Raw genomic sequence first — 115,343 nt, 5'->3', positions numbered from 1 at the left:
ATCGTTCATTATTAAAAAGGAAACATGGAATTGTCTTTATCATACGTATTATCACTATTATTATGCTTGTCTTTGCCATTGCATCTCCTTATTTGTTATTGCCGGTGAAGGAAGAGCAAGTATTATTCCTTATCGACCGCTCTGCTTCAATGGCAGGCACTGAGGATGAAGCGTTAAAGTTTATCGAAGAAAGTTTACGAGAAAAGAAAGAAACCCATTCGGTAGGGATTTATTCTTTTGCATTGAACTTTCAAACTGAAGCAATCTTATCTAAGACATTAGAGCATGTTCCAAACTTAAGTGAAATACGTGAAGTGGGTGAGACAAATATTGAACAAGCACTACAACTAGCAACAGGCATCGTTGATAAGGACAAAGCAACACGCATTGTTCTTATGACGGATGGTTTACAAACGAAAGGTGAAGTTTTAGAGAGCATAACAAAAATAGCTGGTTCAAAAATTTCAGTAGATGTTGTTCCATTAGGTAGAAAAATAAGCAACGATGTTTCAATTCAGAGCTTTACAACACCGCAAGTGGCTTATCAGGGAGAAGAACAAACATTAGTGACTGAAATTGAATCAACAACAGATACAATGGGCGAATTGCTGTTATATGAAAATGATCAACTTATTTTCCGGGAAACAATTCAGCTAGAAGAAGGGAAAAATGTTTTTACTTATCGACATAAAGGCAATAAAGAAGGTTTAGTCAAATATGAAGCATACATTCAAACCGATGAAGATGCAATCTTAGAAAATAATAAGTTGACAAGTATAACAATGGTTCAAAGTACCCCACGATTACTCATTGTTAGTGATAGAGAAGAAGGCTCTCCAATTGCTGATATGTTAAATCCTTCTTCAATCCAATTTGAAGAAGTGTTATCTGAAGAATTGCCGAGCTCGCTATCATATATGTTGAAGTATGATGCCATTATTTTTGACAATGTTCCTGGCCATCTTGTAGGAGAAGCGAAAATGGGTGTCATCGAGCAGGCGGTAAAAAACTTTGGCATTGGCTTTATGATGGTTGGTGGTGAAAACAGCTTTGGCCTTGGCGGATATTTTAAAACACCAATTGAAAAGTTGCTACCAGTAGAAATGGAAGTAAAGGGTAAACAACAACTTCCATCTTTAGGACTTGTCATTGTACTTGACCGTTCTGGCAGTATGATTGGGCTAAAAATGGAATTAGCAAAGGAAGCAGCAGTGCGTTCCGTGGAATTACTTCGAGAGGGAGACACTTTTGGATTAATTGCTTTCGACTCGCATCCTTGGGAAATCATTGAAACTAAACCATTAGGAAATAAAGATGAAGTGACTAATACCATCTTATCGATTCCGGCTGAAGGAGGTACGGAAATTTATCCTTCTCTTTCTTTAGCCTATAATAATCTGTTTGATTTACCATTACAAAGAAAACATATTATTTTATTAACAGATGGACAGTCAGCTACATCAGGTAACTACGAAGAACTAATTGAAAGTGGGAAGAAAAAACATATTACGTTATCAACTGTTGCCATTGGGCATGATGCGGATCGTCAACTTTTAGAAAGCTTAAGTGAATTAGCTGGAGGAAGATTTTATGACGTGGAGGATGAAACGACGATTCCTTCGATTTTATCTCGTGAGACAGCGATGATTTCTCGGACATATATTGTAGATGATCCGTTTTATCCGGTCATTTATCACTCAGATGGTTGGAATCAGTTGTTTGAAGAGGGCGTTCCTCAAATGAATGCTTATATAGGTACGACAGCGAAAACTACAGCTAATGTGATAGCAGAAAGTGAAAAAGAAGATCCGGTGCTTGCAGAATGGCAATATGGATTAGGAAGGACGATTGCATTTACTTCCGATTCAACAGGTGCTTGGGCAGGTGATTGGGGACGTTGGGATCGATGGGTTGACTTTTGGAATACAGCAATTTCTCGCTTGCTGCCTACTTATAACGAAATTGCTTATGATATTCGAATGGATGGAGAAGGCTCATTCTTAATTACCGACCCAACGAATCAAGCTGCATTTTTAGATGTAGCAGTTGTAGATGAATATGGAAATGAATTGGAGGTTCATTTAGAACCGATTTCTGCAAGTAAAGTGCGAGCGGTTGCGGATGCAAAACCGGGGCTTGTATTTTTTAGAATTTCAAAGGATGACAATGTATATCAAGCGGGATTAACGGTGCCGTATAGTTCGGAATATAGATTGCAACAACTAAATGAGAAATTATTAGAAGAAGTAGCAGATAAAACTGGTGGCAAAATCGTAGAGGATCCTCAAGAAGTATTTCGAAAATTCAACGAACAAGGAGCAACACGTCAAAGCATTGCTACCATTATATTGCTCGTCAGTTTATTGCTTTTCTTTGTCGACATAACGATAAGGAGATTTGGTTGGGCCTTTTTCAAGCAAATGGGCAAATCGAAAAATATTGTGACAGCACAAAAGGTAACAGAGGAAGAAACGAGTGTAGCTGAAATATTAAAAGAGTTAAGGAAAAAATAATAATAAAAGGATAGGATGGTGTCGTAGTAGGTGGCGCCATCTTTTTTCAATCATTTATTATGCTCTACAGAAAAGAAGAAGTAATGTAAGGAGTTGTGCTATAATGTAGCTACAAGAATGACGAAGGTAGAAGGAGAGGAAATCGTTGACGTACCAAGCATTTTATCGTGTTTACAGACCACAAAGTTTCCGCGAAATGTCTGGTCAAACCCACGTAAAAAGAACACTTCAAAATGCTCTCCTAGCAAATAAAACAACGCATGCGTATTTGTTTTCTGGTCCACGAGGTACAGGTAAGACAAGTACTGCTAAAATTTTTGCTAAAGCATTAAATTGCGAAAAAGCACCAACAAATGAACCTTGTAATGAATGTCCAACTTGCCGAAGTATAACAGAAGGCTCGCATCCGGATGTCATTGAATTCGATGCCGCTTCCAATTCCCGCGTTGAAGAAATTCGCGACATTATTGAGAAAGTAAGGTTTGCTCCAGTAAGTGCTCGCTATAAAGTGTATATAATCGACGAAGTGCATATGCTATCTACAAGTGCTTTTAATGCTTTACTCAAAACGTTAGAAGAGCCTCCATCTCATGCGGTATTTATTTTAGCAACAACCGAGCCTCATAAATTACCAGCTACAATTATTTCTCGCTGTCAACGGTTTGATTTTAAACGCCTCTCTTCCAACGATATTGTGGAACGAATGAAATTAGTGTTAGAGGATATCAATTTACCTTTTGAGGAACAGGCGTTAAAAGTCATTGCCCAAGCAGCTAGTGGTGGGATGAGGGATGCACTAAGTTTATTAGATCAAGTCGTATCCTTTAGCGGGGAAAAGTTGACTTTAGAAAATGCTTTGTTGGTAAGCGGATCCATAAGTCAAGATGTGTTCTATGATATGGTTGTTGCTTTAAAAGAAAAAGACATTGCACATGTCCTATCTTTATTGGAAGAGTTAATTGCAGAAGGAAAAGATCCACTTCGTTTATCGGAAGACTTAATTACCTTCTTCCGAGATTTATTATTGCTTCAAACAAGCGAGGATTTAGAGGAACTGTTAGAGCTAGTGACGCCAGAGGAAAAATTTATCGAGTTGTCCCGCGAGTTTTCAGCCGATACGCTTTACGGATATATCGATATCCTATCCAAAACACAGCAAGATATGAGATTTTCTCATCACACGAAAGTTTATTTGGAAACGGCTTTATTGAAAATGACTCAATTTTCCAATGTAGGTGTGTTGAAAGCGGGAGAAATGCCACAAGCGGATTCTGTATTGAATAATAAAGTCATACAATTAGAGAAAATAATTTTTCAATTGAAAGAGCAAATTGAAAATGGAGCGGCGATATCTGCAACGGATGCACCAGTAAAAGATGAGAATCGCCAAAGAACAAAAATAACGAATGCATACAAAGCGCCGACGGGTAGAATAAAAGAAGTATTAAAAGAAGCTACTAAAAAAGACATTATTCAAATTAAAAATGCTTGGTTACCTGCACTCAACCAACTGCAAAAATCACAATCAGCTCTATTTGCGGAAGCAGAACCAGTTGCAGCTTCTTCTAGTGCATTTGTGATAAAATTCAAGTATGATATACATTGTCAAATGGTTGCTGAAAACAAAGACCTTACTTCTACATTTTCTCAAATACTTTTCCAACAAATGGGTACCATGTACGAAATTTTATGTATACCAGAAAGTCAATGGACCGTTTTGCGTGAAAACTTTATTCGGGAGAACGGTTTAAATCTAAAAAAAGATCAAAATGCAGGTAAGGTTCAGGAAAGCGCTCCTGAGGCGCCATATATTGACGATGCAAAAGAGATCGAATCGGAAGACCCAATTGTGAAAGAAGCGGAAAAAATGTTTGGGAAAGATTTTATTGAAGTAGTAGAAGATTGATAATTTTCAGCATAATTATTAATGAATGTCAATGAAGGAGGACGTATTTATGCGTGGAATGGGTAATATGCAAAGTATGATGAAAAAAATGCAAAAAATGCAAAAGGAAATGCTTCAAGCACAAGAAGAATTAAATGCAAGACAATTTGAAGGAACAGCTGGCGGTGGCATGGTAAAAGTAATAGTTAGCGGTGAACGCAAAGTGCTTGAAGTCAACATAGATCCTTCTGTAGTGGACCCTGAAGATGTAGAAATGCTGCAAGATTTAATTACCGTTGCAACAAATGATGCATTGAACAAAGTGGATGAAGCAACTGCGGCAACAATGGGCAAATTTACACAAGGCTTAAACCTTCCGTTCTAGGAGGAAAAATTAAATGTATTATCCTGAACCAATATCAAAGCTCATTGATAGCTTTATGAAATTGCCAGGCATCGGTCCGAAAACTGCGGCTCGACTGGCATTTTTCGTTTTAACAATGAAGGAAGATGCAGTCTTGTCCTTTGCAAAGGCATTAGTTGATGCGAAGAGAGACTTAACATACTGTTCTGTATGTGGGCATATTACAGATGTGGATCCGTGCCAAATTTGTACTGATCAATCAAGGGATGCCTCGACAATTTGTGTCGTACAAGACCCGAAAGATGTGATAGCTATGGAGAAAATGAAGGACTACCATGGCTTGTATCATGTTTTGCATGGCGCTATCTCACCGATGGATGGGGTTGGACCAGAAGACATAAATGTAGCTTCTTTAATCAACCGATTAAAAGATGAAAGAGTAAAAGAACTTATTTTAGCAACCAATCCAACGATTGAAGGAGAAGCAACGGCAATGTATATTTCACGTCTAGTAAAACCATCTGGAATTCGAACAACCCGTATAGCCCATGGATTACCAGTAGGTGGCGATCTGGAGTATGCTGATGAGGTAACGTTATCTAAAGCTTTGGAAGGACGGCGTGAAATATAAAGTGGGTTTATTTAGTAGAAAAGGAAAGTTAAAAAAAGAATTTGATGAGCAGTTAGCGCGATTAATGCAAGAAACGAAAGAAGATTGGAATAATGCAAAACTTCTTGAAGAGTTAACCGAAGATTATAATTTAGATGTCATTGCTCAAAGTAAAATTGCTGAAAGCATTCACTTTTATCTTTTTAAGGAAGCACGAATCCGAAAAATCATGTTGCGTAAATAAAAGTAGGACCATATCGTATAAAACAATTTCCTGATTCATAAAAAATTAAATACTAAGAGTAGCCGTTATAGCATATGTTTCCAATGTACTTAAACTCAGGAGGAGATTAGATGGGTACATATTTAATTTTAGGTGCTATATGCGTGCTACTCATGATACTTCTTACTATTGGTAAAAGAATTGGCTATGGAATAATCATTGAAAAGCTCGCAATTTTTTGGTTCCGCCTAGCTTGTTCTTTCGCCTTTTTGTATATAGCACATATAACGGTTGATGGTTTTGATATTATCGTTCCTGTTAACTTCTTTTCTGCTTTAACAATCACTATATTAGGAGTTCCAGGAGTTCTATGCATAGCGGTTTTAACTCTTTTACAATAAATTAATTAAAATCTCTTGCATTGTTTTAATTATGTTGATATAATGAATTTCCCTTTGAGTTACAAAATAAACAAGGGAATTAAAAAATATTGACAAACAAAAGATGAATTAGATATAATATAAGAGTTCTCTTTTGAGAGCTGAAAATGTGTGAAAAAACGCTTGAAATATTAAATAAACATGATATAATATTTTAGCGTCACTAAATTAACACTTGATGAACCTTGAAAACTGAACAACAAAACGTTAATGCAATAAATTATCTAGTTGTTAACCCTCGTTAACAAACTAGATTCGGACATTCAATTTTTGAGCAAATCAAATTTTCCTTTATGGAGAGTTTGATCCTGGCTCAGGACGAACGCTGGCGGCGTGCCTAATACATGCAAGTCGAGCGAACCAATTGAAAGCCTAGCTTTCATGAGGTTAGCGGCGGACGGGTGAGTAACACGTGGGTAACCTGCCCTATAGACTGGGATAACTCGCGGAAACGCGTGCTAATACCGGATAACACATCAAAGTGCATGCTTTGATGTTGAAAGATGGTTCTGCTATCACTATAGGATGGGCCCGCGGCGCATTAGCTTGTTGGTGGGGTAACGGCCTACCAAGGCGACGATGCGTAGCCGACCTGAGAGGGTGATCGGCCACACTGGGACTGAGACACGGCCCAGACTCCTACGGGAGGCAGCAGTAGGGAATCTTCCACAATGGGCGAAAGCCTGATGGAGCAACGCCGCGTGAGCGAAGAAGGTCTTCGGATCGTAAAGCTCTGTTGTAAGGGAAGAACAAGTGCAGTAGTAACTGGCTGCACCTTGACGGTACCTTACTAGAAAGCCACGGCTAACTACGTGCCAGCAGCCGCGGTAATACGTAGGTGGCAAGCGTTGTCCGGAATTATTGGGCGTAAAGCGCGCGCAGGCGGTTTCTTAAGTCTGATGTGAAAGCCCCCGGCTTAACCGGGGAGGGTCATTGGAAACTGGGAGACTTGAGTGCAGGAGAGGGAAGCGGAATTCCATGTGTAGCGGTGAAATGCGTAGAGATATGGAGGAACACCAGTGGCGAAGGCGGCTTCCTGGCCTGTAACTGACGCTGAGGCGCGAAAGCGTGGGGAGCAAACAGGATTAGATACCCTGGTAGTCCACGCCGTAAACGATGAGTGCTAAGTGTTAGGGGGTTTCCACCCCTTAGTGCTGCAGCTAACGCATTAAGCACTCCGCCTGGGGAGTACGGTCGCAAGACTGAAACTCAAAGGAATTGACGGGGGCCCGCACAAGCGGTGGAGCATGTGGTTTAATTCGAAGCAACGCGAAGAACCTTACCAGGTCTTGACATCCCGCTGACCGCTATGGAGACATAGCCTTCCCTTCGGGGACAGCGGTGACAGGTGGTGCATGGTTGTCGTCAGCTCGTGTCGTGAGATGTTGGGTTAAGTCCCGCAACGAGCGCAACCCTTGTCCTTAGTTGCCATCATTCAGTTGGGCACTCTAAGGAGACTGCCGTACAAATACGGAGGAAGGTGGGGATGACGTCAAATCATCATGCCCCTTATGACCTGGGCTACACACGTGCTACAATGGACGGTACAAACGGTCGCGAAGTCGCGAGACGGAGCCAATCCGAAAAAACCGTTCTCAGTTCGGATTGCAGGCTGCAACTCGCCTGCATGAAGCCGGAATCGCTAGTAATCGCGGATCAGCATGCCGCGGTGAATACGTTCCCGGGCCTTGTACACACCGCCCGTCACACCACGAGAGTCTGTAACACCCGAAGTCGGTGAGGTAACCCTTTCGGGAGCCAGCCGCCGAAGGTGGGACAGATGATTGGGGTGAAGTCGTAACAAGGTAGCCGTATCGGAAGGTGCGGCTGGATCACCTCCTTTCTAAGGATATTTACGGAAGCATTAGCGTTTTGTGTTCAGTTTTGAAGGTTTATGACCTTCAAAGTTATAGTGTTGTTCTTTGAAAACTGGATAAACGACATTGAAAGCAAGCAATTTACTGTAAAGCGCAAACAACTAGGCTAACACGACGTAAATGCGACGTGGATTAAAGCCGTAAGGGTTGCGAGACGCAAGCAAGACAAGGGAATGAGCGAGTGAGAACCGGAGTGTACTATATGCGTACATGAGGATTCGAACGAGCAAAATTGACGAAGTATTGCGCAGCGTATCGAAAACCGTAAAGGTTAAGTTGTTAAGGGCGCACGGTGGATGCCTTGGCACTAGGAGCCGATGAAGGACGGGACTAACACCGATATGCTTCGGGGAGCTGTAAGTAAGCTTTGATCCGGAGATTTCCGAATGGGGGAACCCACTGTTCGTAATGGAACAGTATCTTAACGTGAATCCATAGCGTTAAGAAGGCACACCCAGGGAACTGAAACATCTAAGTACCTGGAGGAGAAGAAAGAAAAATCGATTCCCTGAGTAGCGGCGAGCGAAACGGGAACAGCCCAAACCAAGAGGCTTGCCTCTTGGGGTTGTAGGACACTCTATACGGAGTTACAAAAGGATGGATTAGATGAACCGTTCTGGAAAGGACGGCCAGAGAAGGTAAAAGCCCTGTAGTCGAAAATCCATCCTCTCCTGAGTGGATCCTGAGTACGGCGGAACACGTGAAATTCCGTCGGAATCCGGGAGGACCATCTCCCAAGGCTAAATACTCCCTAGTGACCGATAGTGAACCAGTACCGTGAGGGAAAGGTGAAAAGCACCCCGGGAGGGGAGTGAAAGAGAACCTGAAACCGTGTGCCTACAAGTAGTCAGAGCCCGTTAACGGGTGATGGCGTGCCTTTTGTAGAATGAACCGGCGAGTTACGATTACGTGCAAGGTTAAGCAGAAAATGCGGAGCCGCAGCGAAAGCGAGTCTGAATAGGGCGTTTTGAGTACGTGGTCGTAGACCCGAAACCAGGTGATCTACCCATGTCCAGGGTGAAGGTGAGGTAACACTCACTGGAGGCCCGAACCCACGCACGTTGAAAAGTGCGGGGATGAGGTGTGGGTAGCGGAGAAATTCCAATCGAACTTGGAGATAGCTGGTTCTCTCCGAAATAGCTTTAGGGCTAGCCTCGTGTGAAGAATACTGGAGGTAGAGCACTGTTTGGACTAGGGGCCCACCTCGGGTTACCGAATTCAGACAAACTCCGAATGCCAGCTATTTATACACGGGAGTCAGACTACGAGTGATAAGATCCGTGGTCAAAAGGGAAACAGCCCAGACCACCAGCTAAGGTCCCAAAGTAATCGTTAAGTGGAAAAGGATGTGGCGTTGCTTAGACAACCAGGATGTTGGCTTAGAAGCAGCCATCATTTAAAGAGTGCGTAATAGCTCACTGGTCGAGTGACGCTGCGCCGAAAATGTATCGGGGCTAAACGATTCACCGAAGCTGTGGATTCGTGCGTTGCACGAGTGGTAGGAGAGCGTTCTAAGTGCGTCGAAGTCAGACCGGAAGGACTGGTGGAGCGCTTAGAAGTGAGAATGCCGGTATGAGTAGCGAAAGATGGGTGAGAATCCCATCCACCGAATGACTAAGGTTTCCTGAGGAAGGCTCGTCCGCTCAGGGTTAGTCGGGACCTAAGTCGAGGCCGAAAGGCGTAGACGATGGACAACAGGTTGATATTCCTGTACCACCTCCCCGCCGTTTGAGTGATGGGGGGGACGCAGGAGGATAGGGAATGCACGCTGTTGGTCGAGCGTGTCCAAGCAGCAAGGCGTGGAAGTAGGCAAATCCGCTTCCTAATACGCCGAGCTGTGATGGGGAGCGCGTTATGCGCGAAGTTCCTGATTTCACACTGCCAAGAAAAGCCTCTAGCGAGGCGGGAGGTGCCCGTACCGCAAACCGACACAGGTAGTCGAGGAGAGAATCCTAAGGTGAGCGAGAGAACTCTCGTTAAGGAACTCGGCAAAATGACCCCGTAACTTCGGGAGAAGGGGTGCTCATTGGGGTGCAAGCCCTGATGAGCCGCAGTGAATAGGCCCAGGCGACTGTTTAGCAAAAACACAGGTCTCTGCAAAACCGTAAGGTGAAGTATAGGGGCTGACGCCTGCCCGGTGCTGGAAGGTTAAGAGGAGGAGTTAGCGCAAGCGAAGCTCCGAATTGAAGCCCCAGTAAACGGCGGCCGTAACTATAACGGTCCTAAGGTAGCGAAATTCCTTGTCGGGTAAGTTCCGACCCGCACGAAAGGCGTAACGATCTGGGCACTGTCTCAACGAGAGACTCGGTGAAATTATAGTACCTGTGAAGATGCAGGTTACCCGCGACAGGACGGAAAGACCCCGTGGAGCTTTACTGTAACCTGATATTGAATTTCGGTGCAACTTGTACAGGATAGGTAGGAGCCGTAGAAGGGGGAGCGCCAGCTTCCCTGGAGGCGCCCTTGGGATACTACCCTGGTTGTACTGAAATTCTAACCCGCAAGCCTGATCGGCTTGGGAGACAGTGTCAGGTGGACAGTTTGACTGGGGCGGTCGCCTCCTAAAAGGTAACGGAGGCGCCCAAAGGTTCCCTCAGAATGGTTGGAAATCATTCGCAGAGTGTAAAGGCATAAGGGAGCTTGACTGCGAGACCTACAAGTCGAGCAGGGTCGAAAGACGGGCTTAGTGATCCGGTGGTTCCGCATGGAAGGGCCATCGCTCAACGGATAAAAGCTACCCCGGGGATAACAGGCTTATCTCCCCCAAGAGTCCACATCGACGGGGAGGTTTGGCACCTCGATGTCGGCTCATCGCATCCTGGGGCTGTAGTCGGTCCCAAGGGTTGGGCTGTTCGCCCATTAAAGCGGTACGCGAGCTGGGTTCAGAACGTCGTGAGACAGTTCGGTCCCTATCCGTCGTGGGCGTAGGAAATTTGAGAGGAGCTGTCCTTAGTACGAGAGGACCGGGATGGACACACCGCTGGTGTACCAGTTGTCTTGCCAAAGGCACCGCTGGGTAGCTATGTGTGGACGGGATAAGTGCTGAAAGCATCTAAGCATGAAGCCCCCCTCAAGATGAGATTTCCCATTGCATAAGCAAGTAAGATCCCTCAAAGACGATGAGGTAGATAGGTCCGAGGTGGAAGCACGGTGACGTGTGGAGCTGACGGATACTAATCGATCGAGGACTTAACCAATCATTTCAATGTCGTTATCCAGTTTTGAGAGAACAACCTCTCATATAGTGAAGTGACGATGGCGAAGAGGTCACACCCGTTCCCATACCGAACACGGAAGTTAAGCTCTTCAGCGCCGATGGTAGTAAGGGGCTTCCCCTTGTGAGAGTAGGACGTCGCTTCGCAGAAGGCACCACAATAGTGGTGCTTTTTTTATTGCAAAAATTGAAGCCCCTTACTACCAAGGACTGAAAGTCCGATCGGCGCGATAGAGAAGTGGCATTTAAAACGTAAGCAAAACAATTATTTGGAGGAGACGAGAAGCACGGGGACCAAGAAGTTCAGGCTCTATAATATTTGGTGTTGGTGGATACAACCAGCACCATTTTTTACATAAAAAATGGGACATTTGACAAACTCTGGTAAAATGTAATCGAACAAAACCTCATTTCCCAAAGGAGTTGTGTCACATGTCTCACCATCATTCCATACGAAACCTAATCAATATAAAATACAAAAATATCACATTTGATGAAAATTTTTGTGCAGAAGAACTCATTAAAGGGGTCCAATCAAAAGTCTTTTATGGCCAATTAACTTACCAACCAAAAGCGTGCTATGCTTGTGGCCATGTCTTTGATGATCAAATCATTAAACACGGTTTTAAAACGTCTCTCATTAAAATGCCTAGTGTTTCAGGTTTTCATACCTACTTAAAATTGCGTAAACAGCGTTATTTCTGTAAACATTGTCATTCCACGTTTACTTGAAAAACGAGCGTCGTGGCTAAAAACTGTTGTATTTCCAACAATACCAAAGTATCGATTGCTTTAAACGCCAAAGATCAAATATCCGAAAAAGATATTGCGATGAAACACAATGTTTCTCATGCCACTGTCAGTAGAGTCATTGACAGCTTTTATAGCTACTATCAGCCGAATGTTCACTATCTTCCACAGCATTTGTGTTTTGATGAGTTTAAATCGCTGCTGGAGCGATGTCCTTTATTTTCTTCGACTCTGAAACGGGGGAGATGGTGGATATCGTGGAGGACCGAAGATTACATCCTCAAAGAGTATTTCTTACGGTATTCCAAGAAGGCGAGAGATGCGGTAAAAAACGATTGTCATCGATATGTACAGCCCTTATATTTCCTTAATCCAAGAAGTTTTCCCGACAAATTCCATATCCTCCAACTATTTAGCAGAGCTTTAAACAAAACGCGCATCAACGTCATGAATCGGGATAAAAAGAATTACAATAAATTAAAAAAATACTGGAAGCTCCTTCTGAAAGATCAAACAAAACTTGATTATAAGAACTATACATATCATCGTTGCTTTAAAAAGCATATGTGTGAGGTGGAGATTCTCCACTATCTCATTGATTTAGATTCTGAATTAAAAGCGTCCTATGAGTTATACCAATACGTTCGACATTGCATCAAAACTAAAGACTTTGAACTCTTGAAGAAAACCTTGGCGAATAAACAGAACAGCGTTTCCAGCTATATGAAAACCGCCATCAAGACAATCAACAAATACATCAATTACGTCGAGAATACGCTAAAGTACGATTATAATAACGGCATTTTAGAGGGGATTCATAACAAAATCAAAGTGATTAAACGCATTTCTTTCGGTTATCGATCCTTCTATCACTTTAGAAACCGAATATTCATTACCCAAAACTTAGCGAAAATAAAAACAGCTTAGGGGAACCTCGAATTTCCCCTAAGCCATCCGATTACATATTACCAAATAATGTCACTAACATTTATTCACCAACACCATTTGACAAAGAACCGAAGCTGACGCAGAAATTCGCCGGTCAACGTGCTTCGGAGTTAGCGCCGATGGTAGTTAAGGGGTCCCCTTGTGAGAATGGATGTGGCTTTTCAATAATACCACTGTAAAGTGGTAATAAAATCTTTCTAACTATTTTATAGGTAATAACAAGATGAGTTTTCTCCCTATTAAGACTATAATAAAGGAAGAGTATTTAGCGGGGTGAGATGATGAGAATAGGACGGCCGTTAATTGAAACATTGAAGAATTTTGTGGAAAAACAACCAACATCCTTTCACGTTCCGGGCCATAAAAATGGATTGATATCAGGATTGCCGCAACCAATACAAGGCATGTTACCCTTCGATGTAACAGAACTAACAGGACTTGATGACTTCCATCATCCAAAAGAAGTTATATATGAAGCCGAAAGATTATTAGCCCAAACATACGGTGCAGATCGCAGTTTTTTTCTAGTGAATGGTTCAACAGTGGGCAATTTGGCGATGATTTATGCAACTTGTAAAAGAAACGAAAAAATCATAGTACAAAGAAATGCACATAAATCTATTTTTCATGCTCTGCAATTAATTGGTGCTAAACCGATTTATGTCTCGCCTGAATGGGACGATGAAACTAGAACAGCAACTCACGTTTTGTTAACTACTTTAAAAGAGGCACTACGAATACATCGAGATGTAAAGGCTGTAATTTTAACTTCTCCAACCTACTATGGAGCGGTATCAAATGAATTAAAACAACAAATTGATCTATGTCATCAGATGAAGATTCCGGTATTAGTCGACGAAGCCCATGGAGCTCATTTAACAGCAAGTAAACAATTTCCGGAGTCTGCATTAGATTTAGGAGCAGATATTGTTGTTCAATCGGCTCATAAAACGTTACCAGCCATGACAATGGCATCTTTTTTACATATCAAGTCTAATATTGTTGAAGCAGAGCAGGTCAACCGTTACTTACGAATGTTGCAATCAAGCAGTCCATCCTATATATTATTGGCTTCATTAGATGATGCAAGACATTATGTTCAAACATATTTAGAAAGCGATGCAAATTATTTATTGGACAAGAAAAAGCATTGGATTGAAGCATTGCGTTCAATTCAATCGTTACAAGTCATTGAAATGGACGATCCTTTAAAAGTGTTATTAAGGGTGCGAGGCTATAGCGGTTTTCAACTGAAGGATGCGTTAGAAAAGCAAGGAGTATATTCAGAATTAGCAGATTTACATCAGGTATTATTCATATTGCCTTTATTAAAGCAAGGACAAAGTTATCCTTTTGCAGAAACGAGAATGCGTATTAAGGAAGCAGTTGAGTCTTTACAAAGCGTTGAAGAAGTACCTATCGAATTTGCAACAGCATTTAAAGAAGTGAATAAAATATCCATTCCTGAATATTCATTTTGTGAATTAGAGGAAAAAGATACGAAGTGGATTCCCTATATGCGAGCAATAGGTAGAATTTCAGCAAGTATGGTGATACCATATCCACCAGGTATCCCTTTACTCATTCCTGGAGAAAAAATTACTGTATCGAAGCTCAGTCAATTGGAAGAACTATTAGCGGTCGGAGCATCTTTCCAAGGGAATCATCAACTTGAAGAAAAACTGATATGCGTCTATAAATAAACAGAGAGTAAATTGTATGGAGGAACAGACTTGTGGGTTATTTAATCAGTTTTGAAGGTGGAGAAGGCTCAGGTAAGAGTACAATCCTTAAACGATTGGCAGAATATTTAATACAACAGGGATATTCCGTAGTTTGTACGAGAGAGCCTGGCGGAATTGAAATAGCAGAACAAATTCGAAATGTAATTTTAGACAAAAAGAATGTAAATATGGATGCAAAGACAGAGGCGCTTTTATATGCTGCCGCAAGAAGGCAGCACTTAGTTGAGAAAATCATACCTGAGTTGGAAAAAGGAACGATTGTATTATGCGACCGCTACATTGATAGTAGCCTTACTTATCAGGGATATGCAAGAGGATTGGGGATAGAAGAAGTATATACCATCAATCAATTTGCTATCGGTGATTTTTTCCCTGATTTAACGTTATATTTAGATGTATCACCAACAATTGGACTTTCAAGAATACAAAAAGATGGTGAACGAGAAGTCAACCGATTAGATTTAGAATCATTGGAATTTCATTCAAAAGTAAGAGAAGGTTATTTGAAACTACTTAAACAGTTTCCAGAAAGAATAAAGGCCATTAATGCAGAAAATGAAATTGAAGTAGTACTAGAAGAGGTAATAAATATTGTATTCCCATTCTTAAAAGACAAAAGTTAATGATTTCGAGTTCTCTAATGTTTTTCAAAACCAATTTCATACAACCAAAAGGAATGCATTCTAATGAAAAGAACGCATTCCTTTTATTTTGCGTAAAATAACTGCATAAGGATGATGGTGATATAGCCCTTTGTGTAGAATAAACTTTTTTGGGTAAGAGTAATAGAGAAAATTGGATTTACTTTGTTAATAAAGGTATTTTGTAATGATAAAAAGGAATCTTCAATAAAATAATATAAATTTCCATATTTTAATCATAAATATTCTTAACTGCTAAAAAGTTATTTATTTATTCTTGTCATAAGAACAAGGAAATGAAGTGAACATGTAATGTATGGTATAATAAAAACACGCAAGTTAGGAGTGAATGCGTATGAAATTAGTAATTGCGGTCATTCAAGACCAAGATAATAACCGACTGTCTAATGCCTTAATGAAGCAAAATTTTCGTGCGACTAAGTTAGCGAGTACAGGAGGATTCTTGCGCTCAGGGAACACTACTTTTCTAATTGGTGTAGATGATCAAGATGTTTCCAAGGTATTAGACATTATTCGAGATAATTGTCGGGCAAGGGAGCAAATGGTCACTCCTGTTTCACCTCTTGGAGGAAATGCAGATACCTATATTCCGTATCCGGTTGAGGTGGAGGTTGGTGGTGCAACGGTATTTGTTTTACCAATCGAAGAATATCACCACTTTTAACAGCTTATACTTTGCCAAATCCCATGAAAAAGTGAGCGAGGGCTGAATGAAGTGAAAATTAATCAAGATTTACGAGTTGGAATCAAAACAAATATACATGAAATGAAGCAACCAAATGAGGCAAATCAACGCTTTGGAGAATTGGTTGTGAAGCAAGGACAGAAACTGCAAAGTGAGCAATTAACTCGATTGCTAGGAGATATTTCCGCTGCAGGTGATCGAGTAGCAAGGTCAAGAAACTTGCGAGATTTAGCGAGATTTAAGATGCTTGTGAGGCGATTTTTACAAGAAACTGTTGAATATGGCCTTGAACTAAAACAGTCTCACACTTGGAATCGATTTGGTGAAGGTAGAAGACTTAAAATTATTAAGAAAATTGATGAACGTTTAGTTGAACTAGCTCAAGATTTATTAGATGAAGAAAAAGAAACGATTGATTTGCTTGATAAAATTGGCGAAATAAAAGGTTTGTTAATTAATTTATATATGTAAAACCCGTGTCTTTTACCATGGTGATAGACACGGGATTTTTTCTAAAGAAAATGAAGGAAGACATCCTGAACAAAGAAAAGGTGAAAAGAAATGCTTGATACAGTGGATGAGCTAATGAAGCTGCAACCAATCGTCATAAAACAATTACAAATGATTTTTGAAAAGGGACGTATTGCACATGCTTATATTTTTGAAGGCGAAAGAGGAACAGGCAAAAAAGAAGTAATGAAGTTTTTTGTTAAATTAATGTTATGTCAAAGTCCGTCGAAAAATGTTCCATGTGAAACATGCAGAAATTGTAAACGCATAGAATCAGGAAATCATCCCAATGTTTTGCAAATAGAACCTGATGGTCAATTTATTAAAGTTGAACAAATTCGTGATTTAATATCAAATATGACAAAAACAGGTATGGAAGAAGGCAGAAAAATTTATGTAGTTCATCATGCAGATAAAATGAATAATGCTGCAAGTAATACATTATTAAAATTTTTAGAAGAACCGGATGGACAAGTAACTGCAATCCTTTTAACAGAGCAATATCAATCGATACTTCCGACCATTCAATCCCGCTGTCAGCACATTAAGTTTTCAAATATTCCAAAAGAATTTTTAATTCAACAATTGCAGGAGCATGGATTAACCTTTTCCATGGCTTCCACAGTCAGCCAAGTGACCAATAGCGTAGAAAAAGGCCTTGCTTTAGCCCAAGATGAGCAGTTTGCACTAGCGAGAAAAACAGTGTTAAAATTAGTTGAGACTGTTAGAAAAAATGTCAATGAAGCCATGCTAATTGTATATGATGAATGGCTTCCAAATGTAAAAGATAAAAGTGATTTTGAACTCAGTCTTGATTTACTTCTGTTAGCTTATCGTGATATTGTAGCTATAAAGGCAAACCCTGAAAGTTCTTGTACCTATCCAGATATGGTAGATACATGGAAGGAAATTGCATTAACTTCTACTTTCGAACAATTGTCGAATCAAATGCAAGCAATATTACAAGCAAGACAAAATGTAGGTCGTAATATGAATCGCACGCTTTTAATGGAACAGCTTATGCTGAAATTGCAGGAGGGGTATTCCTTTGTATAATGTGGTAGGTGTCCGCTTTAAACGGGCGGGTAAAATATATTATTTCGACCCTGGAGAATATCAACTTGAAAAAGACCAATATGTCATTGTTGAGACAGCTCGAGGTGTCGAATATGGAAAAATTGTTGTTCCAATGAGACAAGTTGGTGAAAATGATGTTGTTTTGCCTTTAAAGCAAGTTTTACGTCCTGCTACAGAGCGAGATAAAATCCAAGTGGAAGAAAACAAAGCTGAAGCAAGACGAGCTTTTGATATAGCGAATGTAAAAATTGCTGAACATCAACTGGAGATGAAACTTGTTGATGTTGAATATACATTCGATCGAAATAAAGTGATTTTTTATTTTACAGCAGAGGGAAGAGTCGATTTCCGTGAATTAGTGAAAGATTTAGCGGCGATTTTCCGAACTCGTATCGAACTTCGCCAAATCGGTGTAAGGGATGAAGCTAAGCTTCTTGGAGGTATTGGTCCTTGTGGTCGAATGCTCTGCTGTTCAACATTTCTAGGAGATTTTGATCCGGTCTCAATTAAAATGGCGAAAGATCAAAATTTATCATTAAATCCGACAAAAATTTCAGGATTATGTGGTCGTCTTATGTGCTGTTTAAAATATGAAAATGACGATTACGAAACAGCGAAAGATGGAATGCCTGATATTGGCGAGACAACTATTACTCCTGATGGGATTGGAACAGTCGTTGGGATTAATGTGCTAGAAAGAGTCATTCAAGTGTATTTAGAAGAGCTTGAACGCACCGTTGAATATACGCTGGAGGAAATACTCGAGTGTGAAAAGAATCTGATATAGATTAAAACTAATGGGGTGGCTTGGTTGAGGGACCGTAATTTTTTGGATTCTATAATGGAATTTGAACAGCAACTAGAAACGTTACAACAGCAGTTTAACGAGTTAAAAAAATTTGTTGCACATATGGTAGAAGAACATCAGTCACTTCAAACAGAAAACTTTCATTTAAGAAGACGACTAGAAGAACTTTCGAAAGCAGCAGAAGGAACTTCTGAACAAGGTGAAAAGAAAAGCTATTTAGATATTGGGGAAGGATATGATAATTTAGCTCGACTATATCAAGAAGGGTTTCACGTATGCAATGTACATTTCGGAAGTTCCCGCAAGGGTGAAGACTGCTTGTTTTGTCTATCGTTTTTTAATAAAAATGTTTAATGTAAAGGCTGATACCCGAATTGGGTACAGTCTTTTATTTTCATGAGGAGTGTGTATGTGTGGAAGATTGGTTAAAGGATGATGAACGGTTAGATTATTTATTAGCAGAGGATTTACGAATTATTCAAAGTCCTTCCGTTTTCTCTTTTTCTTTAGATGCCGTTTTATTAGCGAAGTTTGTTAACATTCCTATTTCAAAGGGGCAAATTGTCGATTTGTGCTCAGGAAATGGTGTTATTCCTTTATTTTTAAGCACTCGCACAAAAGCAAAGATTATTGGAGTGGAAATTCAAGAGCGGCTGTATGATATGGCAGTAAGAAGTATTCAATACAATAGATTAGAAAATCAACTTCAAATGGTTCATGGTGATGTAAAGGACATTCCTCCGCTACTCGGCATTGAAAAATATGATGCTGTGACATGTAATCCACCGTATTTTTTAGATATTGAATCAAGCGATAAAAACTTAAACGAGCACTATACGATTGCCCGCCATGAAGTATTGCTTACATTGGATGAGGCAATTCATGCGGCAAGCAGGTTGTTGAAACAAGGTGGAAAAGCAGCCTTTGTACATAGACCGGGGAGATTACTTGATATGATTACTTCTATGCGGAAACATCGTTTAGAACCGAAACGAATTCGCTTTATCTATCCGAAAATGGGGAAAGAAGCAAATATGTTGTTGATTGAGGGAATCAAAGATGGCAAGCCGGATTTGAAAATTTTGCCTCCTCTGTATGTTTATGATGACAACAATCAGTATACAGCTGAAATGAGTGAAATCTTATATGGTGGAAAAGGATAAACATTATTTTTACGTCTTGGAATGTGCCGATTCATCTTTTTATGCGGGATATACGAATGATTTAGAACGAAGAGTGAATCAGCATAATGCGGGCAAAGGAGCAAAATATACGAGAGGAAAGCGGCCGGTAAAATGCATATATTATGAAATTTATGAAACAAAAGAGCAAGCAATGAGAGCTGAATACGCCTTTAAACAATTAAAACGTAGCGAAAAATTGAAATATATTGGGAGATGTAAAAAATGAAATCTCAAAAAAGTAGCATGTATGAACAAAGCAGTTGTTTATATTTAGTTGCAACGCCCATTGGAAATTTAGAAGACATTACAATCAGGGCATTGCGCATTTTAAAAGAAGTGGACATCATTGCGGCAGAAGACACAAGAAATACGAAAAAACTTTGTCATTATTACGACATTACGACACCGTTAGTTAGCTATCATGAACATAATCAAGAACAAGCAGGAGAAAAAATATTGCAGTGGTTAAGAGATGGGAAATCAGTAGCATTAGTAAGTGATGCGGGGATGCCTTGCATATCTGACCCCGGTGCTGATATTGCTCAAAAAGCGATTGAGGAAGATTTTGCAGTAGTTCCTATACCAGGTGCCAATGCAGCCATGTCAGCTTTAATTGCATCTGGTTTAACGCCTCAACCATTTTACTTTTTCGGTTTTTTAAATCGCAACAAAAAAGAACGAAAAAAACAGTTATCTAATCTCAAAAATCGAAAAGAAACATTAATCTTTTATGAAGCACCCCATCGTCTAAAAGATACATTAAAAGATTTAGCAGCGGAGTTAGGCAATCGGAAAATTGTTTTAGCACGAGAGTTAACAAAAAAATTTGAAGAGTTTTTACGTGGTACTGTAGAAGAAGCAATTCAATGGACAGAAGAGAATGAAGTGAGAGGGGAATTTTGTATCGTTATTGAAGGATCGCAAAATGAAGTGGAAGAAAACAATGAAGATGCTTATTGGACAAACATGACGATTCAAGAACACGTAGATTTACTAATGAGAGAAAAACAACTTTCTTCAAAAGAGGCAATTAAAGAAGTGGCTAAATTAAGAGGTCTTCCAAAAAGGGAGGTTTATCAGCAATATCATTTATGAAAAAGAAGGAGGGCGTCTGAAAAGTCATTTCAAGACGCCCCCTTTGCGGCTGTCGCTAGAGCTTTCGCAGCAGATAAATTGCGGCTGTCGCTAGAGCTTTCGCCGCAGATAAATTGCGACGAGGAGGCGCGTTTGATGTGACCACCGCAGGAGCAAAGTTTTTAAGAGAAGTTTACTATAAGAAGTAAGGCTGTTCAGAAAGTGTTCGACTTTCTGGACAGCCCCAACCCTCTTCGAAAATCGAAGTTATGTTCCTTTGATAGATAAAAATGCACTAGTGTCGTATGAGGAGCGATTTGCCTTATCAGACACGTCTCCATATTCAACTTATTTGTTTAACTGTTGTTGAATTTCTTTCAGTAAAATTTCGGCACCTTCTGGACTTAAAATTAATTTTCCTCCAGCTAAGCGGAAATTTTGATCTGAAACTTCTCCAGTAATAGCGCAAGTCATGTTAGGCATGTATTTTTTGAGGATGATTTTATCATCGTCTACGTAGATTTCTAGTGCATCTTTTTCATTGATGCCAAGTGTGCGTCGAAGCTCAATTGGAATCACTACACGACCTAACTCATCAACTTTACGAACAATACCTGTAGATTTCATGACAATGTTTTCCTCCTATAAATGAGTCATAATTTTAGAATAAATCTCGTATTCGCCAAAATTCGACATTCATTCTTTGTCTGTCTAGAATAATACCAATAAAAGGAATAAACGTCAATAAATTAGCATTGAAGTTTTGAGATTTAATAAAAGAATTTATAAAAATTCGTTTTTTTTATTAAAAAAGTATTAATCGTTAAAGAATATTATTATAAAACGTAGTATTTAGACAAAAAGTTCCATTAATTTTTTAATTGATTGAATTAGTAAAATTCGTCAAAACTTTAGTATAATATGTTAGCGTTGAAACAGAAATAGTTAATCGTTACAATAAATACTATATATAGTTGACAATGGAGGCAGTTTAGGTGAGTGAGAAGAAAACGTTTTATATAACAACACCAATATATTATCCAAGCGGAAAATTTCATATTGGTACAGCATATACAACTGTGGCATCTGATGCTATGGCACGATATAAAAGATTGCGCGGATATGATGTTCGTTTCTTAACAGGAATGGATGAACATGGACAAAAAATTCAACAAAAAGCCCAAGAAGTTGGAAAACATCCGCAAGAATATGTGAATGAAATTGCTAAAGCAGCAAAAGAATTGTGGGAGAAAATGGATATCTCTTATGATGATTTTATCCAAACCACACAAGAACGTCATGTAAAAAGTGTTGAGAAAATCTTTAAAAAGTTTTTAGACAACGGAGATATTTATAAAGGAGAATATGAAGGTTGGTATTGTACTCCTTGCGAATCTTTCTTTACAGAAACTCAGCTAATTGAAGGCAATTGTCCAGATTGTGGACGCCCTGTTCAAAAGTTGAAAGAAGAATCCTATTTCTTTAATATGCAAAAATATGCTGATCGCCTGCTTCAATATTATGAAGAAAACCTAGAGTTTATTGAACCGGAATCACGTAAAAATGAGATGATTAATAACTTCATTAAACCGGGATTAGAGGATCTTTCTGTTTCAAGAACTTCCTTTGATTGGGGAATTAAAGTACCAGGAGATCCTAAACATGTCATTTATGTATGGGTAGATGCGCTAACAAACTACATTACTGCTCTTGGATATGGTTCGGATAATGAAGAATTATTCAATAAGTATTGGCCTGCTGATGTTCATGTCGTAGGAAAAGATATTGTTCGTTTCCATACTATTTATTGGCCGATCTTCCTAATGGCATTGGGATTACCGCTTCCGAAAAAAGTATTTGCTCACGGTTTCATCATGATGAAAGATGGAAAAATGTCGAAATCGAAGGGGAATGTTGTTTATCCGGAAATGTTAATTGATCGTTACGGATTGGATACAACGCGTTACTTCTTACTTCGCGAATTACCATTTGGGGCAGACGGTGTATTTTCTCCAGAATCATTTGTAGAGCGGACAAACTATGATTTAGCAAATGATTTAGGTAATTTATTGAATCGTACGGTTTCAATGATTAATAAATATTTTGATGGAATCATACCAACAAAAGGTTTAGAAGAAACAGAATTTGATGCATCATTAAAAACTCACGCAAAAGAAACAAAAGCTGCATATGAAGCCAACATGGATAAAATGCAGTTTAGTGTTGTATTAGCAGAATTGTGGTCATTTATTTCAAGAACAAATAAATACATTGATGAAACAGAGCCTTGGGTGTTGGCAAAAAATGACGAAAACCATGGCAAATTAGGTCAAGTAATGTATAATTTGGCCGAAAGTTTACGTCATATTGCAGTAATGTTACAACCGTTTATGACACAAACACCAAAACGCATAATGGAACAACTTGGTTTAGATGAAAAATTATTGGCTTGGGAAACGATTGAAGAGTTCGGAAATGTTATACCAGAAAACACAAAAGTGGTAGAAAAAGGAGTACCAATTTTCCCAAGATTGGACGCTGAAGTAGAAATAGAATATATTCGTGAGCAGATGCGAGCTTCTGTAAAAACACCTCAAGAGGAAGAAACGAAAAAGCCAATAGAAGCTCCTGAAGTGCCGGAAATCACAATTGAAGATTTCCTAAAACTCGATTTAAGAGTAGGTACTGTTACAGCATGTGAACCAGTTCCGAAAACCGATAAACTACTTAAACTTCAAGTGGATTTAGGCTATGAACAACGTCAAGTAGTTTCAGGAATTGCTGAGCATTATAAACCTGAAGAATTAATTGGTCAAAAAGTAATTGTTGTGGCCAATTTAAAACCAGTTAAGCTTCGTGGCGAGTTGTCTCAAGGTATGATTTTAGCTGGTTCTCATGATGGTGTGTTAAAAATTGCGACAGTAGATTCTGCTTTGGAAAATGGTGCGAAAGTAAAATAATGTGATTAGCCTGTTGATGAAATGATTCAACAGGCATTTTTGTTCAAAACTCATTTTAATTAATTATATTAACATAACGATTTTGGTGGTTAATTGGAATTAAATGAAAACCTTTTAGTATGAATAGACTATATTTATTACGAAAAAATAAGGTAAATATCATAAGATTGGGTTCTTGTAATCGAATTGTAATCTTTTTGTTAAGTCAGTAATGTTCGTTAGCAATAAAATAGACGGTAGGTGTAATCAAAATGTTTATTGACACACATGTTCATTTAAATGCAGATCAATTTCAAGAAGATTTACAAGAAGTAATTGATAGAGCACGAGCTGCAAAAGTTGAAAAAATGATTGTTGTTGGCTTTGATCGAATAACGATCGAGCGAGCAATAAAACTCATAGAGGAATATGAATTTATATATGCAGTAATTGGTTGGCATCCAGTAGACGCAATCGATTGCACAGAAAAAGATTTAGCATGGATTGAAGAGTTGACCCATCACCCTAAAGTCGTTGGCATTGGTGAAACGGGATTGGATTATTATTGGGATAAGTCACCGAAAGAAGTACAGCAAGAACTATTTCGACAACAAATTCGTTTGGCGCAAAAAGTTAATCTTCCAATCATTATTCACAATCGTGATGCAACGGGGGATGTTGTAAGAATTTTGAAGGAAGAAAACGCTCAAACGGTCGGTGGCATCATGCATTGTTTTAGTGGAAGCGTCGAAACGGCACTGGAATGCATCAAAATGAATTTTATGATTAGTTTAGGTGGGCCTGTTACATTTAAAAATGCCCGCTTGCCGAAAATGGTGGCGAAAGAAATTGCATTGGAGCATCTATTAATCGAAACAGATGCACCTTATTTAGCACCACATCCATATCGAGGAAAAAGAAATGAACCTTCTTTTGTACCGTTAGTTGCAGAAGAAATTGCTCGGTTAAAAGAGATGTCGGTTGAAGAAGTTGCGAAGGCAACGACTGAAAATGCAATCAAGATTTTTAAGCTAAATGTATAAATTTTAAAAAAGCCTCCAATACTGCAGATTAATAGGGTTTAAAGTTACTAAAATACTAAACTAAAAAATTTTTTAGTTGACATAATTAGAAGTTGCCCGTATAATCCAACGAGTGTTAAGGAGGCGTTTTTAAATGTCAAGTAATCCCATAAGGAAAATTTTGTTTGGGATCAAGTATAAACAATCAGTGGTCACCATTTTGTTTATGGTATTGTTTGTGGCAGTTATTTCCTTTGTTTTGTATCAAGGAACAAAAAAGCCTGTGACAATACATGCAAATGGTGAAGAAATTAAAATATTAACTCATGCAAAAACTGTTGAAGAATTATTGAAAGATGAAAATATTGAAATATCGATGGATGATAAATTATCTTATTCACTTGATGCCAAAATTACATCGGGAATGGAGATTGAGTGGATTCAAGCAAAACAAGTAACAATTATTATCGATGAAAAAGAACAAGAGATTTGGACAACCGAAACGAAAGTCAAAAATATTTTGAGTGAAGCAAACATTCAAGTAGCCGAATACGATGAAGTTTCTATTCCTTTGGATGAAGATTTAGGTGATGAAAATCAAATTAAAATTAATAAAGCGTTTCAGGTAACACTTGTTGATGGAACTGAAATGAAGCAAGTGTGGTCCACTTCCACTACGGTCGCTAACTTTTTAAAGCAACAAAAGATAACACTAAATGAACTAGATCGTGTCGAAAAAAAATTAAGTGATAAGCTAAAACCAAACGACGAAGTCACGATTGTTCGCGTAGAAAAAGTTACCGATGTAGTGGAGGAAGAAATTAACTATCCAGTAGAAACAAGATCAGATTCTTCGTTGTTGAAAGGCAGAGAAAATGTAATTTCACAAGGAAAAAAAGGAAAAGTATCAAGAACATATGAAATTACGAAAGAAAATGGAAAAGTAGTCAAAAAGGTTTTAAAGAATGAACAAATTATCGAAAAACCTAAAGCAAAAGTGGTAGCGGTGGGAACTAAAGTAGTAACAGCTAAAGTATCTCGTGGTACAAGCGAAAGTGGGAAAGAGTTTTATGTAACTGCTACTGCATACACTCCATACTGTGATGGTTGTTCCGGTACATCCGCTGCAGGAATTAATTTGCGTAGCAATCCGAACTTAAAAGTAATTGCAGTAGACCCAAATGTAATTCCTTTAGGTTCAAAAGTTTGGGTTGAGGGATATGGATATGCTATTGCGGGTGATACTGGCGGTGCGATTAAAGGAAATAAAATTGACGTACTTGTACAATCAAAGCAAGAAGCTATTCAATGGGGTCGTAAAAAAGTACGAATTAAAGTATTAGACTAAATTTTATTGAGCTTTCCTGTTTTTAAAAAACGGGAAAGCCTTATTTTTTTTAAAATTGCAGAAGAGCAGTAATCTTAAACGAACATTTCTTGTGAAAAAGGTTGATGTTTTGTACAATTGTCCAAGATAAAAGTAGAAGAGAGGAACAAAGTTGGAAATTAAAGAAATCATCGTTGTCGAAGGTAAAGATGATACTATTGCTATTCAAAGAGCAGTAAAAGCAGATACAATCGAAACTAATGGTTCTGCTATTTCTGAAGAAACATTACTCCGCATTCAGCATGCTCACGAAAAACGTGGGGTTATTGTATTCACAGATCCTGATTATCCAGGTAGAAGAATTCGAGCAATTATCGAGGAGCGTATTCCAGGAGTAAAACATGCCTTTCTTTCAAAAGAAAAATGTATAGCTAAAAACGGAAAAGGTCTTGGAATTGAACATGCAAGTGATGATGATATACGTCAAGCATTAAAAAATGTATATACACCCATTACAGAAAAGCCTTTAAAAGAAGAGATAACCATTGGGGATTTAATGAGTGCCCGCCTCATTGGCCATCCGCTAGCAAAGAATCGCAGAATTCGGTTAGGCGAAATACTAAATATTGGGTTGACAAATGGAAAACAATTGCATAAGCGATTAATCATGTTTCAAATCACTTTTGAGCAATTTTCACAAGCGATAGCGCAAATTGATCAGGAGGAACAAAATGTATAAAGACATAGCAACGCCAGTACGAACAAAAGAAATATTAAATCAATACGGATTCTCCTTTAAAAAAAGTTTGGGACAAAATTTTATTATTGATCCAAATATTCTTCGGAATATTGTGAGTTACGCAAACTTGAGTGAAGAGAGCGGGGCAATTGAAATTGGACCGGGCATTGGAGCATTAACAGAGCATTTAGCAAGGAATTGTAAGAAAGTCGTTGCATTTGAAATTGACGGCCGTCTATTACCTGTATTGGAAGATACATTAAGCTCTTATTCAAATGTAAAGGTAATTCATTCAGATATTTTAAAAGCGGATGTCGCAAAGGTTATAGAAGAAGAGATGCAGGGAATCAAAGATATTATGGTGGTTGCAAATCTTCCGTATTATGTAACAACCCCAATATTGATGAAATTGTTGCATGACCGCTTACCGATACGAGGGTTGGTAGTCATGATGCAAAAAGAAGTGGCAGACCGTATAACGGCAAAACCAGGAACAAAAAATTACGGCTCGTTATCAATTGCTGTGCAATATTATGCGACAGCAGAGGTTGTAATGACGGTGCCAAAGACTATATTTATGCCGCAACCAAATGTAGATTCAGCAGTAATTCGACTAACGATGCGCAACATGCCGCCAATCCAAGTAATCGATGAAGACTTTTTATTTATTGTAGCTAGAGCCTCTTTTGCTCAACGGAGAAAAACGATTTTAAATAATTTACAGTCTGGACTTCCATCAGGAAAGGAAAAGAAACAGCAGATTGTGGATGCATTGAATCAATGTGGCATTGAGCCTACCAGAAGAGGCGAAACATTGACAATTGAAGAATACGGGAAACTTTCAGACGCTTTATTACCACATTTTAGGTAATTAGTGGGAAACATTACAAAAAATATGACGAAAACTTAATTTTTTATAAAAAAATAAGTTGACAAAAATATTTGTCTGCTGATAAAATATTATAATTTATTGACAGAATGGCATTTCTAGTCTATACTAGTATTTAGTGAGGTGTATGCGGAAATGCCAAAAACATTAGCTGAGATTAAAAAAACATTGGATGAACACATCGGGAAACCTTTGCGATTAAAAGCAAATGGTGGCCGGAAAAAAACGATGGAGTGCAATGGGATTTTAAGCGAAACGTACAATGCTGTTTTTGTTGTTGAACTCGATCAAAAGGATAGTGCTTGTAAACGTGTTTCTTATAGTTACACTGATATTTTAACTGAAGCTGTGGAAATTACTTTTTTAGATGACAATAATCAAGCACTTGCAGTGAAATAATTTTCTGCCTTGTTGTAAATTGTAGACAAAGCCGATATTTGCATCGACTTTGTCTACAATTTTTTTATGAACCTGCGCATACTACGGATGTCAACCTACTTATTTGAAGGAGGCAAATCTCTATGGCACGAAGAAACGGGATCATGTCGAGTCGTCTTAAAGAGGAAATTGCAAAAGAGCTCGGTTTCTATGATGTAGTCCAACGAGAAGGTTGGGGCGGAATTAGAGCCAGAGATGCAGGTAATATGGTGAAGCGAGCAATTGAAATGGCTGAACAAAGTTTAGCACAGCAAGCAAACCAAAATAGCGATCAATAAGTAGTGTTGACATGGCCAATGGCTCTTAAAAGGGCTGTTGGCATTTTTTCATTTTTCAAAAATTATTTAATACTTCTATGTTTAATATTTAACATCTATGGTGATACCATCATTATGGTACAATATACGGAAGAAATTTCCCTGTATTAGGAGCTGTTAGGAGGATCAGAATGCTTTATATTAAAGCACCTGCAAAAATAAATTTAACACTTGATGTACTTTATAAACGTCCCGATCAATATCACGAAGTAGAAATGGTCATGACAACAGTTGATTTAGCCGATCGTATTGGGCTTGAATTAAGGAACGATGGAAAAATTGTCATTCATTCATCAAGTAGCATCGTACCGGAAGATGATCGAAATCTTGCATATCAAGCAGCAATACTTTTAAAAAATACATATAACGTTCACGAAGGAGCAACCATTACGATTCATAAAGAAATCCCTATTGCAGCTGGACTGGCTGGAGGAAGCAGTGATGCAGCTGCTACGCTTCGAGGATTGAATCAACTGTGGAATTTAAATTTATCGATTGATACTTTGGCAGAATTAGGAGCTAATATTGGCTCCGATGTTCCCTTTTGTGTATATGGAGGTACAGCTTTAGCTACGGGTAGGGGAGAAAAAATTCAACCATTGCCTGCTCCTCCCTCTTGTTGGGTAATACTTGCAAAACCTAGAATTGGAGTATCGACTGCAAAAATTTATGAAGGTCTGAATTTAGAAAATATAGAACATCCTAACACAAAGCAAATGATGACTGCTTTGGAAAATAAAGATTATTCTTTAATGTGTAAGACTTTAGGAAATGTTCTTGAATCCGTCACATGTTCTCTATATCCAGAAGTAGCTGTCATTAAAAATCAAATGATCCGATTCGGTGTAGATGCCGCACTAATGAGTGGAAGCGGTCCAACAGTTTTTGGGTTTGTTGATAGCGAATCAAGATTAAATAGAGTGTACAACGGCCTCAAAGGATTTTGTGATGAAGTTTATGCGGTACGCATGTTAGGAGAAAGGAATTCTCTTGCCTAAATACGTACATTTATGATAATTTTTCTATAAAATATTCGTATTTTAATTTATATTAGGAGAGGGTTGCATGAAATGGAAGCGTAGTGAACGCTTGGTTGATATGACACATTATTTATTAGAGCATCCACATCAACTCATTCCACTAACCTATTTTGCTGAGTTATATAATTCTGCTAAATCATCAATAAGTGAAGACTTAGCAATTGTGAAAGGAACTTTTGAAGAAAGAGGTATTGGAGAATTAGTCACTGTTCCTGGGGCGAGTGGGGGAGTTAAATATATTCCTACTGTATCGGATGATGAAGTTCGAGAAACCATACAAATATTAATATCTGAATTAAGCAAATCGGATCGCTTACTTCCGGGTGGTTATTTATTTATGACCGATTTATTGGGAAATCCAGAATTGATGAATCGTGTAGGAAAAGTGTTTGCAAGTATTTTTAAAGACCAACAAATCGATGCAATTATGACAGTTGCAACGAAAGGAATTTCTATAGCTCATTCGATTGCTAGACATTTAAATGTGCCGGTTGTTGTCGTGCGTAGGGATAGTAAAGTAACAGAGGGTTCAACAGTAAGCATCAACTACGTATCAGGTTCTTCCAGAAGAATCCAAACAATGGTATTATCAAAGCGTAGTATGAAAAGTGGTCAACGAGTTTTGATTACGGATGATTTTATGAAGGTTGGCGGAACGATGAATGGCATGAAAAACTTGCTAGAGGAATTTGATTGTACTCTAGGAGGCATTGCTGTTCTAGTCGAAGCTGAACATGCAGGTGAAACTTTAGTAGATGATTATTATTCATTAGTAAAACTTCATTCGGTCAATGAAAAAGAGAGAACGATTCAATTAAGCGAAGGAAATTATTTTTCAAAGGAGAGATTATAATGAAATCAGTATCTACTACAAATGCACCTCAAGCGATTGGACCTTACTCCCAAGGAATAATTGCAAATGGATTTTTCTTTAGTTCTGGTCAAATCCCATTAACTCCTGAAGGCGAATTAGTTGAAGGAGATATTGTTGCTCAAACAAACCAAGTGTTTAAAAATTTAAAGGCTGTACTTGAAGCTGCAGGATTGTCATTAAAAAATGTAGTAAAAACAACTGTATTCTTAAGCGATATGAACGATTTTGCTGCGATGAATGAAGTTTATGAAGCGAATTTTGGCGATCATAAACCGGCTCGCTCAGCAGTAGAAGTTGCTAGACTACCAAAAGATGTGAAAGTAGAAATCGAAGTAATTGCAGTATTTGAATAAATAATAAGCGATGAATTCAAGGGTGAATTCATCGCTTTATTTTTGGTGCGCCCGGCATGTACATGAACTATAGGGTGTAAGTCCCGAACCCCGAAGACAGAAGTAGAGGTTAGCCAAGAGCAAGGGTGTCCGTGGTGACGCGGAATCTGAAGGAAGCTGGAGGCAAAACACCGGTCCGAGGAACACGAACCTCATATAAGGCTAGGTATGATTGAGTGAGTTTGCCAAACAAAACAAAGCTCTTTCTGTCGAAGGTCATATCGAGTAGATGAGGCGGATAGATGGTGTGAAAGTGCATGTACTTACCCGGGGAGGTCTGGCGGATAGGTGAAGTACGCTTCATAACCTACTTAGTGATAAGTAGCTGAACCGTCAGAAGTCAGCAGAGGTCATAGTATTAGTTGGTCTAGAACAACTAAGAAGGACCGAACAACTAAGAAGGACCGAACAATTAAGAGAGAATAGCCCTTGGCATTCAGTGAGTCATGATGAACACAGAAAACGTAGTACCTCACTTGAGGAAGGAAGCGGTGAATCCCGTGGGGGACCTCTTGGAGGGTGGAGTGACCACTGGCATAAAGAGAACAGCTATTCACGGAAGGAGAATAACGATGCTTTTGAATCAAATCCTGTCACGGGAGAACATGCTTCAAGCATTAAAACGTGTAGAACAGAATAAAGGAAGCCATGGAGTAGATATGATGCCTGTACAAAACTTACGACAGCACATAGTCGAAAACTGGCTATCTATTAAGGAGGCAATTCTCAAGGGAACTTATGAACCAATGCCAGTCCGCAGAGTCGAAATCCCGAAACCTGACGGCGGTGTTCGTTTACTAGGAATCCCTACCGTAACAGACCGTTTGATTCAACAAGCAATCGCCCAAGTACTTTCAAAAGTGTATGACCCTACATTCTCTGAAAACAGCTACGGATTTCGACCAAACCGAAGTGCTCATGATGCGGTGAGGAAAGCGAAAAAATATATAAGAGATGGACATCGATGGGTCGTAGATATGGACTTGGAGAAATTCTTTGATAAGGTCAACCATGACAGATTAATGGGTACACTCGCGAAGAGAATCCAAGATAAACCATTACTGAAATTGATTCGTAAGTATTTACAATCGGGAGTCATGATTAATGGTGTGGTGTCAAACACATTTGAGGGAACTCCACAAGGAGGACCATTAAGTCCGCTACTATCTAACATTGTACTAGATGAACTAGATAAAGAATTGGAAAGAAGAGGACACAAATTCGTTCGATATGCGGATGACTGTAACATTTACGTGAAAAGTAAACGAGCAGGACTTCGCACAATGGCAAGTATCCAGCGATTTATTGAAGGAAAACTACGACTGAAAGTAAATGAAAAGAAATCAGCGGTCGACCGTCCATGGAAACGTAAGTTTCTAGGATTTAGCTTTACCTATCATAAAGAGCCAAAGGTTCGTATCGCAAAAGAAAGCCTTAAACGAATGAAGAATAAAGTTCGTGAAATCACATCACGCAAGATGCCCTACCCGATGGAATACCGCATTCAGAAACTGAATCAATATCTAATGGGATGGTGTGGATATTTTGCGTTAGCAGACACCAAATCTATATTCCTTGGATTAGATAAATGGATTCGTAGAAGACTTCGAATGTGTCTATGGAAGAACTGGAAGAAACCGAAAACAAAGATACGCAACCTTATTCAACTTGGCGTACCACAATGGCAAGCGTATGAATGGGGAAATACTCGGAAGAGTTATTGGCGTATTTCAAATAGTCCAATATTACACAGAACCCTTGGTAACTCCTATTGGAGAAACCAAGGGCTGAAAAGTCTTGAAGCTCGTTATGAAAACTTGCGTCAATGATCTTAATTGAACCGCCGTATACGGAACCGTACGTACGGTGGTGTGAGAGGACGGGAGTTAATCGCTCCCTCCTACTCGATTTCAATTATTTATTATGAAAAACGTCTATTTACAAAAATATAAAACACTTAAAAATTATTTGAAAATTTTTCAAAAAGTTAGAAGGAATTTTTTAAGTTTTGTAGAATTGTAAAAACTTAAAGGCATCCTAGAGGAAAGAGAGGAGTGAAAGAATGGAAGTTACTGACGTAAGACTAAAACGTGTACAAACAGATGGGCGTATGCGTGCAATTGCTTCCATCACACTAGATGATGAGTTTGTTGTTCATGATATTCGAGTGATTGATGGGAATAACGGTCTTTTTGTGGCTATGCCAAGCAAAAGAACACCGGATGGTGAATTCCGTGATATAGCGCATCCAATTAATTCTAACACACGCAATAAAATTCAAGACGTTGTGTTAGCTGCTTATCATGCTGCCGGTGAAGAAAAAGTAGAAATTCAAAACGAAGAATCTCAATTAGAAAAAGCAAACGCATAAAAAAAGCGTCTCAAAAGTAAGTTATTTACTTTTGGGACGTTTTTTTGTGTGCTTGTAAAGGAATTAATGTGTACAAGATTAGCATGAATGAACACTTTCATAAACTTTCTAAAAAAAATAATATGAAAACAGATGTAAAAAAAATATAATAGAGAGGGAGATAAGATGTCTTGACAACCTTTCAATGCCTTGAAAATCGAACAAAATTACTATATAGTCATAAGAGAACATGAGCTGAAATTGGGGGACTTAGGATGAATGACATTTTTGCGATCGTGCTGGCTGCAGGCCAAGGAACTCGCATGAAGTCCAAATTATACAAAGTATTACATCCCGTATGTGGTAAGCCAATGGTCGAACATGTTGTTGACAATATATTAACTTTAGATGTTAATCGTATTGTAACAATTGTAGGTCATGGTGCAGATAAAGTAAAAGAACAACTTGGCGAAAAATCTGAATACGTACTTCAGTCAGAGCAACTTGGAACAGCCCATGCCGTAATGCAGGCTGAATCAATATTAGGTGATTTAGAGGGCGTAACCTTAGTTGTTTGTGGAGATACACCTTTGATTCGCCCGGAAACAATGAAGGCGTTATTTGAACATCACGTTGCTCAAAATGCAAAAGCAACAATTCTTACTGCAATTGCAGATGATCCTACAGGATATGGTCGAGTAATTCGTGATGATCAAGGTCAAGTGGCTCAAATTGTAGAACACAAAGATGCGACACCAGAACAACGTTTGGAAAAAGAAATCAACACTGGAACTTACTGTTTTGATAACAAGGCGTTATTTGAAGCATTAAAATTAGTGAATAATAATAATGCACAAGGAGAATATTATTTGCCAGATGTCATTGAAATTTTAAAACAGAAAGGCGAAATTGTTACCGCTTACGTTTGTGAAGATTTCAATGAAACGCTTGGCGTAAATGATCGAATTGCCTTATCTCAAGCTGAAGAAATTATGCGTGAACGCATCAATAAAAAACATATGGCGAATGGAGTAACAATTATTAACCCTTCCATGACACATATTAGTATTGATGCTGAAATTGGTCGAGATACAATCATCTATCCTGGTGTTGTAATTGAAGGGAAAACAGTGATTGGAGAAGATTGTGTAATCGGACCGAATAGCCAAATTAATGATAGCACAATTGGTAATCGTACTGTTGTTAAACATTCAGTAGTGCAACAAAGTGTAATAGGGGAAGATACTTCTGTTGGACCATTTGCTCATTTAAGACCTGAAGCAGAGTTAGGCAATCATGTGAAGATTGGTAACTTTGTGGAAGTGAAGAAAAGCAAAATTGGAGATGAATCTAAAGTATCGCATCTAAGTTATATAGGTGACGCTGAAGTTGGGAAAAATGTTAATATAGGTTGCGGTTCCATTACCGTTAACTATGATGGAAAAAATAAACATAAAACAATTATCGAGGATAATGTCTTCGTAGGATGCAATGCTAATTTAGTAGCGCCTGTGACATTGAGAACAGGATCATTCATTGCTGCTGGATCTACAATTACAAAAGAAGTTCCGAAAGATTCATTAGCAATTGCACGTGCTCGACAAGAAAATAAAATAGATTACGCAAAAAAATTAAAATAAATTAGGAGGCCATCATGCCGTATTCATACGCTGATTCTAAATTAAAAATATTTTCGCTTAATTCAAATTATCCGCTAGCACAAGAAATTGCTGAGCTAATGGGTGTTGAGTTAGGGAAATGTTCTGTAAAACACTTTAGTGATGGAGAAGTTCAAATTAATATTGAAGAAAGTATTCGCGGTTGTGACGTGTTTATCGTTCAATCAACTTCTCATCCAGTAAATGAACATTTAATGGAACTTTTAATTATGATCGATGCAGTAAAACGAGCATCTGCACGCACAGTCAATGTAGTGATTCCTTATTATGGTTATGCTCGACAAGATCGTAAAGCAAAAGCTCGTGAACCAATCACTGCAAAACTAGTAGCGAATTTATTGGAAACTGCTGGTGCAACACGTGTAATTGTGTTGGATCTACACGCTCCTCAAATCCAAGGGTTCTTTGATATTTTAATTGACCATTTAATGGCCGTTCCGCTATTATCCGATTACTTTAAATCTAAAAACTTTGCTGAAGATGAAGTTGTAGTCGTTTCTCCAGACCACGGTGGAGTGACAAGAGCTCGAAAAATGGCTGAACGCTTAAAAGCGCCGATTGCCATTATTGATAAACGTAGACCAAAACCAAATGTGGCAGAAGTAATGAACATCGTTGGTAACGTTGAAGGAAAAATTTGTATTTTAATTGATGATATTATTGATACTGCTGGAACGATTACAATTGGTGCGAATGCATTGCTAGAAAACGGAGCAAAAGAAGTATATGCTTGCTGTTCACATCCTGTGTTATCAGGTCCAGCAATCGAACGAATTCAAAACTCTGTTATTAAAGAATTAGTTGTTACAAATACAATTAAATTACCAGAGGAAAAAATGATTTCAAAAATTACTCAATTATCTGTTGCACCATTAATGGCGGAAGCAATTTCCCGCATCTATGAAAACAAATCTGTAAGTACATTATTTGATTAATGCTTGAAATAAAATGTAGACAAAATCAGATAAGATTTTGTCTACATTTTTTTTTAAAATTTTAGCAATTTGGACAGAATGAAAAAGAACACATACTTTATTGCGATGTGAGATTTATGGAAACTTTCAGAAAATGGACTATAATAGAAATTAGGTAGTCCATAATTTTCTAATGGAGGGGTTGAAATCGTGAGCACAGTATTACAAGCGTCCGTACGTAAGACTGGTGTACGTTCAGAGCTTACCCAACTTAGAAAAGGAGGAAAATTACCTGCTGTCATTTATGGCTATAATATTGAAAATACGCCAATTGCAATCGATTATAAAGAGGTAGCAAAAGAAGTTCAAAAAAGAGGAAGTACAAGTATTTTCGATATTGAGGTAGAAGGGAAAAAACTAAAAGCACTCATTAATGAAGTGCAAAGATGCCCGTTAAAAGGACAAGTACTCCATGTTGATTTTTTGTCAGTAAACATGGATGAGGAAGTTGAAGTTGATGTACCAATCCATGCAGTTGGAGAAGCGATTGGTGTAAAAGAAGGCGGAGTACTAACCCAAATTCTAAGTACATTAAAAATAAAAGTGAAGCCCGCTGAACTTCCAGAGAAAATCGAAGTGGATGTATCGGAATTAGGGATTGGAGATACACTTTTTGTAAGTGATCTTAGAGAAAGGCTCAATTTCAATATTATTGAAGGTGATGACGTAACAGTATTTACAGTCACTTCTCCAGCAACTGCTCGCGATGCAGGACAAGGAGATAATGATAATCAAGATATGAAGGCTACAGAAGCTCCTGAATCTCAAGCATAAACCATTGGGTTGTCTAAGTATCTGACTTGGACAACCCTTTTCTTATTGTGTTCAGATAGGCTTTAGATTTGATGATAGCATGGGTATTAGCATAAACAATGTAAGAGGAATGATAGAAAGTTTACATACTTAGTGTCTTTATTTAACACTTTTTTTTATATTATGTGATAAAATAAGCGCAGCGAATTAGGATAAAAAGGAATGGTTTCATGAAACTAATAATAGGCTTAGGTAATCCAGGCAAAAATTATGATCGTACTCGACATAATATTGGATTTATGTGTATAGATGCGTTAGCAGAAAAATGGAATGTGACATTAAGTGAATCAAAGTTTAAAGGTATGTATACAGTTGTCCATCGACCTGAAGGAAAAGTAATGTTGTTGAAACCGCTAACGTACATGAACTTATCTGGTGAATGTGTTCGACCAATCATGGATTACTTTGATATAGATGTTGAAGATATAATTGTTATTTACGACGATTTAGACTTGGAGACAGGTAAACTTCGGCTTCGGCAAAAAGGAAGTGCTGGAGGGCATAACGGCATTAAATCGCTTATTCAGCATATTGGAACGCAGGAATTTAAACGCATTCGTGTCGGTATTAGCAGACCGCCGGCTGGCATGAAAGTCCCTGATTATGTCCTTTCAAAGTTTTCTAAGGAAGAAGAGCCTGTTATTGAACAAGCAATTGAAAAAGTGGTCCAAGCCTGTGAGGCATCATTGTCTAAAAAATTCATTGACGTAATGAATGAATTTAATTAAGCAAAAAGTGTTTAAATAAATTACAGTGCATAATTGATAATCGAACAGTCTATACTTGGAATATATACCGAAGCTCGTTAAGGAGGATCCAGTATGACTGTTCGTTACCGTTGTAGATATTGCGATACCGAATTGGGTACATTACCTTTTAATGAAGAAGAAACAATACGCAAGCTTCATTTATTCGAAGTTGGCGAAATAGAAGAATTTATCGAAAAAGATGAACTTGGAGTAACGACAGTACACTGTATTTGTGAACATTGTGAGGAATCGTTACGACAATTTCCTGATTATTATGCTTTAAAAAAATGGATTCAATAAAAATAACGCTTTGGACGAAAATTGTCCAAGGCTTTTTCCAATATATTGTAAATTTGCAGTAAACGAAATAAACGTAATGTTTCGGTTGATTTATAGAATGGCTACATAACGAGTGCCTTAGTTGGAAGGAGGTTTCTACAATGGGAGTTATAACTCAATTATTCTCTCAAGATAAACATATAAACATGCTAATCAACCAATTGAAAGAACAAACGTTTAAATCTCAATTAATTACAGGGTTAACTGGAAGTGCACGTGCAGTTTTTATTAATACGCTTTTTAATGAATTAAAACGACCAGTTTATATTTTATCTCCTAATTTATTGCAAGCGCAAAAGTTAGTAGACGATTTAACATCCCTTGTAGGAGAAGGATATGTTCATTATTATCCTGCAGATGAATTTATTGCAGCAGACATGACGATAGCATCTCCTGAATTAAGAGCAGGACGGATTTCTACATTGGATCACTTAATAAGAGAAGAAGTAGCGATTTACGTTATTCCTATTGCAGGTATGCGTAAATATATGACGCCAGTGGAACAATGGAAACATAACCTTTTAGAAGTACATGTCGGTCAAGAAATAGATATAGACCAATGGCTTTCGAAATTAGTAGAAATGGGATATACACGAAGCCAAATGGTAACAACACCAGGTGAGTTTGCATTGCGTGGAGGAATACTAGATATCTATCCACCCTATGCAGAGTCACCATTTCGTATTGAACTTTTTGATACCGAAGTAGATTCCATCCGTGAATTTTCTGCAGACGATCAACGTTCCGTTAAAAAGCTAGAGTCGTGTCGTATTTTGCCGGCCATTGAGTTGCTGTTGACGTTAGACCAGCGCATTCAATTGGCAGAGCGTTTAGAAAAAGCTCTTTCAAGAAGTATAAAAAAGGTCAAAAAACAGGAAGTTCAAGAATCATTATATGAAAATATCAAGTACGATATTGAAATGTTGAAACAAGGGAATTTACCTAATCATGTGACGAAATATGGATCATTATTATATGAGCAACCAGCATTTTTAGGAGATTATTTTTCAAAAGATGGCATTATCTTATTCGATGAGCTTGGTCGAATTCAAGAAGTGACAGGAGCATGGGAGCGGGAAGAAGAAGAGTGGTTCATATCATTAATAGAAGAAGGAAAAATGGTTCATGATGTTCAACCTTCTTACTCCTTTAAAGAAATTTTCTCTATGTTGGATCTGAAAAAAATATATCTTACATTGTTTACTCGCAACTTTACCGGTATTCGGTTTGACCAAACGACGAATTTTTCCTGCAAACCAATGCAACAATTTCACGGACAAATACCGCTCTTACAAAGTGAAATTGAACGCTGGAATCGAGAAAAATTTACTGTGCTATTTGTCGCTGATGGAGAACGTCGATTAGAAAAAATCAAAAATATTTTAGAAGATTACAAGATTGATGTCACCATTGGACATCCAAAGGGAGAAGGAATTTTCTTAATTGATGGACAGCTTAGTTCAGGATTTGAATTGCCATTGCAACGTTTAGCAGTAGTGACAGATGATGAATTATTTAAACAGCAAGCTAAACGGAAAAAAACTCGTTCTCAAAAGATGACCAATGCTGAACGGATTAAAAGCTATACAGAGATAAAACCGGGCGACTATGTTGTTCATGTTCATCACGGAATCGGAAAATATATTGGTATTCAAACTCTTGAAGTGAACGGAACACATAAAGATTATCTTCATATTCGTTACCGCGGTGATGATAAATTATATGTACCTGTTGATCAAATTGATTTAATTCAAAAGTATGTTTCTTCAGAAGGGAAGGAACCAAAACTTCATAAACTGGGCGGTACAGAATGGAAAAAAGCGAAAGCAAAAGTTTCATCTGCTGTTAAAGATATAGCAGAAGAATTAATTAAACTATACGCAAAACGGGAATCAGAAAAGGGGTTTGCTTTTTCGCCTGATACAGATGAACAACGTGAATTTGAAAGTGCTTTCCCTTATGAAGAGACTGAGGATCAGCTTCGTACAATTCTTGAAGTAAAGCGGGATATGGAACGGGAACGACCAATGGACCGGCTCGTTTGCGGTGATGTGGGATACGGTAAAACGGAAGTGGCAATTCGTGCAGCTTTTAAAGCAATAATGGACGGTAAGCAAGTGGCGTTTCTTGTGCCAACGACCATATTAGCACAACAACATTATGAAACCTTTAGCACAAGATTTCAGGATTATGCAATTCAAGTGGGCTTATTAAGCCGTTTCCGCACTCGAAAGGGACAATTGGAAACAATTAAAGGACTAAAAGATGGAACGGTGGATATCGTCATCGGTACTCATCGACTTCTTTCTAAAGATGTAATGTTTAAAGATTTAGGATTATTGATAGTCGATGAGGAACAACGATTTGGCGTTACCCATAAGGAAAAAATTAAACAGTTAAAGACGAACGTGGATGTGTTGACATTAACAGCGACTCCGATTCCAAGAACCCTCCATATGTCAATGGTTGGTGTAAGAGATCTCTCTGTTATTGAAACACCTCCGCAAAATCGTTTCCCAGTTCAAACGTATGTGATGGAATATAATGGCGCGTTAGTGCGAGAAGCCATTGAAAGGGAGATGGCACGAGGAGGTCAGATTTTCTATTTATATAATCGTGTAGAGGATATGACGAAAAAAGTAGAAGAAATTCAAATGCTCGTGCCGGAAGCTCGAATTGGTTATGCGCATGGAAAAATGACTGAGGCCCAACTGGAGTCAGTGATTCTTAGCTTCTTAAATGGCGAATTTGATGTGCTTGTGACTACTACGATTATTGAAACGGGCGTTGATATGCCAAACGTAAATACGCTCATTGTCCAAGATGCTGATAAGATGGGGCTTTCTCAACTTTATCAATTGCGTGGCCGTGTAGGAAGATCAAACCGAGTAGCATATGCATATTTCATGTATCAACGTGATAAAGTACTAAACGAAGTTGCAGAACAACGACTTCAAGCCATTAAAGAATTTACGGAATTAGGATCCGGTTTTAAAATTGCAATGCGCGACCTTTCCATTCGTGGTGCAGGGAATTTACTAGGCGCACAGCAGCATGGTTTTATCGATACCGTAGGATTTGACTTATATACTCAATTATTAGAAGAAGCGATTGCTGAACAAAAAGGAGTGAAGCGTGAAGAGAAAGAAGAAGTCGAAGTGATTCTTCATGTTGACGCGTATATTCCTGATCGGTATATTCCTGACGGATATCAGAAAATTCAAATGTATAAACGGATTAAAGCGATGGAAAATCCGGAAGATTACCATGAAATTCTGGAAGAATTACACGACCGATTTGGCGATATGCCTTCTGAAACAGAAAAGCTGTTGCGCATAGCTCGAATTAAGGCGTGGGCTACACATTCAGGTATTGTGTCAATCAAAGAAAAACAAAAAGTCATTTCAATTGTGTTTTCAGAAGAAGGCACAAAAAATGTGGATGGCTCTGTTGTAGTAACGGAAACAATGAAATTTGATCGAGCAGTTGGATTTAGTATGGATGGACCGATATTGACTCTAACAATTGATGAAAAAAAATGTGGAAAATATGAACCGCTTGATGTATTGGAACAAGTCGTTGAAATTGTTTATAAGGCAAGGAAGAATAATGTAGTGGAACAAGAGGCAAAATAAGACTGTAAGAAATGACCCAAATATTATATTTTGGGTCTTTTTATTCCTTCATTGTTGTTTAATGTTTTCAATTATTGTTATATTTTTAAAATTTTTTGGACATATTAATTTTACAAATTTTCGACGAAATAAAAACAAAATCCTCTCAATGTATTTTTTGCATACTTTGCCTAAAGAGTAAACATACTATCTGTGAAATAATACGATTCAGAAAGCGAGGCAGCATAGATGAAAGCAACAGGAATAGTACGTCGTATCGATGATTTAGGTCGTGTTGTAATACCAAAAGAAATTCGCAGAACAATGCGCATTCGTGAAGGAGACCCTTTGGAAATTTATACGGATAGAGAAGGTGAAGTTATTCTAAAAAAATATTCACCTATTAATGACTTAGGCGAGTTTGCAAAAGAATACGTAGAATCTTTGTATGAAACAATTGGCACTCCAGCATTAATAAGCGATCGAGATGAAATGATCGCTGTTGCAGGATTATCTAAGAAGGATTACACAAATCGTCGACTTTCAACTTTTGCAGAGGATTTTATGAAACAGCGCTCTGTTGTGATGGAAAAGAATGAAACAACAATTGAATTAGTACCAGGACAATTTGAGCAAGTGAAATCTTATTGTGTAGCTCCAATCGTTGCAAATGGTGATACAATTGGGGCAGTATATTTGCTATCTAAAGTTCATTTCCTAAGCGAAGTGGAACAAAAAGCAGCGGAAACAGCGGCACACTTCTTAGCAAAGCAAATGGAAAACTAAATCAGAAGGAAAACGTCTCTTTCTATAAGAGGCGTTTTTTCGTTGTTTGGGAAAATAACACAACATGCAACATAAGAAATTGCACCTTGAAAAGCATATGTTTACTGCTTCAATGTATGGTCTTAAGAATTAACCATTGATTGGCCCGGTTAGGAGATTCGATTGCAAATAAAATTCTGGCAGTAGTTATGTACAAGTGGGAAGAAAGTAGATTTTTTTATTTAAACGACTCTTTGGTATACTTTCTATTATGTAGATAAGGAAAGAGGATAAGGTATGTCAAATTCATTTGGAATGAAAGGATATATGAAAGGCGCTTTATTACTAACCATATCAGCGATTATCGTAAAAATATTGAGCGCCTTTTATCGAGTGCCCTTTCAAAATTTAGTGGGAGATACGGGTTTTTATATTTATCAACAAGTATATCCTTTTATATCATTTTTCGTTGTATGGACTTCAGGGGGATTCGCTGTAGCGATTTCTAAAATGTTAGCAGATGCGGAACTATCTCCTAATGCTGAATGGAAAAAGAATATTATTTCCAAAACGGTATTTTTCTATTTAGTTGCGTTATCGTTATTCTTTTTTTTGGTACTATTTTTAGGAGCCGATTTATTAGCAATATTGATGGGAGATGAACAGTTATCTCCACTTCTAAGAACAGGTTCCTTTGTTACATTGTTTATGCCGCTACTTGCAATACTGAAGGGAACTTTTCAATCCCAAGGCGAGATGGCCCCAGTAGCCAATGCCCAAGTATTTGAGCAACTCATTCGAGTTACGACTATTTTAGCTGGTGCCATTTTTGTGATGTTTACTTCTGGGTCTCTTTACTTAGCGGGCAATATGGCAGTGTTAGGAACCGTCATAGGGGAAGTAGCAGGGGTTCTATTGTTGTTATATTATGCCAAGAAAACATTTCCTTCCTTTCCTTTCCAAAAAACGAAAAGTGCAGTAAAGAAATGGCCGATTGTGAAAGAAGCGACTTTATTAAGTTTAAGTATAAGTATGAGCAGTTTATTGCTCTTAAGTTTTCAATTAATTGATTCGTTTACTGTTTATTCGTTAATGATTGAAAATGGAATTGACTCGCAACTTGCAAAAGAAACGAAAGGGATTTATGATCGTGGCCAACCACTTGTGCAATTGGGCATCTTGATTGCCTCTTCTTTATCAATTGCAATTGTTCCGCTAGTAGCTGTTCAGTCCAAAAAAAATACAGGAAGAGGAGCAAAACCTTTTATTCAGTTAACATATCGAACAGCCCTACTTTTTGGAGTAGCTTCTTCATTAGGATTAATGATTGTGATGCCTTATGTGAACGAAATGTTATTTGAAACGAATTCGCTTCAAAACGTATTAACCGTTTATGTACTACAAATTATACCGTTATCGATTATTTTGACGTTCACAGCTATCTTACAAGGCATGGGGAAATTAAAAGTGCCATTTTTCATTTTAGCAGGTGCTATTTGTTTTAAATTAATCGGCAATATGGCTCTTGTACCTTTCATGAACGTATTAGGTTCTGCAGTTACGAGCAGCGCAGTGCTATTTATCGCTGCAATTTTACTTATCCTTTATTTAAAAAAATTAACGTTCATTCAATTGGCTCCTCGTAACTATTACATAAAATTAATCGGCGCAAGCACTGTAATGACTTTTGCTGTTTTCTTATTAGATGGGTTCCTCCAAATGAAGAGAGGTATATTTGCTAACAGTCGAGTAGAAGCAGTATGTTTCGGAACAATCTTAATTGCTACAGGAGCTTTTGTATTTTTGACGTTTGTAGCAAAATCTCGTATGCTTTCCGAAAAAGAGTGGTTTTTAATCCCTTTTGGCCGGAGAATGGCTGTTTATCAGCTTTTGTTAAATAGAAGGAAGTAGGTGGAAAAATGCATATAACAATCATGGGGCTCGGTGCATCGGATTATGAACAATTACCAATTGGTATTTATAAAAAATTAAAAGAAGCAAAAAAAGTTTTTGTTCGTACAATGGAACACCCTGTATTGCGTGTGTTGCAAGACGAAGGAATCCAATTTGAAAGTTTTGATCACGTGTATGAAAAACATGATACGTTTCAACCGGTTTATCAAGAGATTGTTGAACATTTATTAGAAGCTGCGCAGGCAGAACCTATTGTATACGCAGTACCTGGCCATCCTTTAGTGGCTGAGCAAACAGTACAATTGTTAATTGAAGCTGAAAGAGAAGGAAAAGTTCAATTAGCAATTGAAGGAGGACAAAGTTTTTTAGATCCGATATTTGCTGCCCTAAAAATCGATCCTATTGAAGGGTTCCAGTTGCTAGATGGGACAAACTTCTCCATTCATGACGTTAACATGCGTTCCCATGTACTGATAGCTCAAGTGTATGACCAATTTAGTGCATCCGAAGTGAAATTAACACTAATGGAAAAATATCGGGATGATTATCCAATTACCGTTGTTACTGGTGCAGGATCTAGTAATGAACTGATTAAAACGATTCCGCTTTATGAATTGGATCAAGCGATGGAATTGAATAATTTAACGACTATTTATGTTCCGCCAGTAAAAAGTCATCTAGACGCTTTAAAAGACTGGACTACTTTTAGAAACATTATTGCTACATTGCGCGGACCGAATGGCTGTCCATGGGATCGAAAACAAACTCATGAAAGTTTAAAAAAATATTTGATTGAGGAGACTCATGAATTCCTAGCAGCGGTTGATGAAAAAGATGATTTTGGCATGGTAGAAGAACTTGGCGATATTTTATTGCAAGTTTTCTTGCATGCTCAAATTGGAGAAGATGAAGGCTATTTTAATTTAGAAGAAGTGTTGGAAAACATCTCTGAAAAAATGATTCGTCGTCATCCGCACGTATTCGGCGATCTTTCAGTGAAAGATGCAGATGAAGTTGTATTAAATTGGGAAGAAATTAAAAAGCAAGAGAAAGGTGAACAAAAAGAATCTTTATTGAAAGGGGAGTATCGACCAAATTCATCATTGCAAACTTCTTATAATTACCAGAAGAAAGCCGCTGCAGTAGGCTTTGATTGGCCAGATGCAAGCGGTGCTTTATCGAAATTCAATGAGGAATGGAAGGAATTCCGTGAAGAACTGGAGAAAGGTAACAATGAATCGATAATGGACGAATTTGGAGATGTTCTGTTCACCCTTGTCAATATTGCTCGTTTTTATAATATATCCCCTGAAGAAGCAATGGTTCACGCCAATGAAAAATTTGCTAGAAGATTTCGATTTGTTGAAGAACAAGTGAGAAAGAGCGGAAAAACTTTTCGAGATTTTACGTTAGAACAACTAGATGAATTTTGGAATGAAGCAAAACATTTAGAAAAGGAGTAAGTTATGCGATTAGATAAATTTTTAAAAGTATCTCGATTAATTAAACGCCGCACCTTGGCAAAAGAAGTTGCCGAACAAGGGCGAATTACAATTAACGGAAAAGTTGCAAAAGCCTCTTCCAACGTAAGTGCAGGTGACGAGCTAATGATTCGCTTTGGACAAAAAATCGTCACTGTTCGCATAGAAGAAATTAAAGAGAATGTTCGAAAAGAAGATGCAAGTAAAATGTTTACCATAATCAAGGAAGAAAAGTTAGAAAAAATCGAACCAGAATTTATCGATGATGAAGAATAAAAAAGAGAAGAAAAAATATTTTTTATAGCATGACATCTATTTTTGTTGTCATGCTTTTTTTATTTCCCGCATAAAGTGAACAGAACAAACCATTAAAGGAGGAACGATAAATGACACAAATACATCAAGAAAGCAATTACACTATTACTTCTGGAGATCATCTCGTGACAGTGAGAAATAGAAAAAGAATGGACATGACATCAGTAAAGGAAATTGAAAGATTCGACCAGGAGGAATTTTATGTAAGAACATCACAAGGACACTTGCTTATTCGTGGAGAGGAATTGCGCATTGTTCATTTAGATGTGGACAAAGGATTATTAACACTAGAAGGAAATGTAAAAGCCCTTCAATATGATGATGATGAAAATGGGTTAACTAAAGGCTTCCTCCATAAATTATTTGGATGACAGTTAAAGAACAGTTTTTCAGTATCGTAATAATGACGATAAGTGGCGTTATAATTGGCGCGGTTATTGATGCAACAAGAATTTACATCAGCGCCTTGTCACCTAAGTCATTATTACGAAAGTTTTCATTAATCGTTGAGGTTTTCGTCTGGGCACTGCTAGGTGTTGCAAGTTTTTATATTATCTATTTAATAAAGGGTGGAGAGTGGCGTTTAGTAGACCCATTATCACAAATTTTAGGTATTTTTCTATATGAATCATTTTTTCAGCCATTTTTCCGGTTTCTCGGCAGGGTATTTATCATTATTTTTATTAATCCAATAGTAGCGATTGTAAAAATTACTCTGAAAACAATAAAAGGGATAATTAGACTAGTAGTTCGAATTTTAATTGTACTATTTAACCCTTTTTACAAACTATTTGTGGTTGCGAAAAGACCTTTTCACAGAAAATTTATAAACTTAAAAAGAGCAATCTTTAAAAAACGTTAAATACTAAGTATAATGACAATACAATGACTATTTAGGAGGTGACGGATGTGGCCAAGCATTATCATAACAGACATGGGAATATGAATATTCGGAAAATAGATAATGACTATGTCCGTTCTGCAAATCGTCAAATGGAAAAGTTGACGAAGCAAAAAATCCGATTAAGAAGAAGGCTATCTCTATTCTTTGTCATCGCATCCGTCGTCATAATTAGTTTAATCAGTATGATTTTTAACCAAAATGAAAGATTAGCGCAAAAAGAAGCAGAAAAAGAAAAGGTATTATCAGAACTTCAAGAAATAAAAAAAGAACAAGAATTATTACAGTTGCAAATAAAAAAACTTGAAGATGATGAATATATTGCAAAATTAGCCCGTAAAGAATACTTCTTATCGGAGGAAGGAGAAATCATTTTCACCATCCCTAAAGAAGAAAAAGAAAATGAAGAAGATAAAAAGAATAAGAAATGACATTTTTCTAGGCTGTATTAAAATCGTTATTTAAAAATAAGAAATTACTGTTGAACAAATGAAGAGAATAAAAAATACAGGCTGAAAAAGAGTTGTCTTGTTGACACTCTTTTTTTGTTGGCTATAATAAAAGAGAGCATTAGCAAATTTTTTGCTCATTTTATATAATTATGATTACTGGCGATATTTTATTAGCCGTTTAAATTTTAAGGAGGAGCATTTTTTTTATGTCAATTGAAGTAGGCAGCAAATTACAGGGGAAGGTCACAGGAATTACAAATTTTGGAGCATTTATTGAGCTGCCAGATGGTAAGACGGGCCTTGTCCATATTAGTGAAGTAGCTGATAACTACGTGAAAGACATTAACGATCATCTAAAAGTTGGAGATATCGTTGAAGTGAAAGTGTTAAATGTTGAAGAGGATGGAAAAATTGGCCTATCGATAAGAAAGGCTAAAGCTCAATCTGAAAGACCTGAACGTCCTCAAAGACCACGTCGTGATAACCGTTCAAATGAACGAAACGAACGCCAATCAAAAGAAAGTTTTGAACAGAAAATGGCGAAATTCTTAAGAGATAGTGATGAGCGTCTTGCTTCATTAAGACGTGCAACTGAGTCAAAACGAGGTGGACGTGGCGCAAGAAGAGGGTAGTTTGCTGTCTGTTTTAATTGAGTAATTTTTAAATAATCTTTTTTACAATGAAAATGTCAAAATACAGATAACAAAATCGGTTATTCGTTAAAATGGGTCGACTATATTCCGTCAATAGTCGACTTTTTTTTATTTAATTGGTAGTGTTTTACTTGTAGTTGCGAAACAAATTTATTATAGAAAGTTAGTTTGTGAAAATTATATGGAATTGGATTAGTTTATAAAAATACTTAATTGTAGTTTTCAATCTTATTTGAGTAAGAGTTTATTTCCTCCAAGAACCTTTAGAATTCCAATTAACCCCAAATTTCTTCATTTTATCAGCATAAAATTCCAAAATAAATTCCTTATAGTTATCAAATGTTAAGAAAAAAACGACAAAAACTAGCCTAAATTAACAATTTGTTATGTTATTAAGTAATTCGTCGAACAATTTTTTTAAACTAGAACAGTACTAGACAAATTTTACATCCCTTCTTTTATATAATAGACCGAAACAAATGATATAGATGAGGGGGATGGAATATGTCAAATATCCAAATGCTGAATGAAAAGTCGTCATGGCAAGAGCATTTCAGTCGTTTTACTATTAAAAAGGTAAGCCTAATTCTTCATTTATTCTTCATGTTGTTAGCATTTTTTCTATCAAGAGCGGTAATGTTTGAAGCGGCTGTTCCTTTTTTATTACCATTATGGGCAATCGTGCGAAATAGATATGAAAATGAGAAATGGGCAGTGTTCATCGGCGGGTTAATTGGTGCATTGAGTTTGAGTTTAGGGCAAGGTTTGATTTTGTTACTGCAACTTGGTTTTTACGAATTATTGATTCGGTTCCGATATTGGAAGCCCCCTATGGCTATTGCTGTGGCCCTTGCCATCTTTTTTGGACAATTGTTATGGCAAAGCATTTTGCATATAGGCATCCCTCCTTTCATAGTACAGTTGTATGTTTATTATGAAATGATATTAGCTTTTTTCATGACAATCTTTGTGAAGCTATTTTTCGTTGAACCTTATCGTTTTTGGTCTGCTTCCTGGAGTTATGAGCGGGTAGGAGCGGGGTTAGTAATTTTAGCGGTCGTTTTAACTGGGATGCATTCATTAACGATATCGTATTTTTCACTTTTTACATTTGTTCTGCATTTATCGATTTGCATTGCTGCCATTACTGGTGGAATAACGGTTGCCTCAAGCGTTTCAACTATTATTGGAGCATTAGTAGGAATATCAGAGCTTTCTTTCACGGGAATGATTGCTGTTTATGCTTTAACGGGCGTATCGAGCGGGTTGTGTAAAGGGATTGGAAGAGTAGGCGCTGTAATAGGTAGTTTAATACCCAGCATCTTTTTCTTTTTTTATGATTCAACGTTGCCACTAGATAGCGTTTATTTTGTATCGGTCTTGATAGCGGGTGTAGTCTTTTTATTATTGCCAGAAAAAATGCTAAACTTTTTGGAAAATATCATTCGTCCAAAACGAGATGAAGTATTGCTTAAAAGGCAGGAATGGCTAACGGAACATACAACGGAAAAGTTAGAGACGTTTCAACGTTTTGTTTTGTTTATGAAAGAATTAGTTTTTGAGCGCTTTACGTCAACTGAGAATGTGAGTGAAATTCGAAAGATTGAGCCTTGTGCCACTTGTATGAGTTGTTTTCGATATGATAGATGCTGGGGAGAAAAAAATATTGGAATGGATGAAAATATTCGAAGATGGTTCCTAGCGAAATCGGGATTAAGTGAAAAAGAACAAATGCTTGCGGAAGAACAAATTCGAACAAAATGCGTAAAATCGTCAAAATTGTTGGAAGAACTTGATTATCAGCTGTATAACGATAAAATGAATGGGCAATTCTATCATGGGAAAAAGATGATTGCTTTGCAATTGAGGGACTTGAGTAATCATTTGAATAAATTGATGGAAGATATGAAAAACGAGACGCTTTCATTTAAGACGATTGAGGAAGAATTAAGCCATGAATTTAAACGCGCAAACATTGATTGTTTTCAAATTGATGTTTTAAATAATACGTTGGGGGAACGTGTGATTGTTTGTTCCTTTATTAACAACCATACTCGAGACGATTTATATTTATTATGTGAACGAATCATTTTACCAGTTCTATATGAAGTCTTTGCTGAACCGTTCCAAGTGGATCGAATATCGAATCATAAGACACCATTTGCTCATTTTCAAGTGAGATTTCGCTCTGCAGTTCGCTATAAAATTCAGTATGATATATATAGTAGAGCGAAAAACTCTAATGTTGTGTCAGGGGATTCTCATGCCATTTTCCACATTCATCCGGGATTAGTAGCCATAATGTTGTCGGATGGCATGGGTCAAAGTCGAGAAGCAAAGCGGGAAAGTAGAAGATTGGTAAGGTTAATGAGGGAATGTTTAAGCTATAATATGAATCCAGAGACTGCTATGCATACATTGCATTATGTCCTTAGTCTAAACCGTGAAGTTGATATGTATGCGACGATAGATTTTGCATTAGTTGATTTACAAAAGGGTGAATTATGGTCTTGGAAAGCAGGTAGCATGTCTACTTATATTTTGCGCGGAGAGCAGCTAATGAAAGTGGAAGGATCATCAGCACCTGTAGGGTTCATGCCTGTATTCTCCATTGAAACGGAAAAAGTCAATTTGCTAGCTGATGATTATGTCGTAATGGTTTCCGATGGTTTGTTCTCTAGCAAATATGATTGGGACGAACAGGAACGTAATTTTGTTAAATTATTAAAGTCAAAAATCAGGGTTGGAATGCCGATTGAAGCGCTTCTATATGATGTGATGGACAGTTATCAAAGCCAGTATGAAGTGGAAGATGACTGCACGGTAATTATTTTTAATGTTTCACATGTGGTGCCAAAATGGGCTGTTTTTAGACCGGTTAGTTAATTAGAGGAAATGAGGTGAGAAGATGGTAACTTTTGAGAAAAAAGTGCAAAATTTTATAGCAGAACAACAATTAGTTGAAGCGGGAGACCGTCTTCTCATCGCTTGTTCTGGTGGCGTTGATTCTATGGCATTGCTTCATTTTTTTATTCAATTACAAGAACAATGTAAAGTTGATTTATATGTTGCTCATGTGGACCATATGTTGAGAGGGAAAGTTTCGTATGAAGATCGGCTATTTGTGGAACAGTTTTGCAGAGAACATGGGATTCCGATTTTTAGCACAAGCATCCCCATTCCAGATTTGTTGGAAAAAGAGGGAGGGAATTCTCAAGCGATTTGTCGCAGAGAGCGGTATGCATTTTTTGCAAACATCATGAAACAATACAACATCAATAAGCTAGTGACAGCTCATCATGCGGATGATCAGTTGGAAACTATGCTGATGTCTCTTGCAAGATCCGGAAACGTCAATGGGTTCAAAGGCATTTCCGCAAAACGAGCGTTTTCGGTTGGCGCTATAATCCGTCCTTTTTTAGTGGTTACAAAAGAAGAAATAACAAATTATTTACAGGAAAAAGGCGGCTCCTTCCGAGAAGACGCGAGCAATATGAAGGATGATTATACTCGAAATCGATTCCGACATCATATTATTCCATTGTTAAAAAACGAAAATAAACAGGTGGCAATTCATGCGGTTCAATTAGCGGAAAATTTGCAACAAGATGACGAATTTTTACTTGAACTCGCAAAAAAACGCTTTTCCTCAGTTGTAGAAAAAATGGAGGATCGTTTTGTACTACATATTCGTCCATTTCAAAAAGAGCCACTTGCTTTACAAAGAAGAATCATTTTAATACTATTAAACTATCTTTATCAACCTTCAGACAACCAAAGTTACGCTATTTATAGTAATATTTTGGAATTATGTAAGTCCCAAGAAGGGAACGCAACAATTCATTTACCAAACCAAATTATTGCAAATAGAAGTTATGGCGACATTGCATTCTTTAAATATCAAACATCCAATAATGAAGAAGACTATATTCAACAAATCAAAATTGGGGAATGGAACGTTTTAAATGGTTTTCGTTTATACATAGGAAAACTCTCTGATGAAACGGGCTGCCAACAAAATGATATAGCCGCATATTATTTCAATTCCAACGCAATTGCTTTTCCTCTTAAGGTTCGGAAGCGAAAAGTAGGTGATCGAATTCAGTTAAACGGAATGCAAGCGCCGAAACGATTATCCCGCCTTTTTATTGATGAAAAAATCCCTTTAATTGAAAGAGACGATTGGCCAATACTTGTAGATTCAAATGAAGAAATTTTATCGGTATTAGGTGTTCGGGCTAATCATCAATTTTCAAGAACAAAAAGAATTGATGATAATATGGTAATGATAGTTAAAAAAGTTCCTTACAACAAATAAGGTAAATTTTATAAAATATTTTTTAAAAATGGCTATAATTCATGTAAAGAGAATTTTGCCATCAATTAAATAATTATTTAACAAATAATTTTTCAACGCTGTTTAGGAGGAACATTACATTATGATCGAAAAGGATATCGAAAAAATACTAATTACTGAAGAACAAATTCAAGAAAGAATCGCAGAAATTGGCGCCCAGTTAACGGAAGAATATAAAGATAAGTTTCCATTAGCAATCGGCGTATTAAAAGGTGCAGTACCTTTTATGGCAGATTTAATAAAACGTTTTGAATCATATATTGAAATAGACTTTATGGATGTTTCAAGCTATGGAAATGCAACCGTTTCTTCAGGAGAGGTAAAAATATTAAAAGATTTAAATACGAGTGTAGAAGGTCGGGATGTCATTATCATCGAAGATATCATAGATAGCGGCTTAACACTAAGTTATTTAGTAGACTTATTTAAATATCGAAAAGCAAATTCCATTAAAATTGTTACATTATTAGATAAACCGTCTGGCCGTAAAGTGGACTTAAAAGCTGATATTGTTGGTTTTGAAGTTCCAGATGGATTTGTCGTAGGTTATGGTTTAGACTATGCAGAAAAATACCGAAACCTACCATATATTGGTATATTAAAAAGTGAAGTTTATTCCTTTTAATGTAAGTATTTTTGTATAAATAACGACAAAAATGTAAAAAGGCTACATTATCAGTGCTTTTCATTGTATGATGAAATAATGGTATGTTAAGATTTTACTTATAGTTTTTGTGTTAAGTTGTGAGGAGGCTGGGGATGAATCGAATATTTCGATACACCATACTTTATTTGTTAATTTTTCTTGTGGTGATAGGTATTTTCGGTACCTTTAATGGAGGTGCAACGCCTTCAAAGGAATTAACGTATGATGAGTTTATTAATGCTTTAGAGACAGGGAAAATAAAATCGTTAAATATTCAGCCAGATGCGGGTGTTCTAGTTGGTGAAGGTGAGTTAACAGGAAATGAAGAACAAACTTTCACTGTAAACCTTCCTCAAAACAACCCGGCGCTGATGGAGAAGATAGACAATGCAATTAAAAATTCGAAAATAAGTTTTATACCAGCCCCTGAATCGAGCGCATGGGTTCAATTCTTCACGGGAATCATTCCATTCATTATCATTATCATTTTATTCTTCTTCCTCTTGAGTCAAACTCAAGGCGGAGGCAATAAAGTGATGAACTTCGGTAAAAGTAAAGCGAAACTTTATGATTCTGAAAAGAAAAAAGTTCGCTTTGATGACGTTGCAGGGGCAGATGAAGAGAAGGCCGAATTGGTAGAAGTAGTGGAATTCTTAAAAGACCATCGCAAGTTTACAGAAATGGGGGCACGTATTCCGAAAGGTATTTTATTAGTAGGTCCTCCAGGTACTGGTAAAACATTGCTTGCTAGGGCTGTTGCTGGAGAAGCTGGTGTTCCTTTCTTCTCTATTTCCGGTTCCGACTTCGTAGAAATGTTTGTCGGTGTCGGTGCGTCCCGCGTTCGTGACTTATTTGAAAATGCGAAGAAAAACGCGCCATGTATCATCTTTATTGATGAGATTGATGCGGTTGGACGACAACGTGGTGCGGGTCTTGGTGGAGGTCACGATGAGCGTGAACAAACATTGAACCAATTGCTAGTTGAAATGGACGGTTTTGGTGTAAATGAAGGAATTATCATTATCGCTGCTACAAACCGACCAGATATTTTAGATAAAGCTTTATTACGTCCTGGTCGCTTTGACCGACAAATTACTGTGGGATACCCAGATGTAAAAGGTCGAGAAGCGATTCTGAAAGTTCATGCACGCAATAAACGATTGGCGGAAGAAGTAGATTTAAAAGCTGTTGCCCAAAGAACTCCAGGTTTTGCTGGTGCAGATTTAGAAAACTTATTAAACGAAGCAGCCTTAGTTGCTACACGTAAAGGGAAACGAAAAATTTATATGGATGATATCGACGAAGCAAGTGACCGAGTGATTGCCGGTCCAGCGAAAACGAGCCGTACTTATACACCAAAAGAGAAAAAACTCGTTGCATATCACGAAGCAGGTCACGTTGTCATCGGTTTAACGCTTGATTCTGCTGAAAAAGTTCATAAAGTAACCATTGTTCCGCGAGGCCAAGCGGGCGGTTATGCTATCATGCTTCCGAAAGAAGAACGTTTCTTCCAAACGAAAGAAGAATTGCTGGATCGCATTACTGGTTTGCTTGGTGGTCGTGCGGCAGAGGAAATTGTATTAGGAGAAGTATCCACTGGTGCTCATAACGACTTCCAAAAAGTAACGAATATTGCTCGCCGAATGGTTACAGAGTTTGGTATGAGCGAAAAGCTTGGCCAACTTCAATTTGGATCATCACAAGGTGGAAATGTATTTTTAGGTCGAGATTTTAATACAGACCAAAATTACTCTGAAGCCATCGCTTTTGAAATCGATAAAGAAATGCAAAAAATTGTGAATGAGCAATATGAACGAGCGAAACGCATATTGACAGAGAAGCGTGATTTGCTAGATTTAATCGCTCAAGCTTTATTGGAGCATGAAACATTAAATGCTGAGCAAATCGAACACTTACGTGATTACGGATGCCTTCCAGAAAAAACAGAAGAAGAAGCTGAGACAATCAAAATCACAACAGTAGAGCCGAAGCAAGCTGACGACGAGAACAAAGAGAGTGAAGAGCCTAAAGAAGTTACTGTAGAAAAATCTGGCTCTGCTCAAATTCATCAAGAGGCAGCTGGTGAAGAAAAAGCTCCGACAACAGATGATTTACCTAAAGAAAATTCTACGGATAGTTTGAATGAAGGCAAAAAGGAATAATGAATACTTGATAAAAGTAGTGTCAGAAATTTTCTGATGCTACTTTTTTCGTTACAGGTTAATCTTTTTGAGGTAACTACATGCAATATGGTATGATTTCATCAAACGAAAATGGAAGTGGTTTTAGTGATATTAGTCATTGACGTAGGAAACTCAAAAATTTCTGCAGGAGTTTATCAAGATGAGCAATTGATTCATCATTGGAAAATGGAGACGGAGAAAAATAAAACTTCCGATGAATATGCAATGCATTTATATGCCTTTTTTAACTATGCTGGAATCGCCTTTAGCGATATTCGTGGCATTATTATTTCTTCCGTTGTCCCTCCTATTATGTATGTATTAGAAGAAATGTGCCGAAATTATTTTCACATTACCCCCCTTGTCGTAGGGCCTGGCATCAAAACAGGATTAAACATAGCTTGTGATAATCCGCGGGAAGTGGGTACAGACCGAATTGTCAATGCAGTTGCTGCCGTACATGAATATGGCACAAGGCCGCTTATTGTAGTAGACTTTGGGACGGCTATTACTTTTAGTTACATAAATGAGAAAGGGCATTATATGGGAGGGGCCATAACTCCTGGCGTAAGGATTGCTTTGGATGCACTATTTACAAAGGCATCCAAATTGCCACGAGTAGAAATTACAAAGCCGTTTGACATTATCGGAAAAAATACAATCACCTCCATTCAATCGGGAGTTTTTTATGGCTTTATAGGCATGGTTGAGGGAATTGTAAGCCGCATGAAAGAGCAAAGTAAGATTGAACCTTTAGTTATTGCAACAGGAGGTCTTGCAGAATTTTTTTCAAATGAGACAAAACTCATTGATGTAGTAGACAAGTTTTTAACTTTAAAAGGTTTATATATCATTTACAAAAGAAATCATTAAAGAGAGGAAATTTGTTATGGAAGATTATTTAGTAAAAGCTTTAGGATTTGATGGAAAAGTTCGTGCATATGCGGTGCGTTCAACGAATACTGTTGGGGAAGCACAAAAAAGACATAATACATGGCCTACCGCTACTGCTGCCCTAGGTCGCGCATTGACTGCTGGAGCTATGATGGGATCAATGATGAATGCCGATGATAAGATTACAATCAAAATCGAAGGTGGAGGTCCAATCGGTATTATATTGATAGATGCAAACGGAAAAGGAGAAGTAAGGGGATATGTCACGAATCCACAAACTCATTTCCCGTTAAATGAAGTTGGAAAACTAGATGTACGTCGTGCAGTTGGAACGAATGGAAACATTACGATTGTAAAAGACTTAGGTTTGAGAGAAATGTTTACAGGTCAAACTCCAATCGTTTCAGGTGAAATTGCTGAAGACTTTACTTATTATTATGCAGTATCAGAACAAGTTCCTTCATCAGTAGGATTAGGTGTACTGGTGAACACGGATAATTCCGTACTTGCAGCTGGAGGTTTTATTATTCAATTATTACCAGGATGCGATGATGAAACAATTGAAACAATTGAAAACCACTTAAAATCCGTTGAACCGATTTCGAAAATGATTGAAAAAGGCTATACCCCTGAACAAATATTAGATGCAGTATTAGGAGAAGGAAATGTAAAAGTGTTAGAAACTATGCCTGTTCAATTTAACTGTGGATGTTCAAAAGAGCGTTTTGGAGCGGCTATTAAATCACTAGGTGTACAAGAAATTCAAGAAATGATTGATGAAGATGGAGGAGCAGAAGCGGAGTGCCACTTCTGTTTAGAAAAATATCATTATAGCCAAGAGGAGCTAGAAGGTTTTATCCGTGAGATCGAGGCAAAAAATTAACCAACCTACGACTCAACATACGCCACTATCAAAACGCCGATTAAAAACAAAACCTGTACTCACATTACTTGCGATTTTATTTGTTGGGAATATTTTTTGGTTTGTTCTTTGGTTATTTGCATTAGGTGGAGATGAAGAAGTTGGCGACGATGAAACTATCGTCGCTAGCGTTGATGGTGAAAATATTACTCGCCTGCAATGGATGGCTGAAATGGAACGTTATTATGGAAAAGATACATTGCAGCGCATGGTGAATCAAAAAGTAATGGAAAAGGCTGCGAAAGAATATAGCATTGACGTGACTGAGGATGAAATTGATTTAGAGCTATCCCTTATGGTTTCTTCCAGCGAAATGGATTCAACGTTGCAACAATTAGGAGAGAAGGAACTTAAAGAGCAAATTAAGTCCCAGCTGATTTTAGAGAAAGTATTAACAAAAGATATTATTATTGATGAAAAAGAGCTTGAATCTTATTATGAAGAAAATGAATCGTTATATAATATTCCAACGACGTACCGAGCAAAATTAATTGTTGTGAATACGAAAGATGAAGCAGAAAGTGTTTTAAAAGAACTGAATGAAGGTTCTGATTTTTCGGTATTAGCTCGGGAACGTTCTGTTGAACAAGTTTCGGCAAGTCTCGGGGGAGATATTGGCTATATTACGAATCAATCCAATGTAGATCCAGCTATACTGAAAGCGCTTCAAAAACTAAATAAAAATGAAATTAGCAAGCCTGTTTTATTAAGAGACGGCCGATATGGAATTGTTCAATTACATGAAAAAATGGAAGGAAGATCTTTCCCTTATGGAGAGGTAAAAGATCATATTAAAAGGGGGTTAGCGATGGAGCAACTGTCATCATCCATTACCCCGGAAATGTTTTGGAAAGAATTTGATGTGACATGGTTCTATGGTGAATAATGATTAAAAATTTTACAAATTTTCACTCTCATTTTCATTGACAACAAACGATTAGTAGGGTTAATATTAAAACAAGAAAAACCTATAAAAATAGTCGGTATTATGAAAGGGGAACCGTGATGAGTAAATTATATAATTCTATTACAGAATTAGTTGGTCGCACACCAATCGTGAAGTTAAACCATGCTACAACTGAAGATGAAGGAACTGTTTGGGTAAAATTAGAATATTTTAATCCAGGAAGCTCTGTTAAAGATCGTATTGCTTTAGCGATGATTGAAGCGGCAGAAAGAGATGGACGACTAAAACCAGGTGGCACAATTATTGAACCAACTTCAGGAAACACTGGAATTGGACTTGCGATGATTGCAGCAGCAAAAGGTTATCGCGCTATTTTAGTAATGCCTGAAACTATGAGTATTGAACGCCGTAAATTACTTCGTGCATATGGTGCTGAATTAGTATTAACACCTGGTCCTGAAGGAATGAAAGGTGCAATTGCTAAAGCAACAGCACTTGCAGAAGAAAATGGTTATTTCATGCCACAACAATTTGAAAACCCTGCAAATGCAGAAATCCACCGCTTAACAACAGGTCCGGAAATAGTGGAAGCATTTGAAGGTGTGCAATTAGACGCATTTGTTGCTGGGGTAGGTACAGGTGGTACAATCACAGGTGCAGGTGCTGTATTAAAAGAAAAATATCCAAACATTGAAATTATTGCAGTTGAACCGAAAGACTCTCCGGTTTTATCTGGCGGAAATCCAGGTTCCCATAAAATTCAGGGTATTGGAGCAGGTTTCGTACCAAAAGTGTTAAATACAGAAATTTACGATTCTGTATTCCAAGTTGATAATGAAACAGCATTCGAAACAGCTCGTAAAGTAGGTCGTGAAGAAGGTATTTTATGCGGTATTTCATCAGGTGCTGCTATTCACGCTGCAATTCAAACTGCAAAACGTTTAGGCAAAGGTTCTAACGTATTAGCGATTGTTCCATCTAATGGTGAACGCTATTTATCAACAGCTTTATACAATTTCGAAGACTAATAAGAAACGGCATTATCCTTTTGGATGATGCCGATTTTGTTTGACGAAAAACATGTTATATGATTACACCGAATTTTAGATTTAAAAGTATTGAGTGCTTTGACTTTGAAAATGATATACTTGTTTAGAATGTAATGAAGGCGAATGAGTAGTCCTCTTATTGATAAAGGAGTGTACGAAGATGTTATCGAAATACAGTAAACCGTTAACAATTAATAATATAGAGCTCGATTATACAAAAGAAACTTTTGTGATGGGGATTTTAAATGTAACACCCGATTCTTTTTCTGACGGGGGAAAGTATAATTCAATCGATGCCGCAATTGCACATGCGAAACAGATGGTTCAGGAAGGTGCGAAGATTATTGATGTGGGTGGAGAATCGACACGACCTGGTTATACTCGTATTCCTGATGAAGAAGAGATTGCTCGTGTCGTGCCAGTGATTAAAGCTTTGAGAGAAGAAGTACCTGCCATTATATCAATTGATACTTACAAATCAGCGGTTGCTCGTGCGGCATTGGAAGCTGGTGCCCATATCATTAATGATATTTGGGGCGCGAAGGCAGATCCGGAAATGGCCAAAGTGGCTTTTGAATATAATGCACCTATCATTCTAATGCATAATCGAGAGAACACGAATTACAAAAATTACTTCGAAGATTTTTTAAATGATTTAAAAGAAAGTATTGATATTGTGAAAGCAGCTGGTGTTCCAGACGAGCATATCATACTTGATCCGGGAATAGGGTTTGTGAAAAACTTGCAGCAAAGTATTGAAACGATGCAACGATTAGATGAACTTGCAGAATTGGGATACCCCGTTTTGTTGGGGACTTCGAGAAAACGAATGATTGGCACTATTTTAGATGTTCCATTACATGAAAGAGTAGAAGGTACTGCGGCGACATGTGCATATGGTGTCATGAAAGGTTGTCATATTGTTCGAGTGCATGATGTAAAAGAAATAGCAAGAACCGTGAAAATGATTGATGCATTAATGGGGAAATTTGAAGTAAAAAATGAACTTCCTGAGAGACACTAATTTCGATAGGAGGTCTATTATGGACTATATACATTTGCGAGATATGCAATTTTATGGATATCACGGTGTATTACCTGAAGAAACAATGTTAGGGCAGCGTTTTCGAGTTACAGTAACTCTTGCGGTCAATACGAAAAAGGCAGGGGAAACAGACGACCTGCAATATACAGTGAATTATGTAGAAGTGTATGAATTATGCAAATCAATCATGGAAGGAGAGCCCTTCCAATTAATTGAAGCAGCTGCAGAAACCATTGCTTCATCAATCTTACAAAAATATGAAGGACAAGTGTTTGGATGCAAAGTGGAACTAATTAAACCAGATCCACCTATTCCAGGCCATTATAAAGAAGTAGCTGTTGAAATAGTAAGGGGTCATTATGGTGAATGATGTTTATTTATCTTTAGGTACAAACTTGGGAGATCGGGAAAACAATTTAAAATCTGCCATTGATTTGCTTCAAAGTAAGGAGGGGATATGGATAAAAAAAATATCCCCAATTTACGAAACGGCTCCAGTGGGGTATGTTGATCAGCCCTCTTTTTTAAACATTGCGATTTATGCACAAACAATACTTTCACCTATTGAATTGTTACAGACCTGTCAATTAATTGAAAATGATCTCGGTCGGGTTCGCAATATCCGCTGGGGGCCAAGAATTATTGACCTTGACATTTTATTATTTAATAACGACAATATTGAGTCAGAGAATTTAATCATTCCACATCCTCGAATGTTTGAAAGAGCTTTCGTATTGGTTCCGCTGTTAGATATTGCATCTAAGCCATACTCGGAAAAGTTGATTCAAGCGGAGGCAGCATTAAAGAATATCAACCTTGAAAAAGAGGGCATTAAAAAGTGGAAGGATTATTTTTCTTTGTAACAATACGTATTACGACACTCGACACTATGAAGTAGTGACGGATATAAAAACACTTTTATGGAAAGGAGGTATAGGCCATGGAAGAGAAAAAGCCGTTCCAAATAGGAGATATCGTGATGGCAAACCGTGTAGTACTAGCTCCAATGGCAGGAGTGAGTAACGTTGCTTTCCGGCTAACGGTTAAAGAATTCGGTGCGGGTCTTGTTTATGCTGAAATGATCAGTGATAAAGGACTTATTTTACGCAATAAAAAAACGTTAGATATGCTTTATATAGATGAAAGGGAAAAACCAATCGCCTTGCAAATCTTTGGGGGTGAAAAAGAAACCCTCGTTGAAGCGGCCAAATTTGTAGATCAACATACGAACGCGGATATTATTGACATCAATATGGGATGCCCTGTAAATAAAATTATTAAATGTGAAGCAGGAGCGAAGTGGTTACTGAATTCGGATAAAGTGTATGAAATGGTAGCGGCAGTTGTTGATTCGGTGGAGAAACCGGTGACGGTAAAAATGCGGATTGGTTGGGATGATGAACACATTTTTGCTGTTGAAAATGCCCAAGCGATTGAAAGAGCTGGCGGCAGTGCTGTAGCCGTTCATGGTCGTACAAGGGTTCAAATGTACGAAGGGAAAGCAAATTGGGAAATCATTCGCCAAGTGAAGGAAAATGTAAACATTCCTGTAATCGGTAATGGCGATGTAGAAACTCCACAAGATGCAAAACGAATGTTGGATGAGACGGGTGTAGACGCGGTGATGATTGGTCGAGCTGCGTTAGGAAATCCATGGATGATCTATCAAACCGTACAGTACCTCGAAACAGGTGAGTTAAAACCAGAGCCATCTGTTCAGGAAAAAATAAACGTTTGTTTATTACACTTTGATCGTTTGATAAAATTAAAAGGTGAATTTGTTGCCGTACGTGAAATGCGTAAACATGCAGCTTGGTATTTAAAAGGGATTCGTGGCAATGGCATTATCCGTAATGCGATTAATCAAGTTGAAACAGCCGAAGAACTGCGTGCAATTTTAAATAACGTGGTTGAACAAAGTGGAGAGCAACAAGAACGAGAGATGCATGTTGTGTGAAAACTAATGGTTACGATTATTGTGAAGGATTAATTAAGCAATATAAAAAGCCGTCTCAACAACTGAGGCGGCTTATCCTGAATTGGTAAGATTATGCGTTTGATTGTTCCTTTGTTGGTCCCATGACACCCGGTACAGGTAGGCCAGCTTGTCTTAATAATACTTGCATCTGTGCTCTGTGATGAGTTTGATGATCAATAAGCATGCGTAGTACTGCTCCAATCGCAGTAGGTTGTCCAATCATATCCACTTCTTTTTCTAATGAACTATCATCTAGTTTCTTAACCGCATTTACAACTTCTTCGTTTACTTTTTTATATTCGTCAATGATTTCTTTCATTGTAGTTGGCGGTGTAGAAGGATTGATTTGGACATTTAGTGATTGCCCTATTAATCCGCAAAAGAATAAAGGGGCATTTGTTAAGTGCCAGCTTAAAAATTCAAGAGAATTATGACCTTCAACAATAGCAACATGCTTTTTATCTTCCGTAATGGATTCCATAATTGCTATAGTACCCGCACTATTGTGTTGCCAATCTTTTATAAAATCGTCTATTTTACGATACATGGAAACACCTCTCTCAAAAAGTTGAATCTTTTATCTGAATATAAGAACATTATATACAAAAGTAGAAAAATTACCCTAATCAAAAATATAAGGGAACTAAAAAAATCTTTCAAAAATGATGAAGAGAAGATAGAAATTGTGTACAATAGATACATTGTGGACTATGAACAGAACGTTTTAAAATTATGAGGAGTGAAAGACGTGTCAAATATTGAAGAATTAAATGATCAACTTTTGGTGAGACGCCAAAAGTTAAGTGATATTCGTGAAAAAGGTATCGATCCATTTGGCCAACGTTTCGAGCGCACACACTTGTCTTCAGATGTTTTCAAACAATTTGATGTATTTACGAAAGAAGAACTAGAAGAAAAAAATGATGAAGTAGTCATCGCAGGTCGTATTATGACAAAACGTGGAAAAGGGAAAGCTGGTTTTGCCCACATTCAAGATTTGGCTGGCCAGATTCAAATTTATGTTCGTCAAGACCGAGTAGGCGATGAAGCATACGATTTATTTAAACATGCAGATTTAGGGGATATCGTGGGCATCCGCGGAGTTGTTTTCAGAACAAATGCAGGGGAGCTTTCCGTAAAAGCAAACGAATTTACTTTCCTAACGAAATCACTGCGCCCAATGCCTGAAAAATTCCATGGATTGCAAGATGTTGAACAACGTTATCGTCAACGCTACTTAGACTTGATGACGAATGCTGATAGCAAAGAGACGTTTATTACTCGTTCAAAAATTATTCGTTCTATTCGAAACTATTTAGATGGACAAGGTTATTTGGAAGTAGAGACGCCAATTTTACACACTGTTGCTGGAGGGGCAGCTGCTCGACCATTCATTACGCATCATAACGCATTAGATATGGATCTATATTTACGTATTGCATTAGAATTGCATTTAAAACGTTTAATTGTTGGCGGACTCGAAAAAGTATATGAAATAGGACGAGTGTTCCGAAATGAAGGTATTTCAACACGTCACAATCCAGAATTTACATTATTAGAGCTATACGGTGCATATTTAGATTACCGAGATATTATGGAATTGACAGAAAATTTAATTTCTCATGTAGCACAAGAGGTGCTTGGTACAACGAAAATCCAATACGGTGAAGAAGAAATAGACCTTTCACCAGGATGGAAACGAGTGCATATGGTTGATGCAATTAAGGAAGTAACCGGGGTAGACTTCTGGCAACCTATGACATTAGAAGAAGCGAGAAGTTTAGCGAAAGAACATGGTGTGGAAATTCAAGAAATGCATGAAGTGGGACACATCATTAACGAGTTCTTCGAGCAAAAAGTAGAGGAAACATTAGTACAACCAACATTCGTTTACGGACATCCTGTTGAAATTTCGCCATTAGCAAAGAAAAATCCAGAAGATGAACGCTTCACAGACCGTTTTGAATTATTTATCGTTCGTCGTGAACATGCAAATGCGTTTACAGAATTGAACGATCCAATCGATCAACGCGAACGTTTTGAAGCGCAACTAGCTGAAAAAGAAGCAGGAAATGACGAAGCACATGATATGGATGAAGATTTCATCGAAGCTTTAGAATATGGAATGCCTCCTACAGGTGGATTAGGTATCGGTATTGACCGATTAGTTATGTTATTAACCAATTCTCAATCCATTCGTGACGTATTATTATTCCCAACAATGCGTCCAAGAGATTAATTAGCTGGTTATAGAAAATCATTAGTTCAATCTATGGCTGTCTAGAAAATCTCTAGACAGCCAACTTTTTATAGACATGAAAGATGAAATCCTTAATCGCTTTCATTCAACGTAATTTTTTGTATTCCTAAATCTGTGGTTATTGTTGATTCATTAGTCTAATTCTTTTCTTACATCAGAATAGTGTGGGAGTTTTACATTATTTGATTTTATTTAGAGACCTTATATCATTTTTAGTTCAATGATATAAGGGGATATTGTTTTCAAACAATAAAAAAATTAAATGTAAAATAATTTATAACGCTAGATAAAAAATGTTGAAAAATATGTTGACATTTGATTAGGTAAGGTGATAATATATAAAAGCTGTCGCTAAGAGAAAGTAATTCTAATAAAGATCTTAACGAAAGTGATAAAAAATGAAAAAATCCAAAAAAGTTGTTGACAAACGAGTTGGTAAACGATATAATTAAAGAGTTGTTTCAAAAAAGAAGAATGAACCTTGAAAACTGAACAACAAAACGTTAATGCAATAAATTATCTAGTTGTTAACCCTCGTTGACAAACTAGATTCGGACATTAAATTTTGAGCAAATCAAATTTTCTTTTATGGAGAGTTTGATCCTGGCTCAGGACGAACGCTGGCGGCGTGCCTAATACATGCAAGTCGAGCGAACCAATTGAAAGCCTAGCTTTCATGAGGTTAGCGGCGGACGGGTGAGTAACACGTGGGTAACCTGCCCTATAGACTGGGATAACTCGCGGAAACGCGTGCTAATACCGGATAATACATCAAAGTGCATGCTTTGATGTTGAAAGATGGTTCTGCTATCACTATAGGATGGGCCCGCGGCGCATTAGCTTGTTGGTGGGGTAACGGCCTACCAAGGCGACGATGCGTAGCCGACCTGAGAGGGTGATCGGCCACACTGGGACTGAGACACGGCCCAGACTCCTACGGGAGGCAGCAGTAGGGAATCTTCCACAATGGGCGAAAGCCTGATGGAGCAACGCCGCGTGAGCGAAGAAGGTCTTCGGATCGTAAAGCTCTGTTGTAAGGGAAGAACAAGTGCAGTAGTAACTGGCTGCACCTTGACGGTACCTTACTAGAAAGCCACGGCTAACTACGTGCCAGCAGCCGCGGTAATACGTAGGTGGCAAGCGTTGTCCGGAATTATTGGGCGTAAAGCGCGCGCAGGCGGTTTCTTAAGTCTGATGTGAAAGCCCCCGGCTTAACCGGGGAGGGTCATTGGAAACTGGGAGACTTGAGTGCAGGAGAGGGAAGCGGAATTCCATGTGTAGCGGTGAAATGCGTAGAGATATGGAGGAACACCAGTGGCGAAGGCGGCTTCCTGGCCTGTAACTGACGCTGAGGCGCGAAAGCGTGGGGAGCAAACAGGATTAGATACCCTGGTAGTCCACGCCGTAAACGATGAGTGCTAAGTGTTAGGGGGTTTCCACCCCTTAGTGCTGCAGCTAACGCATTAAGCACTCCGCCTGGGGAGTACGGTCGCAAGACTGAAACTCAAAGGAATTGACGGGGGCCCGCACAAGCGGTGGAGCATGTGGTTTAATTCGAAGCAACGCGAAGAACCTTACCAGGTCTTGACATCCCGCTGACCGCTATGGAGACATAGCCTTCCCTTCGGGGACAGCGGTGACAGGTGGTGCATGGTTGTCGTCAGCTCGTGTCGTGAGATGTTGGGTTAAGTCCCGCAACGAGCGCAACCCTTGTCCTTAGTTGCCATCATTCAGTTGGGCACTCTAAGGAGACTGCCGTACAAATACGGAGGAAGGTGGGGATGACGTCAAATCATCATGCCCCTTATGACCTGGGCTACACACGTGCTACAATGGACGGTACAAACGGTCGCGAAGTCGCGAGACGGAGCCAATCCGAAAAAACCGTTCTCAGTTCGGATTGCAGGCTGCAACTCGCCTGCATGAAGCCGGAATCGCTAGTAATCGCGGATCAGCATGCCGCGGTGAATACGTTCCCGGGCCTTGTACACACCGCCCGTCACACCACGAGAGTCTGTAACACCCGAAGTCGGTGAGGTAACCCTTTCGGGAGCCAGCCGCCGAAGGTGGGACAGATGATTGGGGTGAAGTCGTAACAAGGTAGCCGTATCGGAAGGTGCGGCTGGATCACCTCCTTTCTAAGGATATTTACGGAAGCATTAGCGTTTTGTGTTCAGTTTTGAAGGTTTATGACCTTCAAAGTTATAGTGTTGTTCTTTGAAAACTGGATAAACGACATTGAAAGCAAGCAATTTACTGTAAAGCGCAAACAACTAGGCTAACACGACGTAAATGCGACGTGGATTAAAGCCGTAAGGGTTGCGAGACGCAAGCAAGACAAGGAAATAAGCGAGTGAGAACCGGAGTGTACTATATGCGTACATGAGGATTCGAACGAGCGAAATTGACGAAGTATTGCGCAGCGTATCGAAAACCGTAAAGGTTAAGTTGTTAAGGGCGCACGGTGGATGCCTTGGCACTAGGAGCCGATGAAGGACGGGACTAACACCGATATGCTTCGGGGAGCTGTAAGTAAGCTTTGATCCGGAGATTTCCGAATGGGGGAACCCACTGTTCGTAATGGAACAGTATCTTAACGTGAATCCATAGCGTTAAGAAGGCACACCCAGGGAACTGAAACATCTAAGTACCTGGAGGAGAAGAAAGAAAAATCGATTCCCTGAGTAGCGGCGAGCGAAACGGGAACAGCCCAAACCAAGAGGCTTGCCTCTTGGGGTTGTAGGACACTCTATACGGAGTTACAAAAGGATGGGTTAGATGAACCGTTCTGGAAAGGACGGCCAGAGAAGGTAAAAGCCCTGTAGTCGAAAATCCATCCTCTCCTGAGTGGATCCTGAGTACGGCGGAACACGTGAAATTCCGTCGGAATCCGGGAGGACCATCTCCCAAGGCTAAATACTCCCTAGTGACCGATAGTGAACCAGTACCGTGAGGGAAAGGTGAAAAGCACCCCGGGAGGGGAGTGAAAGAGAACCTGAAACCGTGTGCCTACAAGTAGTCAGAGCCCGTTAACGGGTGATGGCGTGCCTTTTGTAGAATGAACCGGCGAGTTACGATTACGTGCAAGGTTAAGCAGAAAATGCGGAGCCGCAGCGAAAGCGAGTCTGAATAGGGCGTTTTGAGTACGTGGTCGTAGACCCGAAACCAGGTGATCTACCCATGTCCAGGGTGAAGGTGAGGTAACACTCACTGGAGGCCCGAACCCACGCACGTTGAAAAGTGCGGGGATGAGGTGTGGGTAGCGGAGAAATTCCAATCGAACTTGGAGATAGCTGGTTCTCTCCGAAATAGCTTTAGGGCTAGCCTCGTGTGAAGAATACTGGAGGTAGAGCACTGTTTGGACTAGGGGCCCACCTCGGGTTACCGAATTCAGACAAACTCCGAATGCCAGCTATTTATACACGGGAGTCAGACTACGAGTGATAAGATCCGTGGTCAAAAGGGAAACAGCCCAGACCACCAGCTAAGGTCCCAAAGTAATCGTTAAGTGGAAAAGGATGTGGCGTTGCTTAGACAACCAGGATGTTGGCTTAGAAGCAGCCATCATTTAAAGAGTGCGTAATAGCTCACTGGTCGAGTGACGCTGCGCCGAAAATGTATCGGGGCTAAACGATTCACCGAAGCTGTGGATTCGTGCGTTGCACGAGTGGTAGGAGAGCGTTCTAAGTGCGTCGAAGTCAGACCGGAAGGACTGGTGGAGCGCTTAGAAGTGAGAATGCCGGTATGAGTAGCGAAAGATGGGTGAGAATCCCATCCACCGAATGACTAAGGTTTCCTGAGGAAGGCTCGTCCGCTCAGGGTTAGTCGGGACCTAAGTCGAGGCCGAAAGGCGTAGACGATGGACAACAGGTTGATATTCCTGTACCACCTCCCCGCCGTTTGAGTGATGGGGGGACGCAGGAGGATAGGGAATGCACGCCGTTGGTCGAGCGTGTCCAAGCAGCAAGGCGTGGAAGTAGGCAAATCCGCTTCCTAATACGCTGAGCTGTGATGGGGAGCGCGTTACGCGCGAAGTTCCTGATTTCACACTGCCAAGAAAAGCCTCTAGCGAGGCGGGAGGTGCCCGTACCGCAAACCGACACAGGTAGTCGAGGAGAGAATCCTAAGGTGAGCGAGAGAACTCTCGTTAAGGAACTCGGCAAAATGACCCCGTAACTTCGGGAGAAGGGGTGCTCATTGGGGTGCAAGCCCTGATGAGCCGCAGTGAATAGGCCCAGGCGACTGTTTAGCAAAAACACAGGTCTCTGCAAAACCGTAAGGTGAAGTATAGGGGCTGACGCCTGCCCGGTGCTGGAAGGTTAAGAGGAGGAGTTAGCGCAAGCGAAGCTCCGAATTGAAGCCCCAGTAAACGGCGGCCGTAACTATAACGGTCCTAAGGTAGCGAAATTCCTTGTCGGGTAAGTTCCGACCCGCACGAAAGGCGTAACGATCTGGGCACTGTCTCAACGAGAGACTCGGTGAAATTATAGTACCTGTGAAGATGCAGGTTACCCGCGACAGGACGGAAAGACCCCGTGGAGCTTTACTGTAACCTGATATTGAATTTCGGTGCAACTTGTACAGGATAGGTAGGAGCCGTAGAAGGGGGAGCGCCAGCTTCCCTGGAGGCGCCCTTGGGATACTACCCTGGTTGTACTGAAATTCTAACCCGCAAGCCTGATCGGCTTGGGAGACAGTGTCAGGTGGACAGTTTGACTGGGGCGGTCGCCTCCTAAAAGGTAACGGAGGCGCCCAAAGGTTCCCTCAGAATGGTTGGAAATCATTCGCAGAGTGTAAAGGCATAAGGGAGCTTGACTGCGAGACCTACAAGTCGAGCAGGGTCGAAAGACGGGCTTAGTGATCCGGTGGTTCCGCATGGAAGGGCCATCGCTCAACGGATAAAAGCTACCCCGGGGATAACAGGCTTATCTCCCCCAAGAGTCCACATCGACGGGGAGGTTTGGCACCTCGATGTCGGCTCATCGCATCCTGGGGCTGTAGTCGGTCCCAAGGGTTGGGCTGTTCGCCCATTAAAGCGGTACGCGAGCTGGGTTCAGAACGTCGTGAGACAGTTCGGTCCCTATCCGTCGTGGGCGTAGGAAATTTGAGAGGAGCTGTCCTTAGTACGAGAGGACCGGGATGGACACACCGCTGGTGTACCAGTTGTCTTGCCAAAGGCACCGCTGGGTAGCTATGTGTGGACGGGATAAGTGCTGAAAGCATCTAAGCATGAAGCCCCCCTCAAGATGAGATTTCCCATTGCATAAGCAAGTAAGATCCCTCAAAGACGATGAGGTAGATAGGTCCGAGGTGGAAGCACGGTGACGTGTGGAGCTGACGGATACTAATCGATCGAGGACTTAACCAATCATTTCAATGTCGTTATCCAGTTTTGAGAGAACAAAAATTATTTTAAAAAAACACTTGCAATTCTTTGATTAAGTGATATAATAGTTCTTGTCTCAAAACAAATAGTCTAGTGACGATGGCAAAGAGGATACACCCGTTCCCATACCGAACACGGAAGTTAAGCTCTTTAGCGCCGATGGTAGTAAGGGGCTTCCCCTTGTGAGAGTAGGACGTTGCTAGGCTAATATATGGAGGATTAGCTCAGCTGGGAGAGCACCTGCCTTACAAGCAGGGGGTCGGCGGTTCGATCCCGTCATCCTCCACCATATCATGCCGGTGTAGCTCAATTGGCAGAGCAACTGACTTGTAATCAGTAGGTTGAGGGTTCGATTCCTTTCGCCGGCACCATCATGAGCCATTAGCTCAGTGGTAGAGCATCTGACTTTTAATCAGAGGGTCGAAGGTTCAAGTCCTTCATGGCTCACCATTTTGCGGGTGTGGCGGAATTGGCAGACGCACTAGACTTAGGATCTAGCGCCTCACGGCGTGGGGGTTCGACTCCCTCCACCCGCACCATTTAAAATATAATTATTGCGGAAGTAGTTCAGTGGTAGAACACCACCTTGCCAAGGTGGGGGTCGCGGGTTCGAACCCCGTCTTCCGCTCCAATAATGCCGGGGTGGCGGAATTGGCAGACGCACAGGACTTAAAATCCTGCGGTAGGTGACTACCGTACCGGTTCGACTCCGGTCCTCGGCACCATGTAAAATAGAAGTTAGCGCCAGTAGCTCAATTGGATAGAGCGTCTGACTACGGATCAGAAGGTTGTGGGTTCGACTCCTGCCTGGCGCGCCATAAAATCGGGAAGTAGCTCAGCTTGGTAGAGCACTTGGTTTGGGACCAAGGGGTCGCAGGTTCGAATCCTGTCTTCCCGACCATACATTATATTGGGGCATTAGCTCAGCTGGGAGAGCGCCTGCCTTGCACGCAGGAGGTCAGCGGTTCGATCCCGCTATGCTCCACCATGAACCTTGAAAACTGAACAACAAAACGTTAATGCAATAAATTATCTAGTTGTTAACCCTCGTTAACAAACTAGATTCGGACATTCAATTTTTGAGCAAATCAAATTTTCTTTCATGGAGAGTTTGATCCTGGCTCAGGACGAACGCTGGCGGCGTGCCTAATACATGCAAGTCGAGCGAACCAATTGAAAGCCTAGCTTTCATGAGGTTAGCGGCGGACGGGTGAGTAACACGTGGGTAACCTGCCCTATAGACTGGGATAACTCGCGGAAACGCGTGCTAATACCGGATAAAACATCAAAGTGCATGCTTTGATGTTGAAAGATGGTTCTACTATCACTATAGGATGGGCCCGCGGCGCATTAGCTTGTTGGTGGGGTAACGGCCTACCAAGGCGACGATGCGTAGCCGACCTGAGAGGGTGATCGGCCACACTGGGACTGAGACACGGCCCAGACTCCTACGGGAGGCAGCAGTAGGGAATCTTCCACAATGGGCGAAAGCCTGATGGAGCAACGCCGCGTGAGCGAAGAAGGTCTTCGGATCGTAAAGCTCTGTTGTAAGGGAAGAACAAGTGCAGTAGTAACTGGCTGCACCTTGACGGTACCTTACTAGAAAGCCACGGCTAACTACGTGCCAGCAGCCGCGGTAATACGTAGGTGGCAAGCGTTGTCCGGAATTATTGGGCGTAAAGCGCGCGCAGGCGGTTTCTTAAGTCTGATGTGAAAGCCCCCGGCTTAACCGGGGAGGGTCATTGGAAACTGGGAGACTTGAGTGCAGGAGAGGGAAGCGGAATTCCATGTGTAGCGGTGAAATGCGTAGAGATATGGAGGAACACCAGTGGCGAAGGCGGCTTCCTGGCCTGTAACTGACGCTGAGGCGCGAAAGCGTGGGGAGCAAACAGGATTAGATACCCTGGTAGTCCACGCCGTAAACGATGAGTGCTAAGTGTTAGGGGGTTTCCACCCCTTAGTGCTGCAGCTAACGCATTAAGCACTCCGCCTGGGGAGTACGGTCGCAAGACTGAAACTCAAAGGAATTGACGGGGGCCCGCACAAGCGGTGGAGCATGTGGTTTAATTCGAAGCAACGCGAAGAACCTTACCAGGTCTTGACATCCCGCTGACCGCTATGGAGACATAGCCTTCCCTTCGGGGACAGCGGTGACAGGTGGTGCATGGTTGTCGTCAGCTCGTGTCGTGAGATGTTGGGTTAAGTCCCGCAACGAGCGCAACCCTTGTCCTTAGTTGCCATCATTCAGTTGGGCACTCTAAGGAGACTGCCGTACAAATACGGAGGAAGGTGGGGATGACGTCAAATCATCATGCCCCTTATGACCTGGGCTACACACGTGCTACAATGGACGGTACAAACGGTCGCGAAGTCGCGAGACGGAGCCAATCCGAAAAAACCGTTCTCAGTTCGGATTGCAGGCTGCAACTCGCCTGCATGAAGCCGGAATCGCTAGTAATCGCGGATCAGCATGCCGCGGTGAATACGTTCCCGGGCCTTGTACACACCGCCCGTCACACCACGAGAGTCTGTAACACCCGAAGTCGGTGAGGTAACCCTTTCGGGAGCCAGCCGCCGAAGGTGGGACAGATGATTGGGGTGAAGTCGTAACAAGGTAGCCGTATCGGAAGGTGCGGCTGGATCACCTCCTTTCTAAGGATATTTACGGAAGCATTAGCGTTTTGTGTTCAGTTTTGAAGGTTTATGACCTTCAAAGTTATAGTGTTGTTCTTTGAAAACTGGATAAACGACATTGAAAGCAAGCAATTTACTGTAAAGCGCAAACAACTAGGCTAACACGACGTAAATGCGACGTGGATTAAAGCCGTAAGGGTTGCGAGACGCAAGCAAGACAAGGAAATAAGCGAGTGAGAACCGGAGTGTACTATATGCGTACATGAGGATTCGAACGAGCGAAATTGACGAAGTATTGCGCAGCGTATCGAAAACCGTAAAGGTTAAGTTGTTAAGGGCGCACGGTGGATGCCTTGGCACTAGGAGCCGATGAAGGACGGGACTAACACCGATATGCTTCGGGGAGCTGTAAGTAAGCTTTGATCCGGAGATTTCCGAATGGGGGAACCCACTGTTCGTAATGGAACAGTATCTTAACGTGAATCCATAGCGTTAAGAAGGCACACCCAGGGAACTGAAACATCTAAGTACCTGGAGGAGAAGAAAGAAAAATCGATTCCCTGAGTAGCGGCGAGCGAAACGGGAACAGCCCAAACCAAGAGGCTTGCCTCTTGGGGTTGTAGGACACTCTATACGGAGTTACAAAAGGATGGGTTAGATGAACCGTTCTGGAAAGGACGGCCAGAGAAGGTAAAAGCCCTGTAGTCGAAAATCCATCCTCTCCTGAGTGGATCCTGAGTACGGCGGAACACGTGAAATTCCGTCGGAATCCGGGAGGACCATCTCCCAAGGCTAAATACTCCCTAGTGACCGATAGTGAACCAGTACCGTGAGGGAAAGGTGAAAAGCACCCCGGGAGGGGAGTGAAAGAGAACCTGAAACCGTGTGCCTACAAGTAGTCAGAGCCCGTTAACGGGTGATGGCGTGCCTTTTGTAGAATGAACCGGCGAGTTACGATTACGTGCAAGGTTAAGCAGAAAATGCGGAGCCGCAGCGAAAGCGAGTCTGAATAGGGCGTTTTGAGTACGTGGTCGTAGACCCGAAACCAGGTGATCTACCCATGTCCAGGGTGAAGGTGAGGTAACACTCACTGGAGGCCCGAACCCACGCACGTTGAAAAGTGCGGGGATGAGGTGTGGGTAGCGGAGAAATTCCAATCGAACTTGGAGATAGCTGGTTCTCTCCGAAATAGCTTTAGGGCTAGCCTCGTGTGAAGAATACTGGAGGTAGAGCACTGTTTGGACTAGGGGCCCACCTCGGGTTACCGAATTCAGACAAACTCCGAATGCCAGCTATTTATACACGGGAGTCAGACTACGAGTGATAAGATCCGTGGTCAAAAGGGAAACAGCCCAGACCACCAGCTAAGGTCCCAAAGTAATCGTTAAGTGGAAAAGGATGTGGCGTTGCTTAGACAACCAGGATGTTGGCTTAGAAGCAGCCATCATTTAAAGAGTGCGTAATAGCTCACTGGTCGAGTGACGCTGCGCCGAAAATGTATCGGGGCTAAACGATTCACCGAAGCTGTGGATTCGTGCGTTGCACGAGTGGTAGGAGAGCGTTCTAAGTGCGTCGAAGTCAGACCGGAAGGACTGGTGGAGCGCTTAGAAGTGAGAATGCCGGTATGAGTAGCGAAAGATGGGTGAGAATCCCATCCACCGAATGACTAAGGTTTCCTGAGGAAGGCTCGTCCGCTCAGGGTTAGTCGGGACCTAAGTCGAGGCCGAAAGGCGTAGACGATGGACAACAGGTTGATATTCCTGTACCACCTCCCCGCCGTTTGAGTGATGGGGGGACGCAGGAGGATAGGGAATGCACGCCGTTGGTCGAGCGTGTCCAAGCAGCAAGGCGTGGAAGTAGGCAAATCCGCTTCCTAATACGCTGAGCTGTGATGGGGAGCGCGTTACGCGCGAAGTTCCTGATTTCACACTGCCAAGAAAAGCCTCTAGCGAGGCGGGAGGTGCCCGTACCGCAAACCGACACAGGTAGTCGAGGAGAGAATCCTAAGGTGAGCGAGAGAACTCTCGTTAAGGAACTCGGCAAAATGACCCCGTAACTTCGGGAGAAGGGGTGCTCATTGGGGTGCAAGCCCTGATGAGCCGCAGTGAATAGGCCCAGGCGACTGTTTAGCAAAAACACAGGTCTCTGCAAAACCGTAAGGTGAAGTATAGGGGCTGACGCCTGCCCGGTGCTGGAAGGTTAAGAGGAGGAGTTAGCGCAAGCGAAGCTCCGAATTGAAGCCCCAGTAAACGGCGGCCGTAACTATAACGGTCCTAAGGTAGCGAAATTCCTTGTCGGGTAAGTTCCGACCCGCACGAAAGGCGTAACGATCTGGGCACTGTCTCAACGAGAGACTCGGTGAAATTATAGTACCTGTGAAGATGCAGGTTACCCGCGACAGGACGGAAAGACCCCGTGGAGCTTTACTGTAACCTGATATTGAATTTCGGTGCAACTTGTACAGGATAGGTAGGAGCCGTAGAAGGGGGAGCGCCAGCTTCCCTGGAGGCGCCCTTGGGATACTACCCTGGTTGTACTGAAATTCTAACCCGCAAGCCTGATCGGCTTGGGAGACAGTGTCAGGTGGACAGTTTGACTGGGGCGGTCGCCTCCTAAAAGGTAACGGAGGCGCCCAAAGGTTCCCTCAGAATGGTTGGAAATCATTCGCAGAGTGTAAAGGCATAAGGGAGCTTGACTGCGAGACCTACAAGTCGAGCAGGGTCGAAAGACGGGCTTAGTGATCCGGTGGTTCCGCATGGAAGGGCCATCGCTCAACGGATAAAAGCTACCCCGGGGATAACAGGCTTATCTCCCCCAAGAGTCCACATCGACGGGGAGGTTTGGCACCTCGATGTCGGCTCATCGCATCCTGGGGCTGTAGTCGGTCCCAAGGGTTGGGCTGTTCGCCCATTAAAGCGGTACGCGAGCTGGGTTCAGAACGTCGTGAGACAGTTCGGTCCCTATCCGTCGTGGGCGTAGGAAATTTGAGAGGAGCTGTCCTTAGTACGAGAGGACCGGGATGGACACACCGCTGGTGTACCAGTTGTCTTGCCAAAGGCACCGCTGGGTAGCTATGTGTGGACGGGATAAGTGCTGAAAGCATCTAAGCATGAAGCCCCCCTCAAGATGAGATTTCCCATTGCATAAGCAAGTAAGATCCCTCATAGACGATGAGGTAGATAGGTCCGAGGTGGAAGCACGGTGACGTGTGGAGCTGACGGATACTAATCGATCGAGGACTTAACCAATCATTTCAATGTCGTTATCCAGTTTTGAGAGAACAACCTCTCATATAGTGAAGTGACGATGGCGAAGAGGTCACACCCGTTCCCATACCGAACACGGAAGTTAAGCTCTTCAGCGCCGATGGTAGTAAGGGGCTTCCCCTTGTGAGAGTAGGACGTCGCTTCGCAGAAGGCACCACAATAGTGGTGCTTTTTTTATTGCAAAAATTGAAGCCCCTTACTAACAAGGACTGAAAGTCCGATCGGCGCGATACAGAAACCACATGCTAAACAAAAGTAAAATAAATATTTGAAGGAGACGAGAAGCACGGGGACCAAGAAGTTCAAGGAAGCGAGGCGGCCCGGAGCGGAGCGTACTATGTACGTGAGCACCGGACCGCCGAAGCAGACGCAGAAATTCGCCGGTCAACGTGCTTCGGAGTTAGCGCCGATGGTAGTTAAGGGGTCCCCTTGTGAGAGTAGGACGTCGCTTCGTAAGCCCGAATTCAAATGACGCATTGAAAAACTTAAACTTAAAACAGGGATTAAAAAAGCGTACCTATTAGTACGCATGACAAATAGCCCTACAATCTTGAGTTTTTTCAGATTGAGGGCTATTTTGCTATTGCACATGATTCACGTATATTTTTAGACCAAGGCAAGTAGCGATCGATTATTTCTGGTTGCTGATGGATTGGGAGGTTCGGGAGTTCTGTCAATACTTTGACCAAGTATTGATAGCAATCAATTCCATTAGCTTTTGCCGTTTCAGCTAAACTCAAACAAATGGCATTGGCATCAGCTCCCAATTCACTCACAGAGAAAAGCCAGTTCTTCCGACCAATCACACTCGGACGAATCGCATTTTCTGCTGGGTTATTGTCAATCGCAATTCGACCGTCATATAGAAATGCTTTTAGACCTTCGGCATGTTTCAAAGTATAGTTTGCCGCTTCCGCAAGGGCACTTTTGCCGTAAAAAGGAGATTCATCTACCCATTGTAAGAATTCTTCCACAATCGGTTTGGAATATTTTTTTCGTTCTTTTCGACGTTTGCTTGGTGAAAGTTTCTTAAACTTTCGTTCCAATTCGTAGAGTCGATTACAATATTCTACACCTTTTTCGGCGTTTTTACTGTTGGCTTTTAACCATTTTCTACGCACATGTGCCCAACAATTGGCGAATGTGACGTTAGGTAAACCAGCGTATGCAGAATATCCGTCACAAATGATGGTTCCCTTGAACTTTTCCACGAAGTCTTTTAAAACTTCCCGACTTCGCGATAACGCACTATGAAACATGACGATGGTCGCCGCTTGAGAAGCAACGCTTCGGACCAGTTATAAGCATTAGACTGAGCCGACTTTCCATCCGAACGATTGAGTATTTGAGCGTATGTTTCATCAATATGAAGAATTGATTTTTTCATAAGGAGCTCTTTCATACGATGGTAGATTGGATGAAGCCAATCCTCCGCGATTCGAATCACCCAGTTCGATAAATTTTTATCGTTTGTAAGGAGACCATAACGGTTCCATTCCTTTACCTGGCGATATAAAGGTAAATATTGAAACACGCTTCACAATAGCCGGTATAAATTTTGCTTCCCCACGAACAATCGTGCTGCCGATCTCTGTCATCTGAGATTGACAACACTCGCATTGTAAGTTTCAGGCTGATGATGAATTTCTTCAATTTCTAAACCATCCACGAAGAAATCGTTTCGTTTCTTTTTATGTATTTTACGAACAACTGTATAGGTAACAGTGTCCGTGCTTTGTTCTTCTGTGTGCCCAGGTTCGTTAAAAAAAAGAGTCATCATCAAATAAAGAACATTGGCCATCTGGAGCTTGGTACTTTGATTTTTCTGATTTTGAGCCATAAAGAAGCTTTGTTAAATAGCTAACTTGTTGTGACAACGATTCAATTTGTTTCAACAGTTCTTCATTTCTCTTATTGGATTGCGCGAGTTGTTCTTCTAATAATTGAATTAATTTTTCATTCGAATCATTGCTCACATCATTCACCACATTTCCGTATAAATTCAATAATGTCTTGATTATATCACTAGTAATCATTGGTTAAAAGACACCTTTTTTAGATTTTTGTATGGCTTTCGGTTGATGAATTGTGAGTCCTTCAAGTAACCAACGAAGTTGTTGTTGCGTGAGCCGACGAACTTCATTTTCATTTCGTGGCCATTGGAGTTTGCCATTATCCAATCGTTTATAAAGCATAGCGAAGCCATCTCCATCAAAGTATAAACATTTATAACGATCTTTCCTTCGACCGCAAAACAAGAAGATTGCCTCGCTGTATGGATCGAGTTCGAATCCTGAATTAGCGTTGCTAGACCGTCGATTTCTTTTCGCATATCTGTATGACCGCAAATGATATAGATATTTTTGCATTTTGTAAAATCATGAATCATTTCGATTCAACTCCCTGATAACGGCTTGAAGTAATTGAGGTTTGACACCAGGGTAGAAGGAGATTTTACACTGATTGGATTGAATGACGCATATTGGTCTGAGTGGACCATGACTTGCTGGGGATGGAGTTGGATCAGATTTGGACTCTAATTTTACAGGCACGATATTGAGTTTTTCCGTTGCCAAAAAAAGAACACCTCCTCTGAAATTGTTACTTTCATCTTACAGGGAGGTGTCATTGATTTATAGGCGTTGTTTGATTTCGGGCTTACGATGGATTAGGGGAAATTCGAGGTTCCCCTAAGCTGTTTTTATTTTCGCTAAGTTTTGGGTAATGAATATTCGGTTTCTAAAGTGAGGCTCTATAATATTTGGTGTTGGTGGATACAACCAGCACCATTTTTTACACAAAGGCTCTGTTAAACTTTATTGTTGAATTTATGATTATATAAAATAGGCTTGTCTCATTTTAGAGAACAAGCCTATTTTTACTCTTTTAGAGTGGGTGGAATTTTAACTAACACATAGTCACCAGTCCACATTTGTGTCGATATAATCAAATTTTCACCTTGCTTTTCAAAGAAGAGTCCATTTCCATCTTTTTGTTTGAAAACCCAACCATATTGACTAACCATTTCCTTGATAATTTCATCAGCTATGGATATATTTCGTTCGCTTATTATATACCATTGCTGACCGTTTTCGTTTAATAATTTAACGATTTTTTCATCAGAATTATTTAATTTTTCTATGACCTCTTTTTTGCTCATATTTTCTATCGGAAGTGAAGGATAGTAGAGTTTGTTGTAGAATACAAAAGCCCCAACAAATACAATCATCAATCCGATTGCTAATAACAGCTTTTTCATAAAATACCTCCTATTTACAATCTCGTATTGTCAAAAATTTATAGATAAAATCTAGATGATTTATTGATATATAAGGTTTTATAAACAAAAAACTTGCCACCCCCTTAAAATTAGGGTATTTATGAGGTAACCACACACTCAAAAATCCCTAATGAAGGAAGTGACAAGTTGTTACCTCAATTATTAACCTATTTGCTTGAATATATCAAGTACCAAGATCAAATGATTCGAACATTACTTACCCTTCTGATTGGAAAAAACATGTTTGATAAGCCAACTGAAAAGCCTGTCAATAAGCCTTATCAAAAACTCCAGGTGGATGAGCTGCCAATCATTGAAACTCTACAAAAGCTTGATTATCAAATTCTTCTCAAAGAATATTTGGAGAAGAACGGGAAACCTCTCAAACCTGTTCAGAGACGCTCCAATTCAAAAGGTAAAGTACCTTCATCCATGAAATGTCCAAGGTGTGGTGCTCCGTCAGATTATCTTTATGCCAATAACGGAGGTAAAGGACAGTATCAATGCAAGGTGTGTGCGTGTCTGTTTAATAAAAAGAATCAATATGCCAAGGAGGCTGTACTAAAATGTCCACACTGTTCGAAAACACTCGAGAAGATCAAGGAAAGAAAAGATTTTCTCGTATTTAAGTGCAAAAACAATGACTGTCCGTATTACAAAAAGAAACTGCGAGGAATGTCTAAAAAAGAGAAAAAGCAGTTCGAAAAGGATCCTCAGTCTTTTAAAGTTCGATACATATTCCGTCAGTTTCAAATTGATTATCAGCCGTTAGCCAAACATTCACCTAAGAAGCCAAAAGTGGATTTGTCCAGGCTTCATGTGTCACCGCACACATTGGGGCTCATTTTAACCTACCATGTAAACTATGGCTTATCGGCTCGGAAAACAGCTGCACTGATGAAGGATGTTCATGGTGTACCCATCTCTCACCAGAGTATATTGAATTACGAAAACAGCGTAGCACTTCTGCTCAAACCTTATGTGGATCATTATCCTTACGAGCTTTCTGATCAATTCTGCGGAGACGAAACATACATTAAGGTGAATGGCCGTTGGCATTATCTTTTTTTCTTTTTTGATGCGGTAAAGAAAATTATTCTGTCCTACCCTGTTTCTCCAAATCGTGATACAGTATCAGCCATTCGCGCGATTGATGAGGTCTTATGGAAGATGAAAGAGATTCCTGAAGACCTCACCTTTGTCGTAGATGGCAATCCGATTTACCTTTTAGCACAACACTTTTTTGCCCAGCACGGTATTACGTTTGATGTGAAGCAGGTCATTGGACTAACCAACGAAGACCCGGTTTCAACGGAATACAGACCGCTAAAACAAATTATTGAAAGACTGAATCGAACATTTAAGGGTAATTACAGATCGACACACGGATTTGGATCCGATCACGGATCCGTTTCTTATGTGACTTTGTTTGTGGCTTATTTTAACTTCTTGCGGCCACATTCAGCCCTGGAAGGCAAAGTGCCTGTAGTCATTCCAGAACTAAAAGAACTGCCGAATATGCCTGCACGTTGGACAAAACTGATTGGTTTAGCTCAACAATGGCTAGTAGAGCAAACTGCCTAACTTTTTGTTTAGCAGAGCCCTTACCAGCATCGGCGAAGCGAACTCTTGACAAACCGAACCAGTCAATGGTTTAAAATGGGAATTGGCAAGGGCTTCTTTGGTGTGCCTTCTTTTTGTTCCCTTCGCCCTTGTTGGTTCGAAATCAAACCATTGACGTGTTTGTCAAGAGCGATTGCGGCGGCATTTTCTCTATTTTCGTTAGAACACATCCTTCCAATACTGAGTTTTCATAGAACTTTTGACACTACCTACAATCTTTCAAGACAATCCAATCATATATAGAATATTCGACAATTATTCCCAATTACCTTCATACTTCTCTCACACAGCAAATTTCTTTAAGCGAAGTGATGTGTTAGTTTCCGTCATTCTATGAATACAACTTTGAACAAGAAACTCCTTAATAAATACATCATCTGTTTTAAATTGGATGCTATCGAGATACGTAAACCAAGCAAGGTAATTTTGGAGATATTTTGTTGCTACTCCGTTAAATTTACGCACCCATCCCTTTAAACGACTATGAAAATTATTCACATTTTGGATATGAAAAATGCCTTTTGCGTGTTCTTTCTTTGATGCAGTAAATGTGTAATGTTCCATAATACCTTTTGTTTTTGCAAATGGTTTGAAAGCTCTCCAAGAATCTGTGCATAGCGTATTAGTAGAGGATTATTTATCTCCTGCCGCTTTATCTAATTGTGTTGTTTCAATACGAGCACGACCTAAAACCGAAGACACAGTTGCTTTCGTTCTTCTCTTGCAACTAATACACAGACTTGTTGCTTACTAATGCCACGTTCGTATAAATCGAATATCAACAATGAGTTTTAACATAGCCTACACAAAAAGTAAGCCCGAATTCAAACGACGCATATCAACGAAAAAACTGGCTGTTTTCCGTGAGTGAATCGGGAGCCGATGCAAATGCCATCTGTTTAAGCTTGGCTGAAACGGCAAAAGCTAATGGAATTGATTTTTATCAATACTTAGTGAAAGTATTGTCGGAACTCCCAAGTTTACCAATCCATCAACAGCCAGAAATATTAGATCGCTATTTGCCATGGTCGAAAACAATTTGTGAATCATGTGCAATGGCAAAATAGCCCTCAATCCGAAAAAACTTGGGATTGAAGGGCTATTCGTCGTGTGTACCAGAAGGGTGCGCATTTTTTTATTTATCTCACATATTTCGGGATTACTTTGGAACATAATTAACAAACATTTAAATCATTAAAATTCAAGTAATCTTCTTAAGTCATTAATATACGATTGACTAACAGGTAATTCGGTGCCATTTTTTAATTGAATGATAAAGTTTGTCGTAATATCCTTCGTGATATTTTTAATAAAATAAATGTTTAATATATATGAACGATGTACTCGAACAAAAAACTCCGGTAACTTTGTTTGAAGCTCTTTTAACGTATAATTTGTTTTAAACTGTTCATCATTTGCATAAAACCAAGTTCGTTTTTGCAAGCTTTCGATATGAGAAATTTCCTCTACAGGTACGGGTGTCCACAGATCTTCCTGCTTACCAGTTAAAAATTTATAAGGTTCCTTTTTTTCTGGAGTATAGGAAGATGGGAAAATAATAATGAGTGCGGCATTTTTTTGACTTATGTAAATAGGGTAGCCTATTACGAAATAGGGTTTTCCAAATATTGTTGAATCCAATACAATTCCAGTTTTCATTCGAGTTTGTAATACATGAGATGCAACGCTTTCTGGGTGGATTTTGTCCTCGATAGTAAGATGTAAATGTTCGATACTTGGTGAATAATAAATATAAGAATCTTCGGAAGCTACAGCAATGGATGCATTTTTAGGAATCCAATCTTCTAATATAATTTTTAATTGTTCTAATCCCTCATTTGAAATATCCACACATAACATCTCTACACTACTTCCCCCTTATTAAAAATTCAGAATCATGCTAAATTATCTTTGGAAATAATTGTTTTATCCTGAATTTTTAGTATTTCGTCACAAAATAATACATTTTTTTATTATCTGTTATATATTAGGTTTAACATTAATATACCTGTTATGAAACAGAATGTAAATTACTTTTCTAACAGAGTGTATTGAAATAAAGGGGAAGGTGTGAATGAAATGTTGACGCAACAGGAAAGAAATGAAAGAGTTGAGGCATTAAAAAAAGATTGGGCTGAAAATCCACGTTGGAAAGGAATTGAACGACCATATACTGCTGAAGAAGTAGTGAAATTACAGGGGTCTGTAGTCGTAGAGCATACATGGGCAAAACGTGGTGCTGCTCGACTTTGGAAATCTTTACATGAAGAAGATTTTATTAATGCGTTAGGTGCATTGACAGGTAATCAGGCAGTACAACAAGTAAAAGCAGGTTTAAAAGCTATTTATCTATCAGGATGGCAAGTAGCGGCTGATGCTAACTTAGCAGGACATATGTATCCAGACCAATCATTATATCCAGCTAACTCAGTTCCAGCTGTCGTAAAACGTATTAATCAAGCCTTACAACGTGCTGATCAAATAGAACATGCTGAAGGTCGCGATGATGGTTTTGATTGGTTTGCACCAATCGTAGCAGATGCTGAAGCAGGATTCGGTGGACCACTTAACGTGTTTGAATTAGTAAAAGCCATGATCGAAGCGGGTGCTGCTGGAGTTCACTTAGAAGACCAACTTGCTTCTGAGAAAAAATGCGGTCACTTAGGTGGTAAAGTATTACTTCCAACACAAAATGCGATTCGTAACTTAATTGCTGCTCGTTTAGCTGCGGATGTTATGGGTGTAGACACAATCTTAATTGCTAGAACTGACGCTGATGCAGCAGACATGGTAACGAGCGATATTGACCCACGAGATAAAGAATTTATTACAGGTGAACGTACTCCTGAAGGTTTCTTTAAAACAAGAGCAGGAATTAAACAAGCAATTGCTCGCGGTTTAGCTTATGCGCCATATGCTGATTTAATTTGGTGCGAAACATCAAAACCTTCATTAGAAGAAGCTAGGGAATTTGCGGAAGCAATTCATGAAAAATTCCCTGGCAAAATGTTAGCATACAACTGTTCACCATCTTTCAACTGGAAAGCAAATCTCACAGATAAAGAGATTGCAGAATTCCAGCGTGAAATTGCAAGAATGGGTTATAAATTCCAATTCGTAACATTAGCAGGATTCCACTCACTTAACAAATCAATGTTTGAATTGGCTGTTGATTACAAAGACAATGGTATGGCAGCTTATTCTAAACTACAACAAGCTGAGTTTGATCTAGAGAAAAAAGGTTATACAGCTACAAGACACCAACGTGAAGTTGGTACAGGTTACTTCGATGAAGTATCAATGGTTATTTCTGGAGGTACTTCTTCTACAACTGCAATGGCAGGTTCAACAGAAGCTGAACAATTCGTATAATAAAATTTCTTTCTTAGTCTAAAACGGGGGATATTTATATAGAACAGGCAACAATACAAACAGTAAAGGTATTGGCGAAATGACGAATGAAGTTGAAAGTTTTTAGTCTGAGCTTGATAAACTTTGAACAAAGTTGTTGAAGGATTGTAAACTTTTGGTCGTTTTGATGTAGCTTACTTGTGTTTTAAGTTTGTTCAATTTTTGACATAATGAACAAGTTATTTGAACCTATTAAATCGCTTACTTACAAAGGGGATCGTTAAATTAATATAGGTTGCCTCCTATATTGATCGATTTATTGCTAAAGGGGTTTATGTTAAGGGATTAAATATTAAGTAAATTGGGGATGGTTATGCCTTACTTGTCTCGAGAGCAGAGCGAGTAAGGTCTTTTTTTAATATTGATAAACGAGAAGAAAAAAGTTATTGTTCAAAGAATTCGTTTGTTTAATAAGTTTTCAAAGGGGGAAAGAAAATGAGAAATAGAGATCTACTATTGATTCCTGGACCAACTCCGGTAGTGGATGAAATTTACGATGCTTTAGCGTTAGAAACAAGGGGGCATACAGATCCACGCTTTGTAGAAGTTTATAAAAATGCGTTACAGCAAACAAAAGAGCTGTTTCAAACGGATGGAGAAGTATTTGTCATTGCTGGTACTGGAACTTTAGCAATGGAAATGGCTATCGTCAACACGGTTGGAAAAGGGGAAAATCTACTTGTTTTAAGTCACGGATATTTTGGCGACCGTTTTATTCCATTAGCGCAGGCATACGATATACATGTAGATGTTTTACAATCAGAATGGGGAAAACAAATTGATCCATCAATAGTGGAAGAAACGTTGAAACGTAAACAATATAAAGCCGTGACGATTACACATGCAGATACATCTACAGGTGTTGTTTCAGATTTAGAGACATTGGTGCCAATTATCAAAAAAACAGGTGCCCTTGTCATTGTTGATGGTGTTGTGGCTAGTGCTGCAATCGATGAAAATATGAGTAAAACTTATGGCCATCCAGACTATAAACTGGATGTCGTCCTTACTGGTTCACAAAAAGCTATTGGTATGCCACCAGGGCTTGCTATTGTTGCGTTTAATAAAACCGCTCTAGCGGCTCGGGAGCATTTAGGACAAGTTCAAGCTTACTATTGCGACATAAAAAATTGGTTACCAATTATGAGAGACCCTTCAAAATATTTTGCGACTCCTCCTGTTAACTTGATTTATGCCTATAATGAGTCGTTAAAAATCGTTTTAAATGAGGGGATGAAAAAGAGAGAAAACCGCCATATTGCCTATGGACGAGGGGTTCGAGCGGCGATGCGTTCCTACGGTATGAGACCGTTAGCAAATGAAGAAGTTGCTGCTCCGACATTGAGTTGCATTTTATATCCTGAGGGAGTAGATGATGTCGCATTTCGTAGTGGTTTAGCTTCTCGTGGAGTTATCGTTGCTGGTGCATTAGCTCATTTAGCAGGGAAGGCATTCCGCATCGGTCATATGGGGAATACAACTCCTGAAATGTTAGAAAAGGCAATCCAAGCAATCGGTGAAGTGCTTCAAGAGCTCGGTCATACGGCCAATATTGAAAAAGCAATTAAAGCATTCAAAGAAGAAATAGAACAAGCAGTACGAAATTAGTTTTCATATACTGATGCAATACAATGCAAAAGGATTCATAGAAAAAGCCGTCTCTTTTGAGGCGGCCATATTTATCATATAAAGAAATGTTACAGCCATTTTAATATCAATCTCTTAAATATAAATAAAAGTAGTATACTATAGATTAATAGGTTCTAATAAACTTTTTAAGGAGAATAAGCTGTGGAACGACCAATTGTTATTATACCAGCACTAAACCCACTACCAACACTTATTAACTATACAAAGGCTTTATTAGAATTAAATATTTACAAAGTGATCATTGTGAATGACGGCAGCGATCCAAAATATCAATATATTTTTCAAGAACTATCGATGATTGATCATTGTATTGTATTAAAGCATGAGGATAATAAAGGGAAAGGGAGAGCATTAAAAACCGGGTTTGGTTACGTGTTAAAATATTTTCCTAAGACAAATTTCGTATTAACGGTAGGTGCTCATGGCCAACATACATTAGATGATGTAAAGCTCATATTACAAAATTTAAGAGTATTTTCTAATGGTATTATATTAGGTGTTCGTAACTTTCGTTCAAAAGACTTGCCTTTATCCAACGCGATTGGTCACCGAGCAGCATCACTATTGTTTAAATTATTATTCCATCGGCGAATATTAGATACTCAAACAGGATTGCGTTCCATTCCGACAAAAGAATTATCGTGGTTATTGAAGGTACACGGGGATTCTTATGATTATGATATTAATATGCTGGTGGAAGCAATCAAAAGAAAAATCCCAATTTACGAAATTCCTATTGGACGAGTTAAAATAAGGAAGAATTCGATTATTCACTATGATGAGATCACTAATTCTCAAAAAATCATACAGCAAATTATTGCAAACTTCACAAAGTATCATAAAAAAAATCAGGAATGAAACTTTTTGTTCGAAAAATCGTACATTTTTATAGTACTACCAAAGGGGCTACCAACTTTTTCATTTTTGGTAGTACTTCTTTTTTTATAAATGGCAATACTTGTAGGAAAGAGAAGGAACTTAGAAATTTATTGTGTTAGGTGGTGAAGGTAATTGTTAAAGCGATTGATAATTCTTGTTATTCTCCTTGTCATGATTAAACCAGCATATGATTTGTCCAAACAAATTTGGGATGAAATAGTTAACTGGCTTGATATCAATTCTGCTATAACAACCATGGAGAACATAAATATTTCAGAGATAGGAAAAACGGCGAAGGAAACAATTTACGAAACAGCTTCAACCATATCCGCTTTACAAGCTACCGTTCACTTACCGGAAAAAGTGCAATCTGTTGAAGAGTTAGCAGATGCATTTTTTTATCATTTTAGTCATTGGGAAACAAACTTTGAAATACATTATGTTGGAAGCACAAGCGATATTGAACATATCATTCAACAAGCAGTAGAAGAAGCTTCTAATCGAGATCATTATATTTTAGGGCATTTGAGTGATCGAAAAATTGAATATGAATATGGAAAATATAAAGCGAAAATTAAAGTGCAGCAACAATATTTAACAAATGCTGTGCATGAGCAATATGTGGATGAACGAATAGCAGCCATTTTAGCAAGCGTCGATGTAAACTCCATGTCGGACTTTGAAAAGGTCAAATTTGTTAATGATTATATAGTAAAAAATACAGTTTATAGTACGGACACATCGTTAAGTCCTCATAGTGCATGTGCAGTGTTAAAAGAAAATAAAGGAGTTTGCCAAGGATACGCGCTTCTTGCATTAAAAATGCTAAGAGATTTAGGGATTGAAACGTTATATGTAGTTGGAGAAGTGCATACAGGTCCTCATGCATGGAACTTAGTGAAAGTAGATGGGGAATGGTATCATCTTGATACTACATGGAATGATCCAGTACCTGATCGTGGTAATGCAGTGAGATATCAATATTTTCTCCTTGATGATGCGACAATGAAACTTGATCATCGTTGGAATGAAGCGGATTATCCTAAGGCGATAAGTAAAAAATACACTGTGATGTCGAAAATTGACCATGCTTATGAAAAGGATGGTTATATTTACTACAGCAATATTGCGGATGATCATCGTTTATATCGATTAAATTTATCGACCGGGGAAAATAAACGATTAACAAAGAGTAGAGCACAATATATCGTGGGGTTAGGTGAATGGATTTTTTTCAGCAACTATTCAAAGGGTGCATACCTTGCAAGAATACGCACTGATGGTTCAGATGAATCCATTATCTATCGGGAAAAGGTTAGTGACTTATTGGTTGAAGATGGTTATTTAATATTCGCAACGGACGAAGGGTTGAAAAAAATGGAGATACGAAATTTTTGATGATTTACCGAAACAAAAAAGGGGCTTCCAGTTAGCCCCAGTCATAACGTACCGACCGACTTGATCGAAATTGAAAAACCACTATTATTTTAATGAACTAAGTGCCCTGTTGGCAATATAGTCTATCGGATTTTGAGTGCATAAATGGAAAGAAATATATGGATATATTTTTTTCACATAATCTTTAAAGACATTTAAGATGATCGGATTATGTTTCAATATGCCACCGTTTAAGTAAACGATAAAATCTTCACCAATCGGTTCAATTTTCCGTAATACCGCGTTTGTCATGATCGATAATTCTTTCGCCGCGTTGCAAGCGATTTGAATGGCTTGCTCGTCTCCAAGGGAAATAGCTTTCGTTAGGATTTTCGAAATGTTAGCGACTTGAGCATTTGTATAATCTGGTTGATAGATCCAATCATTAAGTTGTTCAATATTGTCTATTTGTAACATGTCGTAAACTAGGTCAGTGAGGACGGTAGGTTTCTCAAGACGGCCATCTTCAGAGCGAAAAATCGTATTTAAAATCTCTCTTCCAATCCAATAACCGCTTCCTTCATCTCCAACCCGATGTCCCCATCCACCAGAGCGTTCAATCCTTCCTTGACCATCTGTAGCATAAGCAGCAGAACCAGTACCTGAAATGAGGAGGGCACCTGCTTTTCCGCCAGTTAATCCTATTAATGTGGACTGTACATCATTTTCAACAATTGTACGACGAATAGAGAAGGGTGAGTTTCCACAACTTCGATGGATAATTTGTTGAACTATTGCAAGCCCGTTTTGTGTATCAACACCTGCAATGGCAAAGGTAGCAACTGCAATGTCCAGTATGCCTGTAGCTTTATAAGCCTCATTTAATAGATTAGTTAATACTTTTTCTACCTTTTCTGCGCCAATGGCTTGGTAATTTGTACTTGTTGATGTTTTTTCGAAATATACCTTTCCACTAGCATCTCTCAATGACAAAGTGGTTTTTGTCGCTCCACCATCAATGGCTAAAATATACTGATTCATGTTTCCTGTTTGCTCCATTCATCTAAATATTGTTGCAAACGTTTTTCACTTTGTAAAATTGCATCCTTTTTAATCTGAATCCATCTATTCAGTAAAGGGGTTTCCCTTTTTGCTTTTAAGAGCGATTTTCTCATTGTCATGGGAGCAGGGCCACCTGGTAATTTTCGAATATTGACGAAATGTGTAGGTTTTAAAGATTGATAGAATTCTTCTTTAGAAATGTTTAATGGCTTATCAGTCAGTTCAATGCATTTTTCGTTGACTAGCTCCCATGTTAAATCTTCAATGGAATCTTTATTATTTTTTAGCAAAGCACGAACACAGTTTGAAACGATTGCATGTGATTGTCGGAAGGAAATGTTTTCAGTAATGACGAGGGTATCAGCTAGTTGGGTAACGTTGGCAAAACTTCTTTCAGCTCGCTCTAATAATTTTTCTTTGTTGACATCCATTGTCACTACTAAACTGCCAAATAGTTTATAGATTCCACGCAGCTTCTCCATTGCACGCCAAATGTAAGGCTGCATATCATCTTCCGTATCAACAATATCCCCGAATGGAGTGTTATGAATCATTTGTAAGACTGTGGAAGCATCCCCTACAACCGATGAGAGTAGTGAACGGGTGTGTTCTATTGAAACGGGATTTCGCTTTTGTGGCATAATGGAGCTGACTTGAACATATGGACTGGCAAGACTGATTGCATTAAATTCTTGTGTTGCCCATTGTAAGAAGTCTTGTGCGGTACGTCCAAGATTTAATGCGGCAAGTTGCACAACACTAGCTGTTTCAGCAATATAATCAGCTCCGGCCACAGCATCCCATGCATTTTCCACTAAATCATCAAAAGCGAGCAGTTCTTGCATTCGTTGGCGATTAATGTGGAAACCTGTTGTCGTTAATGCGGCGGCTCCCATGCTGCTTCGATTTACCGTTGCATAAGCATGTTGCATGCGTTTAAAATCTCTTGTAAGTTGGTCAATAACAGCCTTTAAGTAGTGAGCGAAAGTTGTTGGTTGGGCTTGTTGTGTATGAGTATAGCCGATCATGATGGTATCTACGTGTTCTAATGCAAAGGCGATGAGTGAAGTTCGCAAAGTTACTAATTCTTCCATAAGGGCAAGAAGTTTTTCTCGTATTGTCATACGATAAATGGCAATCCCCATATCGTTTCGACTTCTTCCAATATGCAAATTTCCCGCTACATCTCCAGCAATCTCCATCAGTTTATTTTCAATTCGGAAAAACAAATCTTCAAATTGAGGTTTGTAATCTTGCTTTTCATAATATTCCAAGTCGAGTTGACTAATGGCAAAACCGATTTTTTTTACATCATCTTTTGATACAAGTTGTTGTTCTTCCAGCATTTTTAAATGGGCAATATGTATTTGCACCATTGATTTTAGGAAATGTTTTTTTGCTTCTTCATAGGCAGGTTGAAGCACGATTTTTCGATAACTATTTGAAGGAAATTGAGTGCCTTCGTATTCATGGATGCGGCTTTTATACTCATGGAACATCACAATAATCGCCCCCAGTATTATTGCTAAAAAGGTAATTTGAAGAGAGGTATTGGCTTCTAAATAATTAACTGGCTTCTGACTTCTCTTCAATATATTTCATTGACTGCCTTTGAGAGATGACGGTTGGCAGCGCGATTCCCGTTAAAATAAGAATAATGCCGATAATTTGTAACTGAGTAATAGGTTCATGCAATACAATGACAGAAGCGATGACAGCAACTGGTAATTCCATGGCGCTTAAGATGGAAGCAAGACCTCCGCCGACTTTTGGCACAGCAGTTGCAAGTAGGAAAATCGGCAAAATCGTTCCAAAGAAACCGAGTATTAAGCCAAATTTCCAAAGCCCCTCTCTTATTAATATACCGTTCCATACTATTTCTGGTGACAAGAAGATGCTAATCAAGATAAGGGCGAAAAAGGATGTAAATAGTGTTCTTTCGGTTGTTGTAATACCTTGTATTGTTTTTGAATTGATTTGTAAGAAAATCGCAAAGCTAATAGCTGAACAAAAACCAAAAAACCAACCTAGCCAGTGAATGTTTGATAAATCGGCATCAAACACTCCAGCGGCAAGCAGCGTTCCGATAAAAAGAATGACTAGGGAAATGATTTCCGGGCGGTTCGGCCATCTTTTTCGCAAGATACAGTCTATCAGGATGCCAATCCATGTGAATTGGAAGAGCAATACAACGGCGAGAGATGCCGGTAAGTAATTTAAAGACTTACCGTAAACAATGCCGGTTGTACCTGTAAAAATTCCAGCAAATATTAAGGTAATGAATTCCTCTTTTTTAAGCTTAGGAACTTTTCTTTTAGTAAAGACAAATAATAACAACGCTAAACAAAATCCAATCAGATATTGGCTTGTGACAGCTTCATCGGGTGTAAATCCATAACCCATTGCTACTTTAATAATGGTTGAAAGTATTCCGTAACTACTAGCTCCAATAATGATAAGTAAAGGGTAAATAAAATTCATTTTCATGATGTCTTAACCTACTTAACAATTTTTTTGTCGTCTAGAATTCCTTCATAATCGATACAAATTTCATTTATGAAGCATTCTTTAATGATTGTTGAAAGCTTGCTTTATCATAATTAAAAGTATAGCAAATTTTGATATTTTCGGAAAATAAGGGTGCTAGTATAATAACAGATTTCTAATTGATTAAAATTTTAGAATATAATAGAAACTAGTAATCTACTAGGGAAGTGGTGTATCAAAATTGAAAAATTCCGATCGTTTCCTGTTAGCGTTTAATCGAATTACATTCACTTTGAGAAAAATCGTAAAGGCAAGAGAGCACTTGCCCTTTTATCGCCTAATTGAATTGGCAAAAAAGAAAAGTCCGTTAGTAAAAAAATATGAAGATGATTTACGTACTTTTGCAGATTTGCGAAATGTAATTGTGCATCATCGAGTATCTGAGGAGTTTGTCATTGCTGAGCCTCATATACAAGTTGTTGAACGCATCGAGTACATAGATCAACTATTAGATCGACCAAGTATAGTAGGACAAGTTTTTCGAAAAAAAGTAGTTACTTTTCAGACGACAGATTCATTAAAAGAAGCATTAGACATCGTTCAACAACGAAAATATACTCAATTCCCGATATATGAAGGGAAGGAATTCCAAGGTCTCGTTACTACAGTAGGTATTACCAACTGGTTAGCGGATGTAGCAAATCATAAAATCTTAGTTTACGAAATGCCAACTATGAAAGATATATTGCATTACGAAAAAAAGCGAGTAAACTATAAGTTTATTAGTCGGTATTTAACTGTATATCATGCCAAGGAGCTTTTTAAAGAAGGTGTTGAAAGGGGTAAGCGATATGACGCTTTGCTCATTACGGAACATGGTAAACCTCATCAGAAGTTAATAGGTATCATTACCCCCCTTGATTTGATGAAAGTGCCATAATTATACATATCTCCAATCTAGACAATATGAATAAAAGGTTTGTCCTTAATTGGCTTTTTTGGACAAACCTTTCTTATCATTATAAAGTGAAACATATAAAGAACCGTTTTCTAAAACTTGTGCGAAAAAAACATCTTTTATATTTTTGATGTTCTTCTTTTTTAGCTTATTTAGCAGCCATTCTTCAGTTAAGTTTAATTCGGAGAGATTTTTCTTCACAATCTTCCCATCGGAAATGACTTCGGTTGGGAAGTAAGGGGGAATTGAACAATCCGCTTTGACGTCTTGTTTCGTAGCGGGACTTCTAGCAGGTTTTTTTAATACACTCAATTCACCATTGGTTTCAAACACTGCATAATGGACCTCATCAAATGAAAAAACGCCTTCTTCACGTAATAACATTGCTAATTCATCGGTGTGAAGTCTTGCTCTTTTTAAACCATTTTGATTGATGACGCCATTTTGAATTAAAATTGTAGGACGATCATCAACAAGAACACGAATTTTAGTTGATTTCATTGCAATAAAACTCATAATGAGAGTAAGAGCAGTCCAGCATAATAGGGCAACGATACCGTCAAAAAAAGGAGTGTCAATTTGCGTTGTAATTTCACCAGCAATTGATCCGATAGTAATACCAGTGATGTAATGGAAGAAAGTTAGTTGACTTAATTGTTTTTTTCCAATAATTCTTGCTAACACTAAGATGACATTAAAGGCAACAATACTTCGGATAACAATTTGCCAAAAATTAACTTCCCAAAAATTTTCCATTGTGAATCCACTCCTTTCATTTCTCAATTTAGAATGAGCTGAATAAGCAAGATTATGCAAAAAAATAACAGAAGCGCTATTACGCTTCTGTTTTAATGGAGAAATTTACACTAAGTAATGTTTATATTCATCTGGAATTTTTTCAGGATTTAATACGAAGTCTTCTTCAATTTTCAACTCATGCATTTTATTGTTGTAAGAAAAACGGAAAATCCCATTATCAAAGTCTGTGCCAATTTCTTTAAAGAAGATTCCTTCTATAAAGCGGGATTTTGGGCAAGTAAATACAATTTTATATTGTTCACCCTCCGACACGATGAAAGCGCGGACACCTTTTTCATACATGTCGATGCCCTCATCTTCAGTAGGTCGGCTTACTGCAACGATATGGAAGTCTGCAAAAGGAATTTCTTTTAATAATACATTGAGAAAGGAACCTTTTGTGATCTCTTCCCATCGACTTTGAGCGCTTTGACCAACAATAATTTGGGAAATATTATATTCTCTAGCTACTTCAGCTATTACTTTTTGAATCGGTCTTTTTTCGTTGTCCCGAATGATAAATTCTTCAACCCCTAGTTCATTTGCTAACTCGGTCCAACGTTCAATATAACCGGATTTTTCAGCATCAAAATTGTCTAGAGGTTTTGAATCAACCGTTAATATATATAATGGACAATTAAGCAAACTAGCAAGCTTATGACCTCTACGAATGAGTCGCTCACCGTTTAATCCATAATAAACGCAAACTAAAATACTTTCATCCGCTTGCTTTTTGACACCATTCATCATTTTATATTAGCACCTCTTAAATTAATATCATAACAGACTTCTTTATTTTTCAGTCAAAATCAATGAAATACAAATTGCTTTATTATATACTTAAAATTGTAGCTAGGATTAAATTTTTCTAAGTTATTAGCATTTTAATTCAATAGTATATATTGTTATTGACACATTATTATGCTACGTAGATTTGTTTTCGTCAAGTAAATATAGTAATGGGAGGAGAGAACTTGTGACAGTTGATGTTGCCATCATCCTTACTCCGTTTATTTTTGCTGCATTGACTCCTGTATTATACAGGTTTATTAGCAAAAAATATATAGGATGGCTCGTATTGAGTGTCTCTTTTATATTATTCCTTTTTTTAACTACATACATCCCTCGTATATCTGACGGTGAAGTTGTTGCTTTCACTCATGAGTGGATCCCCTCGTTAGGTATTCATTTCACTACTTATTTAGATGGACTCAGCTTAATTTTTAGTTTACTCATTACCGCAGTAGGAAGTTTAGTTATTTTGTACTCGATTTTTTATTTATCCAGAAGCGAACAGCTATACCATTTTTATTGTTACCTGTTACTGTTTATGGGGGCAATGTTAGGGGTTGTTCTTTCTGATAATTTAATGGTTTTATATGGATTTTGGGAGCTAACAAGTGTTTCATCGTTTTTACTAATTGCATATTGGCATCACCGAAAAGCTTCACGAGCTGGGGCAAGAAAATCAATGATCATTACGGTTGCCGGCGGTATTTCTATGCTAGCAGGTTTTTTGATGCTCTATGAGATGTCAAAAACATTAAGCATCCGTGAGATTATTGGAAATGTGGAAGCGATACAAGAACACGCATTGTTTGTACCAGCACTTGTATTGATTTTATTAGGTGCATTTACAAAGTCTGCACAATTTCCATTTTATATTTGGTTGCCGGATGCGATGGAAGCTCCAACACCTGTGAGTGCTTATTTGCATTCTGCGACAATGGTAAAAGCAGGAATTTATTTAGTGGCAAGACTCACACCTGTTTTTGGTGGTGAGGCGTTATGGTTCTGGTTAGTAACAGGCGTTGGGTTGTTTACGTTGTTTTGGGGTTCCTTCAATGCTGTAAAACAGGTGGACTTAAAAGCGTTGCTCGCCTTTTCGACAGTAAGTCAGCTCGGGCTTATCATGAGTTTATTAGGTATGGGTTCTGTGGCAGTCTACTTAGGTAATTCTTCGGAAACGATTATTTATACACAAGCGGCATTTGCAGCCATCTTCCATTTAATAAACCATTCCACTTTTAAAGGTGCACTGTTTATGATGGTCGGAATTATCGACCACGAATTAGGGACGCGCGACATTCGTAGGCTCGGTGGACTTATGTCGTTTATGCCGTTAACCTTCACAATCGCACTTATCGGTAGTTTTTCAATGGCAGGGCTTCCTCCATTTAACGGATTTTTAAGCAAGGAAATGTTCTTTGCTGCAACCCTTCATATACAAGATTTAAATATTTTTTCTTTAGATAGTATAGGTTTTCTAATTCCAATTGTTGCATGGATTGCGAGCGTCTTTACTTTTGTTTACTGTCTAATTATTGTGGGTAAAACATTCTTTGGTAAAGTTCAGCTGCATCTATTAGCAAAACATCCTCATGAAGCACCGATTGGAATGTTAATATCTCCTTATACGCTCATCGTTTTTGTGGTTGGAATTTTCTTTTTCCCAAATCTACTAGGCCATTATATTTTAAGACCTGCGATGGCAAGTATTTATCCTACTTTTCCAACAACGCAAGAATTAACGCCGCATATACATGCTTGGCATGGAATATTTAGTCCTGAACTATGGATGACGATTTTTGTAATCGTTGTCGGAATTTTACTTTACAGATTATTGAAACGTTGGAAGCCAATTTATCGAGCACTTCCTCAAAATTTATCATTAAATTCACTATTTAATAATGGCATTTCATTTAGTGAATCTTTTTCGAATCGCGTTACCGGTCGATACATGACAGGTAATTTGACAGATTATTTTGTCTACATTTTTCTAGCGTTTTTAATGATTGTCGGTGGATATTTCCTCCAAACTGATATATTTTCTTGGAGCCCTGTCGATAGGGAGTCATTAGAAGTATTTGAAATCATTTTAGTGTTGATTATGATTGCCTCGTCCGTTGGTATATTGTTTGCGAAATCTCGTATAACAACCGTATTTCTTAGTAGTGTATTAGGATATTCAGTTGCCTTTTTCTTTATTGTTTTCCGAGCTCCTGATTTAGCCTTAACACAGCTTGTCGTTGAATCCGTTTCAACGGTACTCTATTTAATTTGTTTTAGACATTTGCCAGAAATAAGAAAAGAGATTCAACCGAAATGGATAAAAATGAGAAATATTTTCATATCGTTAGCTGTAGGGGCAACGGTAACTTTAGTAGGTTTTGCTGCTCTCAATTATGAAAAATTTATCACCATTTCTTATTTCTTTAACGATTCGTATGAGTTAGCTGGTGGGAAAAATATTGTAAACACAATTTTAGGAGACTTCCGTGCATTCGATACGATGCTCGAAGTGGTTGTATTATTTATCGCAGGTTTAGGCGTATACACCCTCATCAAGCTAAAAGCAAAAGGAGGGGGAACGAATGAGAATTAATGATGTGATATTGCGGACGGTTGTAAAAGTAGTAATTTTCATCATCCTCACTCTTGGTGTATATCTTTTTTTCTCGGGTCATAATGCACCGGGAGGAGGGTTTATAGGGGGGCTTGTTCTCGCTTCCGGGATTATTTTGCTCTATGTAACGTACGATATCGACACTATCCAAAAAAAAATGCCCTTTGATTTTAAGAAAGTAGCTGCTCTTGGTGTGTTGATTGCAACGGGAACAGGTCTTGGAGCAATTTATTTAGACGTGCCTTTTTTATCTCAAACAGACGGGCATTTTCAATTTCCGTTTATAGGTGATAAACACTTAACAACCGTAACGTTGTTTGAGGCGGGGGTTGCATTAACCGTAATTGGTACGCTAGTTACGATGATTTTAAGTATAAGTGAGGATGAGTAGTGAATGGAGCAAGTAATGATTATACTTATTGGAATTCTCGTTTCTGTGGCAACCTATTTAATCCTCTCTCGAAATATGATTCGTATCATTATCGGCACTGCGGTGCTATCCCATGCAGTTAATTTGCTCATTATGACGTCAGGGGGATTAAAAACAGGCAACGTGCCACTGCTTGGACATGGAGATGGTCCATTTACTGATGCATTGCCTCAAGCGTTGATTTTAACTGCCATTGTTATTAGCTTTGCTACGACTGCATTTTTACTTGTTTTAGCTTATCGAACATATAAAACGAATGGCTCAGATGATTTTAACGAATTGAGAGGAATGTCAGATGAATAACATCATAGTATTGCCACTGATTATTCCAATATTTACTGCAGTTATTTTGGTATTTTTGAGAAATTATATAGTAGTACAAAGAATGATTACGATTACCACGATGATTGCAGTTAGTATCATATCATTCTTTTTGTTAGAGCTTGTACAAAGAGAAGGAATTATAAAATTGGACTTTAGTGGCTGGAAACCACCTTTTGGAATTTTGTTTGTCGCCGATACTTTTTCAGTGTTAATGGTATTAACCTCAAGCATTGTCACGGTGTTCTGTTTACTTTACGCTTTTTCAACGATAGGCGAACGGCATGAAAATATGTTCATCTATTCGTTTGTTTTATTGTTAGTTGGCGGAGTAAATGGATCCTTCTTAACAGGGGATATCTTTAATCTATTCGTTTGTTTTGAAGTCATGTTAATGGCGTCGTACGTGCTGGTGGCATTGGGAGGGGAAAAGGTACAACTTCGAGAGTCATTAAAATATGTATTAATAAACGTTATTGGATCTTCTATTTTCCTAATTGCTCTCGCTTATTTATACAGTACAGTGAAAACGCTGAATATGGCGCATATAGCCGAGCGAGTTGCTGAAGCCGGACAAGATCCAATGCTAACAACTGTGGCGCTTGTATTGTTTATTGTATTCAGTTTAAAGGCTGGATTAGTGCTATTTTTCTGGTTGCCAGGTTCTTATGTTGTGCCGCCTACTGCTGTACAAGCATTATTTGCAGCGCTGCTAACAAAAGTTGGCGTGTATGCATTGATTCGAACTTTTACATTAATGTTTCCGCATCAACCAGAAGTGACTCATACAATTATCGGAATTTTTGCAGGAGCAACGATTATTTTAGGATGTATGGGTGCGCTTGCTTCACGAAATGTATTAACAATTGCAGCCTACAATATTGTAATTGCTGTAGGTTTCATTTTAATTGGTTTAGCAGTTGGCACGGAATCAGCAATTGCAGGTTCTGTGTATTACTTAATACATGACATGGTAGCAAAAGCGTTATTGTTTTTACTAGTAGGGATGATGGTTTACTTAACGGGTGAAAAGTTAATAGATCATATGAGTGGACTCATTCGAAATTATCCATTATTTGGCTGGATTTATTTTTTAACGATGTTAGCTTTAGTAGGAATTCCACCGCTTAGCGGGTTTGTAGGAAAAGTGTTGATTGGTAAAGGGGCGATTGAAGCTGGATCCTATGTATTATTATTTCTTGGATTTGCATCAAGTCTTGTCGTGTTATTTTCATTGTTAAAAATCTTCCTAAGTTCGTTCTTTGGAGAAACGATTATAACAAATGAAGATAAAAAACCGCTACCGATCTCTTCAATGGCTTCCTTTGTTGCATTAGCCCTTTGCATGATTGCAATTGGTCTAGGTGCAGAACAGCTATTAGTTTATGTACAAAATGCGACAAATATCCTTGTTAATCCATCTATCTATATTGATGCTATTTTAAGTGAAAGTTAGGGGGTGGGAAGGTGTTTTTTGCCCAATTTATTTTAAATTTGTTTATAGCGCTTCTTTGGCTATTGTTCAAAGACGAGCCTACACCGACACTTTCGACTTTTAATACCGGTTTTATCGTTGGGATAGGAATTCTTTATGTAATGCATCGATTTTTTGGCACACAATTTTATTTAGTTCGAGCTATGAAAATTATGAAACTTGTGGTGATATTCTTTAGAGAACTTATTGTTTCAGGTTTTGTTGTAATGAAGCAAATTTTAACTCCCAATTTAAAAATTACACCGGGTATTTTTAAGTACAAGACAATATTGAAAAATGATTGGGAAGTAACGGCTCTTTCGTTGTTGTTAACATTAACTCCTGGTTCTGTAGTGATGGAGATATCAGAATCTGGGGATGAATTGTATATTCATGCGATGGATATTGGACAGAAGGAAGACTTAATTCGCTCATTAGGAAGATTTGAGACCGTGATATTGGAGGTGTCTCGTTAATGATCGATACGATATTGCTAATTTCTCTAGTCTTGTTCATGGTTGCTATTGCACTACATTTAATTCGAATTATTAAAGGCCCAACAATGCCCGACCGAGCAATTGCTCTTGATACAATTGGTGTTAATTTGATTTCATCAATGGCTATACTTTCAATCTTATTAAAAACGACTGCCTTTTTAGAAGCGATTTTAATATTAGGGATTTTAGCGTTTATTGGGACAATTGCTTTTTCTAAATATATAGAGAGAGGTGTCATTATTGAGCGTAAGTCAGATCATTGAGTGGTTCAGTGTCATCATTATTTTCATTGGCTCAATCATTAGTGTGATTAGCGCATTTGGAATGCTTCGTTTTCCTGATGTATATACTCGTGCTCACGCTGTAGCAAAAAGCGCTACACTAGCTGTTCTATCGTGTTTAGTGGGTTCATTCTTTTACATTTGGGTTCAAGATGGATATATAAGTGTTCGATTGTTGTTAGGAATTCTATTTGTATTTATCACTTCACCGGTATCCACTCATCTTGTGATACGAGCAGCCTATCGCTCTGGTGTGCCACTAGCTGAGGGTTCAGGTGAAGACGAATTAAAGCCAGTATTATTTGGAGAGAAAGAACCTTTACCAACTAAACAATCAGAGTAAGTTCGTACTTGATTGTCTAATTGTAAAGAAATAATATAATGAATGGACATTTGGAAAACTAAGAATAGAATTGAGCGAATGGTTTTGAAAAAGTTACTAACACTGATATTGTTAATTGTCGGTTTATATTTATTTTTGTACGTAAATAATCATTGGATTGTCATAACGGAACAAATATATGAATCTGATGAAATTCCTGATTCATTTAACGGTTTTCGAATTACTCAAGTATCTGACTTGCATGATGCTTTATTTGGTGAAAATCAAGAAAAATTAGTTGAAAAAGTACGGGAAACAAATCCAGATGTCATTTTTATTACGGGAGATCTTATTGACAGCAATCGTTATAATTTACAACAGAGTTTATTAGCTGTCCGTGAATTTGTAAAAATCGCGGATGTGTACTATGTAATTGGTAATCATGAAGTAGCAATTAATCAAGTAACGGAAATTTATAATGCCCTTGAGGAAATAGGAGTACATATTTTACCGAACGCTGCGACATGGGTTGAACGGGGAGGAGAAAGAATTGCTATAGCGGGCATTGAAGATCCTCTCAATGGGACTGATACGCAAACTATGTTAAATACTGCATTATCAACTGTTCCAAAAGATATGTTTACAATGCTACTTGCCCATCGTCCGGAAAAGTTTGATATTTATGTAAAAAATGAATTAGACTTGATATTTACAGGACATGCCCATGGAGGTCAAATTAGAATTCCTTTTGTTGGAGGCTTAGTAGCGCCTGGACAAGGGTTTTTCCCTGTATACACTGCGGGATTTTATGAAGAGAATGGGACGACGATGAATGTGAATAGAGGATTAGGCAATAGTGGAGTACCTTATCGAATTTTTAATTTGCCTGAGATTGTCGTTGTAGAGTTAAAGACGAAATAAGCTGTTATGCTCAAAATATAACCGTCTCAAATTGAGGCGGTTTTTTGTTGGTGCGCCCGGCATGTACATGAACTATAGGGTGTAAGTCCCGAACCCCGAAGACAGAAGTAGAGGTTAGCCAAGAGCAAGGGTGTCCGTGGTGACGCGGAATCTGAAGGAAGCTGGAGGCAAAACACCGGTCCGAGGAACACGAACCTCATATAAGGCTAGGTATGATTGAGTGAGTTTGCCAAACAAAACAAAGCTCTTTCTGTCGAAGGTCATATCGAGTAAATGAGGCGGATAGATGGTGTGAAAGTGCATGTACTTACCCGGGGAGGTCTGGCGGATAGGTGAAGTACGCTTCATAACCTACTTAGTGATAAGTAGCTGAACCGTCAGAAGTCAGCAGAGGTCATAGTATTAGTTGGTCTAGAACAACTGAGAAGGACCGAACAATTAAGAGAGAATAGCCCTTGGCATTCAGTGAGTCATGATGAACACAGAAAACGTAGTACCTCACTTGAGGAAGGAAGCGGTGAATCCCGTGGGAGACCTCTTGGAGGGTGGAGTGACCACTGGCATAAGAAGACAAGCTATTCACGGAAGTTATGAAAACTTGCGTCAATTATCTTAATTGAACCGCCGTATACGGAACCGTACGTACGGTGGTGTGAGAGGACGGGAGTTAATCGCTCCCTCCTACTCGATTAAATTGTTTTATGAATATGAGAAGATATTTGACCATTATCCATTTTTGATTATGATTGTAATTAGAATTTTTAGGAATAATTTAAAGGAGAAAATGTATATGAATATCATTGATTTTACAATGGAAGAATTAATTGATCCGACTGGTATAATTGAGGGAAGACGCTACGAATTTTTGTTGGACATAGAAGTGGATGAAGAAGACGAACTATATTCTAGTGCAGGAACACAAATCCGCCTTCTTGTAGGCGATAATGGGGAAGGGCCATTTATTATCAATTATTTTATTATGGATAAGCAAGATGAAAAATATATTGAATTAGCATTAGAGGAAGACGAAGAGCAGTACCTATTAGATTTCTGTAAAGAGCGATTAGCACAACAAGGTGAATAGTATATCATAAGAGAAAAAGACCCTATCATTCATAGAGATGACGGGGTCTTTTATGTATAAATAGGAGTTCGCTTAATATAGATGGTTATGTTGACGAACAAACTAGCATACTAGGAAAATATTTTATAAAAATACATTTTTTTGTAGAATCAAATTCCCTATCATTCAAGAGGAATCTAATAATTACTATTAATGGATTTTACTATTTCCATTCCGTTTTCATAGATTTAATAATATCTATGAATGAATTATCATATATTGAATAAGAGGTTCACAAAATTTTCAGATTATTTTAAAATATTACTATAATTATTGAGATATAACTGTTATAAAGCTCGTAATGATAGCAGTTTGTTTCTTCAAAAATTATATGAATAGTTGGCTTGTTCATAGAGGGGATGGGAAAAGTGACTATATTAAAAGATTTAAAAATTCTCGATTTTTCATCAATGCTTCCTGGGGTTTTTACGACGATGATGTTTGCAGATTTTGGGGCAGACGTCATTCACGTTGAGTCCACACGTAGAGTGGATTTAATGCGCATTATGCCGCCATATGATGATAATAAAGAGTCGTACATTCATCAGCATTTAAATCGCTCCAAAAAATCACTCAAACTAAATTTAAAAACACAAGAAGCAGTGGAAATCGTAAAAAAATTAATCCAAGAATATGACATTGTCATTGAAGGATTTCGGCCTGGTGTAATGGAACGTTTAGGCTTAGATTATGAGTCATTAAAACAAGTAAATCCAAAGCTGATTTATTGTTCTGTCACGGGTTATGGCCAAACAGGACCATATCGCAATCGTCCAGGTCATGATAATAATTATTTATCGATTGCAGGTATACTTGATTATTCACGACACAAAGGGAAAAAACCTGTTTCGATGGGGATACAAATTGCAGATATAGCTGGGGGAACATTACATGCAGCGATAGGTGTGCTTGCATGTGCACTACATCGTGAAAAAACGGGAGAAGGAAAATACATTGATATATCCATGACAGATGCTGTCTTCACAATGAATGCATTATATGGAACAGCCTTTTTAGGAAGCGGTGAGTTACCAAAGGCTGAAGAAGAAATATTAAACGGTGGAACGTTTTATGATTATTATGAAACAAAGGATGGTCGTTATTTTTCAGTAGGTAGTTTAGAGCCGCACTTCCGCAAGTTATTGTGTGAAGCATTAGATATTCCTGAATTAATTCAAAGCACGTTTAATGACTCTACTTATACACAAAAGAGATTTAAAGAGGCAGTAAAAGATGCTTTCTTAACGAAAACTTTTGATGAGTGGTTGGAAGTGTTCAATGAAGATTTTCACGGTTGTGTTGAACCAGTTCTAACCTTTGAAGAGGCTTGCAATCACCCGCAAATTCAAGCTCGAAATATGATTGTCGATGTTCCAAAAGAAGACGGTACAACACAAAAGCAGATTGGAACTGCAATAAAATTTGACGGTGTCGAACCAACCTATAAATTTGTTGGTGCAAAAGTCGGTGAACATACAGTAGAAATTTTAAAATCGCTTGGTTATTCGGATGAGGAGATTGAAACATTCCATCAAATGGGCGTGTTGCAATAAAAATCGTCCCAAAGGTAATGGCTATTACTTTTGGGACGTTTATTTTTGTACAAAACCGGAAACGAAATTACGCAAATCCTCAAAATCTTCTTGTAGTATTAAGTATTTTATATAGATGTTGATTAATTGTTCAAACAGTTCAAATTGTTCTGTGGCGAAAAGAGCTTTCAACAAATTGCAAACATGTTGGGATGTCATTTTAGCAATAGGATAGAAAGGACTTTCAATCTCTTTATATTGTTTTAGCCATTTTTCGATAGATTGTAATACGTGCTGAGGCGAATGATCAACGATGTAAGCAATATCCCGTTGCACAGTTGCTTCAATTTTAAGCAATAAATCTTTATCGAAGACTTTTGCATTTAAAAAATCATAGATGCTTGTACATGAAGCGATTTCATACTCTTTCATCAATTGCAGCACATCGAAATATTGTTCGTTTTTTACAAGAGCATCAATGACAATAAAAAATACTTGTTCTAGGTAATTTTTATCGTATCGTTTTACTAACGATTGTGGCTCAGGTTTTAAGTTAGGTAATATTTCTCCATATTCTATTAATAATTCGATGGAATGATTAATTAAACGATCATTCATGATTAAATATTTTCCATGAGCAATGGTTTTTTCCGTATCAAAATGCTTTGCTCCATCAATTGCTAAAATATACGATAGTAAAGTTTGTTCTTTCTCGGTCAGTGCCCATTCTCCAGATTTCCACGTTCTAATTACATCCGATATCAATTTATTAATTTTTTTATAGTGTCGCTTTCCGCCCATAAAATGAAGGGAGATATTTAATAAATGAAACTCTTTTAACAAATAGGAACGTGGATTTTTATAATCAATATTTTGAATGAATTTATTCATTGTTGTGACCACTTGATTTTTCGTTTGAAAAGATTGAATTAATTGCTTAAATTGATTCATTAAATCAAAGGGATTTTGAATCGTATGTAATGGTGTTTGTAAGAAAATTGAATAAATTTTTTTGGCATACAAATAACGCCAAAAGTCAGGTTTCTGATTATATAGTATATATATGAAATATTTTCTCCCTATTTTATATAAATGAATTTCATTCAATTTAGTAATTGATTTTGAATAATTCGACTTTTTCCCAAAAACTAATTCAATAAAATGTGAAAAGTTAAAAACATTTTTCATGAGTGCATGCTCGAATATTAATTTTTTGCTAGTTGGAGATGAGAAAAATGCGTCGAGTTTCTTTTCAACGTTTTGCAGTTCTATATTCGATAAACGAAACATTTCTTGTGTAAATAAGTCCATTTTTCCCCAGCTGTTTTTAACGGTACTATAAATAACGTTTGTTGCTTCTGTTTTATTGAAAAGAATTTGTTCAAGAGGAATTACGTTGCCAAATATTTTTTCGTCTACTTTATAACTACTGAATTGTTCAATTATTTCTTCAAAAGGCTTGCCTATCTGACCTTTCGTTTTCTGAAAGAGCAGTTCGTCAAATTTGAGCATGCTGCTTCTCCTCCTAAATCACTTAAGATGAATATACCAAAGATTAGAAATAAAAAAAATGCAAAAAAGATTTACCTTTTAGCTAGTTTTGTTTGCTATTCATATTGAAATATCCATCAGATTGCGGGCATCACTGAAAACCAATTGGTGAAGAATCGATCTCTTAGTAAGACTAGCAACTCGAAGAATATGATACATTTAGTATAATGTAATATTGAATGAAGCTACCTATCTAAACTAAGCGAGGTCGCAAAATGTACTACTTATCAATGATTTTTTTCCAAATTGTTGCACCGATTCTTGTATTGCTTGTAGTAGGTGCATTGTTACAGAAGAAATTTCAATTTAACTTAAAAGCATTGTCTCAGCTCGTTACATACTGTTTTATGCCAGCAGCAGTCTTTGTCAATATATATGAAACGACAATTGACATGTCGGTACTTGCACAAGTAGCAATATTTATTGTTTTGTTTATTGGAAGTCAAATGCTGATTAGCCATTACATAGCCAAACTATTAGGTCTTAATCGTTTAGAATCGGCTGTCTTCAAAAATAGTGTTGTGCTCATCAACTCTGGGAACTATGGTATACCTGTTGCACAAATGGTTTTTGCTACTCAACCGATTGGGGTTGCCATTCAAGTAATTCTCGTTATTTTCCAAAATATGACCACGTATACTTACGGCTTGTACAATTTAATTTCTGCGACAAAATCAGGGTTGGAAATTTTAAAGGGCTTTTTGAAAATGCCGATTGTTCATGCATTAATCATTGGGATTATTTTAAATATCGCAGATTTTGAAATTCCCCAAACTTTTCGCATTCCATTGGATCATGTTGCGGAAGGATTTATTGCAGTTGCTTTAATTACGTTAGGGGCTCAATTATCCCAGATTGAAATACGCACAATTATTAACAAAACGATTATTACAAGCTGCTTTACGCGACTAATACTAGGCCCAGCAATTGCACTACTAATCATTTATCTACTTGGAATCGATGGGGTCGTTGCAAAATCTCTATTTATTGCAAGCGCATTTCCTACATCCCGCAACAGCTCAAGTCTAGCTTTAGAATATGATGTGGAATCCAATACTGCCGCACAAACGGTTTTATTCTCTACGATTGTAAGTTGCTTTACGGTAACAATCGTGATATATCTATCCAACATTCTTTTTGGATAAAAAGAAAGCTTAATAAAAGGTCTTAACTACCCCAAAGTGTTAAATCAATTTCAGGATTTCAGGATAGTGATGACAAAAATAAATCCTACCTTGCCGATGATGGTAAGGTAGGATTTTTTATCAATGATTAGTAGATTGATAGATTCATTTGTAAGCGATTTGAAATAGGTTATTTGAACAGTATAATTAATTATTTTTTGACAGAATCTTTATATGGATTTGTTAAATCCATTCCATCTAATGATAAACCAAGTGCTTTTGCAACGCCTTCACCATAGGCAGGGTCTGCTAAGTAGCAGTGTAAAATATGGCGGCGTTTAATATGTTCTTCTACTCCTTCCATAGCGCGAGCCGTATTTTCAAAGAGTCGTTGTTGTTCTTCTGCAGTCATGATGCGGAACAGTTTTCCAGGTTGTTCGAAATAGTTATTGTCATCTTCGCGGAAATCATAAATATCTGCATCTCCCTCAAGAGCTAAAGGTGGCTCTTTCAATTCAGGATGATGTTGCCATTCGCCGTAGCTGTTTGGTTCGTAGCTCAGCGTGCTTCCTAAGTTGCCATCAAAGCGCATTGCACCATCGCGGTGGAATGTGCGGAATGGACATTTTGGAGCGTTAATAGGAAGTAAATAATGGTTTACTCCTAAACGGTAACGTTGTGCATCCGCGTATGCAAAAATACGAGCTTGTAACATGCGGTCTGGTGAATAACCGATACCAGGTACGATGTTTGATGGTGAGAATGCAGCTTGTTCTACATCTGCAAAGTAGTTATCTGGATTTCGATTTAATTCGATTTCACCAACTGGAATGAGAGGGAAATCTTTTTTGTACCATACTTTTGTTAAGTCGAATGGATTGTAAGGCATTTCTTTTGCTTGTTCTTCAGTCATTACTTGGATGTACATTTTCCATTTTGGATAGTCACCATTTTCAATTGCATTGTAAAGGTCGCGTTGATGAGATTCACGGTCTTTACCGATTAATTCAGCTGCTTCTTGATCTGTTAAGTTTTTAATCCCTTGTTGTGTTATGAAATGGAATTTAACCCAAACTCGTTCGTTATCTTCATTAATAAAGCTGTAAGTATGAGAACCGAATCCATGCATGTTGCGGTAGCTTGCAGGGATTCCGCGGTCGGACATTGTAATTGTCACTTGGTGTAATGATTCAGGAAGCAGTGTCCAGAAATCCCAATTGCTATTAGCATTGTGCATATTTGTACGAGGATCGCGTTTTACTACGTGGTTTAAATCGATGAAGTGCAATGGATCGCGGAAAAAGAATACAGGTGTGTTATTACCAACTAAGTCCCAGTTTCCTTCTTCAGTATAGAATTTGATTGCGAAACCGCGGATATCGCGCTCTGCATCAGCTGCACCACGTTCACCAGCAACTGTAGAGAAGCGAATGAATAATGGGGTTTTTTTCCCAACTTGTGAGAACATTTTTGCTTTCGTGTATTTTGTAATGTCATGCGTTACTGTAAATGTACCATGTGCCCCTGAACCTTTTGCGTGCATACGGCGTTCTGGAATTACTTCACGGTTGAAGTTCGCAAGTTTTTCAATTAACCAAACATCTTGTAATAAGACAGGTCCACGTTTGCCTGCTGTCATAGAATCGTGGTTGTTCACAACGGGTGCACCATTTGCTTTTGTAAAGAGTTGGCGTTTATCGTTAATATTAGTCATATCATTGTACCTCCTAAATTGTTCTTCGCTTATGTATTAACTATAACAAATCTAAATAAAAATTTCTACTAAATTAGAATAATTATTTTTAGAAATAATTTATAAAGAGGTAAATATTCTAATCTGAATTGAATTCCTTCAATTACTTGAATGTAATAAAACATAGTAAAAAAGTGAAAGAGAAAAAATAAAGCTAAAAATGGTTGTATTGATTCTATACATGACAAAATAATTGATAATGAATAAAATTATTGTATTCCAGTGAAAAAAGATATTTATTGCAGTACAATGAACTATTGTGTGGTTGATTCAATATAAAAATGTACGGTATGTGATTAAGGAGTATTCTTATGCAATTGATAATTACCTTTACCCTTTTAGTAGTAACAATATTCCTGTTTATATTAAATCGTTTTCGGGGAGATTTAATTGCTATCATGGCGCTACTTGCGTTTGTCACTTTGGGAATCCTTACACCACAAGAGGCGTTGGAAGGGTTTTCTAATTCAGTTGTCATCATGATTGCGGGGTTATTTATAATCGGAACAGGATTAATGCGAACTGGATTAAGTGGTATGGCAGGAAGATTGTTATTGAAGTGGTCTGGAAATAGTGAATTAAAATTGTTTGTATTACTTCTTCTCATTGTTGCGGTTGTCGGTGCTTTTATGAGTAATACAGGTACGGTGGCATTAATGATGCCGATTGTAGTAAGTATTGCATTAAGTATTCAAGTAAGTCCATCTAAGTATTTATTGCCACTATCTTATATGGCCAGCATGTCCGGCCTAATGACGCTCATTGCATCACCTCCAAACTTGATTGTTAGCCAGACTCTTGTGGATTATGGATTTGACAAGTTGGGTTTTTTCGCCATTACACCAATTGGGATGATTGCAGCGGTAGTGGTGATCCTTTATTTAGTATTCGTGCGAAATAAGCTGCTACCAAATAAAAACAAAGGAATTAGTTCAAATAACGCTTATCAGTTGTCTCCAGAGAAGATTGTAGAAGAGTATCATCTAAACGATAAATTATTTAAAGTTTTCGTTCCAATGAATTCAAAAATTGTAGGGAAGAGCCTTGCTGAATTGAAATTACCCTCGACATTCAATGTATATGTGATGAAAATACTGAAACATACAGAAGGATCAAAAGTATTTTCTTATCCTCATCAAATGGTAGCAGGGCCTAGATCTATTATCCATGCTCGAGATGTATTATATGTTCAAGGGGAGCAAGAAGATGTATATCACTTTGTAAAAGATTGTGGTTTGGTAGTTCGTGAATTTGATCGAGAGGAATCGAATGAATTAGTTTCAAAAGATATTGGTGTAGCGGAAGTATTATTAACTCCTCATTCAAGACTGATTGGAAAAAAAGTTGATGAAATTGGATTTAGGGAAAAATACGATGTAAATATAATTGGAATTAATCGAAAAGGAGAATATTTCACAGAGAACATTGCTTCTCAAAGGCTTCGTTTTGGTGATGCAATTTTAGTTCAAGGAACGTGGGATGCGATTGAATTTTTATCCAAGGAAACGCAAGATGTAGTAGTAGTTGGACAACCGAAAGAAATGGCTGGACACATTGCTGCGACAGGAAAAGCCAAAATTGCGGCAGCCATCCTCCTATTTATGGTTGCATTAATGGTATTTGAAGTGTTCGATGCGGTAATTTGTGTATTAATTGGTGCGGTGTTAATGATTATTACTGGTTGTTTACGGAATGTAGATGATGCTTATGATCAAATGAATTTTGAGAGTATCGTATTAGTAGCGGCAATGTTACCGATGGCGACAGCGTTAGAAAAAACCGGTGGAATGACGCTGTTAGCAGATGGCATTATACATGTATTAGGTGGTTTTGGCTCTTATGGTGTATTAGTAGGGGTTTATCTACTGACCATTGTATTCGGACAATTTATTAGTAATACTGCTACTGCTGTTTTGTTTGCTCCAATTGCAATGAACGCCGCTTTGACGATGGATGCGAATCCATATACATTTATGATTGCAGTTGCCGCTGCAAGTGGGATGGCTTTTGCGACACCAATCGCCTCACCAACGAATTCATTAGTATTAACTGCGGGAGGATATACATTTACGGATTTTTTAAAAATCGGAATACCGTTACAATTGATTATGCTTATTGTGATGATGTTCGTTATTCCTTTTATATTTCCGTTATAAGAAAAGGAGTTCCATCATCAAGAAGATGATGCACTCCCTTTATTTTGAATCTAAAATGATTTCAATCAATTCATCGCGATCGATTAAATATACATCGTTTGATTCTGCTAATTTTTGTGCTTGTTTTGTAAAATAGCTGTTTGTAATAACCCAAGCTTCTGTTGCATCGTACATTTTTAAAGCACCGATTACTTCTTGGACTGCTTTTACACCTACACTTCCGGCATATCTTTTCGCCTGAACGGCAATCGTATTTTCTCGGTCCTGTAAAATGAGGTCGGCACCATAATCACCAGAGGTCTTTGTATACGTTACTTTAAAGCCACGTTTTTTAAAAAGCATGCCTAAAAACTCTTCAAATTCTTCGCCTGTCATTTCATCTATTTGCTTAATACCGGCTTTTCGAAGGCGAAAAAAACCTCTTGTTTTCCACCATAGTTTTATAAGGAAAACAGTGAATAAAAAAATTCCTAATGAAATCAGTGTACCTTTCCAAGTTCTTGTAAAGTACCATCCGATGCAACCTACGATTATAAGCAGAAGCCTAAACAATGCACGAGTAAATCGATTTTTCTTTTTAATTCTCTTTGCCAACAGTCTTAACCCCTTACTGCAATTCTCAACCTATATAGTATCATAAAAAAGGGTACGTATGTTTGTGTTTGTTAAATATATCGTTTTTTTGAACTGATGAAGGAAAATACAAATAAAATAATAGAAGTTGCAATAAACAGAATATTCGGCACTGTCCAGCTACCTGTTATTTCTTGAATGAATCCGAACAAAACGGGGCCAACTGCAGCAATTAAATAACCAAAAGACTGAGCAAATCCAGAAATTTCAGATGCTTCATAAGCGTTTCTGGTACGCAACGTAAAAAGCATTAAAACAAGTCCAAAGGAAGCACCAGCCGCAAGTCCTAAAAGCATCATCCAGATGAGTATGGCATCTGTCCATTGGAATAATAGACCACTAAAACCGATGAGATAGCATAGAGTAAAGAAATAGACAATTGGCTGCTGAGATGATAATTTTTCAGCTAGTATTGGAACAAAAAATGTCATGGGCATTTGTGAGAGCTGAAAAACAGATGCCATTAAACCAGCTTTATCTAAACTGAAACCTTGTGATACTAAGATTTCTGGCATCCAAGCAGTGGAGCAGTAAAACAATAAAGACTGCATTCCCATCGCAATTGCAATTGCCCATGCGAGAGGGGATTTCCAAATTCTGTACCCCAATTTGGCCTCTTTTTCTGTTTTGCCTTGTTCTACGTGCTCACTGCGCAGAATAGGAATCCAAGCAATCATTGTAAGCAAACCGAAAATAACAGTACATCCAAGAGCACCTTGCCACCCAGCATGTTCCGCAATAGGTTGGCTAAAAGCGAGAGATGCTGCGGCGGAGATGTTCATTGATACAGTATATATTCCCATTAACAATCCAACATGATATGGATATTTTGCTTTAAAAAAACTCGGGAACAATACATTTGCAAAAGAAATAGCAACACCTATTAATATCGTACCGATAATAAGTAAGGGGATATTTCCGGCTGATCTCAAAATAATTCCGATTGTTAAAAGAATCAATGAGCAGAACAAGGTATATTCCATGCTAAATTTACGTGAAATCTTTGGTGCGAAGGGAGAAACAATAGCAAAAGCAAGAAGCGGAATCGTCGTTAAAAATCCTGCTAAAGTATTGGAAATGCCTAAATCCTCTCGAATATAGGAGATGATAGACCCAACTCCCGTTATCGGAGTTCTTACGGTCGTAGCGAAAAAGATGATGGCTATGAAAAAAATAAAGGTTGTAAAAGTAAAATGGAGTTTTTTAACAGAACTTTCGTGTTCTATCTTCATAAAAAAGACCTCCAATAATTCAAAATAACCAAAATAGTGTTATATTAATAAAGTGCCTTCTTGAACAGATACAAGAATAATAATACCTTTCAATTGTAAGTTTTGGTAGAAGAATGCTTTTTTAATAATAACTCAACTTTCGCAGACTGAAATTGGCAAATAAGCCTTGATATAGCTAGGAAGGTTGGATATCCACTGTTCTAGTTGACTTTGAATTAATTTTTTGATTTTCTTGTTGGTCTGTTTTATTACATCTTGAAGAAGCTCGATTAACTGCTGCAATGCGACAGCCCAATCAAGTTCATTTACTTCATCACATAGTTCATAAAACAGACCACCAATTGTTCGTTCATCCGTATTACAACGATTCTGCCAAGAGAGTACAATAAAACGTGTAAATACAATCGTTGTATGGGCAATAAGCGCATCATATGAACGACTTTGGAACTCTTTTTCAAGTTTTAAAAGGGATTTGGTTGTCTTAAAGAAAACCTCGATATCCCAGCGCATTCCGTAGATTCGCACAATTTCTTGTTCGGAGAGCGTGCAATCGGTACTAAGGATGGCAAGCCACTCACTTTTCTTATTTCTATTTTGAATGAATACCACTTTAACGGGTGTCCCGTTAGCCATTGTTGTATGAATTGAACGAAGAACTCCTTTCCCGGATGGAACAGGTACAGCTAAGCGATAAAGTTGCTTTAGTGAAACCATTTTATCGTTTACGTTATAGCGTTGTTTTGTTTCTTTAACCATCCCTATGACATCTAATCCTTGATCGACAATCGCTTTAACAAGTGGTGGCAAGGTAAACCAAGAATCCATAAGAACATAGCTGGCTTCGATTCCACTCGTTAATGCACGCTTAATCATATCAGGAATCTGTTCAGGCTCTGTTTGAAGTGCATTTTGTCTACGTTTATAGCCACATGTGCGTTTATCAATGTGATCAGAAATACCATTGATTTGTGACTTTCTCGAACTGACTAAAGAAAAGTCAATTGGCATAAATGTATGGCCATCTGACCAACCCAAAGTAAGCATACGAAAACCTTTATAAAAGCGCATTTTAAGTGAAGCATGATCAAAACAACGAGCGAGCAATTCGACCTTTTTACTGCGATTTCGATCATAGGAAGAATCATCAATAATGAACACTTTTGGTCGTGTTCGATTCGTAAGACTTGCCACTTTTCGAATGGTAAAAGTGCTCAATAGTAATAAAAAGCGGCGCCAGTTGAACGTTGCTTGGTTTAAAAAACGATAAACAGCGTCCTTAGCTGGAAATTGATCTGCTTTCTTTGAATCCAGTAGGGAAAACCAATTTCTATGTTGAAAAATCAAACAAAAAATAAGTTGAAATAAGTAAGAACAGCTAAAGCCAAACGATTTTTTAATTCCTGCTTGGCGTAGATGCTTATTTATTTCAAGCTCAGAAAAAACAGAGTCAAGTTCTTTTGGTAGTTGATTAAATTGGCTATTTTGGTTTATCATATAGGGGACACCTCTTCTGTATGGTAGTGTTTTTCATCAATTACACTATACCAAAGAACGAGGTGTTTTTTCATGATTATTTAAATTTGTCAACGAATATATTTGATAAACTCTGGTTTCAATAAAACCAATGATTAATGCTTATTTTTTAGGTGCGAAAGTTGAGTAATAACTAAAAATTTTTTCAATAAGGAAATAATGTAAGAATAGAGGAATTGGAGTTAAAAGGAGATTTACCATGGGAAAAGAGATTGAAAATGATAGACAACTGAGACGAGGATTGAAAAGTAGGCATATTACAATGATTAGTTTAGGAGGAACCATTGGAACAGGATTGTTTCTAGCCAGTGGAGCATCCGTTGCCCAAGCAGGGCCAGGGGGAGCTTTAGTAGCGTATGCCTTAATCGGGTTCATGGTTTATTTTTTAATGACAAGTTTAGGGGAAATGGCTGCCTACATGCCTTCTTCAGGTTCATTTAGTACATATGCAACAAAATTTGTGGATCCTGCCTTTGGATTTGCAATGGGGTGGAACTACTGGTACAACTGGGCAATTACAATTGCTGCAGAAATTTCAGCTGTAAATTTAATTATGAAATTCTGGTTCCCTAATAGTTCATCAGCTTTGTGGACAATCCTTTTCATTGTAGTCGTATTAACTTTTAACATATTATCAGTCAATATGTATGGCGAAAGTGAATATTGGTTTGCCATGATTAAAGTAGCTACAGTGATCATCTTTATTATTACTTCCTTCTTAATGATTTTTGGCATTATTGGTGGAGAGCCAGTCGGTTTAACAAATTTCTTTATAGATGAGGCTCCGTTTAATGGTGGTTTTCTAGCGATATTCGGAATCTTTTTAGCTGCGGGATTTTCTTTCCAAGGAACAGAATTGTTAGGAATTACAGCAGGAGAGACTGAAGATCCTGGGAAAAATATACCGAAAGCTGTACGTTCGGTATTTTGGCGTATATTACTATTCTATATATTAGCCATTCTTGCAATTGGATTATTAATTCCTTATACAGACCCACGACTATTATCAGAAGATGTAGCGGTATCACCATTTACTTTAGTATTCGATAAATTAGGGATTGCCTTTGCTGCTTCTGTGATGAATGCCATCATTTTAACTGCTATGCTTTCAGCTGGGAATTCAGGTTTATATGCTTCTTCACGTATGTTATGGCAATTGGCTGTAGACGGAAAAGCTCCGAAGATTTTTGCCAAACTAAATCGTCGAGGTGTACCAATTTATGCCTTACTTGCAACTCTTGCAGTAGGTTGTTTAGCCTTTCTATCTTCCTTCTTTGGGGATGGAATAGTTTATATGTGGCTATTAAATGCATCTGGGTTATCAGGTTTTATTGCTTGGGTTGGTATTGCCATTAGCCATTATCGATTCCGAAAAGCATATATTAAACAAGGAAGAGACTTAAATGATTTACCTTACAAATCACCTTTATATCCATTTGGGTCACTGTTTGCATTAACTTTATGTTTAATCGTCATCATTGGGCAAAATTATACGGCTTTTATCGGAACAATCGATTGGTATGGAATTGCGGTTTCGTACATCGGAATTCCTTTGTTTATCATCTTTTGGTTAGGGTATAAGATTAAACACAAAACAAAATTGATTCCGCTTGAGGAATGTAATTTAGATGTAGAGAAAAAGTAAGCCAACAACAAAAGGATATATAAGAGGCTAAATCTGTTGTTATAATGGGAAAAATGGAAAGTTTTAAGGGTTTTTCTGTCTAATCAAGTGAAAAAGATCAAAAGACTGGTAAAGGATGAGTAAAATGACGGTCTCCGTGGGTTTTTTCAGAAAAATATACGAATGGGTTGTGGATGGGCATTCTGACGATATTCAATATCGGCCATTTCAAGTGGATGGGAACCCTTATAAATCGAGAGTATTTTTAGTCGGTTTATATCCGGAATCACTAGCTTATTTTGATTTAAATGATATAAAAATGTATGCTGATTCACTCGTTGATGGAGAATTGTTTGAACAATTAAACGGACTTGAAATCATTGCAGCTTCTCGGGAATATAAAGGTAGCTTGAATTTTGCACAATGGATGAAAAAAGAATTTAATGAAAACGTTGTTTTGACGAATGTAAATTGTCTTCTTGCAAAGGATTATAAACAGTTTAAGCAAATGAAAAAAGAAAATCATTTACTATATCTCTCGGGAAAACAGTTGTTTGAAAAAGTGCTGAATGAATTTTCACCAGAAATTATCATCATTCAAGGTTCTAAAGCGTTTGATGAATTTCGAGAAATTTATCAAGAACGTTTGATTCATAAAGTAGAAACGTTTGAGACAGGTACTGTACAAGAACTTGAAAAATTAGGAGTAATTGCAGAATATCCCCTCGAAAACGGTGAGGATGTCAAAGTTATTGCATGCCGTAATATGTCTTACTTTGGCAAAGAAGGAGCAGCGTTTGGAACTGTAAAAGAAGTAATTAGCCGCCTGTTGA

Annotated in this window: 95 protein-coding genes, 9 tRNA genes, 9 rRNA genes and 2 pseudogenes (2 of these 115 cut by a window edge); 97 read left to right on the top strand and 18 right to left on the bottom strand. The window is 38.5% G+C overall.

From position 1 onward, the window contains the following. The 21 genes from UtA1_RS02580 to rsmI form a co-directional block, all read left to right on the top strand. On the top strand, window positions 1-2,513 hold the 3' portion of the coding sequence (locus UtA1_RS02580) for a VWA domain-containing protein (protein ID WP_096549944.1). The gene continues 82 nt to the left of window position 1, outside the view; 2,513 of the gene's 2,595 nt are visible here — the last part of the coding sequence; its start codon lies off the left edge, out of view; its stop codon occupies window positions 2,511-2,513. Window positions 2,514-2,658: 145 nt separating this feature from the next. Beyond that, window positions 2,659-4,419, top strand: coding sequence for a DNA polymerase III subunit gamma/tau (gene dnaX / locus UtA1_RS02575; RefSeq protein ID WP_096549943.1), 1,761 nt, complete (start codon window positions 2,659-2,661; stop codon window positions 4,417-4,419). Between the two features lie 49 nt (window positions 4,420-4,468). Next, window positions 4,469-4,783, top strand: a complete 315-nt coding sequence (locus UtA1_RS02570; protein WP_016839564.1) for a YbaB/EbfC family nucleoid-associated protein — start codon at window positions 4,469-4,471, stop codon at window positions 4,781-4,783. 13 nt (window positions 4,784-4,796) lie between these two features. Next, complete coding sequence (gene recR / locus UtA1_RS02565) at window positions 4,797-5,393, top strand: recombination mediator RecR (RefSeq protein WP_096549942.1); 597 nt, start codon at window positions 4,797-4,799, stop codon at window positions 5,391-5,393. Further along, window positions 5,383-5,616 (top strand): YaaL family protein, encoded by a 234-nt coding sequence (locus tag UtA1_RS02560; protein WP_096549941.1) that lies wholly within the window; start codon window positions 5,383-5,385, stop codon window positions 5,614-5,616. The genes recR and UtA1_RS02560 overlap by 11 nt, the downstream gene beginning before the upstream one ends. Before the next feature lie 110 nt (window positions 5,617-5,726). After that, complete coding sequence (locus UtA1_RS02555) at window positions 5,727-5,996, top strand: pro-sigmaK processing inhibitor BofA family protein (RefSeq protein WP_096549940.1); 270 nt, start codon at window positions 5,727-5,729, stop codon at window positions 5,994-5,996. Window positions 5,997-6,325: 329 nt separating this feature from the next. Then, window positions 6,326-7,878: ribosomal RNA gene (locus UtA1_RS02550) — 16S ribosomal RNA — on the top strand. Window positions 7,879-8,181: 303 nt separating this feature from the next. After that, window positions 8,182-11,109: ribosomal RNA gene (locus UtA1_RS02545) — 23S ribosomal RNA — on the top strand. 48 nt (window positions 11,110-11,157) lie between these two features. Further along, window positions 11,158-11,273: ribosomal RNA gene (gene rrf, locus UtA1_RS02540) — 5S ribosomal RNA — on the top strand. Together the 16S, 23S and 5S rRNA genes form the textbook arrangement of a ribosomal RNA operon. Before the next feature lie 285 nt (window positions 11,274-11,558). After that, window positions 11,559-11,858: a transposase family protein gene (locus UtA1_RS17435; RefSeq protein WP_197722739.1), complete on the top strand. Its 300-nt coding sequence runs from the start codon at window positions 11,559-11,561 to the stop codon at window positions 11,856-11,858. Window positions 11,859-11,870: 12 nt separating this feature from the next. Beyond that, a complete protein-coding gene (locus tag UtA1_RS02535) occupies window positions 11,871-12,803 on the top strand; it encodes a transposase (protein ID WP_197722738.1) in 933 nt (310 codons plus the stop codon). A 302-nt stretch (window positions 12,804-13,105) separates the two neighbouring features. Beyond that, complete coding sequence (locus tag UtA1_RS02530; protein ID WP_096549939.1) at window positions 13,106-14,527, top strand: aminotransferase class I/II-fold pyridoxal phosphate-dependent enzyme; 1,422 nt, start codon at window positions 13,106-13,108, stop codon at window positions 14,525-14,527. Between the two features lie 32 nt (window positions 14,528-14,559). Beyond that, window positions 14,560-15,192 carry a dTMP kinase gene (gene tmk, locus UtA1_RS02525; RefSeq protein WP_096549938.1) on the top strand — a complete coding sequence of 211 codons (633 nt, stop codon included), beginning with the start codon at window positions 14,560-14,562 and terminating at the stop codon, window positions 15,190-15,192. Between the two features lie 373 nt (window positions 15,193-15,565). Beyond that, window positions 15,566-15,895 carry a cyclic-di-AMP receptor gene (locus UtA1_RS02520; RefSeq protein WP_096549937.1) on the top strand — a complete coding sequence of 110 codons (330 nt, stop codon included), beginning with the start codon at window positions 15,566-15,568 and terminating at the stop codon, window positions 15,893-15,895. A 51-nt stretch (window positions 15,896-15,946) separates the two neighbouring features. Beyond that, window positions 15,947-16,387 carry a YaaR family protein gene (locus UtA1_RS02515; protein ID WP_096549936.1) on the top strand — a complete coding sequence of 147 codons (441 nt, stop codon included), beginning with the start codon at window positions 15,947-15,949 and terminating at the stop codon, window positions 16,385-16,387. A 90-nt stretch (window positions 16,388-16,477) separates the two neighbouring features. Beyond that, on the top strand, window positions 16,478-17,482 hold the full coding sequence (holB, locus tag UtA1_RS02510) for a DNA polymerase III subunit delta' (RefSeq protein ID WP_096549935.1): 1,005 nt from the start codon (window positions 16,478-16,480) through the stop codon (window positions 17,480-17,482). Continuing rightward, window positions 17,475-18,290 (top strand): PSP1 domain-containing protein, encoded by an 816-nt coding sequence (locus tag UtA1_RS02505; RefSeq protein WP_016838874.1) that lies wholly within the window; start codon window positions 17,475-17,477, stop codon window positions 18,288-18,290. Before holB ends, UtA1_RS02505 begins: the two co-directional genes overlap by 8 nt. A gap of 24 nt (window positions 18,291-18,314) precedes the next feature. After that, on the top strand, window positions 18,315-18,665 hold the full coding sequence (yabA, locus tag UtA1_RS02500) for a DNA replication initiation control protein YabA (RefSeq protein WP_096549934.1): 351 nt from the start codon (window positions 18,315-18,317) through the stop codon (window positions 18,663-18,665). 59 nt (window positions 18,666-18,724) lie between these two features. Then, window positions 18,725-19,474: a tRNA1(Val) (adenine(37)-N6)-methyltransferase gene (locus tag UtA1_RS02495; RefSeq protein ID WP_096549933.1), complete on the top strand. Its 750-nt coding sequence runs from the start codon at window positions 18,725-18,727 to the stop codon at window positions 19,472-19,474. After that, window positions 19,458-19,721, top strand: a complete 264-nt coding sequence (locus tag UtA1_RS02490) for a GIY-YIG nuclease family protein (protein WP_016838871.1) — start codon at window positions 19,458-19,460, stop codon at window positions 19,719-19,721. Before UtA1_RS02495 ends, UtA1_RS02490 begins: the two co-directional genes overlap by 17 nt. Next, a complete protein-coding gene (gene rsmI / locus UtA1_RS02485) occupies window positions 19,718-20,590 on the top strand; it encodes a 16S rRNA (cytidine(1402)-2'-O)-methyltransferase (protein WP_016838870.1) in 873 nt (290 codons plus the stop codon). Before UtA1_RS02490 ends, rsmI begins: the two co-directional genes overlap by 4 nt. Before the next feature lie 327 nt (window positions 20,591-20,917). On the opposite strand, the gene UtA1_RS02480 is transcribed toward rsmI, so the two are convergent. Further along, window positions 20,918-21,196 (bottom strand): AbrB/MazE/SpoVT family DNA-binding domain-containing protein, encoded by a 279-nt coding sequence (locus UtA1_RS02480; protein ID WP_016838867.1) that lies wholly within the window; start codon window positions 21,194-21,196, stop codon window positions 20,918-20,920. Between the two features lie 368 nt (window positions 21,197-21,564). Between UtA1_RS02480 and metG the strand changes: the two genes are divergently transcribed. The 38 genes from metG to dusB all read left to right on the top strand — a co-directional run bounded on the left by metG (window position 21,565) and on the right by dusB (window position 61,505). After that, a complete protein-coding gene (gene metG / locus UtA1_RS02475) occupies window positions 21,565-23,529 on the top strand; it encodes a methionine--tRNA ligase (protein ID WP_096549932.1) in 1,965 nt (654 codons plus the stop codon). Between the two features lie 251 nt (window positions 23,530-23,780). After that, window positions 23,781-24,551, top strand: a complete 771-nt coding sequence (locus tag UtA1_RS02470; protein WP_016838862.1) for a TatD family hydrolase — start codon at window positions 23,781-23,783, stop codon at window positions 24,549-24,551. 133 nt (window positions 24,552-24,684) lie between these two features. Further along, window positions 24,685-25,878 carry a G5 and 3D domain-containing protein gene (locus tag UtA1_RS02465; protein WP_096549931.1) on the top strand — a complete coding sequence of 398 codons (1,194 nt, stop codon included), beginning with the start codon at window positions 24,685-24,687 and terminating at the stop codon, window positions 25,876-25,878. Window positions 25,879-26,029: 151 nt separating this feature from the next. Further along, the gene (gene rnmV / locus UtA1_RS02460) at window positions 26,030-26,596 is read left to right on the top strand and encodes a ribonuclease M5 (protein ID WP_016838857.1); all 567 of its coding nucleotides are present in this window, start codon (window positions 26,030-26,032) and stop codon (window positions 26,594-26,596) included. Continuing rightward, entirely contained in the window at window positions 26,589-27,467 is an 879-nt protein-coding gene (gene rsmA / locus UtA1_RS02455; RefSeq protein WP_096549930.1) for a 16S rRNA (adenine(1518)-N(6)/adenine(1519)-N(6))-dimethyltransferase RsmA, read from the top strand. The genes rnmV and rsmA overlap by 8 nt, the downstream gene beginning before the upstream one ends. Window positions 27,468-27,620: 153 nt before the next feature. Beyond that, complete coding sequence (gene veg / locus UtA1_RS02450; protein ID WP_016838855.1) at window positions 27,621-27,884, top strand: biofilm formation stimulator Veg; 264 nt, start codon at window positions 27,621-27,623, stop codon at window positions 27,882-27,884. A gap of 122 nt (window positions 27,885-28,006) precedes the next feature. Further along, window positions 28,007-28,201: a small, acid-soluble spore protein, alpha/beta type gene (locus UtA1_RS02445; protein WP_096549929.1), complete on the top strand. Its 195-nt coding sequence runs from the start codon at window positions 28,007-28,009 to the stop codon at window positions 28,199-28,201. A gap of 170 nt (window positions 28,202-28,371) precedes the next feature. Then, window positions 28,372-29,238, top strand: coding sequence for a 4-(cytidine 5'-diphospho)-2-C-methyl-D-erythritol kinase (ispE, locus tag UtA1_RS02440; RefSeq protein WP_096549928.1), 867 nt, complete (start codon window positions 28,372-28,374; stop codon window positions 29,236-29,238). A 67-nt stretch (window positions 29,239-29,305) separates the two neighbouring features. Then, complete coding sequence (gene purR, locus UtA1_RS02435) at window positions 29,306-30,133, top strand: pur operon repressor (RefSeq protein WP_016838852.1); 828 nt, start codon at window positions 29,306-29,308, stop codon at window positions 30,131-30,133. Next, window positions 30,133-30,507 (top strand): RidA family protein, encoded by a 375-nt coding sequence (locus tag UtA1_RS02430; protein ID WP_016838851.1) that lies wholly within the window; start codon window positions 30,133-30,135, stop codon window positions 30,505-30,507. Before purR ends, UtA1_RS02430 begins: the two co-directional genes overlap by 1 nt. A gap of 611 nt (window positions 30,508-31,118) precedes the next feature. After that, window positions 31,119-32,375, top strand: a complete 1,257-nt coding sequence (ltrA, locus tag UtA1_RS02420; protein ID WP_096552368.1) for a group II intron reverse transcriptase/maturase — start codon at window positions 31,119-31,121, stop codon at window positions 32,373-32,375. Window positions 32,376-32,608: 233 nt separating this feature from the next. Beyond that, window positions 32,609-32,917: a septation regulator SpoVG gene (spoVG, locus tag UtA1_RS02415; RefSeq protein ID WP_016838850.1), complete on the top strand. Its 309-nt coding sequence runs from the start codon at window positions 32,609-32,611 to the stop codon at window positions 32,915-32,917. A gap of 254 nt (window positions 32,918-33,171) precedes the next feature. After that, window positions 33,172-34,536, top strand: a complete 1,365-nt coding sequence (gene glmU / locus UtA1_RS02410) for a bifunctional UDP-N-acetylglucosamine diphosphorylase/glucosamine-1-phosphate N-acetyltransferase GlmU (RefSeq protein WP_096549927.1) — start codon at window positions 33,172-33,174, stop codon at window positions 34,534-34,536. A 14-nt stretch (window positions 34,537-34,550) separates the two neighbouring features. Beyond that, window positions 34,551-35,510: a ribose-phosphate diphosphokinase gene (locus UtA1_RS02405; RefSeq protein ID WP_016838848.1), complete on the top strand. Its 960-nt coding sequence runs from the start codon at window positions 34,551-34,553 to the stop codon at window positions 35,508-35,510. Between the two features lie 189 nt (window positions 35,511-35,699). Then, window positions 35,700-36,323, top strand: a complete 624-nt coding sequence (locus tag UtA1_RS02400) for a 50S ribosomal protein L25/general stress protein Ctc (RefSeq protein WP_016838847.1) — start codon at window positions 35,700-35,702, stop codon at window positions 36,321-36,323. A 209-nt stretch (window positions 36,324-36,532) separates the two neighbouring features. Beyond that, window positions 36,533-37,090 (top strand): aminoacyl-tRNA hydrolase, encoded by a 558-nt coding sequence (pth, locus tag UtA1_RS02395; RefSeq protein WP_016838846.1) that lies wholly within the window; start codon window positions 36,533-36,535, stop codon window positions 37,088-37,090. 93 nt (window positions 37,091-37,183) lie between these two features. Continuing rightward, window positions 37,184-37,411, top strand: a complete 228-nt coding sequence (locus UtA1_RS02390) for an anti-sigma-F factor Fin (protein WP_016838845.1) — start codon at window positions 37,184-37,186, stop codon at window positions 37,409-37,411. A 140-nt stretch (window positions 37,412-37,551) separates the two neighbouring features. Further along, on the top strand, window positions 37,552-41,085 hold the full coding sequence (gene mfd / locus UtA1_RS02385) for a transcription-repair coupling factor (RefSeq protein WP_096549926.1): 3,534 nt from the start codon (window positions 37,552-37,554) through the stop codon (window positions 41,083-41,085). A gap of 228 nt (window positions 41,086-41,313) precedes the next feature. Beyond that, on the top strand, window positions 41,314-41,850 hold the full coding sequence (gene spoVT / locus UtA1_RS02380) for a stage V sporulation protein T (RefSeq protein WP_016838843.1): 537 nt from the start codon (window positions 41,314-41,316) through the stop codon (window positions 41,848-41,850). Window positions 41,851-42,126: 276 nt separating this feature from the next. Continuing rightward, the gene (locus UtA1_RS02375) at window positions 42,127-43,740 is read left to right on the top strand and encodes a putative polysaccharide biosynthesis protein (RefSeq protein WP_096549925.1); all 1,614 of its coding nucleotides are present in this window, start codon (window positions 42,127-42,129) and stop codon (window positions 43,738-43,740) included. 8 nt (window positions 43,741-43,748) lie between these two features. Next, a complete protein-coding gene (gene yabN, locus UtA1_RS02370) occupies window positions 43,749-45,206 on the top strand; it encodes a bifunctional methyltransferase/pyrophosphohydrolase YabN (RefSeq protein WP_096549924.1) in 1,458 nt (485 codons plus the stop codon). Between the two features lie 3 nt (window positions 45,207-45,209). Further along, window positions 45,210-45,500: an RNA-binding S4 domain-containing protein gene (locus tag UtA1_RS02365; protein WP_016838840.1), complete on the top strand. Its 291-nt coding sequence runs from the start codon at window positions 45,210-45,212 to the stop codon at window positions 45,498-45,500. A 110-nt stretch (window positions 45,501-45,610) separates the two neighbouring features. Beyond that, window positions 45,611-45,910 (top strand): sporulation protein YabP, encoded by a 300-nt coding sequence (gene yabP / locus UtA1_RS02360; RefSeq protein WP_016838839.1) that lies wholly within the window; start codon window positions 45,611-45,613, stop codon window positions 45,908-45,910. After that, entirely contained in the window at window positions 45,907-46,401 is a 495-nt protein-coding gene (gene yabQ, locus UtA1_RS02355; protein WP_096549923.1) for a spore cortex biosynthesis protein YabQ, read from the top strand. Before yabP ends, yabQ begins: the two co-directional genes overlap by 4 nt. A gap of 47 nt (window positions 46,402-46,448) precedes the next feature. After that, window positions 46,449-46,871 carry an FtsB family cell division protein gene (locus UtA1_RS02350; RefSeq protein WP_172597812.1) on the top strand — a complete coding sequence of 141 codons (423 nt, stop codon included), beginning with the start codon at window positions 46,449-46,451 and terminating at the stop codon, window positions 46,869-46,871. Window positions 46,872-47,098: 227 nt separating this feature from the next. Beyond that, window positions 47,099-47,524 (top strand): S1 domain-containing RNA-binding protein, encoded by a 426-nt coding sequence (locus UtA1_RS02345; protein ID WP_016838836.1) that lies wholly within the window; start codon window positions 47,099-47,101, stop codon window positions 47,522-47,524. A gap of 525 nt (window positions 47,525-48,049) precedes the next feature. Then, entirely contained in the window at window positions 48,050-50,431 is a 2,382-nt protein-coding gene (locus UtA1_RS02340; RefSeq protein WP_096549922.1) for a SpoIIE family protein phosphatase, read from the top strand. Between the two features lie 22 nt (window positions 50,432-50,453). Continuing rightward, window positions 50,454-51,863 (top strand): tRNA lysidine(34) synthetase TilS, encoded by a 1,410-nt coding sequence (gene tilS / locus UtA1_RS02335; protein WP_096549921.1) that lies wholly within the window; start codon window positions 50,454-50,456, stop codon window positions 51,861-51,863. A gap of 121 nt (window positions 51,864-51,984) precedes the next feature. Continuing rightward, the gene (hpt, locus tag UtA1_RS02330; RefSeq protein WP_016838833.1) at window positions 51,985-52,527 is read left to right on the top strand and encodes a hypoxanthine phosphoribosyltransferase; all 543 of its coding nucleotides are present in this window, start codon (window positions 51,985-51,987) and stop codon (window positions 52,525-52,527) included. Window positions 52,528-52,661: 134 nt separating this feature from the next. Continuing rightward, the gene (gene ftsH, locus UtA1_RS02325) at window positions 52,662-54,710 is read left to right on the top strand and encodes an ATP-dependent zinc metalloprotease FtsH (protein WP_096549920.1); all 2,049 of its coding nucleotides are present in this window, start codon (window positions 52,662-52,664) and stop codon (window positions 54,708-54,710) included. Between the two features lie 126 nt (window positions 54,711-54,836). Continuing rightward, a complete protein-coding gene (locus UtA1_RS02320) occupies window positions 54,837-55,604 on the top strand; it encodes a type III pantothenate kinase (protein ID WP_096549919.1) in 768 nt (255 codons plus the stop codon). Window positions 55,605-55,620: 16 nt separating this feature from the next. After that, window positions 55,621-56,508: an Hsp33 family molecular chaperone HslO gene (hslO, locus tag UtA1_RS02315; protein WP_096549918.1), complete on the top strand. Its 888-nt coding sequence runs from the start codon at window positions 55,621-55,623 to the stop codon at window positions 56,506-56,508. Further along, entirely contained in the window at window positions 56,486-57,433 is a 948-nt protein-coding gene (locus UtA1_RS02310; RefSeq protein ID WP_016838829.1) for a peptidyl-prolyl cis-trans isomerase, read from the top strand. The genes hslO and UtA1_RS02310 overlap by 23 nt, the downstream gene beginning before the upstream one ends. A 119-nt stretch (window positions 57,434-57,552) precedes the next feature. Next, window positions 57,553-58,482 carry a cysteine synthase A gene (gene cysK / locus UtA1_RS02305; protein ID WP_016838828.1) on the top strand — a complete coding sequence of 310 codons (930 nt, stop codon included), beginning with the start codon at window positions 57,553-57,555 and terminating at the stop codon, window positions 58,480-58,482. Window positions 58,483-58,663: 181 nt separating this feature from the next. After that, window positions 58,664-59,527, top strand: coding sequence for a dihydropteroate synthase (gene folP / locus UtA1_RS02300; RefSeq protein WP_016838827.1), 864 nt, complete (start codon window positions 58,664-58,666; stop codon window positions 59,525-59,527). A gap of 19 nt (window positions 59,528-59,546) precedes the next feature. Beyond that, window positions 59,547-59,918 carry a dihydroneopterin aldolase gene (gene folB, locus UtA1_RS02295; RefSeq protein WP_096549917.1) on the top strand — a complete coding sequence of 124 codons (372 nt, stop codon included), beginning with the start codon at window positions 59,547-59,549 and terminating at the stop codon, window positions 59,916-59,918. Beyond that, window positions 59,908-60,411, top strand: coding sequence for a 2-amino-4-hydroxy-6-hydroxymethyldihydropteridine diphosphokinase (gene folK / locus UtA1_RS02290; protein ID WP_016838825.1), 504 nt, complete (start codon window positions 59,908-59,910; stop codon window positions 60,409-60,411). Before folB ends, folK begins: the two co-directional genes overlap by 11 nt. A 77-nt stretch (window positions 60,412-60,488) precedes the next feature. Further along, a complete protein-coding gene (gene dusB, locus UtA1_RS02285; protein WP_096549916.1) occupies window positions 60,489-61,505 on the top strand; it encodes a tRNA dihydrouridine synthase DusB in 1,017 nt (338 codons plus the stop codon). Window positions 61,506-61,596: 91 nt separating this feature from the next. Here the strand turns inward: dusB and UtA1_RS02280 are convergent, their stop codons facing one another. Beyond that, a complete protein-coding gene (locus tag UtA1_RS02280) occupies window positions 61,597-62,073 on the bottom strand; it encodes a DinB family protein (RefSeq protein WP_096549915.1) in 477 nt (158 codons plus the stop codon). Between the two features lie 192 nt (window positions 62,074-62,265). Here UtA1_RS02280 and lysS point away from each other — a divergent pair, with 192 nt between their 5' ends. The 16 genes from lysS to rrf (UtA1_RS02200) all read left to right on the top strand — a co-directional run bounded on the left by lysS (window position 62,266) and on the right by rrf (UtA1_RS02200) (window position 75,218). After that, window positions 62,266-63,765 carry a lysine--tRNA ligase gene (gene lysS, locus UtA1_RS02275; protein ID WP_172597811.1) on the top strand — a complete coding sequence of 500 codons (1,500 nt, stop codon included), beginning with the start codon at window positions 62,266-62,268 and terminating at the stop codon, window positions 63,763-63,765. Window positions 63,766-64,371: 606 nt separating this feature from the next. Beyond that, a 16S ribosomal RNA gene (locus tag UtA1_RS02270) occupies window positions 64,372-65,924 on the top strand. A gap of 303 nt (window positions 65,925-66,227) precedes the next feature. Next, window positions 66,228-69,154, top strand: a 23S ribosomal RNA gene (locus tag UtA1_RS02265). A gap of 107 nt (window positions 69,155-69,261) precedes the next feature. Beyond that, window positions 69,262-69,377, top strand: a 5S ribosomal RNA gene (gene rrf, locus UtA1_RS02260). Between the two features lie 8 nt (window positions 69,378-69,385). After that, a tRNA-Val gene (locus UtA1_RS02255) sits at window positions 69,386-69,461 on the top strand. A gap of 6 nt (window positions 69,462-69,467) precedes the next feature. Next, window positions 69,468-69,543: transfer RNA gene (locus UtA1_RS02250), tRNA-Thr, on the top strand. A 4-nt stretch (window positions 69,544-69,547) separates the two neighbouring features. After that, window positions 69,548-69,622 (top strand) — tRNA-Lys (locus tag UtA1_RS02245). A gap of 4 nt (window positions 69,623-69,626) precedes the next feature. Continuing rightward, window positions 69,627-69,711, top strand: a tRNA-Leu gene (locus tag UtA1_RS02240). 17 nt (window positions 69,712-69,728) lie between these two features. Further along, a tRNA-Gly gene (locus tag UtA1_RS02235) sits at window positions 69,729-69,803 on the top strand. A gap of 5 nt (window positions 69,804-69,808) precedes the next feature. Continuing rightward, window positions 69,809-69,897 (top strand) — tRNA-Leu (locus tag UtA1_RS02230). Between the two features lie 16 nt (window positions 69,898-69,913). Beyond that, window positions 69,914-69,990, top strand: a tRNA-Arg gene (locus tag UtA1_RS02225). A 6-nt stretch (window positions 69,991-69,996) separates the two neighbouring features. After that, window positions 69,997-70,073 (top strand) — tRNA-Pro (locus tag UtA1_RS02220). Between the two features lie 11 nt (window positions 70,074-70,084). Then, a tRNA-Ala gene (locus tag UtA1_RS02215) sits at window positions 70,085-70,160 on the top strand. Window positions 70,161-70,271: 111 nt separating this feature from the next. Further along, a 16S ribosomal RNA gene (locus UtA1_RS02210) occupies window positions 70,272-71,824 on the top strand. A 303-nt stretch (window positions 71,825-72,127) separates the two neighbouring features. Beyond that, window positions 72,128-75,054: ribosomal RNA gene (locus UtA1_RS02205) — 23S ribosomal RNA — on the top strand. Window positions 75,055-75,102: 48 nt separating this feature from the next. Next, window positions 75,103-75,218, top strand: a 5S ribosomal RNA gene (gene rrf / locus UtA1_RS02200). A 426-nt stretch (window positions 75,219-75,644) separates the two neighbouring features. On the opposite strand, the pseudogene tnpC reads toward rrf (UtA1_RS02200), so the two are convergent. From tnpC to UtA1_RS02180, 4 genes and pseudogenes are all read right to left on the bottom strand, one after another. After that, window positions 75,645-77,060, bottom strand: a pseudogene (gene tnpC, locus UtA1_RS18120) (IS66 family transposase). A 51-nt stretch (window positions 77,061-77,111) separates the two neighbouring features. Next, the gene (gene tnpB, locus UtA1_RS02190; protein ID WP_096549914.1) at window positions 77,112-77,441 is read right to left on the bottom strand and encodes an IS66 family insertion sequence element accessory protein TnpB; all 330 of its coding nucleotides are present in this window, start codon (window positions 77,439-77,441) and stop codon (window positions 77,112-77,114) included. Window positions 77,442-77,450: 9 nt separating this feature from the next. Next, window positions 77,451-77,648, bottom strand: a complete 198-nt coding sequence (locus UtA1_RS02185) for a hypothetical protein (RefSeq protein WP_096549913.1) — start codon at window positions 77,646-77,648, stop codon at window positions 77,451-77,453. A 302-nt stretch (window positions 77,649-77,950) separates the two neighbouring features. Further along, the gene (locus UtA1_RS02180) at window positions 77,951-78,331 is read right to left on the bottom strand and encodes a hypothetical protein (protein WP_096549912.1); all 381 of its coding nucleotides are present in this window, start codon (window positions 78,329-78,331) and stop codon (window positions 77,951-77,953) included. 168 nt (window positions 78,332-78,499) lie between these two features. On the opposite strand from UtA1_RS02180, the gene UtA1_RS02175 reads away from it, so the two are divergent. Beyond that, window positions 78,500-79,936, top strand: coding sequence for a DDE-type integrase/transposase/recombinase (locus UtA1_RS02175; RefSeq protein WP_096549911.1), 1,437 nt, complete (start codon window positions 78,500-78,502; stop codon window positions 79,934-79,936). Window positions 79,937-80,257: 321 nt separating this feature from the next. Here the strand turns inward: UtA1_RS02175 and UtA1_RS18000 are convergent, their stop codons facing one another. Further along, entirely contained in the window at window positions 80,258-80,539 is a 282-nt protein-coding gene (locus UtA1_RS18000; RefSeq protein ID WP_096549910.1) for a hypothetical protein, read from the bottom strand. A 278-nt stretch (window positions 80,540-80,817) separates the two neighbouring features. On the opposite strand from UtA1_RS18000, the pseudogene UtA1_RS02165 reads away from it, so the two are divergent. Then, window positions 80,818-81,042: pseudogene (locus tag UtA1_RS02165) on the top strand (transposase domain-containing protein); the annotation flags it as partial. A gap of 127 nt (window positions 81,043-81,169) precedes the next feature. On the opposite strand, the gene UtA1_RS02160 reads toward UtA1_RS02165, so the two are convergent. Beyond that, the gene (locus UtA1_RS02160) at window positions 81,170-81,835 is read right to left on the bottom strand and encodes a LytR/AlgR family response regulator transcription factor (protein WP_096549908.1); all 666 of its coding nucleotides are present in this window, start codon (window positions 81,833-81,835) and stop codon (window positions 81,170-81,172) included. Window positions 81,836-82,054: 219 nt separating this feature from the next. On the opposite strand from UtA1_RS02160, the gene aceA reads away from it, so the two are divergent. The 4 genes from aceA (at window position 82,055) to UtA1_RS02140 (ending at window position 87,313) form a co-directional block, all read left to right on the top strand. Continuing rightward, a complete protein-coding gene (gene aceA / locus UtA1_RS02155; protein ID WP_026019008.1) occupies window positions 82,055-83,347 on the top strand; it encodes an isocitrate lyase in 1,293 nt (430 codons plus the stop codon). 474 nt (window positions 83,348-83,821) lie between these two features. Continuing rightward, window positions 83,822-84,994: a pyridoxal-phosphate-dependent aminotransferase family protein gene (locus UtA1_RS02150; protein ID WP_096549907.1), complete on the top strand. Its 1,173-nt coding sequence runs from the start codon at window positions 83,822-83,824 to the stop codon at window positions 84,992-84,994. Between the two features lie 183 nt (window positions 84,995-85,177). Next, complete coding sequence (locus tag UtA1_RS02145) at window positions 85,178-85,894, top strand: glycosyltransferase family 2 protein (RefSeq protein ID WP_016837575.1); 717 nt, start codon at window positions 85,178-85,180, stop codon at window positions 85,892-85,894. 153 nt (window positions 85,895-86,047) lie between these two features. Then, entirely contained in the window at window positions 86,048-87,313 is a 1,266-nt protein-coding gene (locus UtA1_RS02140; protein WP_016837576.1) for a transglutaminase domain-containing protein, read from the top strand. A gap of 84 nt (window positions 87,314-87,397) precedes the next feature. Here the strand turns inward: UtA1_RS02140 and UtA1_RS02135 are convergent, their stop codons facing one another. From UtA1_RS02135 to UtA1_RS02125, 3 genes are all read right to left on the bottom strand, one after another. Further along, entirely contained in the window at window positions 87,398-88,333 is a 936-nt protein-coding gene (locus tag UtA1_RS02135; protein ID WP_016837577.1) for an N-acetylglucosamine kinase, read from the bottom strand. Beyond that, on the bottom strand, window positions 88,330-89,853 hold the full coding sequence (argH, locus tag UtA1_RS02130; protein ID WP_172597900.1) for an argininosuccinate lyase: 1,524 nt from the start codon (window positions 89,851-89,853) through the stop codon (window positions 88,330-88,332). Before argH ends, UtA1_RS02135 begins: the two co-directional genes overlap by 4 nt. A gap of 67 nt (window positions 89,854-89,920) precedes the next feature. Further along, window positions 89,921-90,841: an EamA family transporter gene (locus UtA1_RS02125; protein WP_016837579.1), complete on the bottom strand. Its 921-nt coding sequence runs from the start codon at window positions 90,839-90,841 to the stop codon at window positions 89,921-89,923. A 241-nt stretch (window positions 90,842-91,082) separates the two neighbouring features. Here UtA1_RS02125 and UtA1_RS02120 point away from each other — a divergent pair, with 241 nt between their 5' ends. Then, complete coding sequence (locus UtA1_RS02120) at window positions 91,083-91,781, top strand: CBS domain-containing protein (protein ID WP_096549905.1); 699 nt, start codon at window positions 91,083-91,085, stop codon at window positions 91,779-91,781. A 45-nt stretch (window positions 91,782-91,826) separates the two neighbouring features. On the opposite strand, the gene UtA1_RS02115 is transcribed toward UtA1_RS02120, so the two are convergent. Beyond that, entirely contained in the window at window positions 91,827-92,555 is a 729-nt protein-coding gene (locus UtA1_RS02115; protein ID WP_016837581.1) for a DUF421 domain-containing protein, read from the bottom strand. Between the two features lie 105 nt (window positions 92,556-92,660). Beyond that, the gene (locus UtA1_RS02110) at window positions 92,661-93,344 is read right to left on the bottom strand and encodes an adenine nucleotide alpha hydrolase family protein (RefSeq protein ID WP_026019010.1); all 684 of its coding nucleotides are present in this window, start codon (window positions 93,342-93,344) and stop codon (window positions 92,661-92,663) included. A 229-nt stretch (window positions 93,345-93,573) separates the two neighbouring features. Here UtA1_RS02110 and UtA1_RS02105 point away from each other — a divergent pair, with 229 nt between their 5' ends. From UtA1_RS02105 to UtA1_RS02060, 11 genes are all read left to right on the top strand, one after another. Next, a complete protein-coding gene (locus tag UtA1_RS02105; protein ID WP_096549904.1) occupies window positions 93,574-95,982 on the top strand; it encodes a Na+/H+ antiporter subunit A in 2,409 nt (802 codons plus the stop codon). Further along, window positions 95,972-96,394: a Na(+)/H(+) antiporter subunit B gene (locus tag UtA1_RS02100; RefSeq protein ID WP_016837585.1), complete on the top strand. Its 423-nt coding sequence runs from the start codon at window positions 95,972-95,974 to the stop codon at window positions 96,392-96,394. Before UtA1_RS02105 ends, UtA1_RS02100 begins: the two co-directional genes overlap by 11 nt. A gap of 3 nt (window positions 96,395-96,397) precedes the next feature. After that, entirely contained in the window at window positions 96,398-96,736 is a 339-nt protein-coding gene (locus tag UtA1_RS02095) for a Na(+)/H(+) antiporter subunit C (RefSeq protein WP_016837586.1), read from the top strand. Further along, window positions 96,729-98,210 carry a Na+/H+ antiporter subunit D gene (locus UtA1_RS02090; protein WP_096549903.1) on the top strand — a complete coding sequence of 494 codons (1,482 nt, stop codon included), beginning with the start codon at window positions 96,729-96,731 and terminating at the stop codon, window positions 98,208-98,210. The genes UtA1_RS02095 and UtA1_RS02090 overlap by 8 nt, the downstream gene beginning before the upstream one ends. Window positions 98,211-98,221: 11 nt before the next feature. Continuing rightward, the gene (locus tag UtA1_RS02085) at window positions 98,222-98,704 is read left to right on the top strand and encodes a Na+/H+ antiporter subunit E (protein WP_096549902.1); all 483 of its coding nucleotides are present in this window, start codon (window positions 98,222-98,224) and stop codon (window positions 98,702-98,704) included. Beyond that, window positions 98,704-98,988, top strand: coding sequence for a Na(+)/H(+) antiporter subunit F1 (locus tag UtA1_RS02080; RefSeq protein ID WP_096549901.1), 285 nt, complete (start codon window positions 98,704-98,706; stop codon window positions 98,986-98,988). The genes UtA1_RS02085 and UtA1_RS02080 overlap by 1 nt, the downstream gene beginning before the upstream one ends. After that, complete coding sequence (locus UtA1_RS02075; protein ID WP_096549900.1) at window positions 98,966-99,349, top strand: Na+/H+ antiporter subunit G; 384 nt, start codon at window positions 98,966-98,968, stop codon at window positions 99,347-99,349. The genes UtA1_RS02080 and UtA1_RS02075 overlap by 23 nt, the downstream gene beginning before the upstream one ends. 84 nt (window positions 99,350-99,433) lie before the next feature. Continuing rightward, complete coding sequence (locus tag UtA1_RS02070) at window positions 99,434-100,249, top strand: metallophosphoesterase (protein ID WP_026019012.1); 816 nt, start codon at window positions 99,434-99,436, stop codon at window positions 100,247-100,249. 472 nt (window positions 100,250-100,721) lie between these two features. Next, on the top strand, window positions 100,722-100,865 hold the full coding sequence (locus UtA1_RS16940; RefSeq protein ID WP_172597780.1) for a hypothetical protein: 144 nt from the start codon (window positions 100,722-100,724) through the stop codon (window positions 100,863-100,865). Between the two features lie 174 nt (window positions 100,866-101,039). Then, on the top strand, window positions 101,040-101,333 hold the full coding sequence (locus UtA1_RS02065; RefSeq protein ID WP_016837592.1) for a DUF6509 family protein: 294 nt from the start codon (window positions 101,040-101,042) through the stop codon (window positions 101,331-101,333). 407 nt (window positions 101,334-101,740) lie between these two features. Then, entirely contained in the window at window positions 101,741-102,925 is a 1,185-nt protein-coding gene (locus tag UtA1_RS02060) for a CaiB/BaiF CoA transferase family protein (protein WP_016837593.1), read from the top strand. 39 nt (window positions 102,926-102,964) lie between these two features. On the opposite strand, the gene UtA1_RS02055 is transcribed toward UtA1_RS02060, so the two are convergent. Continuing rightward, window positions 102,965-104,416, bottom strand: coding sequence for a hypothetical protein (locus UtA1_RS02055; RefSeq protein WP_096549899.1), 1,452 nt, complete (start codon window positions 104,414-104,416; stop codon window positions 102,965-102,967). 254 nt (window positions 104,417-104,670) lie between these two features. Between UtA1_RS02055 and UtA1_RS02050 the strand changes: the two genes are divergently transcribed. After that, window positions 104,671-105,600 (top strand): AEC family transporter, encoded by a 930-nt coding sequence (locus UtA1_RS02050; RefSeq protein ID WP_096549898.1) that lies wholly within the window; start codon window positions 104,671-104,673, stop codon window positions 105,598-105,600. 190 nt (window positions 105,601-105,790) lie between these two features. Here UtA1_RS02050 and UtA1_RS02045 read toward each other — a convergent pair whose 3' ends face one another. Continuing rightward, window positions 105,791-107,293, bottom strand: coding sequence for a catalase (locus UtA1_RS02045; RefSeq protein ID WP_016837596.1), 1,503 nt, complete (start codon window positions 107,291-107,293; stop codon window positions 105,791-105,793). 350 nt (window positions 107,294-107,643) lie between these two features. Between UtA1_RS02045 and UtA1_RS02040 the strand changes: the two genes are divergently transcribed. Next, window positions 107,644-109,488 (top strand): SLC13 family permease, encoded by a 1,845-nt coding sequence (locus UtA1_RS02040; RefSeq protein WP_096549897.1) that lies wholly within the window; start codon window positions 107,644-107,646, stop codon window positions 109,486-109,488. Window positions 109,489-109,527: 39 nt separating this feature from the next. Here the strand turns inward: UtA1_RS02040 and UtA1_RS02035 are convergent, their stop codons facing one another. From UtA1_RS02035 to UtA1_RS02025, 3 genes are all read right to left on the bottom strand, one after another. Continuing rightward, window positions 109,528-110,082: a restriction endonuclease gene (locus UtA1_RS02035; protein ID WP_096549896.1), complete on the bottom strand. Its 555-nt coding sequence runs from the start codon at window positions 110,080-110,082 to the stop codon at window positions 109,528-109,530. A 71-nt stretch (window positions 110,083-110,153) separates the two neighbouring features. Beyond that, entirely contained in the window at window positions 110,154-111,353 is a 1,200-nt protein-coding gene (locus UtA1_RS02030) for a CynX/NimT family MFS transporter (RefSeq protein WP_096549895.1), read from the bottom strand. A 132-nt stretch (window positions 111,354-111,485) separates the two neighbouring features. Beyond that, on the bottom strand, window positions 111,486-112,847 hold the full coding sequence (locus UtA1_RS02025) for an IS4 family transposase (protein WP_096549894.1): 1,362 nt from the start codon (window positions 112,845-112,847) through the stop codon (window positions 111,486-111,488). 238 nt (window positions 112,848-113,085) lie between these two features. On the opposite strand from UtA1_RS02025, the gene UtA1_RS02020 reads away from it, so the two are divergent. Together UtA1_RS02020 and UtA1_RS02015 are read left to right on the top strand one after the other, a co-directional pair. Then, on the top strand, window positions 113,086-114,531 hold the full coding sequence (locus UtA1_RS02020; protein ID WP_016837600.1) for an amino acid permease: 1,446 nt from the start codon (window positions 113,086-113,088) through the stop codon (window positions 114,529-114,531). Window positions 114,532-114,655: 124 nt separating this feature from the next. Continuing rightward, window positions 114,656-115,343: the 5' portion of a hypothetical protein gene (locus tag UtA1_RS02015; RefSeq protein WP_096549893.1), read on the top strand. Its footprint extends 5 nt past the window's final position; the window shows 688 of its 693 coding nt (coding positions 1-688); it begins with the start codon at window positions 114,656-114,658; its stop codon lies beyond the right edge, outside the window.

It is taken from the genome of Ureibacillus thermosphaericus, from assembly GCF_002370195.2.
In the GTDB taxonomy this organism is placed as follows: Bacteria; Bacillota; Bacilli; order Bacillales_A; family Planococcaceae; genus Ureibacillus; species Ureibacillus thermosphaericus.
Note: the sequence above shows the minus strand (reverse complement) of the source record. Positions and strands in the feature narration are given on the sequence as shown.

Coding starts and splice junctions, on each gene's coding strand:
- UtA1_RS02150 (WP_096549907.1), top strand. CDS start 83,822: ATGAGAAATAGAGATCTACTATTGATTCCTGGACCAACTCCGGTAGTG.
- ltrA (WP_096552368.1), top strand. CDS start 31,119: ATGCTTTTGAATCAAATCCTGTCACGGGAGAACATGCTTCAAGCATTA.
- UtA1_RS02465 (WP_096549931.1), top strand. CDS start 24,685: ATGTCAAGTAATCCCATAAGGAAAATTTTGTTTGGGATCAAGTATAAA.
- UtA1_RS02100 (WP_016837585.1), top strand. CDS start 95,972: ATGAGAATTAATGATGTGATATTGCGGACGGTTGTAAAAGTAGTAATT.
- ftsH (WP_096549920.1), top strand. CDS start 52,662: ATGAATCGAATATTTCGATACACCATACTTTATTTGTTAATTTTTCTT.
- UtA1_RS02365 (WP_016838840.1), top strand. CDS start 45,210: ATGCGATTAGATAAATTTTTAAAAGTATCTCGATTAATTAAACGCCGC.
- spoVT (WP_016838843.1), top strand. CDS start 41,314: ATGAAAGCAACAGGAATAGTACGTCGTATCGATGATTTAGGTCGTGTT.
- UtA1_RS02095 (WP_016837586.1), top strand. CDS start 96,398: ATGGAGCAAGTAATGATTATACTTATTGGAATTCTCGTTTCTGTGGCA.
- rsmA (WP_096549930.1), top strand. CDS start 26,589: ATGTATAAAGACATAGCAACGCCAGTACGAACAAAAGAAATATTAAAT.
- UtA1_RS02530 (WP_096549939.1), top strand. CDS start 13,106: ATGAGAATAGGACGGCCGTTAATTGAAACATTGAAGAATTTTGTGGAA.
- argH (WP_172597900.1), bottom strand. CDS start 89,853: ATGTTCCATGAGTATAAAAGCCGCATCCATGAATACGAAGGCACTCAA.
- UtA1_RS02055 (WP_096549899.1), bottom strand. CDS start 104,416: ATGCTCAAATTTGACGAACTGCTCTTTCAGAAAACGAAAGGTCAGATA.
- rsmI (WP_016838870.1), top strand. CDS start 19,718: ATGAAATCTCAAAAAAGTAGCATGTATGAACAAAGCAGTTGTTTATAT.
- cysK (WP_016838828.1), top strand. CDS start 57,553: ATGAGTAAATTATATAATTCTATTACAGAATTAGTTGGTCGCACACCA.
- UtA1_RS02065 (WP_016837592.1), top strand. CDS start 101,040: ATGAATATCATTGATTTTACAATGGAAGAATTAATTGATCCGACTGGT.
- UtA1_RS02430 (WP_016838851.1), top strand. CDS start 30,133: ATGAAATCAGTATCTACTACAAATGCACCTCAAGCGATTGGACCTTAC.
- UtA1_RS02135 (WP_016837577.1), bottom strand. CDS start 88,333: ATGAATCAGTATATTTTAGCCATTGATGGTGGAGCGACAAAAACCACT.
- hslO (WP_096549918.1), top strand. CDS start 55,621: ATGGAAGATTATTTAGTAAAAGCTTTAGGATTTGATGGAAAAGTTCGT.
- UtA1_RS02020 (WP_016837600.1), top strand. CDS start 113,086: ATGGGAAAAGAGATTGAAAATGATAGACAACTGAGACGAGGATTGAAA.
- UtA1_RS02030 (WP_096549895.1), bottom strand. CDS start 111,353: ATGAAGATAGAACACGAAAGTTCTGTTAAAAAACTCCATTTTACTTTT.
- UtA1_RS17435 (WP_197722739.1), top strand. CDS start 11,559: ATGTCTCACCATCATTCCATACGAAACCTAATCAATATAAAATACAAA.
- yabP (WP_016838839.1), top strand. CDS start 45,611: ATGACACAAATACATCAAGAAAGCAATTACACTATTACTTCTGGAGAT.
- aceA (WP_026019008.1), top strand. CDS start 82,055: ATGTTGACGCAACAGGAAAGAAATGAAAGAGTTGAGGCATTAAAAAAA.
- folK (WP_016838825.1), top strand. CDS start 59,908: ATGGTGAATGATGTTTATTTATCTTTAGGTACAAACTTGGGAGATCGG.
- UtA1_RS02110 (WP_026019010.1), bottom strand. CDS start 93,344: ATGAATGGTGTCAAAAAGCAAGCGGATGAAAGTATTTTAGTTTGCGTT.
- UtA1_RS16940 (WP_172597780.1), top strand. CDS start 100,722: ATGATGAACACAGAAAACGTAGTACCTCACTTGAGGAAGGAAGCGGTG.
- UtA1_RS02445 (WP_096549929.1), top strand. CDS start 28,007: ATGGCACGAAGAAACGGGATCATGTCGAGTCGTCTTAAAGAGGAAATT.
- UtA1_RS02555 (WP_096549940.1), top strand. CDS start 5,727: ATGGGTACATATTTAATTTTAGGTGCTATATGCGTGCTACTCATGATA.
- UtA1_RS02090 (WP_096549903.1), top strand. CDS start 96,729: ATGAATAACATCATAGTATTGCCACTGATTATTCCAATATTTACTGCA.
- UtA1_RS02280 (WP_096549915.1), bottom strand. CDS start 62,073: ATGTATCGTAAAATAGACGATTTTATAAAAGATTGGCAACACAATAGT.
- UtA1_RS02375 (WP_096549925.1), top strand. CDS start 42,127: ATGTCAAATTCATTTGGAATGAAAGGATATATGAAAGGCGCTTTATTA.
- folP (WP_016838827.1), top strand. CDS start 58,664: ATGTTATCGAAATACAGTAAACCGTTAACAATTAATAATATAGAGCTC.
- UtA1_RS02390 (WP_016838845.1), top strand. CDS start 37,184: ATGACTGTTCGTTACCGTTGTAGATATTGCGATACCGAATTGGGTACA.
- UtA1_RS02520 (WP_096549937.1), top strand. CDS start 15,566: ATGAAATTAGTAATTGCGGTCATTCAAGACCAAGATAATAACCGACTG.
- UtA1_RS02340 (WP_096549922.1), top strand. CDS start 48,050: ATGTCAAATATCCAAATGCTGAATGAAAAGTCGTCATGGCAAGAGCAT.
- UtA1_RS02570 (WP_016839564.1), top strand. CDS start 4,469: ATGCGTGGAATGGGTAATATGCAAAGTATGATGAAAAAAATGCAAAAA.
- UtA1_RS02180 (WP_096549912.1), bottom strand. CDS start 78,331: ATGAAAAAGCTGTTATTAGCAATCGGATTGATGATTGTATTTGTTGGG.
- tilS (WP_096549921.1), top strand. CDS start 50,454: ATGGTAACTTTTGAGAAAAAAGTGCAAAATTTTATAGCAGAACAACAA.
- UtA1_RS02025 (WP_096549894.1), bottom strand. CDS start 112,847: ATGATAAACCAAAATAGCCAATTTAATCAACTACCAAAAGAACTTGAC.
- UtA1_RS02470 (WP_016838862.1), top strand. CDS start 23,781: ATGTTTATTGACACACATGTTCATTTAAATGCAGATCAATTTCAAGAA.
- UtA1_RS02345 (WP_016838836.1), top strand. CDS start 47,099: ATGTCAATTGAAGTAGGCAGCAAATTACAGGGGAAGGTCACAGGAATT.
- UtA1_RS02040 (WP_096549897.1), top strand. CDS start 107,644: ATGCAATTGATAATTACCTTTACCCTTTTAGTAGTAACAATATTCCTG.
- UtA1_RS02490 (WP_016838871.1), top strand. CDS start 19,458: ATGGTGGAAAAGGATAAACATTATTTTTACGTCTTGGAATGTGCCGAT.
- glmU (WP_096549927.1), top strand. CDS start 33,172: ATGAATGACATTTTTGCGATCGTGCTGGCTGCAGGCCAAGGAACTCGC.
- UtA1_RS02115 (WP_016837581.1), bottom strand. CDS start 92,555: ATGGAAAATTTTTGGGAAGTTAATTTTTGGCAAATTGTTATCCGAAGT.
- holB (WP_096549935.1), top strand. CDS start 16,478: ATGCTTGATACAGTGGATGAGCTAATGAAGCTGCAACCAATCGTCATA.
- UtA1_RS02405 (WP_016838848.1), top strand. CDS start 34,551: ATGCCGTATTCATACGCTGATTCTAAATTAAAAATATTTTCGCTTAAT.
- dusB (WP_096549916.1), top strand. CDS start 60,489: ATGGAAGAGAAAAAGCCGTTCCAAATAGGAGATATCGTGATGGCAAAC.
- recR (WP_096549942.1), top strand. CDS start 4,797: ATGTATTATCCTGAACCAATATCAAAGCTCATTGATAGCTTTATGAAA.
- UtA1_RS02125 (WP_016837579.1), bottom strand. CDS start 90,841: ATGAAAATGAATTTTATTTACCCTTTACTTATCATTATTGGAGCTAGT.
- yabQ (WP_096549923.1), top strand. CDS start 45,907: ATGACAGTTAAAGAACAGTTTTTCAGTATCGTAATAATGACGATAAGT.
- folB (WP_096549917.1), top strand. CDS start 59,547: ATGGACTATATACATTTGCGAGATATGCAATTTTATGGATATCACGGT.
- ispE (WP_096549928.1), top strand. CDS start 28,372: ATGCTTTATATTAAAGCACCTGCAAAAATAAATTTAACACTTGATGTA.
- mfd (WP_096549926.1), top strand. CDS start 37,552: ATGGGAGTTATAACTCAATTATTCTCTCAAGATAAACATATAAACATG.
- UtA1_RS18000 (WP_096549910.1), bottom strand. CDS start 80,539: ATGGAACATTACACATTTACTGCATCAAAGAAAGAACACGCAAAAGGC.
- tnpB (WP_096549914.1), bottom strand. CDS start 77,441: ATGCAAAAATATCTATATCATTTGCGGTCATACAGATATGCGAAAAGA.
- pth (WP_016838846.1), top strand. CDS start 36,533: ATGAAACTAATAATAGGCTTAGGTAATCCAGGCAAAAATTATGATCGT.
- UtA1_RS02050 (WP_096549898.1), top strand. CDS start 104,671: ATGTACTACTTATCAATGATTTTTTTCCAAATTGTTGCACCGATTCTT.
- veg (WP_016838855.1), top strand. CDS start 27,621: ATGCCAAAAACATTAGCTGAGATTAAAAAAACATTGGATGAACACATC.
- UtA1_RS02160 (WP_096549908.1), bottom strand. CDS start 81,835: ATGTTATGTGTGGATATTTCAAATGAGGGATTAGAACAATTAAAAATT.
- yabN (WP_096549924.1), top strand. CDS start 43,749: ATGCATATAACAATCATGGGGCTCGGTGCATCGGATTATGAACAATTA.
- UtA1_RS02080 (WP_096549901.1), top strand. CDS start 98,704: ATGATCGATACGATATTGCTAATTTCTCTAGTCTTGTTCATGGTTGCT.
- hpt (WP_016838833.1), top strand. CDS start 51,985: ATGATCGAAAAGGATATCGAAAAAATACTAATTACTGAAGAACAAATT.
- purR (WP_016838852.1), top strand. CDS start 29,306: ATGAAATGGAAGCGTAGTGAACGCTTGGTTGATATGACACATTATTTA.
- UtA1_RS02045 (WP_016837596.1), bottom strand. CDS start 107,293: ATGACTAATATTAACGATAAACGCCAACTCTTTACAAAAGCAAATGGT.
- UtA1_RS02480 (WP_016838867.1), bottom strand. CDS start 21,196: ATGAAATCTACAGGTATTGTTCGTAAAGTTGATGAGTTAGGTCGTGTA.
- spoVG (WP_016838850.1), top strand. CDS start 32,609: ATGGAAGTTACTGACGTAAGACTAAAACGTGTACAAACAGATGGGCGT.